This is a genomic window from Halalkalibacillus sediminis (assembly GCF_002844535.1).
GTDB lineage: Bacteria > Bacillota > Bacilli > Bacillales > Alkalibacillaceae > Halalkalibacillus_A > Halalkalibacillus_A sediminis.
In genome coordinates, this window is the sequence record NZ_PJNH01000001.1 from 461,373 (window position 1) to 576,715 (window position 115,343).

The 115,343-nt window shown below is 38.3% G+C and carries 114 protein-coding genes, 1 tRNA gene and 1 pseudogene (2 of these 116 cut by a window edge); 108 read left to right on the top strand and 8 right to left on the bottom strand.

What is annotated here, in order from left to right; genetic code table 11:
* From fliR to CEY16_RS02820, 77 genes are all read left to right on the top strand, one after another.
* A protein-coding gene (gene fliR / locus CEY16_RS02440) for a flagellar biosynthetic protein FliR (protein WP_101330378.1) crosses the window boundary here: on the top strand, positions 1–767 show its 3' portion. Its footprint begins 13 nt before the window's first position; only the last 767 of its 780 coding nucleotides appear in the window; the start codon falls outside the window, past its left edge; its stop codon occupies positions 765–767.
* 1 nt (position 768) lies between these two features.
* Complete coding sequence (gene flhB, locus CEY16_RS02445) at positions 769–1,857, top strand: flagellar biosynthesis protein FlhB (RefSeq protein WP_101330379.1); 1,089 nt, start codon at positions 769–771, stop codon at positions 1,855–1,857.
* A gap of 23 nt (positions 1,858–1,880) precedes the next feature.
* Positions 1,881–3,917 (top strand): flagellar biosynthesis protein FlhA, encoded by a 2,037-nt coding sequence (flhA, locus tag CEY16_RS02450; protein ID WP_101330380.1) that lies wholly within the window; start codon positions 1,881–1,883, stop codon positions 3,915–3,917.
* Complete coding sequence (gene flhF, locus CEY16_RS02455) at positions 3,914–5,044, top strand: flagellar biosynthesis GTPase FlhF (RefSeq protein ID WP_101330381.1); 1,131 nt, start codon at positions 3,914–3,916, stop codon at positions 5,042–5,044. The genes flhA and flhF overlap by 4 nt, the downstream gene beginning before the upstream one ends.
* Complete coding sequence (locus CEY16_RS02460) at positions 5,044–5,910, top strand: MinD/ParA family protein (RefSeq protein WP_238378772.1); 867 nt, start codon at positions 5,044–5,046, stop codon at positions 5,908–5,910. The genes flhF and CEY16_RS02460 overlap by 1 nt, the downstream gene beginning before the upstream one ends.
* Position 5,911: 1 nt before the next feature.
* Positions 5,912–6,973: a protein-glutamate methylesterase/protein-glutamine glutaminase gene (locus tag CEY16_RS02465; protein ID WP_101330382.1), complete on the top strand. Its 1,062-nt coding sequence runs from the start codon at positions 5,912–5,914 to the stop codon at positions 6,971–6,973.
* Between the two features lie 12 nt (positions 6,974–6,985).
* Positions 6,986–9,007 carry a chemotaxis protein CheA gene (locus CEY16_RS02470; protein WP_101330383.1) on the top strand — a complete coding sequence of 674 codons (2,022 nt, stop codon included), beginning with the start codon at positions 6,986–6,988 and terminating at the stop codon, positions 9,005–9,007.
* A 14-nt stretch (positions 9,008–9,021) separates the two neighbouring features.
* The gene (locus tag CEY16_RS02475; protein ID WP_101330384.1) at positions 9,022–9,495 is read left to right on the top strand and encodes a chemotaxis protein CheW; all 474 of its coding nucleotides are present in this window, start codon (positions 9,022–9,024) and stop codon (positions 9,493–9,495) included.
* Between the two features lie 24 nt (positions 9,496–9,519).
* Complete coding sequence (locus CEY16_RS02480) at positions 9,520–10,158, top strand: chemotaxis protein CheC (RefSeq protein ID WP_101330385.1); 639 nt, start codon at positions 9,520–9,522, stop codon at positions 10,156–10,158.
* Positions 10,151–10,648, top strand: a complete 498-nt coding sequence (locus tag CEY16_RS02485; protein WP_274379925.1) for a chemotaxis protein CheD — start codon at positions 10,151–10,153, stop codon at positions 10,646–10,648. The genes CEY16_RS02480 and CEY16_RS02485 overlap by 8 nt, the downstream gene beginning before the upstream one ends.
* Complete coding sequence (locus CEY16_RS02490; protein WP_101330387.1) at positions 10,648–10,998, top strand: hypothetical protein; 351 nt, start codon at positions 10,648–10,650, stop codon at positions 10,996–10,998. The genes CEY16_RS02485 and CEY16_RS02490 overlap by 1 nt, the downstream gene beginning before the upstream one ends.
* Positions 10,999–11,013: 15 nt before the next feature.
* Positions 11,014–11,787 carry a FliA/WhiG family RNA polymerase sigma factor gene (locus CEY16_RS02495; RefSeq protein WP_101330388.1) on the top strand — a complete coding sequence of 258 codons (774 nt, stop codon included), beginning with the start codon at positions 11,014–11,016 and terminating at the stop codon, positions 11,785–11,787.
* A gap of 32 nt (positions 11,788–11,819) precedes the next feature.
* Positions 11,820–13,226, top strand: coding sequence for a DUF342 domain-containing protein (locus CEY16_RS02500; protein WP_101330389.1), 1,407 nt, complete (start codon positions 11,820–11,822; stop codon positions 13,224–13,226).
* A gap of 21 nt (positions 13,227–13,247) precedes the next feature.
* Positions 13,248–13,550, top strand: a complete 303-nt coding sequence (locus CEY16_RS02505; RefSeq protein WP_101330390.1) for a hypothetical protein — start codon at positions 13,248–13,250, stop codon at positions 13,548–13,550.
* A gap of 13 nt (positions 13,551–13,563) precedes the next feature.
* Positions 13,564–14,082, top strand: coding sequence for a DUF6115 domain-containing protein (locus tag CEY16_RS02510; RefSeq protein WP_101330391.1), 519 nt, complete (start codon positions 13,564–13,566; stop codon positions 14,080–14,082).
* Positions 14,083–14,235: 153 nt separating this feature from the next.
* The gene (rpsB, locus tag CEY16_RS02515; protein WP_101330392.1) at positions 14,236–14,991 is read left to right on the top strand and encodes a 30S ribosomal protein S2; all 756 of its coding nucleotides are present in this window, start codon (positions 14,236–14,238) and stop codon (positions 14,989–14,991) included.
* An 84-nt stretch (positions 14,992–15,075) separates the two neighbouring features.
* Positions 15,076–15,960, top strand: coding sequence for a translation elongation factor Ts (tsf, locus tag CEY16_RS02520; protein ID WP_101330393.1), 885 nt, complete (start codon positions 15,076–15,078; stop codon positions 15,958–15,960).
* 96 nt (positions 15,961–16,056) lie between these two features.
* Positions 16,057–16,782 carry a UMP kinase gene (gene pyrH / locus CEY16_RS02525; RefSeq protein WP_101330394.1) on the top strand — a complete coding sequence of 242 codons (726 nt, stop codon included), beginning with the start codon at positions 16,057–16,059 and terminating at the stop codon, positions 16,780–16,782.
* The gene (frr, locus tag CEY16_RS02530; protein WP_101330395.1) at positions 16,782–17,339 is read left to right on the top strand and encodes a ribosome recycling factor; all 558 of its coding nucleotides are present in this window, start codon (positions 16,782–16,784) and stop codon (positions 17,337–17,339) included. Before pyrH ends, frr begins: the two co-directional genes overlap by 1 nt.
* A gap of 195 nt (positions 17,340–17,534) precedes the next feature.
* Complete coding sequence (locus tag CEY16_RS02535; protein ID WP_101330396.1) at positions 17,535–18,284, top strand: isoprenyl transferase; 750 nt, start codon at positions 17,535–17,537, stop codon at positions 18,282–18,284.
* Positions 18,285–18,298: 14 nt separating this feature from the next.
* On the top strand, positions 18,299–19,090 hold the full coding sequence (locus CEY16_RS02540) for a phosphatidate cytidylyltransferase (RefSeq protein WP_101330397.1): 792 nt from the start codon (positions 18,299–18,301) through the stop codon (positions 19,088–19,090).
* A gap of 63 nt (positions 19,091–19,153) precedes the next feature.
* Positions 19,154–20,302 (top strand): 1-deoxy-D-xylulose-5-phosphate reductoisomerase, encoded by a 1,149-nt coding sequence (locus CEY16_RS02545; protein WP_101330398.1) that lies wholly within the window; start codon positions 19,154–19,156, stop codon positions 20,300–20,302.
* Positions 20,303–20,317: 15 nt separating this feature from the next.
* Positions 20,318–21,574 carry an RIP metalloprotease RseP gene (gene rseP, locus CEY16_RS02550; protein WP_101330399.1) on the top strand — a complete coding sequence of 419 codons (1,257 nt, stop codon included), beginning with the start codon at positions 20,318–20,320 and terminating at the stop codon, positions 21,572–21,574.
* Between the two features lie 33 nt (positions 21,575–21,607).
* Positions 21,608–23,302 carry a proline--tRNA ligase gene (locus CEY16_RS02555; protein WP_101330400.1) on the top strand — a complete coding sequence of 565 codons (1,695 nt, stop codon included), beginning with the start codon at positions 21,608–21,610 and terminating at the stop codon, positions 23,300–23,302.
* A gap of 115 nt (positions 23,303–23,417) precedes the next feature.
* Positions 23,418–27,713, top strand: a complete 4,296-nt coding sequence (locus tag CEY16_RS02560; RefSeq protein WP_101330401.1) for a PolC-type DNA polymerase III — start codon at positions 23,418–23,420, stop codon at positions 27,711–27,713.
* A 172-nt stretch (positions 27,714–27,885) separates the two neighbouring features.
* The gene (gene rimP / locus CEY16_RS02565; RefSeq protein WP_101330402.1) at positions 27,886–28,392 is read left to right on the top strand and encodes a ribosome maturation factor RimP; all 507 of its coding nucleotides are present in this window, start codon (positions 27,886–27,888) and stop codon (positions 28,390–28,392) included.
* A 14-nt stretch (positions 28,393–28,406) separates the two neighbouring features.
* Complete coding sequence (gene nusA, locus CEY16_RS02570) at positions 28,407–29,504, top strand: transcription termination factor NusA (RefSeq protein WP_101330403.1); 1,098 nt, start codon at positions 28,407–28,409, stop codon at positions 29,502–29,504.
* Positions 29,505–29,523: 19 nt separating this feature from the next.
* The gene (gene rnpM / locus CEY16_RS02575; RefSeq protein ID WP_101330404.1) at positions 29,524–29,790 is read left to right on the top strand and encodes an RNase P modulator RnpM; all 267 of its coding nucleotides are present in this window, start codon (positions 29,524–29,526) and stop codon (positions 29,788–29,790) included.
* A 2-nt stretch (positions 29,791–29,792) separates the two neighbouring features.
* The gene (locus tag CEY16_RS02580) at positions 29,793–30,095 is read left to right on the top strand and encodes a YlxQ family RNA-binding protein (protein ID WP_101330405.1); all 303 of its coding nucleotides are present in this window, start codon (positions 29,793–29,795) and stop codon (positions 30,093–30,095) included.
* A gap of 16 nt (positions 30,096–30,111) precedes the next feature.
* The gene (infB, locus tag CEY16_RS02585) at positions 30,112–32,337 is read left to right on the top strand and encodes a translation initiation factor IF-2 (protein ID WP_101330406.1); all 2,226 of its coding nucleotides are present in this window, start codon (positions 30,112–30,114) and stop codon (positions 32,335–32,337) included.
* Positions 32,334–32,612, top strand: coding sequence for a DUF503 domain-containing protein (locus tag CEY16_RS02590; RefSeq protein ID WP_101330407.1), 279 nt, complete (start codon positions 32,334–32,336; stop codon positions 32,610–32,612). Before infB ends, CEY16_RS02590 begins: the two co-directional genes overlap by 4 nt.
* Before the next feature lie 29 nt (positions 32,613–32,641).
* The gene (rbfA, locus tag CEY16_RS02595) at positions 32,642–32,986 is read left to right on the top strand and encodes a 30S ribosome-binding factor RbfA (RefSeq protein ID WP_101330408.1); all 345 of its coding nucleotides are present in this window, start codon (positions 32,642–32,644) and stop codon (positions 32,984–32,986) included.
* Between the two features lie 240 nt (positions 32,987–33,226).
* Positions 33,227–34,135, top strand: a complete 909-nt coding sequence (gene truB / locus CEY16_RS02600; protein WP_101330409.1) for a tRNA pseudouridine(55) synthase TruB — start codon at positions 33,227–33,229, stop codon at positions 34,133–34,135.
* A 13-nt stretch (positions 34,136–34,148) separates the two neighbouring features.
* The gene (locus CEY16_RS02605; protein WP_101330410.1) at positions 34,149–35,090 is read left to right on the top strand and encodes a bifunctional riboflavin kinase/FAD synthetase; all 942 of its coding nucleotides are present in this window, start codon (positions 34,149–34,151) and stop codon (positions 35,088–35,090) included.
* Positions 35,091–35,220: 130 nt separating this feature from the next.
* Positions 35,221–35,490 carry a 30S ribosomal protein S15 gene (gene rpsO, locus CEY16_RS02610; protein WP_101330411.1) on the top strand — a complete coding sequence of 90 codons (270 nt, stop codon included), beginning with the start codon at positions 35,221–35,223 and terminating at the stop codon, positions 35,488–35,490.
* A 123-nt stretch (positions 35,491–35,613) separates the two neighbouring features.
* On the top strand, positions 35,614–37,728 hold the full coding sequence (gene pnp / locus CEY16_RS02615; protein ID WP_101330412.1) for a polyribonucleotide nucleotidyltransferase: 2,115 nt from the start codon (positions 35,614–35,616) through the stop codon (positions 37,726–37,728).
* Positions 37,729–37,839: 111 nt separating this feature from the next.
* On the top strand, positions 37,840–39,060 hold the full coding sequence (locus tag CEY16_RS02620) for a M16 family metallopeptidase (protein WP_101330413.1): 1,221 nt from the start codon (positions 37,840–37,842) through the stop codon (positions 39,058–39,060).
* Positions 39,061–39,094: 34 nt separating this feature from the next.
* Positions 39,095–39,340: a YlmC/YmxH family sporulation protein gene (locus CEY16_RS02625; protein WP_101330414.1), complete on the top strand. Its 246-nt coding sequence runs from the start codon at positions 39,095–39,097 to the stop codon at positions 39,338–39,340.
* Between the two features lie 82 nt (positions 39,341–39,422).
* The gene (gene dpaA / locus CEY16_RS02630) at positions 39,423–40,304 is read left to right on the top strand and encodes a dipicolinic acid synthetase subunit A (protein ID WP_238378738.1); all 882 of its coding nucleotides are present in this window, start codon (positions 39,423–39,425) and stop codon (positions 40,302–40,304) included.
* A gap of 16 nt (positions 40,305–40,320) precedes the next feature.
* On the top strand, positions 40,321–40,905 hold the full coding sequence (dpaB, locus tag CEY16_RS02635) for a dipicolinate synthase subunit B (RefSeq protein WP_101330415.1): 585 nt from the start codon (positions 40,321–40,323) through the stop codon (positions 40,903–40,905).
* Between the two features lie 73 nt (positions 40,906–40,978).
* A complete protein-coding gene (locus CEY16_RS02640; protein ID WP_101330416.1) occupies positions 40,979–42,022 on the top strand; it encodes an aspartate-semialdehyde dehydrogenase in 1,044 nt (347 codons plus the stop codon).
* Between the two features lie 20 nt (positions 42,023–42,042).
* Positions 42,043–43,254, top strand: a complete 1,212-nt coding sequence (gene dapG / locus CEY16_RS02645; RefSeq protein ID WP_101330417.1) for an aspartate kinase — start codon at positions 42,043–42,045, stop codon at positions 43,252–43,254.
* Positions 43,255–43,277: 23 nt separating this feature from the next.
* Positions 43,278–44,141 carry a 4-hydroxy-tetrahydrodipicolinate synthase gene (dapA, locus tag CEY16_RS02650; RefSeq protein ID WP_101330418.1) on the top strand — a complete coding sequence of 288 codons (864 nt, stop codon included), beginning with the start codon at positions 43,278–43,280 and terminating at the stop codon, positions 44,139–44,141.
* 80 nt (positions 44,142–44,221) lie between these two features.
* Positions 44,222–44,950 carry a ClpP family protease gene (locus CEY16_RS02655; protein WP_101330419.1) on the top strand — a complete coding sequence of 243 codons (729 nt, stop codon included), beginning with the start codon at positions 44,222–44,224 and terminating at the stop codon, positions 44,948–44,950.
* On the top strand, positions 44,947–45,156 hold the full coding sequence (locus tag CEY16_RS02660; RefSeq protein ID WP_101330420.1) for a YlzJ-like family protein: 210 nt from the start codon (positions 44,947–44,949) through the stop codon (positions 45,154–45,156). Before CEY16_RS02655 ends, CEY16_RS02660 begins: the two co-directional genes overlap by 4 nt.
* A 93-nt stretch (positions 45,157–45,249) precedes the next feature.
* Complete coding sequence (locus CEY16_RS02665; RefSeq protein ID WP_101330421.1) at positions 45,250–47,526, top strand: FtsK/SpoIIIE family DNA translocase; 2,277 nt, start codon at positions 45,250–45,252, stop codon at positions 47,524–47,526.
* A gap of 148 nt (positions 47,527–47,674) precedes the next feature.
* Positions 47,675–48,865: a BMP family lipoprotein gene (locus CEY16_RS02670; protein ID WP_101330422.1), complete on the top strand. Its 1,191-nt coding sequence runs from the start codon at positions 47,675–47,677 to the stop codon at positions 48,863–48,865.
* A gap of 184 nt (positions 48,866–49,049) precedes the next feature.
* Positions 49,050–50,579 carry an ABC transporter ATP-binding protein gene (locus CEY16_RS02675; RefSeq protein WP_101330423.1) on the top strand — a complete coding sequence of 510 codons (1,530 nt, stop codon included), beginning with the start codon at positions 49,050–49,052 and terminating at the stop codon, positions 50,577–50,579.
* Positions 50,579–51,667 carry an ABC transporter permease gene (locus tag CEY16_RS02680; protein WP_101330424.1) on the top strand — a complete coding sequence of 363 codons (1,089 nt, stop codon included), beginning with the start codon at positions 50,579–50,581 and terminating at the stop codon, positions 51,665–51,667. The genes CEY16_RS02675 and CEY16_RS02680 overlap by 1 nt, the downstream gene beginning before the upstream one ends.
* On the top strand, positions 51,668–52,654 hold the full coding sequence (locus CEY16_RS02685) for an ABC transporter permease (RefSeq protein WP_162297827.1): 987 nt from the start codon (positions 51,668–51,670) through the stop codon (positions 52,652–52,654).
* A gap of 111 nt (positions 52,655–52,765) precedes the next feature.
* Positions 52,766–54,052, top strand: a complete 1,287-nt coding sequence (gene yfmF, locus CEY16_RS02690; protein ID WP_101330425.1) for an EF-P 5-aminopentanol modification-associated protein YfmF — start codon at positions 52,766–52,768, stop codon at positions 54,050–54,052.
* Positions 54,045–55,331 (top strand): EF-P 5-aminopentanol modification-associated protein YfmH, encoded by a 1,287-nt coding sequence (gene yfmH / locus CEY16_RS02695; protein ID WP_101330426.1) that lies wholly within the window; start codon positions 54,045–54,047, stop codon positions 55,329–55,331. Before yfmF ends, yfmH begins: the two co-directional genes overlap by 8 nt.
* Positions 55,332–55,333: 2 nt before the next feature.
* On the top strand, positions 55,334–56,053 hold the full coding sequence (ymfI, locus tag CEY16_RS02700) for an elongation factor P 5-aminopentanone reductase (RefSeq protein ID WP_238378739.1): 720 nt from the start codon (positions 55,334–55,336) through the stop codon (positions 56,051–56,053).
* An 84-nt stretch (positions 56,054–56,137) separates the two neighbouring features.
* On the top strand, positions 56,138–56,398 hold the full coding sequence (locus tag CEY16_RS02705; protein WP_101330427.1) for a DUF3243 domain-containing protein: 261 nt from the start codon (positions 56,138–56,140) through the stop codon (positions 56,396–56,398).
* 202 nt (positions 56,399–56,600) lie between these two features.
* Positions 56,601–57,398, top strand: coding sequence for a DUF3388 domain-containing protein (locus tag CEY16_RS02710; protein ID WP_101330428.1), 798 nt, complete (start codon positions 56,601–56,603; stop codon positions 57,396–57,398).
* Positions 57,399–57,416: 18 nt separating this feature from the next.
* Positions 57,417–58,340: a helix-turn-helix domain-containing protein gene (locus CEY16_RS02715; RefSeq protein WP_101330429.1), complete on the top strand. Its 924-nt coding sequence runs from the start codon at positions 57,417–57,419 to the stop codon at positions 58,338–58,340.
* Between the two features lie 163 nt (positions 58,341–58,503).
* Entirely contained in the window at positions 58,504–59,082 is a 579-nt protein-coding gene (gene pgsA, locus CEY16_RS02720) for a CDP-diacylglycerol--glycerol-3-phosphate 3-phosphatidyltransferase (RefSeq protein WP_101331122.1), read from the top strand.
* Entirely contained in the window at positions 59,082–60,344 is a 1,263-nt protein-coding gene (locus CEY16_RS02725; RefSeq protein WP_101330430.1) for a competence/damage-inducible protein A, read from the top strand. The genes pgsA and CEY16_RS02725 overlap by 1 nt, the downstream gene beginning before the upstream one ends.
* A 128-nt stretch (positions 60,345–60,472) precedes the next feature.
* Positions 60,473–61,507, top strand: a complete 1,035-nt coding sequence (recA, locus tag CEY16_RS02730) for a recombinase RecA (protein WP_101330431.1) — start codon at positions 60,473–60,475, stop codon at positions 61,505–61,507.
* Positions 61,508–61,734: 227 nt separating this feature from the next.
* Complete coding sequence (gene rny / locus CEY16_RS02735; RefSeq protein ID WP_101330432.1) at positions 61,735–63,294, top strand: ribonuclease Y; 1,560 nt, start codon at positions 61,735–61,737, stop codon at positions 63,292–63,294.
* 90 nt (positions 63,295–63,384) lie between these two features.
* Positions 63,385–64,182 (top strand): TIGR00282 family metallophosphoesterase, encoded by a 798-nt coding sequence (locus CEY16_RS02740; protein ID WP_101330433.1) that lies wholly within the window; start codon positions 63,385–63,387, stop codon positions 64,180–64,182.
* 106 nt (positions 64,183–64,288) lie between these two features.
* Complete coding sequence (spoVS, locus tag CEY16_RS02745; protein WP_101330434.1) at positions 64,289–64,549, top strand: stage V sporulation protein SpoVS; 261 nt, start codon at positions 64,289–64,291, stop codon at positions 64,547–64,549.
* A gap of 474 nt (positions 64,550–65,023) precedes the next feature.
* Entirely contained in the window at positions 65,024–66,586 is a 1,563-nt protein-coding gene (gene miaB, locus CEY16_RS02750) for a tRNA (N6-isopentenyl adenosine(37)-C2)-methylthiotransferase MiaB (RefSeq protein ID WP_101330435.1), read from the top strand.
* Position 66,587: 1 nt separating this feature from the next.
* On the top strand, positions 66,588–67,004 hold the full coding sequence (locus CEY16_RS02755) for a YlbF/YmcA family competence regulator (RefSeq protein WP_101330436.1): 417 nt from the start codon (positions 66,588–66,590) through the stop codon (positions 67,002–67,004).
* A 184-nt stretch (positions 67,005–67,188) separates the two neighbouring features.
* Positions 67,189–67,719 carry an outer spore coat protein CotE gene (gene cotE / locus CEY16_RS02760; protein WP_101330437.1) on the top strand — a complete coding sequence of 177 codons (531 nt, stop codon included), beginning with the start codon at positions 67,189–67,191 and terminating at the stop codon, positions 67,717–67,719.
* 114 nt (positions 67,720–67,833) lie between these two features.
* Positions 67,834–70,383: a DNA mismatch repair protein MutS gene (gene mutS / locus CEY16_RS02765; RefSeq protein ID WP_101330438.1), complete on the top strand. Its 2,550-nt coding sequence runs from the start codon at positions 67,834–67,836 to the stop codon at positions 70,381–70,383.
* Between the two features lie 12 nt (positions 70,384–70,395).
* Entirely contained in the window at positions 70,396–72,216 is a 1,821-nt protein-coding gene (mutL, locus tag CEY16_RS02770; protein ID WP_101330439.1) for a DNA mismatch repair endonuclease MutL, read from the top strand.
* Positions 72,217–72,233: 17 nt separating this feature from the next.
* The gene (miaA, locus tag CEY16_RS02775; RefSeq protein WP_101330440.1) at positions 72,234–73,187 is read left to right on the top strand and encodes a tRNA (adenosine(37)-N6)-dimethylallyltransferase MiaA; all 954 of its coding nucleotides are present in this window, start codon (positions 72,234–72,236) and stop codon (positions 73,185–73,187) included.
* Positions 73,188–73,212: 25 nt separating this feature from the next.
* Positions 73,213–73,434 (top strand): RNA chaperone Hfq, encoded by a 222-nt coding sequence (gene hfq, locus CEY16_RS02780; RefSeq protein ID WP_101330441.1) that lies wholly within the window; start codon positions 73,213–73,215, stop codon positions 73,432–73,434.
* A 127-nt stretch (positions 73,435–73,561) separates the two neighbouring features.
* Complete coding sequence (gene hflX / locus CEY16_RS02785; RefSeq protein WP_101330442.1) at positions 73,562–74,815, top strand: GTPase HflX; 1,254 nt, start codon at positions 73,562–73,564, stop codon at positions 74,813–74,815.
* 7 nt (positions 74,816–74,822) lie between these two features.
* Positions 74,823–76,049: a methionine gamma-lyase family protein gene (locus CEY16_RS02790; protein WP_420795515.1), complete on the top strand. Its 1,227-nt coding sequence runs from the start codon at positions 74,823–74,825 to the stop codon at positions 76,047–76,049.
* 110 nt (positions 76,050–76,159) lie between these two features.
* Positions 76,160–76,570, top strand: coding sequence for a MerR family transcriptional regulator (locus CEY16_RS02795; RefSeq protein ID WP_101330444.1), 411 nt, complete (start codon positions 76,160–76,162; stop codon positions 76,568–76,570).
* A 33-nt stretch (positions 76,571–76,603) separates the two neighbouring features.
* Positions 76,604–77,938 (top strand): type I glutamate--ammonia ligase, encoded by a 1,335-nt coding sequence (gene glnA, locus CEY16_RS02800; protein ID WP_101330445.1) that lies wholly within the window; start codon positions 76,604–76,606, stop codon positions 77,936–77,938.
* Positions 77,939–78,345: 407 nt separating this feature from the next.
* The gene (locus CEY16_RS02805) at positions 78,346–78,789 is read left to right on the top strand and encodes a hypothetical protein (protein WP_101330446.1); all 444 of its coding nucleotides are present in this window, start codon (positions 78,346–78,348) and stop codon (positions 78,787–78,789) included.
* A 37-nt stretch (positions 78,790–78,826) separates the two neighbouring features.
* Entirely contained in the window at positions 78,827–79,204 is a 378-nt protein-coding gene (locus CEY16_RS02810; RefSeq protein ID WP_101330447.1) for a hypothetical protein, read from the top strand.
* A gap of 60 nt (positions 79,205–79,264) precedes the next feature.
* Positions 79,265–79,597, top strand: a complete 333-nt coding sequence (locus tag CEY16_RS02815; protein WP_101330448.1) for a DnaJ family domain-containing protein — start codon at positions 79,265–79,267, stop codon at positions 79,595–79,597.
* A gap of 146 nt (positions 79,598–79,743) precedes the next feature.
* Complete coding sequence (locus CEY16_RS02820) at positions 79,744–81,003, top strand: DNA polymerase IV (RefSeq protein ID WP_101330449.1); 1,260 nt, start codon at positions 79,744–79,746, stop codon at positions 81,001–81,003.
* Positions 81,004–81,072: 69 nt separating this feature from the next.
* Here CEY16_RS02820 and lexA read toward each other — a convergent pair whose 3' ends face one another.
* Entirely contained in the window at positions 81,073–81,693 is a 621-nt protein-coding gene (gene lexA, locus CEY16_RS02825; protein ID WP_101330450.1) for a transcriptional repressor LexA, read from the bottom strand.
* Positions 81,694–81,866: 173 nt separating this feature from the next.
* Here lexA and CEY16_RS02830 point away from each other — a divergent pair, with 173 nt between their 5' ends.
* From CEY16_RS02830 to CEY16_RS02885, 12 genes are all read left to right on the top strand, one after another.
* A complete protein-coding gene (locus CEY16_RS02830) occupies positions 81,867–82,100 on the top strand; it encodes a DUF896 domain-containing protein (RefSeq protein WP_101330451.1) in 234 nt (77 codons plus the stop codon).
* Positions 82,101–82,248: 148 nt separating this feature from the next.
* Positions 82,249–84,255, top strand: a complete 2,007-nt coding sequence (tkt, locus tag CEY16_RS02835; RefSeq protein ID WP_101330452.1) for a transketolase — start codon at positions 82,249–82,251, stop codon at positions 84,253–84,255.
* Positions 84,256–84,364: 109 nt separating this feature from the next.
* Positions 84,365–84,790 carry a sporulation inhibitor of replication protein SirA gene (gene sirA, locus CEY16_RS02840; protein WP_162297828.1) on the top strand — a complete coding sequence of 142 codons (426 nt, stop codon included), beginning with the start codon at positions 84,365–84,367 and terminating at the stop codon, positions 84,788–84,790.
* A 72-nt stretch (positions 84,791–84,862) separates the two neighbouring features.
* A complete protein-coding gene (locus CEY16_RS02845) occupies positions 84,863–85,099 on the top strand; it encodes a YneF family protein (RefSeq protein WP_101330454.1) in 237 nt (78 codons plus the stop codon).
* A gap of 151 nt (positions 85,100–85,250) precedes the next feature.
* Positions 85,251–85,952, top strand: a complete 702-nt coding sequence (locus CEY16_RS02850) for a cytochrome c biogenesis CcdA family protein (protein ID WP_101330455.1) — start codon at positions 85,251–85,253, stop codon at positions 85,950–85,952.
* Between the two features lie 67 nt (positions 85,953–86,019).
* Positions 86,020–86,475 (top strand): Na(+)/H(+) antiporter subunit B, encoded by a 456-nt coding sequence (locus CEY16_RS02855; RefSeq protein ID WP_101330456.1) that lies wholly within the window; start codon positions 86,020–86,022, stop codon positions 86,473–86,475.
* A 6-nt stretch (positions 86,476–86,481) separates the two neighbouring features.
* Positions 86,482–86,961, top strand: coding sequence for a CcdC family protein (locus tag CEY16_RS02860; RefSeq protein WP_274379927.1), 480 nt, complete (start codon positions 86,482–86,484; stop codon positions 86,959–86,961).
* Positions 86,962–87,088: 127 nt separating this feature from the next.
* Positions 87,089–87,733 carry a hypothetical protein gene (locus tag CEY16_RS02865; protein WP_101330457.1) on the top strand — a complete coding sequence of 215 codons (645 nt, stop codon included), beginning with the start codon at positions 87,089–87,091 and terminating at the stop codon, positions 87,731–87,733.
* Entirely contained in the window at positions 87,729–88,472 is a 744-nt protein-coding gene (locus tag CEY16_RS02870) for a cytochrome c biogenesis CcdA family protein (protein ID WP_101330458.1), read from the top strand. Before CEY16_RS02865 ends, CEY16_RS02870 begins: the two co-directional genes overlap by 5 nt.
* Before the next feature lie 3 nt (positions 88,473–88,475).
* Positions 88,476–89,063, top strand: coding sequence for a redoxin domain-containing protein (locus CEY16_RS02875; RefSeq protein WP_338015871.1), 588 nt, complete (start codon positions 88,476–88,478; stop codon positions 89,061–89,063).
* A 39-nt stretch (positions 89,064–89,102) separates the two neighbouring features.
* On the top strand, positions 89,103–89,798 hold the full coding sequence (locus CEY16_RS02880) for a response regulator transcription factor (protein ID WP_101330460.1): 696 nt from the start codon (positions 89,103–89,105) through the stop codon (positions 89,796–89,798).
* Positions 89,773–90,864, top strand: a complete 1,092-nt coding sequence (locus CEY16_RS02885; protein WP_101330461.1) for a sensor histidine kinase — start codon at positions 89,773–89,775, stop codon at positions 90,862–90,864. The genes CEY16_RS02880 and CEY16_RS02885 overlap by 26 nt, the downstream gene beginning before the upstream one ends.
* 33 nt (positions 90,865–90,897) lie before the next feature.
* On the opposite strand, the gene CEY16_RS02890 is transcribed toward CEY16_RS02885, so the two are convergent.
* Together CEY16_RS02890 and CEY16_RS15090 are read right to left on the bottom strand one after the other, a co-directional pair.
* Positions 90,898–91,329, bottom strand: a complete 432-nt coding sequence (locus tag CEY16_RS02890) for a DUF2621 family protein (RefSeq protein ID WP_101330462.1) — start codon at positions 91,327–91,329, stop codon at positions 90,898–90,900.
* Positions 91,330–91,359: 30 nt separating this feature from the next.
* A tRNA-Sec gene (locus tag CEY16_RS15090) sits at positions 91,360–91,456 on the bottom strand.
* Between the two features lie 173 nt (positions 91,457–91,629).
* Between CEY16_RS15090 and CEY16_RS02895 the strand changes: the two genes are divergently transcribed.
* Positions 91,630–92,712, top strand: coding sequence for an ATP-binding protein (locus CEY16_RS02895; protein WP_101330463.1), 1,083 nt, complete (start codon positions 91,630–91,632; stop codon positions 92,710–92,712).
* Between the two features lie 14 nt (positions 92,713–92,726).
* On the top strand, positions 92,727–94,607 hold the full coding sequence (gene selB, locus CEY16_RS02900; RefSeq protein WP_101330464.1) for a selenocysteine-specific translation elongation factor: 1,881 nt from the start codon (positions 92,727–92,729) through the stop codon (positions 94,605–94,607).
* Positions 94,608–94,763: 156 nt separating this feature from the next.
* On the opposite strand, the gene selD is transcribed toward selB, so the two are convergent.
* Entirely contained in the window at positions 94,764–95,822 is a 1,059-nt protein-coding gene (gene selD / locus CEY16_RS02905; RefSeq protein WP_101330465.1) for a selenide, water dikinase SelD, read from the bottom strand.
* Positions 95,823–96,002: 180 nt separating this feature from the next.
* Between selD and CEY16_RS15095 the strand changes: the two are divergent.
* The 9 genes and pseudogenes from CEY16_RS15095 to CEY16_RS02950 all read left to right on the top strand — a co-directional run.
* Positions 96,003–96,185: pseudogene (locus CEY16_RS15095) on the top strand (Rdx family protein); the annotation flags it as partial.
* Positions 96,186–96,281: 96 nt separating this feature from the next.
* Entirely contained in the window at positions 96,282–97,688 is a 1,407-nt protein-coding gene (gene selA / locus CEY16_RS02915; protein ID WP_101330467.1) for an L-seryl-tRNA(Sec) selenium transferase, read from the top strand.
* 150 nt (positions 97,689–97,838) lie between these two features.
* Entirely contained in the window at positions 97,839–100,547 is a 2,709-nt protein-coding gene (gene acnA / locus CEY16_RS02920; RefSeq protein ID WP_101330468.1) for an aconitate hydratase AcnA, read from the top strand.
* A 309-nt stretch (positions 100,548–100,856) separates the two neighbouring features.
* On the top strand, positions 100,857–101,513 hold the full coding sequence (locus tag CEY16_RS02925) for a hypothetical protein (RefSeq protein ID WP_101330469.1): 657 nt from the start codon (positions 100,857–100,859) through the stop codon (positions 101,511–101,513).
* On the top strand, positions 101,513–102,097 hold the full coding sequence (locus CEY16_RS02930; RefSeq protein WP_101330470.1) for a TlpA family protein disulfide reductase: 585 nt from the start codon (positions 101,513–101,515) through the stop codon (positions 102,095–102,097). The genes CEY16_RS02925 and CEY16_RS02930 overlap by 1 nt, the downstream gene beginning before the upstream one ends.
* Positions 102,098–102,154: 57 nt before the next feature.
* The gene (locus CEY16_RS02935; RefSeq protein ID WP_101330471.1) at positions 102,155–102,298 is read left to right on the top strand and encodes an FbpB family small basic protein; all 144 of its coding nucleotides are present in this window, start codon (positions 102,155–102,157) and stop codon (positions 102,296–102,298) included.
* Between the two features lie 55 nt (positions 102,299–102,353).
* On the top strand, positions 102,354–102,581 hold the full coding sequence (gene tlp, locus CEY16_RS02940) for a small acid-soluble spore protein Tlp (RefSeq protein WP_420795506.1): 228 nt from the start codon (positions 102,354–102,356) through the stop codon (positions 102,579–102,581).
* Between the two features lie 72 nt (positions 102,582–102,653).
* On the top strand, positions 102,654–103,073 hold the full coding sequence (locus CEY16_RS02945) for an acyl-CoA thioesterase (RefSeq protein WP_101330473.1): 420 nt from the start codon (positions 102,654–102,656) through the stop codon (positions 103,071–103,073).
* 2 nt (positions 103,074–103,075) lie between these two features.
* Positions 103,076–103,399, top strand: a complete 324-nt coding sequence (locus tag CEY16_RS02950; RefSeq protein WP_101330474.1) for a hypothetical protein — start codon at positions 103,076–103,078, stop codon at positions 103,397–103,399.
* Here CEY16_RS02950 and yidD read toward each other — a convergent pair.
* The 4 genes from yidD to plsY all read right to left on the bottom strand — a co-directional run bounded on the left by yidD (position 103,396) and on the right by plsY (position 106,451).
* A complete protein-coding gene (gene yidD / locus CEY16_RS02955) occupies positions 103,396–103,632 on the bottom strand; it encodes a membrane protein insertion efficiency factor YidD (RefSeq protein ID WP_101330475.1) in 237 nt (78 codons plus the stop codon). The genes CEY16_RS02950 and yidD overlap by 4 nt on opposite strands.
* Positions 103,633–103,644: 12 nt before the next feature.
* Positions 103,645–104,568 carry a GTP cyclohydrolase FolE2 gene (folE2, locus tag CEY16_RS02960; protein WP_101330476.1) on the bottom strand — a complete coding sequence of 308 codons (924 nt, stop codon included), beginning with the start codon at positions 104,566–104,568 and terminating at the stop codon, positions 103,645–103,647.
* A 96-nt stretch (positions 104,569–104,664) separates the two neighbouring features.
* On the bottom strand, positions 104,665–105,837 hold the full coding sequence (locus CEY16_RS02965) for a CapA family protein (protein ID WP_238378741.1): 1,173 nt from the start codon (positions 105,835–105,837) through the stop codon (positions 104,665–104,667).
* A 32-nt stretch (positions 105,838–105,869) separates the two neighbouring features.
* Positions 105,870–106,451 carry a glycerol-3-phosphate 1-O-acyltransferase PlsY gene (plsY, locus tag CEY16_RS02970; protein WP_101330477.1) on the bottom strand — a complete coding sequence of 194 codons (582 nt, stop codon included), beginning with the start codon at positions 106,449–106,451 and terminating at the stop codon, positions 105,870–105,872.
* A gap of 171 nt (positions 106,452–106,622) precedes the next feature.
* On the opposite strand from plsY, the gene CEY16_RS02975 reads away from it, so the two are divergent.
* From CEY16_RS02975 to CEY16_RS03005, 8 genes are all read left to right on the top strand, one after another.
* Entirely contained in the window at positions 106,623–108,335 is a 1,713-nt protein-coding gene (locus CEY16_RS02975) for a glycosyl hydrolase family 18 protein (protein ID WP_101330478.1), read from the top strand.
* A gap of 69 nt (positions 108,336–108,404) precedes the next feature.
* Positions 108,405–108,818, top strand: a complete 414-nt coding sequence (locus CEY16_RS02980; RefSeq protein ID WP_101330479.1) for a CoA-binding protein — start codon at positions 108,405–108,407, stop codon at positions 108,816–108,818.
* 66 nt (positions 108,819–108,884) lie between these two features.
* Positions 108,885–110,867 (top strand): DNA topoisomerase IV subunit B, encoded by a 1,983-nt coding sequence (gene parE / locus CEY16_RS02985; RefSeq protein ID WP_202908589.1) that lies wholly within the window; start codon positions 108,885–108,887, stop codon positions 110,865–110,867.
* A gap of 11 nt (positions 110,868–110,878) precedes the next feature.
* Positions 110,879–113,323, top strand: a complete 2,445-nt coding sequence (parC, locus tag CEY16_RS02990; RefSeq protein WP_101330481.1) for a DNA topoisomerase IV subunit A — start codon at positions 110,879–110,881, stop codon at positions 113,321–113,323.
* 259 nt (positions 113,324–113,582) lie between these two features.
* Entirely contained in the window at positions 113,583–114,152 is a 570-nt protein-coding gene (locus CEY16_RS02995) for a hypothetical protein (protein ID WP_101330482.1), read from the top strand.
* A gap of 41 nt (positions 114,153–114,193) precedes the next feature.
* Positions 114,194–114,349, top strand: coding sequence for a hypothetical protein (locus CEY16_RS15100; protein ID WP_162297829.1), 156 nt, complete (start codon positions 114,194–114,196; stop codon positions 114,347–114,349).
* Positions 114,350–114,459: 110 nt separating this feature from the next.
* Positions 114,460–115,083, top strand: a complete 624-nt coding sequence (locus tag CEY16_RS03000; RefSeq protein WP_101330483.1) for a TetR/AcrR family transcriptional regulator — start codon at positions 114,460–114,462, stop codon at positions 115,081–115,083.
* 84 nt (positions 115,084–115,167) lie between these two features.
* Positions 115,168–115,343: the beginning of an acyl-CoA dehydrogenase family protein gene (locus tag CEY16_RS03005; protein WP_101330484.1), read on the top strand. The gene runs 967 nt beyond the window's last position; the window shows 176 of its 1,143 coding nt (coding positions 1–176); its start codon is at positions 115,168–115,170; the stop codon falls past the right edge of the window.

Consider the following 115,343-nt stretch of genomic DNA (forward strand, 5'->3'; position numbering starts at 1 on the left):
TCGATTATGCCCGTTTACCGGGGTTTTTCCTCATCGTTGCTAGGATAGCTGGATTTTTCATGTTGGTTCCGTTTTTCGCTTACCGAACAATTCCAATGATGCATAGAGTTGGCTTGGTTATCACCTTAGCGTGGGTCATGTATTTTGCGGTAGACGTGCCTTTGTTCATCTTAAATGGAGAATTTTTCATTCTATTTTTGAAGGAATTGACTGTGGGTCTTTTCTTGGGATTGGTTGCCTATATAATTATATCAGCTGTACAAATTGCAGGTGGTTTCATTGATTTCCAAATGGGTTTTGCCATAGCAAACATCGTGGACCCACAAACTGGTGTGCAGAGTCCGATTGTTGGTCAGTATTTTTATACATTCACGCTTCTTTTTCTTGTAGCGACAAACGCACATCATTTATTGTTGGATGGAATTTTTTTCAGTTATGAATATATTGGTTTTACAGATTATATTCCAATCGGGGATGAATCATTTCCTACATATGCCATTCAAACATTCAGTGCAATGTTCATCATCGCTTTTCAGATGTCTATTCCTATTGTAGGTACATTGTTTCTAGTAGATGTAGCTTTGGGTATGATCGCTAGAGCAGTCCCGCAAGTTAACGTATTTGTGGTAGGTTTGCCACTGAAAATTTTAGTGAGTTTTCTAGCACTGTTTGTGTCGTTCGGTCTTTTTTCAATACTTTTGACAAATCTGTTTGAGTTGATGTTCATGTCTATGAGGGACTTACTTCGGGTAATGGGAGGCGCTTAATATGGATTTGCTACGGTTGGACTTACAATTTTTCAATCAAGGCCAAGAGAAAACCGAGAGAGCGACTCCTAAAAAAAGAGAAGACTCTAGAAAAAAGGGGCAAGTCGCTAAAAGTCAAGACATTGTAACTGCTCTCATGTTGTTTTTTGTTTTTATTTTCCTGATGGTGTTCGGCAGCTTCATGGGTGAAACTTTAACAGGAATTTATACATATAGTTTTACGGAATTCATTCATTGGGATCTAACTGCATTTAATGTGGAACGTGTACTCTTCGAGATGACGATTGAAGCAGTTAAGATTGTTGCTCCAATAATGGCGGTAGCGTTACTGGCCGCTTTTGCAGCGACCTATATGCAAATAGGCTTCCTATTTACAGGTGAACCACTTAAATTCGATCTTAAGAAAATTGACCCGATCAAGGGCTTCAAAAGAATTTTTTCAGCTAGAGCATTAGTAGAGTTTTTGAAGTCATTATTTAAGATTATCGCGATTGGAGCTGTATGTTTCGGTTTAATCTGGTGGAATAAAGACGAAATGATGATGCTTTCAATGAAGAATTTGAGCTCATCTGTAGCTTTCTTTGGTCAACTCACCATATTGATGGGAATTTCCACATCTTTAATTTTAATGTTTTTAGCGATACCTGACTATGTCTATCAACGTTATGATTATGAAAAGAATATTAAAATGTCTAAACAGGATGTCAAAGATGAGAACAAAAACATTGAAGGCGATCCGCTAATTAAGTCAAGAATGAAAGAACGCCAAAGACAAATGGCTCAGCAGCGAATGATGAGTGAGGTACCGAGTGCTGATGTCGTCATAACTAACCCGACACATTATTCAATTGCTTTGAAATATGATGAGGATCGTTCAGAGGCTCCTTATATTGTCGCTAAAGGCGTAGATTATATTGCATTTAAAATAAGAGAAGTAGCTAATGCAAATGGAGTTATGCGTATTGAGAATCGTCCACTAGCGCGAGGTTTATATGATTCCGCAGAAATTGGCGACGATATCCCAGAAGAATTTTTCCAAGCAGTTGCTGAAGTTTTAGCGTATGTTTACAGTTTAGAGAAGAAAGTATAAGCAAGAACAGAGGAGTATAAAGTATGTCAGCTAAGGACCTAACCGTATTAATAGGAGTTATTCTAATAATCGTGATGCTCGTAATTCCACTTCCAGGTGGTTTACTGAGCTTTTTAATCCTGATCAACATCTCTCTAGCGTTGATTGTTATCTTGGTTACGATGAACACGCAAGAACCCTTGGACTTTGCTATTTTTCCTTCTCTATTATTACTTTTAACATTGTTTCGATTAGGATTGAATGTGTCAACAACGAGATCTATACTTTCTGAAGCTGAAGCTGGAGGTGTAATCGAAACCTTTGGTAATTTCGTAACCGGTGGGAATCCTTTCGTCGGTTTCGTTATATTCTTAATTCTCGTAATTATCCAGTTCATCGTTATTACAAAAGGTGCTGAACGTGTATCTGAGGTTGCTGCTCGTTTCACTTTAGATGCGATGCCAGGTAAACAGATGAGTATCGATGCTGATCTGAACGCAGGCATGATTACTGAACAGCAAGCTAAAGAACGTCGTGAAAAAATTGAAAATGAAGCAGATTTTTATGGGGCAATGGATGGTGCCAGCAAATTCGTTAAAGGTGATGCGATTGCAGGTATAGTCATTGTCTTAGTTAATATCATCTTTGGTTTTATTATCGGAATGACTCAGTTCGGGTTATCTTTCAGTGAAACTGTAGATGTATTTTTACGTTTAACTGTTGGTGATGGTCTTGTATCACAAATACCTGCTCTTTTGATAGCTACGGCTACAGGTATTATTGTAACTAGAGTAGCTGCAGAAGGAAATCTATCACATGATGTGACGACGCAACTATTCCGTTATCCTAAATTGCTATATATAGCGGCCGGAACTGTATTCTTCTTAGGTTTCACTCCAATTAATTTTGGTTTGACTACAACTATAGCTGCATTACTAGCGTTTGGAGGATTTTATATCAACCGTGCACAACAAAAACAGGAAGATATTCAGGAACAATTTGAAGAGGAAGCTGATGAATCGAAAGAGATTACCTCTCCGGAAAATGTTGTTCAGCTATTAAACATGGATCCGATAGAGTTCGAGTTTGGGTATGCATTAATTCCAATCGCAGACGCGAATCAAGGTGGGGATTTATTGGATCGTATTGTTATGATCCGTAGACAACTAGCACTCGAGCTCGGAGTAGTGATACCTGTTGTTAGAATACGAGATAACATTCAACTGAACCCGAATGAATATCAACTGAAAATCAAAGGAAATGAAGTAGCTAAAGGTGAATTATATATGAATCATTATTTGGCTATGAGCCCTGGAATAGAAGATGATTCAATTGATGGAATTGAAACAATTGAACCTGCTTTCGGCTTACCAGCTAAATGGGTTAGCGAAGAGATGAAAGATGAAGCAGAACTCTCCGGCTATACAGTAGTAGATCCACCATCTGTCGTTTCTACTCATATTACAGAAGTCATCAAAAAACAGGCTAGTAAATTGCTAGGACGACAGGAAACGCAACAACTTATCGATCACTTGAAGGAAAGTTATCCTATTTTAGTAGACGAAGTAACTCCTGATCCATTAGCGGTTGGAGAAGTACAGAAAATCCTAGGTAAGCTTCTAGATGAACAAGTGTCAATAAGGAATATGCCAATCATATTTGAAACCTTAGCTGATTACGGGAAGATGACAAACGATACAGATTTACTTGCTGAATATTGTAGACAAGCTTTATCTGCGCAAATCACGAAACAATACGCAAGTGAAAATTATGATATGAAAGTTATTACGGTATCGCCACAAGTGGAAAAGAAGATTGCAGATCATGTCCAGCAAACAGAACACGGTAATTATATTTCCATGGATCCTGAAACTCAGCAAAGAATAATTGAAGCGGTACAGCAGCAAGTAAATCAATCATTTGTCCAAGAAGGCTCACCTGTTGTACTTTGTTCTCCTGCAGTAAGGATGTACTTAAAACAGTTAATCGGTAGATTCTTACCAGATGTCGTCGTGTTATCATACAACGAATTAGAACCAGATTTAGAAGTAGAGAGCGCTGGGGTGGTGAACGTATCATGAAGGTAAAAAAATTCACAGCACCAACAATGCCTGAAGCAATGAAAACAGTGCGTCGAGAATTAGGTCAAACTGCGGTCATCCTTGATTCAAGAGAAAAGAAATCAAAAGGTCTGTTAGGTATGTTTCAGAAGAAACAAATAGAAGTGATCGCCGCTACTGACCCTAACCCAGTACAGAAAAGAAACAAGGGGTCAGAACTGTCGCAGGATCAATACAAAGTGGACAAACGACACCAACCTTCTGAACCGTTTCGTAAAAATGAGGAAGATCTTTTAGCTGAAATCAGAAGGTTGAGTGAAAGAGTTGATTCGGTGAAGAAAGACAACTCGTTTCTTCCAGCACCCATTCTGAATATTCAACAGCAATTGCTTAACCAAGAAATAAAGCAGAACCTTGTGGATGAAATAGTGAATGATCTTTTACAGCAATACTACAGTAGCGAAGAAATGTTGAATGAAGAAGACTTGATGGAATCTGTTAAGAAGTATTTATCGAATCAAATGAATGATAGCTTTTCCTCTATGCAAATTGGAGACTCCAAACATGTTTATCTTTTCGGTCCCACAGGTGTTGGTAAAACGACGACCTTGGCAAAATTGGCTGCAACAGCTTCTATAAATGAAGGTAAGCGAGTTGCGTTCATAACCCTTGACACTTATAGAATTGCAGCGATTGAACAACTGAAAACATATGCAAAGATTCTGAATGTCCCAATCGAAGTTGCTTACAATCAGGAGGATTTAAAGGCTGCTAAAGAAAAGTTTAAAGACTTTGATATGGTACTCGTCGATTCTGCAGGAAGAAATTATCATAAAAAAGAATATATCGATCAAGTAAAAGAATTGATTGATTTTACCGATGACGATCAATTGTTTTGTGTTCTCTCACTAACTTCTAAAGAAAAAGATTTGCAACAAATCTATCAAAAGTTCTCAGACTTGCCGATAAATAAAGTAATATTCACAAAAGCTGATGAAACATCTCAATTCGGATCGATTTATAATTTGTGGAGTGAATATAGCTTTGAAATCTCATATATTACACATGGTCAAAACGTACCTGATGATTTTAAAAAGGCTACAAGTGACTTAGTGGTAGATATGTTAGTAGGTGAACATAAGTGGTGATGGACCAAGCCCATGAGTTGCGAAAAAGAATGAAGGTTGAGGATAACACCGATGAAGCCCATACGATTGGGATTTTCAGTGGTAAAGGCGGAGTTGGTAAGTCTAATTTTGCGCTTAATTTTTCGATTGGTTTGGCAAAGCAAGGGAAGAAAGTGCTTATCTTTGATTTGGATATAGGTATGGGGAATATTGATATTCTACTTGGCTTGTATCCAAAGCAATCATTAGCAACCATGTTGCAGAGTAATTTAGATATCTCTGATATTATAGAGAAAGGGCCAAGCAATTTGTCCTATATCTCTGGTGGTACTGCTCTCTCTGATTTCTTCCATTTAAGCGAAGAACAACTTGATTATTTTACTGAGCAGTTATCAGTGGTAAGCGAAGCTTATGACTATATTATTTTTGACTTAGGTGCAGGTATGAGTGAAGAACATCTCATGTTTTTAGCTATGACCGATGAGTGCTTTGTAGTTTCTACTACAGAACCTACTTCGATTACAGATGCCTATGCAGCTATGAAACATTTACTTGCAGAACAACCTAAAGCTAATATATCTCTATTGGTCAATCGAGTTGCTAATAAGGATGAAGCAGATCTTGTGTTTAACAGGTTACATACAGTAGTTGAAAAGTTCTTAGGATATCAATTGAATTTACTCGGAAGTCTCCCAGATGATTCAGCGATGACTGAAGCGGTTAAAAATCAGACGCCTTTCTATATCCACAACAGTAGATCCAAATTAAGTAAAACGATGGGAAAGATGGTCTTGGATTACCTAGTGAAAAGGAATGATGAACCAGCAGAGTCCTCAGGTGGTTTTGTTTCTAAATTCAAGAGTATTTTTAATAGAAAGGTAGATTGATTTGTCTAACACCCGAGTATTAGTCATAGATGATTCGGCCTTCATGAGAAAAATGATTTCAGATATGATCAACCAAGCTGAAGGTTTAGAAGTCATTGATACAGCTAGAAATGGCAAAATAGGCATTGAAAAGGTTCATAAGTTGAAACCTGATGTGGTCACCTTAGATATTGAGATGCCGGTAATGGATGGATTAACTGCATTGGAATCTATCATGGAAGAGTACCCTACCCCTGTAATCATGTTATCAAGTTTGACCCAAGCAGGAGCTGACTCCACGATTCGAGCACTAGAATTGGGAGCTATTGATTTTATCTCTAAGCCTTCTGGCGCTATTTCACTGGATATAGATAAGGTTGCAGAGGATATTGTACAGAAGGTTGCTTCGGCAGCGTCATCAAATTTTACAGTGTTACCTAAAAGAAAAGACACGGTTCATTCACAAGACAATCTTAGAAAATTGAAAAAATCACTTCTATATAAAAAATCAATCGTGGCAATTGGAGTCTCCACAGGTGGCCCAAGAGCCTTACAAATGGTCTTAAGAGAATTACCGAAAGATTTTCCGGCTCCTATCGTTATTGCTCAACATATGCCTCCAAGATTTACAAAATCGTTAGCAGATCGCTTGGATAAATTGTCGGATGTAAAGGTGAAAGAGGCTGAACACGGGGATGTCCTAAAACCTGGAACAGTTTATATAGCTCCGGGAGGAACTCATCTGACAGTCGATTCATCAAAAACTTCATTAACCCTAAGTGTCGATGATCGAACTCCATCATTTATGGGACACAAACCATCCGTGAATTACTTGTTTCAGTCATTAGCAGAAATAAAAAACACAAATAAGGTCTTGTTGGTATTGACTGGGATGGGAAATGACGGTACTGAAGGTGCCAAGAAATTGAAAAGTGCAGATCCTTCAACACTAATTGTTGCTGAATCAAACAAAAGCGCAACAATTTTCGGGATGCCAAGGTCAATCATTGAGCATGTAGGCGCAGACTATATTTCTTCTATAGAGCAAATGACAGAAACTTTAAACGAAATTGTAAATCCGTAAGGGGGGCTTACTTTGGATACAACTCAGTATTTAGAGGTATTTATTGATGAAAGTAAAGAGAATTTACAGGTAGTGAACGATAAACTTTTGGAATTAGAAAAGGAACCTGCAGATCTTAGTATTGTAAATGAAATTTTTCGTTCTGCACACACACTTAAGGGAATGTCAGCAACAATGGGCTACGAAGATTTGGCCGATCTGACTCATAAACTTGAGAATGTCTTAGATGCAGTCAGAAATGAACAGATAAACGTATCTGCTGAAATGCTTGATGTATTGCTTGAATCTGTAGAGTATTTAGAAGAAATGATCATGGATATTGCTGGTGGTGGCGAGGGTAGTAAAGATGTCAGTTCAATCGTACATAATTTGCAGTTAATTGAAGCTGGTGAATCACTTTCAACTGGAACTGAATCAAAACCAGAAAGCGGCAGTACTAAAAACGGGTCTACCCTTTCCTTCGATCAATTTGAGCAAACAGTTTTGAAACAAGCAAAGGCTGATCAACAACATATTTTCCATATCAAAATATCTTTACAAGATGATTGTCTACTTAAAGCTGCACGAGTTTATATGGTCTTTGAAGTTCTGGGACAGGACGGAGAGGTGATAAAATCACTACCCACTGTCGAAGAGTTGGAAGATGAAAATTTTGATGAGAGTTTTGAAGTCGTCTATATCACGAAAGAGTCTCCAGAAGAAATCGAAGCAAAGGTGAAAAAAGTTTCAGAAATCAACGAAGTATCTGTTTCACTCTTTGATTTGGATGCTTCAAATGAGCCAGATGAGAAATCAATAGATGACTCTAAAGTACAATCCAAACAAAAAAAGAAAAGTACTCAATCGAAAGATGAAACAAATGAACCTCAAAAAAAGCAAGCTGTTTCAAATAAAACCATTCGTGTAAATATTGAGCGATTAGATGTATTAATGAACCTTTTCGAAGAATTAGTTATTGATCGTGGACGTTTAGAACAAATTTCTCAGGAATTAGATCATAACGACCTAAAAGGTACAGTAGAGCACATGTCAAGAATCTCAGGAGATTTACAGAATATCATCCTTACTATGCGCATGGTTCCAATCGATCAAGTTTTCAACCGGTTTCCAAGAATGGTTCGTCAACTTGCTAGAGACCTCGGTAAAGACATAGAGCTTGAAATCGAGGGTGCGGAGACTGAGCTAGATCGAACAGTTATAGATGAAATCGGAGACCCACTCGTTCACTTGATCCGAAACGCTATTGATCACGGGATTGAAATGCCGGAGGAACGCAAGAAGAATGGTAAAAGTGAAACAGGAAACTTATTACTGAAGGCTTACCATAGTGGTAACCATGTATTCGTGGAAATCAAAGATAACGGTCAAGGAATCAATCGTGAGAAAGTATTAGAAAAAGCTATTTCAAATGGCGTGGTTACAGACGAACAGGCTGATGGAATGAGCCAAAATCAAGTAAACGAATTAATCATGGCAAGCGGTTTTTCCACTGCGGATCAAATCTCTGATATTTCTGGCAGAGGTGTTGGGTTAGATGTAGTGAAAAATACGATTGAATCTTTGGGTGGTTCGATCAGTATCGATTCCGAGTATGGCGTAGGAACCACATTCTCTATTCAGCTCCCTCTGACTCTATCAATTATATCTGTCATGCTGGTTGTAGTTGAGGAAGAGATTTATGCTGTGCCATTATCATCTATTATTGAAACAGCTGTTATTAAAAAAGAAGAGGTTATGAAAGCCCACAATAAAGAGGTCATTGATTTTAGGGGAAGCATCGTTCCACTTGTACACCTTTCAGAAGTGTTCGAAGTGAATACGTTAGATGATGACAGTCAACATTATTCGGTAGTTATCGTAAGAAAAGGCGATAAGATGGCCGGTTTAGTTGTAGATTCATTCATAGGACAACAAGAAATAGTGTTAAAAGGTTTAGGGAATTATTTGAATGATATTTTTGCGATTTCCGGTGCAACAATACTTGGGAATGGTCAAGTCGCTTTGATAATTGATAGTAATGCTCTAATCAAATAAGGGGGAAGTGGAAGATGAGTGTAGAAGTTGTGAATGATGTAAAAGTGATTGTTTTTCGACTGAAAGACGAAGAATACGGGGTTCCAGTAGAATATGTGGGTTCAATCGAAAGAATGCAAGATATCACTCGCGTTCCACGAGCTCCTAAGTTTGTTAAAGGTGTTATCAACTTAAGAGGAGTCGTTACACCGATCATAGACTTAAGAGAGCGATTCGGTATAGAAGAATCAACATATTCTGAAAGTACAAGAATTATTATAGTCTCCATCGATGACAAAGATGTAGGAATGATTGTTGATGGAGCAAATGATGTCGTCGATGTGGCTGAAAGTGACATCGAGCCACCACCTGAGGTAGTGGGTTCAGTAAATGTCGACTACATTCGTGGTGTAGCTAAAATCAATCAACGATTATTGATCTTGCTCAACCTCGATAAAGTATTATCAAATGATGAAATCAGTGATTTATCAACTGTAGAAAAATCATAAGTTCCGTATTAAAGGGGTTAGCTAATGGGCGAATTCAATGAGTTGAACCATATTCATTTAGACATTCTTAAAGAAATCGGAAATATAGGGGCGGGAAATGCTGCGACTTCACTATCTAATTTACTTGATAAAAAAGTCGAAATGAGTGTACCTGTCGTAAACATTGTCTCTTTTGATGAAATGATGGAACAAGCTGGGGGCAGTGAAGATGTTCAGGCAGCTGTATTTGTTCAGATGATGGGTGCAACTTCGGGGAGTATGTTTTTTGTTTTAGACCCTGAAGATGCTGATCAATTCGTCTCATTACTGATTGGAGAACCTGGTTCGTCTATTTTAGATGAGGGTGACAACGAAATTGCTGTTTCTGCTTTTGTAGAACTTGGAAATATACTCACGGGATCATATCTTCGTGCATTATCAGATTTCACTCAACTTAATGTTTATCAATCGGTTCCGACTGTATCTATAGACATGGTGGGTGCTATGCTCTCCCAAGGATTACTGCAAACTTCGATGGTGTCTGATCAAGTAATCATGATCGAAACCTTACTCCATGATGTGGAAGGAACCAAAAGTGATATAAGAGGTCATTTCTTCCTCTTACCTGACCCGGACGCTTTTACAACTATTTTCAAGGCATTAGGAGTTAATGATCATGAGTAATATTGCAGAACTCATCAAGGTTGGTATTGCCGATCTAAATTTAGTGAAAGCACCTCAGACGATTATCACATCAGGGCTTGGATCATGTGTAGGTGTTGTATTATATGATGAAAGAAGACAAATTGCAGGGTTGATTCATCTAATGCTTCCAGATTCATCACTATCAAGAACAAAAGATTTCAAACCAGGAAAGTTTGCTGATACAGGTATTGATAAGATGTTGAATATGCTGAAAGATCATGGGGCGAATAATAGGGGGCTGAAAGCTAAAATAGCTGGTGGAGCTCAAATGTTCAATATTACGAGTAGTAACGAAATGATGAGAATTGGTCCAAGGAATGTAGAGGCGGTGCAACAGATACTCACTGACTACAAAATACCGATTATTTCATCGGATGTAGGTGGGAATAAAGGTAGAACAATCGAGTTTTCTCCGGAAGATAGCCGGTTGAAGATTCGTACAGTTCATGAAGGTGTGACTTATATCTAATGGTAGGTAATTTCTGGTGGAACATATTAATAGCTTCCTTTTTCAGCGTATATGTTTTTATATTGTCCATTCTCTCAATGAGCCCTCTATTTGCTATATTGAGAGCATTGGCAACTTTTGTTATAATCTATTTAATCGTATATATGTTCCGAATGTTAGCACAATTTATTCTAACTGATAAAAAGAACGATACCTCATCTGGCATAGTGGACCATTCTAGTAGTGTTAGTAGAGAAAAAGTCGATGGAAATGATGAAGAATCTAGTGATGATGTAAGTGAAGAGCAAGCGAGAGAAACGGCAGAGGCTATACGCCAGATGATGAATGATTCTAAACAACAAGAACGATAGCTCGGGGGTTAAAAAATGAAACAAGCTCCTTCAGAACTTGCTTCATGGTGGAAAGAATGGCAGGAGTCCAATGACCAAGAAGCAGGCAATAAATTAGTACAACATTATATGCCATTAGTCGATTATCAAGTGAGTAGGATTTCTGCTCACCTCCCAAAAAATGTGGATCGCCAAGACGTTAAAAGTATGGCTTTCATGGGGCTTGTCGATGCACTGGAAAAGTTTGACACAAATAGAGAATTGAAGTTTGATACATATGCATCTTTTAGGATCAAAGGGGCTATTATAGATGGTTTGCGTAAAGAAGATTGGCTCCCTCGGTCCATAAGAGATAAATCGAAATTAATTGAACATAAATATGAAGAGATGGAACAGAAACTTGGCCGTGCACCTACTGTTCCAGAAATTGCTAAGGAAGCAAACATGAATGAAGAAGAAGTATCTGAAATAATGAAAGATACTTTATTCGCTAATTTACTGTCAATTGAAGAGAAATCTAATGACTCTGAGGACGACCAAAGAGACAGTCTGAGAAACTCGATTCCTGACGAAAAGGAAGAGACTCCTCATCAATTGATGGAGAAAAAAGAAAACATAACTGAGCTTGTAAAAATGATAGAAAAATTGAATGAAAAAGAACAACTGGTTCTCAGCTTGTTTTATAAAGAAGAGTTAACACTGACTGAAATTGGTGAAGTAATGCAGCTATCAACCTCCCGAATTTCACAAATTCATAGTCGATCGATTGCCAAGCTGAAGGGTTTTTTAAATGAAGTGGTACTTACTTAGAAGGTTTTTTGGACGAGGTTGAGGTGAAACGAATGGATCTGAATCAATTTTTTCATGTCGTTATAAGCAAAGATAAATTAGAATGTACTATTGATGTTCACACTTCAAAGTTTCTTGAGGCTGAAGTTGATGATACCTTAGATGAACTGAAGCAAAATATAGATAGGGAAAAATTCATTGCATTCCTTAATGAGCATGAAATTATATTTGGAATTAAGGACGAGGTAGTTGATGATGTCATTGAGAAATTGCATGAAGGAGATTATCCAAAGGTTATTGCTGAAGGAGTTCTTCCTCAAAGTGGATTAGACGGTGATATTGAATATCATGTAAACTTGAATACAAAAGTCACCATAAAAGAAGATGAACAAATAGACTTCAAAGAAATGATGAAAATCCCTACTGTTGAACCCGGTGACCGTTTGGTGTCATTTATAGCCCCTACAAAAGGTGAAGATGGAACCAATATACATAATGAACCTATCCCTGCTAAGCCTGGTAAAGTCGTTTCTTTGAAAGCTGGGGAAAATACCAAATTGGATAATGACTCCTCGACCATCTATTCAACGAATAGTGGCCAGGTATCTTTAACAGAAAAAAAGATTCTTGTTCTACCTATTTACGAAGTTAATGACTCTCTAGATATGAAGATTGGAAATATTGATTTTAATGGCTCGATCGTCATAAAAGGTGATGTACCAAATGGTTTCAACTTGAAGGCTCGTGGGGACATTACAATCTATGGTTTGGTTGAAGCTGCGAACCTAGAAGCTGGCAGTTCAATCTTTATCCGTGAAGGTGTTTCTGCCCAGGGTAAAGGATTCATCAAAGCAGGAGTAGATATCCAAGTCGGCAATATCAATCAAGGTAATGTTGAGGCCGGGCGAAATTTGATGGTGGAAAATTCGATATTACATAGTGAAGTCATTGCTAGAGAAATCGTTTATTGTCAGAGAGGGAATGTGATTGGTGGCTCAACTTCTGCTGGCAAAAGGGTTCAAGGTAAAGATGTGGGTAATCGTATGAATACCAAAACGTTTATTTATCTTGGAGAGAATAAAAAGGTGTTAGAAATCAGGTCAGCACTTACAAATGAAATTGAGGAACTAAAAGATCAGGTTAATAAATTAACTACAATAGGCGAGAGCCTAGAAAAAATCAAACTCGCACGAGATTTAACAAGTAAAGAGAGAATCACCTATTTAAGACAACGTAATTCATTAGAGATTGCAGAAGCTAAATTGAAAGAGCTAGAAGAAGAGCTAAATCAGTATTTGACAGATGACGATCAATTAGAAGTTTTGAAATTATCTGCTACCGGAATCATTTATCCTAATGTCCAAGTTATATCGGGTAAATATTCGAGATCGTTCAACAAAGAGCAAAAATATGTTTCAATCGTCTTTCGTGACAATGATTTTACAGTATCACCTTTATAATAACTGAAGGGATGTCATTTCATGAGTTGGAAAGGTGTAGAAATGCAAGTCGCTCTTCCGAGAACACAAGATGCGGGTCAACTACAGGATCAACTGCAACAAAGAGGTCAATTAACCCAAGATCAATTGGCGCAAGCTCAATTGAAACAACTTGAAGCCAAGCGGAAGTCAGTATTAGAGACAAATGAAAAAGACGATGTGAATATCCATGAGGAGGAAGGTAAAGAAACCTTGGAGACTTCTCAAAATAAACGAAAGACTAAAGAAGAAGAGGAAATAGTTGATCACCCTTTTCTCGGTAAACACATCGATTACTCTGGATAAAGTAGGGTTAATTATGGGAAATATATTAGTAATATTCAGCCTAGTGCTCCATGGTGTTTCTTTTATAGCGATTTTTTGGCTATATCAGAAGGTTCAGGCCTTATCAGAAGGTGAAAGGCAATTTGATAAAAGAACTCAAGAAGTCGAAGACATTTTCAGTTCTTATCTATTAGAAATCAAAGATGAGAATAAGAAATTCACCGAGCAAATCAAGTCTGTTAATGGTGAGTCTTCAGTTAATCGAAAACATACAGAGCATTCTTTGAATAAAGGAAAACAGAAAGAAGAGTCAGAAATCCAGACTAATGAGTATTTGGCAGAAGAAGAATTGCCAAAACCAGCTGTTAATCATCCATCAAATGAGCATAAATATCAGCCAGATCAATTAGCTGTTGAAGACAAAATTGAACAGCCTTCCTTTCAAAGTATGGTTCTCCAACTATATAATTCTGGACATACTGTTGAATCGATTGCAAAGCAGCTTGATCGCGGAAAAACAGAAGTAGAATTAATTGTTAAATTTAATCAATAAAAACAACTTTTTTACTTGTCTTAGCAACTGCCATATGATATATTTATTTTTGGTGTTAAATACACACGCTTACGGAAATGACGAGAGGTGCTTGCAAAAGTCCTCGTTCATTAATGAACTAAGCGGAGGAAAAAACCTAAGGAGGAATTTATTATGGCAGTTATTTCAATGAAGCAATTGCTAGAAGCTGGTGTACATTTCGGACACCAAACACGCCGTTGGAACCCGAAAATGAAGCGTTACATTTTCACGGAGCGTAACGGTATCTACATTATCGATTTGCAGAAAACAGTTAAGAAGGTGGACGAAGCTTTCAACTTTATTAAGCAAGTTGCTGCAGACGGTGGAAAGATCCTATTCGTAGGAACTAAGAAACAAGCACAGGATACTGTGAAAGAAGAAGCTATCCGTTCAGGTATGTACTATGTAAACCAACGTTGGTTAGGTGGTACATTAACAAACTTTGAAACGATCACTAAACGTGTGAATCGCTTGAAAGATATCGAGAGAATGGAAGAAGACGGTACTTTCGATGTACTTCCTAAAAAAGAAGTAGTTATGATTCTTAAGGAAAAAGATCGTCTTGAAAAATTCTTAGGTGGAGTCAAAGACATGAAGGGCATCCCTGATGCATTATTCATCGTAGACCCACGTAAAGAGCGCATTGCAATAGCAGAAGCTCATAAATTGAACATTCCAATCGTAGCAATGGTTGACACGAATTGCGATCCAGATGAAATCGACTATGTCATTCCAGCGAATGACGACGCAATCCGTGCCGTTAAACTAATGACTTCAAGAATGGCAGATGCTATTTTAGAAGTTAAACAAGGTGAAGCTACTCAGGAAGTTGAAGAAGAAGTAGAAACATTAGCTGATCAAGAAGAAAAAGAATCAGTAGAAGAGTAAAAAAGGTGAAGGGTGATAAGAGGGGGACCTTTTATCACCCTTTTTAAAAAGAATAACTATAATCACTCTCAAGGAGGAAATATTATGGCAATTTCAGCACAAATGGTTAAAGAATTGCGCGAAAAAACTGGCGCAGGTATGATGGATTGTAAAAAAGCTTTACAAGAGACAAACGGTGATATCGATGCGGCGGTTGATTTCCTACGCGAAAAAGGTATGTCTAAAGCTGCTAAGAAAGCTGACCGTATTGCTGCAGAAGGTTCTGCACACATCATTACTGAAGGAAATGAAGCAGTATTGATCGAAGTCAATGCTGAAACTGACTTCGTTGCTAAAAACGACATGTTCAAAACTTTATTAAATGATCTAACTACTCATATCTTGAAGTATAAGCCAGCTAACGTAGAAGAAGCTGCTACTCAAAAGATTAACGGTGGCGACGATACAGTTGAAGAATATATTACTGCAGCTATCGCTAAAATTGGTGAGAAAATCTCATTGCGTCGTTTCGTTGTCCTAGAAAAAACTGATAACGATTCATTTGGTGCTTACCTTCACATGGGAGGAAAAATTGGTGTTCTTTCATTAGTGGAAGGAACTACTGATGAGCAAGTAGCTAAAGACATCGCTATGCATGCTGCTGCTGCTAACCCTCGCTATATTTCCCGTGATGAGGTACCTGAAGAAGAAGCAAATAAAGAACGTGAAATGCTTAAACAACAAGCTATGAACGAAGGTAAACCTGAAAATATCGTAGAAAAGATGGTTGAAGGACGCCTTGGAAAATTCTTTGAACAAATTTGCTTGCTAGAGCAGTCATTTGTTAAAGATCCAGACCAAAAAGTTAAACAATATGTAGAATCAAAAGGTGGTCAAGTTTCAACATTCGTACGCTTTGAAGTTGGCGAAGGAATGGAAAAACGTGACGAAAACTTTGCTGATGAAGTTATGAGTCAAGTTAAGAAATAATAATTTTCAATCCAAATAGGGGACACCAAGTGTTCCCTATTTTTGAGAATTATTAAGTTTTTTAATATCCTTACATACAGTACAATGGAGGTAACTATGACGACACCTAAATATAAAAGAGTAGTTTTAAAATTAAGCGGAGAAGCACTTAGTGGAGAAAAGGGCAGTGGTATTGACCCGACCTTCATCAAATCAATTGCCCAGCAAATTAAAGAAGTACAAGAATCTGGAGTGGAAATTGCAGTTGTTGTTGGCGGAGGAAACCTCTGGCGTGGTAAAATAGGTAGTGAAGTGGGAATGGACCGTGCCAATGCGGATTATATGGGCATGCTTGCTACTGTCATGAATTCACTAGCTCTTCAAGATGCACTGGAAAACCTGGATATTCAGACTAGGGTTCAAACATCTATTGAGATGAGACAAGTAGCAGAACCATATATTCGTAGAAGAGCAATGAGACATCTTGAGAAGAAGAGAGTAGTAATATTTGCAGGTGGAACGGGTAACCCTTACTTCTCTACTGATACAACGGCAGCTTTAAGGGCTGCTGAAATGGAAGCTGATGTTATTTTGATGGCTAAAAATAATGTCGATGGGGTTTATAATGATGACCCAACCCTTAATGAGGATGCTCAAAAGTATCAAGAACTGTCATACCTGGATTTATTGAATGAAGGTTTAGGCGTAATGGATTCTACAGCATCCACATTATGTATGGATAACCACATCGAACTAATTGTTTTTTCCATCATGGACAAAGGTAACATCAAGCGAGTTATTGATGGCGAAAAAATTGGAACAATTATTAGGAGGAAGTCGTAATGAGTGATTCAGTTATTAGGGAAAGCAGAGAAAAAATGACGAGTGCAGTTAAAGCATTCTCACGCCAATTATCTACTGTACGAGCGGGAAGAGCTAACCCGGCTATACTCGATACAGTGTATGTAAATTATTATGGAGCTAACACACCATTAAACCAATTGGCTACCGTTTCAGCTCCTGAACCACGTCTATTAGTTATCACTCCATTTGATAAATCAGCTATGGGAGATGTTGAGAAAGGCATTCAAAAAGCGGATTTAGGTCTGACACCAAATAATGACGGAAATGTTATCCGTATTCAAATTCCTGCTTTGACTGAAGAGCGTCGTCGTGATTTAGTTAAAGTAACAAAGAAATACGCTGAAGAAGCACGCGTACAAGTTAGAAATATTCGTCGTGATGCAAACGATCAATTGAAGAAGCTAGAAAAAGAAGGCGACATCACTGAAGATGAACTACGTAGCTATCAAGATGATGTTCAGAAAGAAACTGATCAACACATCAAAGAAATTGATAAAATGTTAGAAGATAAAGAACAAGAAATGACCGAAGTATAGTAAGTATTTTATAAATTTGACTGATTAGCTTTCGCTCCAGTAAGCGAAAGCTATATTTTTCTTAAATTTTGATTGGTTCTGTTAAGATTAGTGTTGAAACTTATTCTGTTCTTTGAAAGAATCCGCATAAGTGGTAAGTAAATTATCAATTACTTTTAACAGAGCTTAATGTTTATTTAGTAGAGAGGGATTTATATGTTTTTTCGTTCTAAAGAGAAGCGAAAAGAAGCAGAGTCACTAGATAGGAATAATATTCCTCAACACATAGCGATTATCATGGATGGGAATGGCCGGTGGGCGAAAAAGAGAGGTCTTCCTAGAATTGCTGGTCATAGAGAAGGAATGAAAACGATCAAAAGGGTTGTTGAGCGTGCTGTTGAGCTTGAAGTAGGAGCACTTACGCTTTACGCGTTTTCAACTGAAAATTGGAAGCGACCTGAAAATGAGGTAGAATTCATTATGAAGCTACCTTCTCAATTTCTTGACACCTATTTACCAGACTTAATAGAGAATAATGTTAGAGTGACAACGATCGGAAACTTTGATTCATTGCCTGAATTAACTAGAGAGGCTGTCCAATATTCAATCGATCAAACGAAAGATAATACTGGTCTTCAATTAAACTTTGCGTTGAATTATGGTAGTCGACATGAGATTATAGATGCAATGAAAGGTATATATGAGGACATACAAGAAGAAAAGTTGTCGGTGAAAGATATTAATGAAAAAACCGTTTCGGACCGCTTGTATACTTCTGGAATGCCTGATCCTGAACTATTGATACGAACTAGTGGCGAAAAACGTTTAAGTAACTATTTATTATGGCAACTTGCCTATTCTGAGTTTTATTTTACAGATAAATTCTGGCCTGATTTCGATCGCGAGGCCTTAGATGAAGCGATTTTAGAATATCAAAACCGCGGTAGAAGGTTTGGCGGCTTATAGTAAGGTGTGTCTAGATGAAAACACGAATAGTAACAGCAATCTTTGGATTAATAATATTTTTACCGTTCATAATAATCGGTAATTTACCGTTTGTACTTTTTATTTATCTATTGGCAACAGTTGGGTTGTTGGAATTGATTAAAATGAAGCACATTCCATTACTATCATTTCCAACCTTCTTAAGTGTTTTTTTATTATGGATTCTTTTATTGAACGATCGAGTATTTTCTCTGTTCGAATACATACATTTGGACCGAAGTGAAGTTTTATATTTAGTTGTGCTTACATTAATGGCATACACTGTGTTAGTGAAGAATCAATTCAATTTTGACGATGTATCTTTTATTTTGTTGGCCACCATTTATGTAGGACTAGGTTTTGCTTATTTCATTCAAACTCGAATGGAAGGACTTGAGTATGTCTTTTTCGTTCTACTGATCATTTGGTTAACTGATACAGGGGCATTCTTCTTCGGGAAAATGTTCGGTAAGCATAAGCTGTGGCCAATTATAAGTCCCAAGAAAACCATTGAGGGTTTCGTGGGTGGAATCGTCTGTGCAGTTATAGTAGCAGTAGTTTTTCAACTTATATTCACTATCCATGAAAGTATGTTAGTAGTTATCTTAGTATCTATTTTAGCTTCTATACTTGCCCAAATTGGAGACTTAGTTGAATCAGCCTTTAAGAGAATATATCAAATCAAGGATTCTGGTAAAATCCTTCCAGGTCATGGTGGTGTTTTGGACCGTTTTGATAGCCTGATTTTCATGATTCCGTTTTTGCATTTTATTCAGTTCTTTTCCTAGCCAACATTTTAAATCTTATTTAATAGGGATCAAATAATTTTCAAAGCAATGAGGGATTCAGATATGAAAAAAGTGACTTTATTAGGTGGAACAGGTTCAATCGGTCTACAAACGATCGAAGTGCTTAAACAACACCCTGAACAATTTGAATTATATGCCTTTGCTTTTGGAGCTCAGGTAGATAAAGCATTACCGATTATTCAGGAGATGAAGCCGAAATACATTGTAACTAAAGATGAAAACATAAAAGAGCAAGTAGAAAAAGACATAACTTACGATGCGAAGGTTTCCTCCGGCTTGGAGGCTTTACGTACAATTTCTAGCTTGGACGAAATCGATATTGTTGTTAATGCCATTCTCGGAAGTATTGGGCTACAACCGACTTTAGATGCAATTCGTGCGAAAAAACAAATCGCTTTTGCTAATAAAGAGACCTTGGTAACCGCGGGGCACTTAGTCATGGAAGAAGCTAGGAAACATAATGTAGAGCTTCTACCAGTTGATAGTGAACACGCAGCAATTCATCAATGTTTAAAAGGTGAATCAAAAGAGTCGATCAAGCGTATCATTTTAACAGGGTCTGGTGGCAGCTTCAGGGACCGAAGTCGTGCAGAATTGAAAGGTGTGACTAAAAGTGATGCCTTGAAGCACCCGAATTGGAGTATGGGTGCTAAGATAACAATAGACTCTGCGACAATGATGAACAAAGGCCTTGAAGTAATTGAGGCTCATTGGTTATTTGATGTTCCTTATGATCAGATAGATGTTATTTTGCATAAAGAAAGTGTCATACACTCAATGGTAGAGTTCAACGATCAAAGCGTCATGGCTCAACTGGGAACACCTGATATGAGAATCCCTATTCAATATGCCCTTACTTATCCAGGGCGTTCAGATTATCGAATGAGTCAAGGATTAGATTTACTATCATTTGGGCAACTGCATTTTCAGGAAATGAGCTTTGAACGGTTCCCATGTTTAGAAATGGCGTATAATGTAGGTAAGACAGGCGGTTCATTACCAACTGTTTTCAATGCAGCGAATGAAGAAGCCGTCCAGCTATTTCTAGAAGACAAAATAACTTTTCTTGATATTGAGGAAGTAATTGAAAAAGCTGTGAGCAATCATGAAACTATTTCTAAACCAGATTTAGATACCATTATTTCACTGGACCAAGAAACAAGAGAGAGAGTTAAAGCTGCTAACGGCTAAAGGAAGGTGCTTATCATGAATACAGTTATAGCTTTTATATTCATGTTTGGACTGCTTGTGTTTATCCATGAGCTAGGTCATTTGATTTTTGCTAAGCGAGCAGGAATGCTGGCTAGAGAATTTGCTATCGGTTTTGGACCGAAGATTTTTGCTTATCGAAAAGATGAAACATTATACACTGTACGATTACTCCCTATCGGAGGATATGTGCGTGTAGCAGGGGAAGACCCTGAAATTGTTGACTTGAAACCCGGTTATCATATTGGGCTAGAGTTCAATGATGTTGGTAAAGTTAATAAAATCATCGTCAATAACAAATCTAAATACCCTAACGCAAAAGTGGTAGAGGTTGAAAGAATCGATTTAGATCATGACTTGACGGTCGATTGCTATGACTTGGATACTGAAGAAAAATATCATTATGAGGTTGACCGTAAGGCCTTGTTCGTAATGGATGAAAAAGAAACGATGATCGCGCCTTATGATCGCCAATTCACTTCTAAATCAGTTGGTAAAAAAGGTATGCAAGTGTTTGCAGGACCCATGATGAACTTTCTTTTAGCAATCGCTATTTTTATCGGACTCGGCTTTATACAGGGTGTTCCAGTAGAAGAAGCTGTCTTAGGAGGGATCCAAGAGGATTCTCCGGCTGATCAAGCTGGCCTGATGGAAGGCGATGAAGTCGTTTCGATTAATGGTGATCCAGTGGAAGACTGGATGGATTTCGTATTAACTGTTCAAGACATGCCAGATGAAGATATACAAATTAGCGTTGATCGTGAAGGTGAAATTGTTGAGAATCAGTTAACCGTTGGATCAGTTACTGAACGTGGGGAAACCATCGGCAGGATTGGTGTAATGGCTTCTTTTGAAAAATCACCAGGGGATGTCATCAAATATGGATTTACTCAAACGTATGATGTTACTGTATTAATAATTAATGCTGTAGGTCAGTTAGTGACTGGACAATTATCGCTTGATGCTTTAGCAGGGCCTGTAGGTATTTACTCAGCAACTGACGACATCGTTCAGACAGGAATCATGAACTTCTTCACTTGGACGGCAATGCTAAGTATAAACCTTGGTATAGTCAACCTACTCCCGTTGCCAGCATTAGACGGTGGTCGCTTACTGTTCATTGGGTTAGAAGCAATAAGAGGGAAACCATTGGATCCGCAAAAAGAAGGCGTTGTTCATTTCATAGGTTTTGCGTTATTGTTCCTTCTTATGATTATCGTGACCTGGAATGATATTGAACGGTTGTTTATGTAGCATATTACTATGTAATTAGAGGTGAAGCTTATTATGAGACAAAGTACAATGATTATTCCTACATTACGTGAAGAACCAGCAGAAGCAGAAATTAAGAGTCACCAATTATTACTAAGAGCTGGTTTCATCCGCCAACTTGCTTCAGGAGTCTACAATTTTTTACCTTTAGGTAAAAGGGTCCTGAGAAAAGTTGAAAATATTGTTCGAGAAGAAATGGACCGTGCAGGAGCACAAGAAATTCAAATGCCGTCCCTTCAGCCAGCTGAACTGTGGTTGAATTCTAATCGTTGGAATACGATGGGTGAAGAGCTGATGCGACTGAAGGATAGACATAACCGTGATTTTGCACTAGGGGCAACTCATGAGGAAGTGGTAACCTCTTTAATGGGTGATGTTGTAGACTCTTATAAAAAATTACCTTTTACGGTCTACCAAATTCAAAATAAATATCGAGATGAAAAAAGACCTCGATTCGGTTTATTAAGAGGACGAGAATTTTTAATGAAGGATGCATACTCTTTCCATGAATCCTATGAATCCTTAGATGATGAATATGATGTTCTCTTCAATGCATATAAAAGAATCTTTGAGCGTTGCGGATTGAATTTCCGCGCTGTAATCGCCGACTCAGGTGCGATGGGTGGTAAAGATACTCACGAATTCATGGTTCTATCTGAAATTGGTGAAGATACCATTGCATACTCGACTGAGTCTGATTATGCTGCAAATGTTGAAATGGCACCTGTTGTAGCTTCATATCAAAAAGGTTCTGATGAAGCGAAACCTCTAGAGAAGGTTGAGACACCGAATGCGAAAACGATGCAAGAGGTGGCAGATTTCCTTGGACATTCTTTAGCAGAAGGTTTAAAGGCTATCATGTTTATCATCGATGAGCAGCCTGTGCTAGTTGTGACACGTGGAGATCATGAAGTTAACGATGTAAAACTTAAAAATTTATATGATGCCGAAATAGTTGAATTGGCAACTGAAGCACAAACACGTGAAGCGATGGGGGCAGGATTCGGTTCGTTAGGTCCAATCAATGTTCCAGAAAATGTTGAAATTATCGCTGATCAGGCAGTTGAATACTTAACCAATGCTACTTGCGGGGCCAATGAAGACGGATACCATTTCACAAATGTGACTCCTGAACGTGATTTTGTGGTAAAACAATTCGCAGATTTACGTTTTATAGAAGAAGGTGACCCTTCACCTGATGGGAATGGTACGATCCAATTCGCAAAAGGTATTGAAGTAGGTCATGTCTTTAAGCTGGGTACGCTTTATGCGGACAAGCTCAATGCCAATTTCTTAAATCAGCAAGGGAAAACACAATCTTTTGTGATGGGTTGTTATGGAATAGGAGTTTCCAGAACATTATCTGCTGTAGTGGAACAGTATCATGATGAAGCTGGTATGTTATGGCCGAAGGAATTGACACCTTTTAATGTCCATTTATTGAATTTGAATGCAAAGAAAGAAGAATTTGTAGAAATTGCTGATGCTATTTACGAGAAACTTCTCGATAAAGGTCTAGAAGTTCTATACGATGATCGTAAAGAGCGTGCAGGCGTTAAATTCAATGATAGTGACTTAATTGGCATACCTTATCGTGTCACTGTAGGTAAAAGAGCGAGCGAGGGCTATATCGAGTTCAAGCACCGCGACACTGGTGAACAAGAAGATATTCACGTTGATCGACTTGTAGACTTTCTCCATTCATTATAAAATATATAGAGAACTATTTGAGACCTCTGCCATCTCAGTGGCAGGGGTTCTTTACATCAAAAAGTGATATTTAAACTGAACTTCATGAGAGTCATAGAAAAATGGGGGACTATTAATGGACCTTTCAAAAAAAGAAAAACTGAATCTTTTACTTCAACAAATACAAATGCCTGAAGAAATTGTTGAACGAGAATTTAACGATGCTTATTTAGAACGGTTGACCGTCATTAAAGAAAGAAAAGAATGGCAGTTCCATATTCATAATTCTGAACCTTTTCCGTGCGAAGTAGTAGAAATTTTCGAAGCGAAATTACGTGAGGCTTTTCTTCAAATCGCCCAGGTCAGTATTATTATTACTTCGGAAAATAAGTCTCTATCAGATGAAGAAATCAATAAATACTGGAAAACGTTCATACATTCTGTTCATGATCTTTTTCCCGCTTATAAGGATTACCTTTGTGAACAAGAACCAGAAATCAATGGTAACCAAATAATTTTATGCGCGAGAAATGAAACAGAAAGCCAGATGATTCAACGAAAAATCACACCACTTCTCCAAGAATTTTGTAACCAAAAAGGACTAAAAAATTATACGATACATATTAACGTAGCTAAAGATGAGAATGAAATCAGCCAATTCCAGCAACGAAAAGTTGAAGAGGAAAGAAACTATATCCAACAAGCGATTAAAGATAAAGAGGAACGCATGAAAAATTCAGGTGAAGATGAGAAGCCTAAAGGACCTCTTGTCTTAGGCCAGTCGATTCAAGATGAACCTATTGGAATCCAGAATATATTAGACGAAGAAAAAAGAATGACTATTCAAGGTTACGTATTTGATGTTGATATTCGTAACTTACGTTCAGGACGTGATCTACTGATTATCAGCATCACCGATTATTCAGATTCCATCCAGGTCAAGTTGTTTTCAAAAGGAGAAGAACAGAAACAATTATTCCAGATGGTCAAAGAAGGAATGTGGTTGAAAGCTCGTGGAAGCATTCAAACAGATACTTATTCCAATGAACTGATGATGATGGGGAATGATTTGAATGAAATCAAACCTGTAATTAGAAAAGATCAGACTGCTTCAGAAGAAAAACGTGTCGAACTGCACGCTCATACGACCATGAGTACAATGGATGCAACGGTTTCAGCTACTCGTTTAGTAGAACAAGCCGCCCAGTGGGAACATCCTGCAATTGCGATTACCGATCATGCTGTTGTACAAGCATTCCCTGAAGCGCACCAAGCTGGTGAAAAAAATGGTGTTAAAGTATTGTATGGTCTGGAAGCAAACGTCGTAGATGATGGAGTTTTAATTGCATATAACGAAGCTGATCGTCCTTTAGAAGAGGCAACATATGTGGTATTTGACGTCGAGACGACTGGTCTATCAGCAACTTATGACAAAATCATCGAATTGGCTGCTGTGAAGATTTACCAGGGTGAAATTATCGATCGTTTTGAACGGTTCGTTAACCCTCATCAGAAGCTAAGTGAAACGACCACTAATCTAACGGGAATAACGGATGACATGGTAAAAGATGCTCCTGAAATCGAACAAGTGATGAAAGAATTCGATGAATGGATGGGTGGGGATATTCTAGTAGCTCATAATGCGAGCTTCGATATCGGATTCATCAATGCTGCTTTTAAGAGAATGGATCGACCGAAAGTAACTAATCCAGTCATTGATACATTAGAATTGGCTCGTTTTCTACATCCAGAACTAAAAAGCCATCGTTTGAATACGCTTTGTAAGTTTCTGAATATAGAATTGACTCAGCATCACAGAGCCATTTATGATGCTGAAGCTACAGGATATTTACTATGGAATTTCATCAAATCGACAATTGAAAAAGAGATTACTAATCATAAAGATTTGAATCGTCATATTGGTGAAGGTGACGCTTATAAACGATCCAGACCCTTCCACACAATCATTTTGGCTCAATCACAAGAAGGATTGAAGAATTTATTTAAACTTGTCTCTATGGCCCATGTTGATTATTTCCACAGAGTGCCACGTATTCCTCGGTCAAAGTTATCTAGTCATCGGGAAGGACTTCTTTTAGGGTCTGGTTGTGATCAAGGTGAGCTGTTCGATACAATCGCTTTAAAATCTGAGGAAGACGCTGAGAAAGTGGCTGAATTCTATGATTATATCGAAGTTCAACCACCTATGAATTACTATCACTTGATAGAAAAAGAGATTGTGCAATCTATGCAACAAATTAAGCAATTGATCAAGAAGCTTATTCATATTGGCGAGAAACTTGGCAAAAAAGTGGTCGCTACAGGTAATACACATTATATAGACCCGCATGAAAAGGTCTACCGTAAAATTTTGATTGCTTCTCAAAGTGGTAATCCATTAAATCGTCAAACACAACCTGATGTCTATTTTAGGACGACTAATGAAATGTTAGAAGAATTCTCTTTTCTTGGCGAAGAAAAAGCTAAAGAAATAGTCATTACAAATACAAATTGGGTATCAGAGCAAATTGGTGATGTGAAACCGGTAAAAGAGGATTTGTACACTCCGAATATAGATGGTGCAGATGATGAAATTAGAGAGATGTGCTACAACAGAGCAAGAAATATTTATGGGGACAATCTTCCTGAAATCGTAGTAGAACGACTTGAAAAGGAATTGACGAGTATTATCGATAATGGTTTCTCTGTCATTTATTTGATTTCACAAAAATTAGTGAAGAAATCATTGGATGATGGCTATTTAGTTGGTTCTCGGGGTTCAGTTGGTTCTTCATTCGTAGCAACAATGACCGAAATTACTGAAGTGAATCCATTACCACCTCATTACATTTGTCCTTCTTGTGATTTCTATGAATTTTTCACAGACGGCTCGATCGGTTCAGGTTTCGACTTAGAAGAAAAAGAATGCCCAGAGTGTGGTGCATCTCTTATTCGAGAAGGCCAAGACATTCCTTTCGAAACATTCCTTGGATTTAAAGGTGACAAGGTCCCTGATATCGATTTGAATTTCTCAGGTGAATACCAACCTAAAGCTCACCACTATACGAAAGTATTGTTCGGTGAAGAGAATGTATTTCGAGCTGGAACAATCGGAACTGTTGCTGAAAAGACCGCTTTTGGATATGTGAAAGGTTATGCTCAAGATAATCAGATGATGGTTCGCCAAGCAGAAATTGCTAGGTTGGTTAAAGGATGTTCAGGCGTAAAACGTACGACAGGACAGCACCCTGGCGGTATCATTGTCGTACCAGATGATAAAGAGATTTATGATTTTACGCCGATTCAATTTCCGGCGGATGACCGTAAATCAGAATGGAAGACGACTCATTTTGACTTCCATTCCATTCATGATAATTTACTTAAATTAGATATTCTAGGACACGATGACCCAACTGTTATTCGCATGTTGCAAGATTTGACAGGTATCGATCCTAATGACGTACCAACGAACGATCCTGAAGTAATGAAGATATTCGGGGGGCCTGAAGCGTTAGGTGTCACAGCAGATCAAATACTGTGTAAAACAGGAACATTAGGTGTACCTGAGTTTGGAACACGTTTCGTTCGACAAATGTTAGAGGATACGAAACCTTCTACGTTTGCAGAGCTTGTCATCATCTCAGGGTTATCACACGGTACAGATGTTTGGCTCGGTAATGCCCAAGAACTCATCAATGATGGAATTTGTGAGATTGGTGAGGTTATTGGTTGCCGTGATGATATTATGGTTTACCTGATGCATAAAGGGTTGGAGCACTCCCTGGCTTTTAAGATCATGGAATTTGTCCGTAAAGGTAAAGGGCTTCAAGATGAATGGATCGAAGAAATGAAGAAACATGGGGTGCCAGACTGGTATATTGAATCATGTAAGAAAATCAAATATATGTTCCCTAAAGCCCATGCTGCAGCTTATGTTTTGATGGCTGTCAGAATTGCCTATTTCAAAGTCCATCATCCGATTGAATTCTACGCTGCTTACTTCACGGTACGTGCTGGAGATTTTGAGTTAGAGACTATGATTAAAGGTTCTGAAGCCATTAGGGCGAGAATCGAAGAGATTTTAGAAAAAGGTAATGACGCTTCACCTAAAGAAAAAAGTTTACTTACAGTACTTGAATTAACTTTAGAGATGAATGAAAGAGGCTATTCATTCCAAAAAGTAGACTTGTATCGATCTTCAGCTAGTGAATTCATTGTTGAAGGAGACACATTGATCCCTCCATTCAATGCAGTTGATGGTTTAGGTACTAATGCTGCCATCAACATTGTGAACGCAAGAGGACAAGGTGACTTCTTATCAAAACAGGACATAAGAGAACGTAGTAAAATTTCAAAGACAGTATTAGAATACTTGGATCACCAAGGATGCTTGGAAGGTCTACCAGAGGAAAATCAATTATCCTTGTTTTAGTAGAAGTAGTGTAAGCTCGCACCATCCATTTAATGGTTGCATAGCATAGGTGGATATGGTATATTTTTAATGAGTTATACACAAGATACGGTAAAGTCTTGAAGGAGTGGGTGAACCCCACTCTTTCGTTTTATCTTCCCTGCTGTCACCAGCAGGGAAATTTAATGTAAACATGTATGCGTTCGTGAAGGAGGTATATTCGTTGAGCAAGAAAGAAGTAATTTCGAAGACAGAAGAACTCGTTCAACCTATTGTTGATGAGATGAATCTCGAATTAGTAGATGTTGAATTCGTAAAAGAAGGGAAGAATCACTTTCTTCGTGTATATATTGATAAAGAAGGCGGTATTGACATTGAAGAGTGTGGTAAAGTTAGCGAGCGGTTAAGTGAAAAACTAGACGCTGAGGACCCTGTTGAGGGAGCTTACTTTTTAGAAGTGTCATCACCAGGAGTAGAACGTAAATTGAAAACTCGGGATGACTTCGAGAAATTTGTAGGATCTTACATTCACGTGAAAACATACGAGCCATTTGATGGAGAAAAAGAATTCTACGGTGATCTACTTTCATTTGAAAATGATGAGGTCACACTATCTTTTCAAGTGAAGACTAGAAAGAAAGAGGTCATTATACCGTTTGAGAAGATTGCAAAAGCAAATATTGCTGTTTCATTTAGTTAAGGGAGGTTAAATCGGTGAAGTCAGATTTATTTGATGCTATTCAGTTTTTAGAAAAAGAAAAAGGGATCGACAAGGATGTTTTACTAGAAGCACTTGATGCTGCAATTGTATCTGCTTACAAAAAGAACTTTAACGCACGCACGAACGTCCGAGTGGATTTAAACGAGGAAGAGGGTACGATGAAAGTATTTTCTCGTTTGAACATTGTTGAAGAGGTTGAAGATCCAGAATTAGAGATTGGGTTAAACGAAGCACAGGAGATCGACCCTAAATATGAAGTCGGTGATGTAGTCGAAGAAGAAGTTACTCCAAGAGATTTCGGAAGAATTGCTGCACAAGCCGCAAAGCAAGTTGTTACTCAAAGAGTCAGAGAAGCGGAACGTGGAGTTATTTATAACGATTATATCGACCGTGTTGAGGACATTATGACAGGTAAAGTACAAAGAATGGACCAACGTCACCTGTTCATTCACCTTGGTAAAGTTGAGGGGAAACTACCTTTTAACGAATTAATGCCTGGTGAGCAGTATGAAGTACACGACCGTGTGAAAGTATTTGTTACACGTGTTGAGAACACAAGTAAAGGACCACAAGTATTTGTCTCTAGAACTCATCCTGGATTATTGAAGCGATTGTTTGAAATGGAAGTGCCAGAAATATACGATGGATTAGTAGAGATCAAATCAGTGGCACGTGAAGCAGGGGATCGCTCTAAGATTAGTGTCCACTCGGAAGACCCGGATGTTGATCCAGTAGGTTCATGCGTGGGTCAGCGCGGACAAAGAGTACAAACAATAGTGGATGAACTTCGTGGGGAAAAAATTGATATCGTCCATTGGTCAGAGGACCCAGTAGTATATATTTCAAATGCTTTGAGTCCTTCTAAAGTAATCGACGTGTTAGTTAACGAAGAAGAGCATGCTACCACTGTTATTGTTCCGGATAACCAATTGTCACTAGCAATAGGGAAACGTGGACAAAATGCTAGACTAGCAGCTAAGTTGACAGGGTGGAAGATTGACATCAAAAGTGAATCAGAAGCTGAAAAAGATGGGATTTTTTCAGAGGATGACAATCCGACAGAAGAAACACCAGAAGATGAACTAGAATAATTAAGGGGTTGATCTTTTTATGACGAAGCGAAAAAAAGAACCTTTAAGAAAATGTGTAGTTACACAAGAAATGCTTCCCAAAAAAGAATTGATCCGAATTGTAAAAAACAAGCAAGGTGAAGTCTTTGTGGACGAAAGTGGTAAACAAAATGGCCGCGGGGCGTATATTCAAAGAAATCGTTCGGTAATTGAAGACGCCAAGCAAAACAGAGCTTTACAAAAACATTTAAAAGTTAAGATGGATGATTCGATATATGATGATCTACTGGACCGAGTAGGAGAATGAGTATGCAAGAAAAACATTTCAACATTCTAGGGCTTGCTTACCGAGCTAGAAAAATAGCCTTGGGAGAAGATCTCATTTTGCAGGCTATTCGTTCTAAAGAAGCTAAATTAGTAGTAATTGCTTCTGACTCGTCTGAGAATACCAAGAAGAAGTTGACCGACAAGTGTAAAAGTTATCAAGTACCTTATCACTTGATTGATAATAGAGAAAAATTATCTAGAGCATTGGGTAAGGATGACCGAGTAGCTGTTGCTGTTTTAGATCAAGGTTTTGCAAAGAAGCTTGAACAGTTATTAGGTGATTAATCACGGGGGTGAATGTATGAAAAAAATGCGTATTTATGAATATGCCAAAGAACACAATTTATCAAGTAAAGAAGTCATTCAAGAACTGAAGCAGTTGGATATCGAAGTAGCTAACCACATGTCTACAATTAGTGAAAATACAATCAGACAATTAGATAATCGCTTGAACAAGGGTCAGGCACCTAAACAACAAAGTGAGCAACCAGAGAAGAAGAAGGAAGCTGCATCTGACCAAAAGCAGAATAAAAAGCAACAGTCATCTAACCAAAATAACCAAAACAACCAAAAATCAACTCAATCCAAAGATAAACCAAATCAATCCAAGAACCAGAATCAATCAAAGCAACAAAATAACCCGAACCACTCAAAGAAAAACAATAAGAACAATAATCGCAATAACAATAGAAACCAAAATAATAAAGGTTCTAGAAACCAACGTAACCAGAATAATAATCAAAAACAACAGCAGCCGCCTAAAAAGCAAGAGATGCCATCAAAAATCACCTATCAAGGATCGTTGACAGTTGGTGAACTATCAGAAAAATTAGGAAAAGATTCTTCTGAAATCATTAAAAAGTTAATGATGTTAGGCGTAATGGCTACAATCAATCAACAATTGGATTCTGAAACTATAGAGTTGATTTGTGATGATTACGGCGTTGAGGTTGAAGAAGAAATTGTAGTAGATAAGACTGATTTAGAGAACTATATTGTTGAGGACAATGAAGAAGATTTAATCGTACGTCCTGCTGTCGTAACTATTATGGGTCACGTCGACCATGGTAAAACAACTTTACTTGACTCTATTCGTCATACAAAAGTGACTGAAGGTGAAGCTGGTGGAATCACCCAGCATATTGGTGCCTACCAGATCGAATCAAATAACAAAAAGATTACTTTCTTGGATACTCCAGGACACGCTGCGTTCACAAGTATGCGTTCAAGAGGTGCTCAGGTAACTGATATCGCGATCCTAGTTGTAGCTGCTGATGATGGTGTAATGCCACAGACAGTTGAAGCAATCAACCATGCGAAAGCTGCAGAAGTACCTATCATTATTGCTGTAAACAAGATTGATAAAGAGGGTGCTGATCCGAGTCGAGTCATGCAGGAACTGACTGAATATGAGCTTGTACCTGAAGATTGGGGTGGAGACACGATCTTCGTTCCTCTTTCAGCTTTGCAAGGTGAAGGTATCGATGATTTAGTCGAAATGATTAATCTTGTTGCTGAAGTGGAAGAATTGAAGGCCAACCCTGAACAGACTGCTTCTGGTACTGTCATTGAAGCACAGCTAGAAAAAGGTCGAGGAAGCGTAGCAACTTTCTTAGTTCAAAACGGAACTCTGAAAATTGGCGATTCTCTAGTAGTTGGAACCACATATGGACGGGTGCGTGCTATGGTCAATGATTTAGGGAAGCGTGTGACTGAGGCTGGACCGTCAACCCCGGTCGAAGTGACTGGTTTGAATGGAGTTCCACATGCTGGCGATCGTTTTGTCGTATTTACTGACGAAAAACAAGCGAAGCAAATCGCTGACCTTCGTTCTCAAAAGCAGGTTGAAGAAGACCGTGGTTCTTCTGCAAAAGTTAATTTGGATGACTTGTTTGAGCAAATCAAACAAGGTGAAATGAAAGAAATTAATGTTATCGTTAAAGCAGATGTCCAAGGTTCTGTGGAGGCAGTTGCTGCTTCATTACAAAAGATTGAAGTAGAAGGCGTTAATATTAAAATCATCCACACAGGTGTCGGAGCTATAACTGAGTCTGATATTATTTTAGCGGCAGCTTCAAATGCTGTTGTTATCGGGTTTAACGTACGCCCAGATGGAAATGCTAAGCGTACAGCTGAAACAGAAAATATTGACATCCGTTTACACCGCGTAATTTATAAAGCAATTGAAGAAATTGAAGCGGCAATGAAAGGAATGCTTGACCCTGAGTATGAAGAAAAAGTTATTGGTCAAGCTGAAGTAAGAGAGACATTCAAAGTATCTAAGATCGGTACAATTGCTGGCTCATATGTAATTGAAGGTAAAATTTCTCGTAACGCTGGAGTACGCATCATTCGTAATGGAGTAGTTCAGTTCGAAGGGGAAATTGATACTCTCAAGCGCTTTAAGGACGATGCTAAAGAAGTACAAACGAATTATGAGTGTGGTATTACAATCAAAAACTTCAACGATATTAAAGAAGGAGATATCATTGAAGCGTTTGTAATGGAAGAAATTGAACGCACATGATCGGTTACCTCTATGTCGAGTGCATGATTTACGATGTGCAATCGTTGAAGAGTAAGCGGTCAGTGGTAAAGCAAACCGTTCATTCCATTCAAAATCGATACAATGTCAGTATTACAGAAATTGATTACCATGATATTTGGCAAAGGACAGCTTTTGGAATTGCGACAGTATCGACTCAGAAAGTAATGGCTGAGAAAATATTACAAGATGTCCTGGCTCAAATTGAAGGTAGAACTGATTTGGAAGTGACAATTATTGAATATGAATGGCTTTGATGGAAAGAGACACGCTGAGGTGATCATTGATGAATAATATTCGTGCAAACCGAATAGCGGAACAAATGAAAAAAGAACTTGGAGATATCCTATCCCGTAAAATAAAAGATCCAAGAGTTGGTTTTGTGACGGTCACGGGTGTTGAAGTAACTGGTGACCTTCAACAAGCAAAAGTTTTCATTTCTATTTTTGGAGACGAAGAGAAAAAAGAGGAAACACTTGTTGGTTTGGCAAAATCAAAAGGTTTCATCCGTTCAGAAATCGGTAAGAGAATAAGACTTAGAAAAACTCCTGAAATCACGTTTGAAATAGATGAAGCGATCGAGCGAGGTAATAAAATCGAGCGTATCATCCAAGACCTGAATGAAGAGTAAATCGAGTCGAATAATGAAATTGTGCAACCTCTGCGATGACGAATATGTTATTTCAGAGGTTGTAAAATTATTTTAGCCTGTAAGAAAATATAAAATGTGGGCGTTAAATTGTCTAGCTCCAGTCACTAAGTTTCTATCAGGGAACTTGCGCTTTTCTTATGGTACATACAAGTAAATCGTTTGAGACTTTTTGATCTTAGTTCTAAATCTATATAAGTGTCTCACAATGGAGGTTTAAAAATGAACGGAATCATCCCTCTGTGGAAGCCAAAAGGAATGACTTCCCATGATTGTGTCGATCGGATCCGGAAAATAATGAAAACTAAAAAGGTTGGTCATACAGGCACCCTGGACCCAGAGGTTGAAGGAGTTTTACCTATATGCATCGGTAAAGCTACAAAAATCGTATCTTTAATGACTCAACATCAAAAAGAATACCGAACTGAAATCTCATTAGGCCGCTCAACCACTACAGAAGATTTCACAGGAGAGACCGTCGAAACCAAAGAAGTTGATCGTGAATTATCAATTGAAGAATGCGAGAAAGCTTTGAATCATTTCATTGGTGAAATTGATCAGATTCCGCCCATGTATTCAGCTGTAAAAGTAAACGGCATGAAACTATATGAATATGCGAGAGAAGGATTAACAGTTGAACGACCATCAAGGGTTGTCAAAATACATAATATAACTCTCCTATCTGGTGAACTGGTCCGGGTAGGAGATATGGATGTGCGTTTCACATTCAATGTACACTGCTCAGGGGGTACCTACATTCGCACTTTATGTGTAGATATAGGAAAAGCTTTAGGTTATCCTGCACATATGTCTGAATTGACTCGCCTACAATCTGGCGCTTTCGTTTCTGATGACAGTGTAACTTTTTCACAAATACAACAAGCGGTGGACGATGAGGATTTTGATCGTATATTTTTACCTATGAAATATGCTTTACCAGAACTGCGTGAATATGTCATCACAGACACCGAGCTGATTCGTTTCCATCAAGGACAAGTTTTACCGATTCCTGAGGAACTAACTGAGGAAAAAATGTTTAAGGTTATTGATCCTAATGGAGCTTTGATAGCTATTTATCAACCCCACCCTAAAAAAACAGGGCTGATGAAGCCAGTAAAAGTACTAGTGTAAGGAAGGTGGAAACATGAAAGTATTCAGACTATCCAAACCAGAAGATGCATCATCACAGTCATTTGACCCATCAACTGTAGCCGTTGGTTATTTTGATGGCGTACATATTGGTCATCAACATGTTATCCAGCATGCAATAGACATTGCAGATGAAAAAAACATCAAATCGGCCGTCATGACTTTCGATCCTCATCCCAAATCAGTCATTAAACAAGAAGAATTACATGATCACTTAATTTCGACCCTTGATGAAAAAATATCGATATTTGAATCAATGGGAATCGATTATGTATTTGTTGTTACTTTCAGTCAGGAATTGTCTAAGTTGTCACCAGAAAAATTCGTAGAACATTATTTCATTGACTTAAATGTAAAACACATTATCGGGGGATTTGATTTTTCATTTGGTTATAAAGGTAAGGGAAAACTTGAAAATCTTCCGGAGTATACAGATGAACCGATTGAATTCAGCGTAATCGATAAAGTTACTTTAGGGGAAGAAAAAGTCAGTTCCACTTACATTAGACAGGCTGTGAAAAATGGTGACATGAAAACAGCAAATGAGCTTTTAGGTAGAGTTTTCTCTCTTCGTGCACCAGTAAAGAAAGGTCATCAGAGAGGCCGTACCATCGGTTTCCCCACTGCAAATTTAGACATTGACAGCGAAATGTTAGTACCTAAAGTCGGTGTTTACGCGGTAACCGCAACGGTAAATGATGAACACCTTTCCGGAATGGCGAACATCGGTTTTAACCCTACGTTTGAAGATATACACGAAAAACCATCTGTAGAGGTTTATCTCTTTGATTTTGATGCTGATATTTATGGTGAAACCATTGAGGTGAAATTCCATCATTATTTAAGAGATGAAGAAACCTTTTCTTCTGTAGATGAATTGGTTGAACAGATGAACGAGGATGAAAAACAAACAAAAAAATTCTTTAATCGATTGTAGGATATGACTTGCAATTTTCCTTCAAAAAATGTATCGTATGATTGTATGGAAAACAACCTTTTTCTTGGCTTCTCGCTTCTCCAGCGAACGCTAGGAAACAGGGGATTACTAAGATTAGGAGGTGAACAGGATGGCTATAACACAAGAGCGTAAAAATGAGCTTATCAATGAATATAAGACTCATGAAAATGATACTGGATCTCCAGAGGTTCAGATCGCTATCCTAACTGAACAAATCACTGAGTTGAATGGTCATTTCAAAGAGCACAAAAAAGACCATCATTCTCGTCGTGGATTATTTAAAATGGTTGGTAAACGTCGTAACTTGTTAAACTACTTACGTAACAAAGACGTTCAGCGCTACCGTGACTTAATTCAAAAACTTGGACTACGTAGATAAGACTGGAAAAGCGGGCGAAGACCCGCTTTTTCTTTCATTCTACAGAATATTTTATTGTATATGTTGTGGGACTTTTCACCATAATTACATATAGCAATAGATTTGAGAGGGGTCGTAAGATTTATGTCCAATGAAATGAAAACATATTCAATAGATTTAGCAGGAAGAACTTTGACTTTTGAAATTGGTGAAGTAGCTAAACAGGCAAACGGTGCTGCAATGGTCCGTTACGGAGATACATCTGTAATGGTGGCTGCAACAGCTTCTAGTAAACCTAAAGACTTACCGTTCTTTCCTTTAACAATCAATTACGAAGAAAAACTTTATGCTGTTGGTAAAATACCAGGCGGATTCATAAAACGTGAGGGTCGTCCTAGTGACAAAGCTGTTCTGACTTCTCGTTTGATTGACCGTCCGATTCGTCCGATGTTTCCAGATGGATTCAGAAATGAAGTTCAAGTCATTAGCACAGTAATGAGTGTTGATCAAGACTGCCCTTCAGATATTACAGCAATGATCGGTTCCTCGATCGCCCTTTGTGTATCAGACATTCCTTTCGGCGGTCCGATTGCAGGAGTAAATGTAGGTAGAATCGATAATGAATTCGTCATCAATCCGACAATCGAACAAATGGAAAAAAGTGATATCCAATTGACTGTTGCTGGAAACAAAGATGCTGTCAACATGGTTGAAGCAGGTGCTAAAGAAGTGCCAGAAGAAACGATGTTAGAAGCGATCATGTTTGGTCATGAAGAAATCAAACGTCTGTGTGAATTCCAAGAGAAAGTAATCGAAGAAGTAGGGAAAGAAAAAACTGAAATTCCTTTATTCACTCCTGATGAAACAATTGCTGAAGAAGTTGAGAAACTTGCAAAAGACCGCTTAGTTGCAGCGATTCAAACAGAAGAGAAAAAAGCCCGTGAGGACGCAATAGAAGACGTCAAACAAGTTGTGATTGAATCCTTCGAAGAAAAGGAAGTTGAAGAGGACGTCATCAAGCAAGTTAAAGATGTACTGGATTCTATTGTGAAAGAAGAAGTCCGTCGATTGATCACTGAAGAGAAGGTTCGCCCTGACGGTAGAGGTGTCGATGAAATTCGTCCACTTTCTTCACGTACGAAAGTTTTACCTCGTACACACGGTTCTGCAATGTTTACTCGTGGACAAACCCAAGCACTAAGTGTTTGTACGCTAGGAGCATTAGGTGATGTTCAAATACTTGATGGATTAGACCTTGCTGAAGAGAAGCGTTTTATGCATCATTATAATTTCCCTCAGTATAGTGTCGGTGAAACAGGACCAATCAGAGGACCTGGCCGTCGTGAAATCGGACATGGTGCTTTGGGTGAACGTGCTTTAGAAGCAGTTATCCCTTCTGAAAAAGATTTCCCATACACAATCCGTGTCGTGTCAGAAATCCTTGAATCTAACGGTTCTACTTCCCAGGCAAGTATCTGTGCGGGTACTATGGCAATGATGGATGCAGGTGTTCCGATTAAAGCACCAGTTGCAGGAATTGCGATGGGTCTTGTGAAATCTGGAGACAACTATACCGTTCTTACAGATATCCAAGGTATGGAAGACGCTTTAGGAGATATGGACTTCAAAGTAGCCGGAACTTCCGCAGGTGTAACAGCGCTACAAATGGACATCAAAGTTGAAGGGCTATCTAGAGACATATTAGAAGAAGCATTGACTCAAGCGCAAAAAGGTCGTATGGATATCTTGAATCACATGACTGAAACGATTCCATCGTCACGCAGTGAATTATCTCAGTACGCACCAAAAATTAAGACATTTGCAATCAACCCTGATAAAATTCGTGATGTTATTGGACCAAGTGGAAAACAGATCAATAAGATCATTGAAGAAACAGGAGTTAAAATTGATATCGAGCAAGATGGTACAATTTTCATTTCTTCTACTGAAAGTGAAAAAATTGATGTAGCGAAAAAAATCATTGAAGATTTAGTACGCGAAGTTGAAGTTGGAGAAATTTATCTTGGTAAGGTGAAACGTATTGAAAAATTCGGAGCCTTTGTTGAACTTTTTGCTGGAAAAGATGGTCTTGTCCATATTAGCGAATTAGCTGAAGAACATGTTAAAAATGTGAAGGATATTGCTGATATTGGCGAAGAAATGCTTGTGAAAGTAAAAGAAATCGATCAACAAGGTCGTGTGAATTTATCTCGTAAAGCTGCTCTTAAAGAACAAGAAACAGAACAAGCTTCTAAGTAAGATACTTCTGTGAGCTTAGAAATATTCAAGACAAAGAGCTGGTATCTTCCAGTTCTTTTTTTGTGCTTACTGTTAATTTATTTTTCAATTCAACAAAGAAGGAGCTTCTTAATGGTCAAAAGATATCAACTAAATAACGGAACACGAATCGTAGCAGAACATCTAACATCAGTACGCTCAGTCTCTTTGGGAATTTGGATATTAGCAGGTTCCAGAAATGAACAACCACATCAAAATGGTATTTCCCACTTGGTTGAACATATGCTCTTTAAAGGTACAGAAAATCGCGATGCGCGAATGATCGCTGAATCTTTTGATGCGATCGGTGGCCATGTGAACGCTTTTACCTCTAAAGAGTTTACGTGCTTTTATTCAAAAACGATGGATCAACATGCAGATTATGCACTGGATATTTTGACAGATATGTTATTCAACTCATTGATTGAGGAAAAAGAATTAGAGCGTGAGAAAAAAGTTGTTGAGGAAGAGATTTCAATGACTGAAGATGCACCAAATGATATTATTCATGATTATCTTCAAGGTATAAGTTTTGAAGGTCATCCGCTTGCGCAAACAATATTAGGTACTGAAGAAACTTTATCTTCCTTAACAAGAAATGATCTCCTTGATTATATGAGGCAATATTACAGCCCCGAAAGGATCGTCGTTTCTGTTGCTGGAAATATTCCTGAAGAATTGATTGATCGAATCAAAGAGCTATTTGGCTCTGTTTCAAAGCAGTCAGGTATACATGACCCTATGAAACTAGTCTATTTAACTAATTCAAAAACGTATGAGAGGGAGGTCTCTCAAGCACATCTTTGCCTAGGGTATCCTGGATTACAAATTGGTGATGAGGGTATTTATAGTGCTTCCGTGATTGATAATGTATTAGGTGGGGCTATGAGCTCAAGACTATTTCAGAAAATCAGAGAAGAAATGGGCTTAACTTACTCTATCTTTTCTTACCATAGCTCCTTCAGGGATAACGGATTGTTTACAATTTACGGTGCTACTAACTCTGATCAACTTGAACAAATGAAAGATGAGATTTTGAAAACGACTAACGAAATGAAGTTGAATGGAATTACTGAGAAAGAACTTCAGAATACTGTGCAACAACTGAAGGGTCAACTAGTACTTGGACTGGAAAATCCTAATAGCCGAATGAATCGAAATGGTAGGAATGAGTTATTGAATCAACCGCATCTATCCATGGAAGAATTGATTAGCAAACTCGTTAGTGTTAATCATGAAGACATGAATCAGCTGATGAATCAAATGTTTGCTGAGCAACCTTCAGAAGCATTAATTGTTCCTTCACGCGTATAATGATAGTAACCATCCTTTGGGAAGAGGTGTTACTATGAGGTACAATGATTTATCGGGAAAAGAATTGATTGATGCGGTGAACGGTGAACGTTTGGGCATTTTAGGTCAAACTGATTTGGAAATTGATCCAAGGACCGGTTCGATCAGAAATATTTTAATCCAGGATTTCTCCATGCTCGGATTTAAAAAAGGGGAGAGAGAAACGATGATCAAATGGTCTGATGTTGAAGTAGTCGGTCAAGATATGATTGTCGTTAAGCCTGATAAAGTGAAAGACTGACTCCTTCTATAGGTGTTAGTCTTTCACTTTTTTATAACGAATACATACAATATATTGGGCTAAAAGATGAAGGAGTAGGTGAGTGACGTTGTTAACTGGTAAAACGATTGTTGTAATAGGTGGAGACGCTCGGAACATTGAAATGATGAGGCAATTAGTTGAAAGAGATAGTCTTGTGTATGCCGTGGGATTCGAAGAGGTAGATGCTCAGATTGAGGGAGTTTATTTTTCTACTCTGGAGAATATTCCAGCAAACCAGATTGATGCTGTAATTCTTCCAGTATCTGGTCTCGATGAAGAAGGTTACGCTGAGAGTCATTACGCCGAAAGTTCGCCGATGGTGCAACCAGAATTCTTCGATACTTTAAGTGAAAACTGCCTTGTGTTTACTGGTATCATGACTCCATTATTATCGAGGTTAAGTGAAAAAATAAAGATTATTCCTTTATTTGATCGGGATGATGTGGCTATATATAATTCTATCCCTACAGCTGAAGGAGCATTGATGTTCGCTATCCAGCATACTGATTTCACAGTCCATGATGCTAACGTTACAATCATAGGCTTTGGACGTGTGGGTAAAACGCTCGTTCATACTTTCTCTGCTTTAGGGGCGAATGTATCTGTATGTTCTAGAAATGAGGATGAACTTGCTAGGATATTTGAGTATCATGCAAAGCCAGTTCACATTGAAGACTTGGATTCTTCAGTTGAAAACTGCAATATTCTAGTGAACACTGTTCCCCAATTAGTCGTGCAACCTTCAACGATCCGATCTTTACCACTCGATAGCCTGATTATCGACTTAGCATCGAAACCAGGCGGAGTAGATTTCCGTTTTGCGAAAAAAAGAGGAATCAAAGCTATATTAGCTCCTGGTTTACCAGGGATGGTTGCTCCCAACACTGCTGGAAAGATTTTAGCCCGAGTGATTCAAAGTGTCATACTTAAACAAGAGTCATGAAAGGGGCTTGTTCAGTTTGAATTTAAAAGGTAAAAGAATAGGTTTCGGGTTAACTGGTTCTCATTGTACTTATGATGCCGTTTACCCTGAACTTGAGCGATTGATTAATGAAGGGGCAGAAGTCTACCCCATCGTTTCATATACTGTACAAAATACAGATACTAAATTCGGTGATGCTGCGGATCATATTGAGAAAATCAAACAAATTACAAACAAATCCTTAATTTCTACTATTCCAGAAGCAGAGCCACTTGGACCGAAAATACCGCTTGACTGCATGGTTGTGGCTCCACTTACAGGAAACTCACTGAGTAAATTTGCTAATGCGCTGACAGATTCACCCGTTCTGATGGCAGCTAAAGCAACTTTGCGAAACCGAAAGCCAGTTGTCTTGGCTATTTCGACAAATGATGCACTTGGACTGAATGGTACTAATCTCGCAAAATTACTTGTCGCGAAAAATGTATATTTTGTACCATTTGGTCAAGACGATCCAGTGAAGAAGTCAACATCATTGGTAGCTCATATGGGCTTGTTAGCTGAAACAATTGAGAGCGCAATCGAGGGAAAACAGCTCCAACCACTTTTAAAACCTTACTAAAATTTATGTGATACTTCCGAAAATATGATAAGATGTGCAATAGATAGATTAACTAGGATATGGGGGAATAAATATGTCGAATCAAAAAGAATATAATGTAGCGATTGTTGGCGCAACAGGAGCTGTTGGTCAGAAAATGCTAGAAATGTTAGATTTGGTCGGTTTCCCGATAAAGGAATTGACCCCATTAGCTTCAAAACGCTCTGCAGGTCAAACGATTGATTTCAGAGGGGAAAAAGTTGTTATTAAAGAAGCAAAACCAGAAGCATTCGAAGGCATTGAAATTGCCCTATTTTCTGCTGGTGGTTCTATATCAAAAGAATTAGCACATGAAGCGGTTAAAAGAGGTGCTGTGGTAATAGACAACACAAGTGCCTTCCGTATGGATCCAGATGTACCATTAGTCGTACCCGAGGTAAACAAAGAAGATATTCAAAAACATAAAGGTATTATTGCGAATCCGAATTGCTCAACGATTCAAATGGTTGCAGCGCTCGAACCGATCCGCGGTAAATTTGGGTTGAATCGTGTTATTGTATCAACCTATCAATCTGTATCTGGTTCTGGTAACGCTGCTGTAGAAGAATTGAAAGATCAATCAAGAGCTATGCTTGACGGGAAAGAAGCAGAAGCTAATATTCTACCGGTGAAATCTGAAGAGAAGCATTTTCCTATTGCATTCAATGCATTGCCACAGATAGATGTATTTGAAGAGAATGGATATACGTTCGAAGAAATGAAAATGATCAATGAGACAAAGAAAATCATGCACACTCCTGAACTTCAAGTTGCAGCGACGTGTGTCAGATTGCCATTCTTCTATTCACATGCAGAAAGTGTGTATGTCGAAGTAAATGAGGGTAACGTTTCAGTTGAAGACCTACAAAATGTTTTAAGAGAAGCACCAGGCATCGTCCTTGAAGATGATATAGAGAACCAGGTTTACCCGACCCCACTATCTGCAGAAAACAAAACAGATGTATTTGTTGGACGCATCAGAAAAGATTTGGATGTGCCTAACGGATTCCACTTATGGATTGTTTCTGACAATCTATTAAAAGGGGCATCATACAACTCAGTCCAAATTGCACAAGCGATCGCTGAAAACAATAAATAATTTCTTATACGAGGTGGAAAATGGGGATTATAGTTCAAAAATTCGGAGGAACATCTGTAAGAAACTCCGAGGCAAGAGAACATGCTTTTAAACATATAAAAAATGCACTTGAAGAGGGACACCAAGTAGTAGTAGTTGTTTCAGCTATGGGGAGAGCGGGTGAACCTTATGCGACTGACACATTATTAAGTTTAGTCGATCATCCGAAGCATATGCTGACATCTCGAGAAGTCGATATGCTCATGTCCTGTGGTGAGATTATCTCATCTGTTGTGTTTTCAAATGAGTTAAAAAAGATGGGGATGACTTCTACTGCCTTATCTGGAGCCCAAGCGGGTTTCTTAACAACGAATGATTTTACAAATGCACGTATAAATAAAGTGGATCCATCAACTCTCCAGAAGTATTTGAAAACAAATGACGTAATAGTTGTTGCTGGTTTTCAAGGAGAAGATGAGAACGGCAATACAACCACGCTTGGTAGAGGTGGTTCTGATACGTCAGCTGTTGCCTTAGGGGCAGCATTAAATGCAGATTATGTGGATATTTTCACTGACGTAGACGGTATTAAGACTGCTGACCCTGTAATTGTTAAGCATGCGGAAACGCTAGAAGTAATGACGTACAATGAAATAGTGCACCTTGCTTACCAAGGATCTAAAGTGCTACACCCGAGAGCTGTTGAAATCGCAATGCAAGAGAAGATTCCAATTAGGGTACGATCAACTTATACAGAGGATACGGGAACTCTTGTCACAGCTAAAAAAGACGGTTTAATCGATCGATCAATTAATGATCGTATAGTTACAGGAATCGCTCACGTTTCTGGCCTTACGCAAATAAAGGTTGAAGCAACTGGAGATGTCATTGACGTCCATGACCAGGTATTCAAACATTTAGCTGATGCTGGTATTTCTGTAGACTTTTTCAATATTTTTGCCGAAGGTATTACATTCACCGTACCAAGTGATAAATTGGAAAAAACAAAAGATATTCTTGGCAAACTACAATATCAATTTGAAGTAGTTGAAAATTGTGCAAAAGTATCTGCAGTCGGTGCAGGGATCCAAGGCGTACCCGGAGTCGCTTCTAAAGTTGTATCTTCTTTAGCTAGGCAGAAGATAAAAATTTTGCAATCTGCTGATAGTCACACTACGATTTGGGTATTAATTAAGGAGGCGGACCTTGAAAAAGCCGTCATTGCTTTACATGATGAATTTTTAACTGAGTAGAGTAAAGAAAGGAGCCATTAACCTTGGATTTCGGGAGAATATTGACAGCGATGGTGACACCCTTCAATAGTCAAGACGAATTGGATTTAGAAAAAGTCGAACCATTAGTGGAGCACTTGATTAATAATGGTACTGAGGGGTTAGTCGTAGCCGGGACCACTGGGGAATCCCCTACGATGACTAAAGATGAGAAGTTGAAGCTTTTCGAGAATGTTGCTAAAGTTGTAAACGGTCGAATACCAGTCTTGGCTGGTACTGGATCTAATTCAACAAAAGCTGCTGCTGAATTAACCAAAGAGGCCGAAGCCACTGGCGTGGATGGAATAATGTTAGTAACTCCTTATTACAACAAGCCAAACGCTCGTGGGCTATATGAACATTTTAAAACTATTGCTGCAGCGACCAATTTGCCGATCATGCTCTATAATATTCCTGGTCGTTCTGCTATTAATATGTCTGTTGAGGTCACGGTTTCCCTTGCAAACATTCCGAACATTGTATCCATAAAAGATGCAAGCGGAAGTTTAGATATGATGAGTGAAATCATTCATCGTACACCAGACGATTTTTCACTATATAGTGGAGACGATAGTCTTACGATACCAGCTATGTCTGTCGGAGCGAACGGGATCGTTTCTGTTGCTTCACATGTCATAGGAAATGAAATAAAAGAAATGGTCGATCAATTTTGGAATGGGAATGTAAAACAAGCTGCTGAAATTCACAGGAATATTTTACCGAAGATGAAAGCGTGTTTCATGGCTCCTTCACCATCTCCAGTCAAAGCAGCGTTAAATCATTATGGCATCGAAGTTGGCTCTGTACGTTTGCCATTAGTTGAACTGACAGAAGATGAAAAAAATCTTCTGATTCATACAATTCAATAAGATTCCTTAAAAACCTTATGTAAAATGCATAAGGTTTTTTTGCATTAATAGCACCATTCTGTGAACACTATTCTCAAAGGATGGTGTGTAAAAAAGTGAGTGAAGAAAAACAAAACCCAAACCAAGAAGATGATCAATCAAGTGCTTTAGTAGAGAAAATCAAACAATTAGGTCAAACGAATTTACCTGCATCGCCAGAATCGAATATTCATGTATTACCTATCATCGGACAAATTGAAGGTCACTTACAATTACCTTCCAAGAACAAAACGACCAAGTACGAACACATAATTCCTCAAATTGTAGCTATTGAGCAAAACCCTAAAATTGAAGGAGTCATTCTAATTTTAAATACAGTTGGTGGTGATGTGGAGGCTGGTCTTGCGATTTCAGAAATGATTGCATCGATTTCCAAACCTACAGTTTCAATTGTTTTAGGTGGTGGGCACTCTATAGGGGTACCTATAGCAACAAGTGCAACGTATTCGTTCATAACTGAAACAGCCACTATGACTATACATCCTATCAGGCTTACTGGTCTTGTTATTGGCGTTCCTCAAACATTTGAATACCTTGATAAAATGCAAGATCGCGTCATTAATTTCGTGGTTAGACATTCTTCTGTTTCAGAGGAACAATTAAAAGACTTGATGTTTGCAAAAGGTAATTTAACAAGAGATATAGGAACGAATGTGGTTGGAGAAGATGCAGTTAAATATGGATTGATAGACGGAATCGGTGGAGTGAAGGAAGCAATTGAAAAGCTGAATGAGTTGATTGATCAGGATGATGAGAAGGTGGTCCAATGATATTATACACTCCATTATTTGAAGAAGAAATTTTCGGCGAAGAGGAATCCTATGATGAGTTTCACTGGGTAACAATCAACTATGCGACCTTAAAATTAAAACGTGATACGGAGACAAACTCTTATCAAATCGTTCATATGAATTCTACAGACCCAGGTGACTATTTGCGTCAAGAGTTTCAACCAGGAGTTATTTATCGAATATGAGTCATATCTCAACCCATAAAATTATGCTATAATAATGATAGGTTAAAAGCAGCCACCAAAAGGCTGCTTCACTTATTTATGAGGTGAGAAGAGATGGCAAAACGTAAAAAGAAAAAGCAAAACAACAAAAAAAGACAATCTACCTTAAAATTTGAACTCATTGGATTAGGATTGATATTGATCGCCATTTTTTCAAGTGGTATACAACCGATTGGTGAGGGTTTCATTCCACAGTCTCTTGTAACACTTTTACAGTGGTTTTTCGGTTTCTGGTACATCCTAGTCAGTTTATTCATTTTTATACTAGGCCTTTATTTAATGATTAAACGTGAATGGCCATCTTTCTTTAACACGAAATGGATTGGTTCATACATATTATTTTTATCTGTGTTGTTATACACACATGTTCAAACCTTTGAGGGACCGATATTAAACACAGAGGGATTATCTATATTCACGGTGACGTGGGACTATTTCGATGCATATCAAGCAGGTGAAGTAAGTTACTCTAGTATCGGTGGAGGAATGATTGGGGCTTTATTATTTGCCTCTAGCTTCTATTTGTTATCGGCTGCGGGAGCCAAAATCATTGCGGTTTTTGGTGTTATTATTGGAGTAGTTTTGATTACAGAAATTTCTCTAACGGATGTTACATCAAAATATTTTGCTAAAATTAAGAGTTTTTATGAAAACGTAAAAGAAAAAAGGCAAAAAGCCAAAGCTGAGAAACAGCAAAAAATCGAGTCTCAAAATGAGAATGATACAGTTATTTCAGCTGATGATCAGCCAGTAATTGAGGATTTTCAAAATAATTTAGAATCAAGTGAGACTTATGACGAACCAGAAGAGCCAGTTGAAACGATTGAAACTAAACAATGGACTGAGCAAGTGGACTCGGCAGAAGAAGGCGGAGAAGAAATTCAAGATTTACCGATGACGGAAGTTGAAAATGAGTCTTATAAACTTCCATCTCTACAATTATTGGAGAGCCCCAAAGTCCATTCTCAACAGCATGAAAAATCTCAAATTCAATCTACCGTAAAGAAACTTGAGCAAACTTTCCACAGTTTCGGGGTGAAAGCAAAAGTCACAAAGGTTCACGTTGGCCCAGCAGTTACAAAATATGAAGTGTATCCTGATGTCGGGGTTAAGGTCAGTAAAATAGTGAATTTACATGATGATCTTGCTTTAGCGTTGGCTGCTAAAGATATCCGGATTGAAGCTCCTATACCAGGTAAATCGGCTATAGGAATTGAGGTTCCTAACTCTGAGGTTGCTCAAGTTTCCCTCAGGGAAGTTATGCAGAAAAAGATTCAAGACCCAGCTAAGTTATTATTCGGTCTAGGAAGAGATATCGCTGGTGATGCGGTATCGGCTGAGTTGAATAAAATGCCTCACATGTTGATTGCTGGTGCAACAGGAAGCGGTAAAAGTGTCTGTGTGAACGGAATAATTACAAGCATTCTGTTGAGAGCTAAGCCGCATGAAGTTAAAATGATGATGATTGACCCGAAGAAAGTAGAGTTGAATGTATACAACGGGATTCCACATCTTTTAGCTCCCGTTGTGACTGACCCTAAGAAAGCTGCTAAAGCTTTAAAGAAAATCGTTTCTGAAATGGAAAGACGCTATGATTTATTTTCTGATACAGGAACTAGGAATATTGAAGGATACAATGAGTATGTAAACAAAGTGAATGAGGAAGAAGGGGAGAATCATCCTCACCTTCCGTATGTAGTTGTTCTGATTGATGAGTTGGCAGACCTGATGATGGTTGCTTCCAATGAAGTAGAAGATGCGATTACCCGTCTTGCACAAATGGCTAGAGCCGCAGGTATTCACCTGATCATTGCTACTCAACGTCCGTCTGTTGATGTTATTACTGGTGTAATTAAAGCAAATATCCCTTCTCGAATTGCATTTAGTGTATCCTCTGCAACTGATTCTCGTACAATACTGGATGGCGGCGGGGCTGAAAAGCTGTTAGGTAAAGGTGATATGTTGTTCTTACCTGTCGGAGCATCCAAACCAACTAGAATCCAGGGTGCGTTTTTATCAGATCAAGAGGTAGAACGTGTGGTTGACTTCTGTATAGAGCAACAAAAAGCTCAATATCAAGAAGAAATGATCCCTGATGAGACCAATGAATCATACGAAGAAGTAGATGACGAATTATTCGAAGATGCTGTTCAATTAGTTTTAGAGATGCAAAGCGCAAGTGTATCGATGTTACAAAGAAAATTCCGTGTAGGATATACAAGAGCTGCACGTTTAATCGATGCTATGGAAGATAGAGGGATTGTGGGACCATATGAAGGTAGTAAGCCGAGAAAAGTATTGTCTTCTGAACCAGAACAGCATACACAGTAAAATCGTCTAAATTTTTATAATTGATTTTCTATTTATTTTGTTTGCCAGTCATGGTATATTTAGTAGGAAAGTTGTCGTTTCTTGGAACTACAACTTTCTTTTATACTTATTTTTTACGCATCGATAACACAATTGAGGGGGTAATATTATGAAAATGCGTAATTTTCTAATGATCGTTGCAATGCTGTTTGCACTCAGCTTTGTACTGGTTGCTTGTGGATCTTCTGACGATAGTGAAGAAGGTTCAAATGGCGATGACACGTCTGAAGAAACAGATAGCGGCGATAGCGAAAGCTCAGATGAAGAATCTGGCGAAAGTAGTGAAGAAGGTTCTGAAGGTGAATCAGCATCAGGTGACTTCTCTGCTGCAATGGTAACAGACGTTGGTGGAGTTGACGATAAATCATTCAACCAATCTGCTTGGGAAGGTCTTCAAGCTTTTGGAGATGAAAATGGTTTAACTGAAGGCGACGGGTATGCTTATGCTCAATCGAATTCAAACGGTGACTATGAGCCGAACTTAACTCGTTTGACAAAACAAGGTTATAATCTTGTTTTTGGAATCGGTTTCAAACTGACTGATGCGATCACGAAAGTTGCTCAGCAGAACCCTGACACTAACTACGCTCTTGTAGACGCAGTATCAGAAGCTGAAAACGTTGCTAACATTGTCTTCAAAGAACATCAAGGTTCTTTCTTGGCTGGTGTAGCTGCAGCGAATAAAACAGAATCAAAGCAAGTTGGTTTCGTTGGTGGTATCGATTCTCCACTAATCAACAAATTTGAAGCTGGTTTCGAAGCTGGAGTTAAATCCGTAGATTCTAGCATCGAAGTTGAAGTTCAATATGCAGAAAGCTTTGATGATGCTGCTCGCGGACGTCAAATCGCTTCTAGCATGTATAACAGTGGCATTGATGTTATTTATCACGCTGCTGGTGGTGCAGGTAATGGTGTATTCAACGAAGCAAAAGACATCAAAAACAATGACCCTGAAGCTTATGTATGGGTAATTGGGGTTGACCGTGACCAATACGAAGAAGGTGCTGTGACAGTTGATGGCACTGACTACAACGTGACGTTGACTTCAATGGTTAAACGTGTTGACAACGCAGTTGTAGACGTTTCTACTCGCGCAATGGAAGGTGACTTCCCAGGCGGTGAAACGATCGAATATGGTCTGGAAGATGAAGGTGTAAGCATTGCTCGTACGAATGAGGAAGCGTTCACTGAAGAAATCGGAACAGCAGTAGATGAATGGCAACAGAAAATCCTTGACGGTGAAGTTGAGGTACCATCTACTCGTGAAGATCTAGAAACATTCTTGAGTGAAATGGAATAGTAGAGAAAAAGGTTAGCTTGCCTAGCCTTTTTTCTACCCTTTTCTTAACACCTATATTGTAAGAAGATATCCGAATGAAGCGCATTTTTCGGTGCGTTTCATTAGGATATTTTTCATTTTACATATGAATCATATTTCATCATAGCGTCCTAAAGTAAAGTAAAGATCGAGGGAGTGAGAGGTAATGGAGGATTACGTTATTGAAATGTTAGATATCCGTAAGGAATTTCCTGGAGTGGTTGCGAATGATAATGTAACGCTTCAAGTTAAAAAAGGGGAAATTCATGCACTACTAGGCGAAAATGGTGCCGGAAAGTCTACATTGATGAACGTCCTTTTTGGATTATATCAACCTGAAAAAGGTAAAATTCGCGTCCGTGGTAAAGACGTTAAAATTACCGGTCCGGAAGTGGCGAATAGTTACGGGATCGGTATGGTACACCAGCATTTCATGTTAGTTGATACATTCACGGTCACAGAAAACATTATCTTAGGTAGTGAACCGAAAAAAGGTGTAAACATTGATAATGCGACTGCAGAAAAAGATGTGAAAAGAATTTCAGACGAATACGGCCTTCGTGTGGATCCGAAAGCATTGATCCGAAATATTTCAGTTGGAATGCAACAGCGTGTTGAGATCTTAAAAATGTTGTATAGAAAAGCTGACATTTTAATTTTGGACGAACCGACTGCAGTTTTAACACCACAAGAAATCAAAGAATTGATGGAAATCATGAGATCACTTGTTAAAGAAGGAAAGTCGATCATATTGATTACACATAAACTGAAAGAGATTATGGAAGTAGCGGATCGCTGCACAGTTATCCGAAAAGGGCAAGGAATCGATACGGTTGATGTCAGTAAAACGAACACTGATGAACTTGCTTCATTGATGGTGGGGCGCGATGTGTCCTTTAAAACAGAAAAAAAGCCATCTTCTCCTAAGGAAGTGGCGCTATCTATAAAAGATTTATCCGTTAAAGATTCGAGAGATGTCGAGATGGTTCGCAAATTGAACCTTGATGTTCGAAAAGGTGAAATTATCGGAATTGCAGGTGTCGACGGAAACGGTCAATCAGAATTGATTGAAGCGATCACTGGATTGCGTAAAACCGAATCCGGAACGGTCAAACTTGGTGAGCAAAATATAACAAGTTTTAAACCTAGAAAAGTGACCGAAGCAGGGGTAGGACACATTCCACAAGACCGCCATAAGTTTGGTCTTGTATTGGACTACCCAATGGGTGAGAACATGGTTTTACAATCATACTATCAAAAACCGTTCTCGAATATGGGAATCTTGAACTTCAAGAAAATCTATCAATATGCAGATCGTTTAATTGAAGAATATGACGTACGTACTCCGAGCAGTCAGACTTACGCACGTGCGTTATCAGGCGGAAACCAGCAGAAAGCGATCATCGGCCGTGAGATTGACCGCTCACCGGATCTCTTGATTGCTGCTCAGCCTACTCGTGGACTGGATGTTGGCGCAATCGAATTTATTCATAAAAAGTTAATTGAAGAACGTGACAATGATCGTGCGGTTTTACTGGTTTCATTTGAATTAGATGAAATTATGAACGTTAGTGATCGGATTGCGGTCATGTACGAAGGTGAAATAGTCGACATTGTAAAGCCTGAAGAAACAAATGAGCAGGAACTCGGCTTATTGATGGCAGGCAGTAAACGTGAGAAAGCGGGGGATGCATAATGGGTTTACAGCGTTTGAATAGTTTGACGATCCCTCTCGTTTCCATTGTTTTTGGTCTATTAGCTGGTGCTATTATCATGTTGCTTTTTGGCTATAATCCGGTGGAAGGATATCTTGCATTATGGGAAGGGGCCTTTGGTGATAAGTACTTTACTGGAGAAACTATCCGCCTGATCACGCCTTACATATTTTCAGGTCTAGCGGTAGCATTTGCTTTCCGTACAGGATTGTTGAATATAGGGGTAGAAGGCCAAGTGTTTATGGGTTGGCTTGCTTCTGTTTGGGTTGGAACAGCGTTTCAACTTCCAACTATCATACATTTGCCTCTTGCGATTTTGGCAGCTGCTATAGCAGGTGGACTTTGGGGCTTCATTCCAGGGTATTTAAAAGCACGTTTCGAAGTGCATGAAGTAATCGTAACGATTATGATGAACTATATTGCTCTTTACGTTACAAATGCCATCATCCGGACTTATTTGGCAGAAGCTGGTGGAGAAAGCACAGATAATGTAGCCCAGTCTGCATCACTTAAAACAAATTGGTTATCTGAATTTATGGGTTATTCTAATGTTCACTGGGGAATTCTGATTGCTTTGTTTGGTGCCCTGGTCATATGGTACTTAGTTGAACGCACGACATTAGGATTTGAACAGCGAGCTGTCGGGTTTAACCGTTATGCTTCGAAGTATGCCGGTATGAACGTTAAGAAAAACATCATCTTTTCCATGGTGATTTCTGGTGGTCTTGCAGGACTGGCTGGAGCTATGGAAGGTTTAGGTACGTTCGGTTATATGGCACTTCACAGTGGATTTACGAACATCGGGTTCGACGGAATCGCAATCGCGTTACTTGGTGGTAATACCGCAATAGGTGTCGTTTTTGCTGCTGGCTTATTCGGAATGTTGAAAAATGGTGCCTTAAATATGCAAGTTGGGGCAGGAGTGCCTCCTGAACTCGTAGATATCGTAACGGCGTTAATTATTTTCTTCGTTGCAGCAGGATTTATGATCATCTTATTAAAAGAAAGAATTATTGGCTTTTTCAATAAAGATAAAAAACAATCGAAAAATCAAAAGGAGGGGAAATAAATGGACATTTTAGGATTCTTAACGACTGTCGTTCCCACCGCATTTTTCTATGCAGCCCCTCTTATTTTCACAGCTGTTGGTGGCGCTATCAGTGAACGTTCTGGTGTCATTAACATTGGTTTAGAAGGTTTAATGATCATGGGTGCCTTTGTTGGTATTGTATTCAACTTATTAATGGGGCCGGTGATTATCAACGCGTTTGGTTCTGGATTCGGAGGAGATCTCACTCCTTGGTTGTCCATTATCGCGGCCGGAATTATCGGGGGAATTTTTGCGTTACTACTAGCATTAGCGAGTATTACTTTTAGAGCCGATCAAGTGGTAAGTGGTGTTGCGATCAACTTCCTCGCTCTAGGTATCGGAATTTTCTTTATTAAAGAAGTGTTCGGCGCTGGTCAAACAGACTTTGTTGATCATCCCTTTAATACGACAAGTATTCCGTTACTTTCCGAGATCCCATTTCTTGGACCAATCTTTTTTGAGCGTACATTTTACACGAACTGGTTAGCAGTGATTGTTGCGGTTCTTGCATGGTATGTCATGTTCAAAACACCGTTTGGTCTTCGATTGAGATCGGTTGGTGAGCATCCTCATGCAGCGGATACCATGGGGATAAACGTCAATCGTATGCGTTATATTGCTGTTGGTATTTCTGGAGTACTCGGCGGAATCGGTGGTTCTGTTTTCGCTTTGACAGTAGCACAGAACTTTTCAGCATCGACGATCAGTGGACAAGGATTCATCGCTCTTGCTGCCAACGTATTCGGAAAATGGCATCCACTAGGCGCTATGGGCGCAGCAATATTCTTCGGTGTTGCTCAAAGTTTAAGTGTAATCAGTCAAGGAATTCCTTTGCTAGATGCAGTACCAGGCATCTATTTACAGATTGCACCTTACGTTTTAACAATCTTGGCGATTGCCGGATTTATAGGACGTGCTGAAGCACCGAAAGCATTGAATCAACCATTTATCAAAGGTACGAGATAATATAAAATCATCTGGCCGTTCTATTGAACGGCCAGTTTTTTTGTAGTCATTACATGTATTTATCCACTATTTAGGGTAAAATAGACCCAAGATATTATAAGGAGGATAATCATGGAAGCACTCAAGCCTAAACAGATCGATCAATCGAATTATCGATTACACTTTTTGCGAACAAAAAAGTTTAAAACCAATACGATCGCATTGAAATTTTCGAGTCCTCTTGATCGAAAGACTATTACTGAGCGAGCATTATTGCCGTTCATTATGCAAAAAGGGACAGAAAATTATCCGTCGGAGTTGGAATTAAGACTTAAACTGGACGAAATGTATGGAGCGAAGTTCTCCATCAATAGCGGAAAAAAGGGTGAAAATCATGTCATTACAGTAGTCCTGGATTTTGCTAATGACCAGTTCATCCCTGAAGAAGATCAGCTTGTAAAAAAAGCAATCAGTTTTCTTTATGAAGTAGTAGCCAATCCTAAAATCAACGACAATTCTTTCGATCCCACGATTGTGGAACGTGAAAAAGAAACATTGAAAAATAAAATACAATCCATCATCGATGAAAAAATGCAATATGCTAATATGCGTCTCATAGACAATATGTGTGAGAATGAAAAATTTGGTATTCATAGTCATGGATACTTGGAGGATTTACCAAACGTAAACGGCTCTACATTAGTGGAAACATACCAATCAATGTTGAATAACGATTCTTTAGATATCTTTGTAGTCGGTGATTTTAATGAAGATGATGTGAATGAACAATTCATTAATACTTTTACGATGAACAGGACCCCAAGACAAGAAAGTTTTTCTTCGGATCATAAAGAGGTGTCTGAAGTTAATGAGGTTGTTGAGGAACAAAAGCTTCAGCAAGCAAAACTGCACTTAGGTTTTAGAACAATGACGACATTCAAAGATGAGGATTATCGGGCGCTACAGGTATTTAATGGTATTTTTGGTGGCTACCCTCACTCAAAACTATTTATGAATGTTAGAGAAAAACATTCTCTTGCCTATTACGCAGCATCCAGAATCGAAAGTAATAAGGGATTATTATTTGTGTTTAGTGGTATAGCTCCCGATCAATATGATTTAGCTAAAAAAATTATAATTGAACAGTTTGAAGATATGAAAGCCGGTAAGATCACAGATGAAGAATTAGAGCAGACGAAAAAAGCAATCATTCACCAAGTTAAGGAAACGATTGACCGTGCGGGTGGAATGGTTGAATGGTTTTATCAGCAATCGATTGGTGGATCCGAGAAGTCGATTGAAACAGTATTCGATGAAATCAATCAAGTGACTATAGAAGACATTGTAAAAATGGCGAACAAAGTGCAGTTAGATACTGTCTATTTATTGACAGCTACCGGAGGTGAGAAAGATGAATAAACTAATGGTTCCTCGCATTCAAGAAGAAATTTACCATGAGCAACTGCCTAATGGGCTGGATGTTTACCTATATCCCAAACCAGAAATGGAGAAAACATTTGCTATATTTTCTACAAAGTACGGTTCAATCGATCAATCTTTTACTCCTTTGAATCAATCCCAACAAGTGACTGTTCCCGACGGGATCGCTCATTTCCTAGAGCACAAGATGTTTGAAAAGGAAGATGGGGATGTGTTTCAACATTTCTCTGAAAAAGGTGCTTCAGCTAATGCTTTTACTTCCTTTACGCAGACAGCTTATTTATTTTCTAGCACGACAGATGAAGAAGATAACGTTCGCACGTTGTTGGACTTTGTCCAGAAACCGTATTTCACTGAGGAAACTGTAGAAAAAGAAAAGGGTATTATTGAGCAAGAAATTCGTATGTATGATGATCAAGCTGATTGGCGTCTTTTCTTTGGGACGATTGGAGCGTTATATGAGAATCACCCTGTTCGGATTGATATTGCAGGGACAGTGGATTCGATTTATGACATCACAAAAGATGATCTATATACATGTTATGAAACCTTTTATCATCCATCTAATATGACCTTATTTCTCATCGGAAATTTCGACCTTGAGCGGATGAAACAATTAATTCGTGAAGACCAAGACCAAAAAGAATTCGAGACGCCGGATACGATTCAACGTTTTTATGGCGATGAAAAGGATGAGGTATATAAGCCATTAGAAAAAATTCATATGCCTATCTCGACGCCTAAAGTTATGTTTGGAATAAAAGATAAAAAGACGAACTTAGAGAAAGATCTTTTGAAAAACGAAATGATGCGGGACATGATTTTGGATCTGTACTTTTCAAAAAGTGGTAAATTTTATCAGGAACTTTACCAAGACGGGCTTATCATAGATAAATTACGTATTGAAATGTTTATGGAAGAATCTTTCGGCTTCACAGCTATTGGAGCAAATACTACTGAACCTCAAAAGTTTTCAGCCAAGCTTAGAGAAATGTTATTGAGCTTGAAGGAAACATCTATAAACGATACTGATTTTAATCGTGTCAAAAAGAAAAAGTATGGTGAACTTATTCGTGAATTCAATGAATTAGAGGGTACAGCGACTACTTTTATTCATTACCATCAGTTAGGGATCGATTATAGAGATGTATTCGAGACCATGGAAAATCTCACTTCCGAAGATTTGAATCGAGCGTTGGATGATTGGGTAGAAGAAGAACGCATTGCCGTTTGTATGGTTCTACCTGAGGAAGAATAATCGTGTCAGTGCAAAAAAAACTATTAATTATTGGAGCCAGTAGCGCTATCGGTCTTGAAACCATCAATCAATTGAAAGGAGAAGGCTACCAGTTCCTTCTCCACTATAATAACCACCCAATAAAACTTAGTGAGTTGGATGTGCGGGAGGATCAAATACTTGGTGTTTTCCAAGGTGACCTCAGTACGTCTGAAGGCATTGAATATTTTCTTGAATCGATTCCTTTTTCTGTTGATGAGATTTTATTTTGCCAAGGAATTCCTTACTATCAATTATTAAGTGAAACCGATAGTTCCATAATGGACAGTTTATATCACATTCATGTGAAAAGTACCATGATGATATCCAAAAGATTCTTGCCTGATATGATTCAACAGCAACGAGGTGCAATAATTGTTGTTTCTTCCATCTGGGGAGAAGTAGGGGCAAGTAATGAAGTAGTCTACTCAACGATGAAGGGTGCTCAAATCAGTTTTGTGAAATCTTTAGCTAAAGAAGTCGGACCTTCAAATATAAAGGTGAATGCAGTTTCTCCAGGAATGATAGAGACTTCCATGAACAAGGTTTTCAGCGTAGAAGATGTCAATGATTGGCTTGATACCGTACCTATACAGCGAGTTGGTTATCCAGAAGATGTAGCGAAGGCTATACGTTTTTTATTAAGTGATCGCTCTAGTTATATTCAAGGACATACACTCCAAGTAAACGGTGGAAAGTATTAAGTTCAAGCAATTTTTGCTTTTATAGGTATATTGTTTCTACTTCCGTAAAAAATAAGAACGACTTAATTTAAAGGAGGAAGTAGAATGTCAGTATTAGATAATTTTGATCAGTGGAAAGATTTCTTGGGAGACCGTCTACACCAAGCACAAGAAAAAGGTGTTGAGCAACAAACAATCAACCAACTGGCTTACGAGGTAGGGGAACACCTTGCAACAAAAGTAGAGTCTCATAATGAAGAAGAAGCTTTACTTAGAGATCTATGGAATGTTGCATCAGAAGATGAGCGGCACGCAATGGCGAGCATAATGGTTAAAATGGTACAAGATGAAGGTACAGTTAAGTAGTAGTTAACCCCGTAGGCTGATGCTTACGGGTTTTTATTATATAATTGGAATAAAAATTCGATAATTATTATCTTTCTCCTTTTCTAATCCTATAAAATACTTTATGATGAAGTTAGCATGTTGTTTATGAAATTTTGTCAAATAATTGATATAATCATTTACATAATTTTAAGTCGAAATGAGTCGAAAAAGGAGTCCGCCAATGGAAGAAGAAAAGAAGGATTGGTACTTGGAATATGAAATTCAATACAATCGACCAGGTCTATTAGGCGACATTGCGTCCTTACTCGGTATGTTGTCAATCAATATCATTATGATCAATGGTGTGGAGAATTCCAGAAGAGGAATGCTCGTTTTATCCAAAGAAGATAGACAAATGGAACGATTGCGTACGATTTTGAACACAATGGATACTATTAGAATTACCAAAATTAGAAGACCTAAGTTGCGAGACAAACTGGCTGTCATGCATGGTAGGTATATAAAAAGTAATTCGGACGACAAGAAGACATTTAGGTTCGTTAGAGATGAACTTGGTCTCTTAGTCGATTTCATGGCTGAATTATTTCAGAAAAAAGGGCATGTTTTAATAGGCATCAGGGGAATGCCCAGGGTAGGTAAAACTGAATCGATTGTGGCCGCTAGTGTTTGTGCGAACAAAAAATGGTTATTTTTATCAAGTACTTTATTAAAGCAAACTGTAAGAAGTCAGTTGATAAAAGATGAATACAGTGTGGACAATCTTTTCATCCTAGATGGAATTGTATCAATCAAAAGATCTAGCGAGAAGCATTGGCAATTAGTAAGGGAAGTCATGCAGCTACCTGCAGTAAAAGTGGTTGAACATCCAGATGTATTTGTTCAAAATTCAGAATATACATTAGATGATTTTGATTATTTTATTGAGTTAAGAAATAGCATTGACGAAGAAATCACTTATGAAAAAATCGAAAGTCCTGAGTTTGAAGATAACGATGGATTTTCTATGTTCGACTTCTAGAGTTGGAAGGTGTTAATTATGGAATTAGGACAAAGGCTAAAAGAAGCAAGAGAAGAGCAACAAAAATCATTAGATGATATACAAACTGAAACGAAAATACAAAAAAGGTATTTATCGTCAATCGAAGCTAATGATTGGTCAACCATGCCTGGCAACTTTTACGTACGTGCATTTGTTCGTGAGTATGCGGCAGCAGTAGGGTTGAACGGTGATGAGCTGCTTGAGGAACACCAAAGTGAATTGCCTCAAAATGAGGAAAGAAAGTACGATTATGTAACCCCGTCTAGAAAAAACACAAGCTCTTCAAAAAAATCAACTAGTGGGCTTTTTAATGTGCTTCCCAAAATCTTAGTGTTTTTATTACTTATAGCTATCATCTTCGGAATCTGGTATGCATACGTTGAAGTTATAAGTCCAGCTATTTCTGGTGATGATGAGGAAATAACTAATGATGGTGGCGATGAAGTCGTAACACCTCCTGAAGTTGACGATGAAGAATCTGATGAAAGTGAAAGCAGTGAAGAGGAAGAATCTGAAGAAGCTGTGGCAGATGAGAGCGATGAAGAACAGGAAGAAGAAGCTCCTGAACCTTCACTGGAAGTAGTGGAAACAGATAATTCTTCTGGAACCCCGCGAACAACTTATCAACTCAATAATGCAGATTCATTCGATTTAGAACTAGAAGCGTCTGGGGAAAATTGGTTAGGTGTAAGTGGAATCCAAGAAGGATCAGTAACAGAATCTTATTACGAAGCTATGTTTGATGAGGCTCAGTCACCACTTAGCTTTGACTTAAGTGAAGAGTCTGCTGTGCGTCTGAATATTGGTAATGCTTCAGCTTTAACAATCATAGTAAATGGAAATGAGTTAGAATATGAAGTGGATCCAAATGATGAAGTGCGTCAATATATAACCATCGAATGGAACCAATCTGAAGAGTAATTACAGGTAAATCCTTTGCAACTTGCAAAGGATTTATTTCACTTTAGAATTTTTTAACTTTGTTAAAGGATTAAAGTATGTGAAAAACTAAGGCTTTCGCTATTAGGACTTGCCAGAAGCCAAGTTTTTCTCAAAGTTTAATTTATAGGAGGAAAAAATGAATATGAATATACCTAATAGAATCACTATTTCAAGAATCTTTTTAATTCCTGTTTTCATCATCTTACTTGTTGTTCCTTTTAATTGGGCTACGTTTGATATTGGTATCTATGAGTTACCGCTATCACATATGTTAGCTGCTATTATCTTTTTAATCGCCTCCTTAACGGATTGGATCGATGGTCATTATGCACGAAAACATAATTTAGTTACGAACTTAGGGAAATTCCTTGATCCACTAGCAGATAAACTATTAGTTTCAGCAGCCTTCATTTGTCTGGTTGAATTGGAGTTGGCAGCCTCTTGGTTAGTCATTATCATCATCAGTAGAGAATTTGCTGTAACTGGTCTGCGTTTAGTTGCTGCTGGAGAGGGAATCGTACTTGCAGCAAGCCAAATGGGGAAATTGAAAACGACGTTACAGATAGGAGCTGCAGGATTTTTATTACTTCATCACTTTCCGTTTTCATATATCGGTTTACCGATAGGAACCATCTTACTTTATTTAGCCACTATTGTAACTGTTATTTCCGGTTACGATTATTTCAAAAAGAATTGGCATGTAATGAGGGATTCTAAATAATGAGTAATACAAAATGTGAAATTATTTCAGTTGGAACTGAGTTGTTACTTGGTCAGATTGTGGATACGAATGCGGCTTGGATATCAGATAAGCTTTCAACCTTAGGAATCAATACATATTACCAGCAAACTGTTGGTGATAATTATGATCGTATGTTCCAAGCGTTCAAAATCGCTCAGTCAAGATCGAATGTTGTGATTGTAACAGGAGGAATAGGTCCTACTGAAGATGATCAGACGAAACAAGTAGCAGCAGAACTTTTCGGTACGGAATTGTATCTTGATCAAACCTCTATGGATAAAATTGAAGAATATTACATTGAGCGTGATGAATTCATGCCAGAAAGTAACAAGAAGCAGGCCCTGGTATTTGAAGGTGGAGAAGTCTTTCAAAACGAAGTAGGTATGGCTCCAGGAGTGCACTATGAGTTTGAAGGTGTCAAATGGTTCTTCATGCCTGGTGTACCGAAGGAAATGAAGTGGTTATTAGAAGAAAAGATCATCCCGTTCTTCCACACTAAGAACCTTATTCAGAACCAACTTTTTAGCAGGGTATTGAATTTTCATGGAATCGGTGAGTCAACGCTGGAATCAGAAATTAAATCTATTATTCAGAGCCAAACGAATCCGACTGTTGCCCCTTTAGCGGCCAATGGGTATGTGACCATTCGCTTGACCGCTAGTGCGGATTCTCTAGAAGTAGCCGATGAAATGCTAAATGATATTGAGAAGGAAATCATGCTGCTTGTCGGTGATTATTTCACTGGTTATGGTCATGTGCCTCTCGATCAGTTAGTTTTAAATGTTTTTGAAGATCATGGACTGACTCTCTCAGCCTGTGAAAGCTTAACTGGCGGACTCTTTTCTTCTACCATGGTCTCTAATCCTGGGGCTTCCAATGTCTTTAAGGGCTCCTATGTTTCTTATACGAATGAAGTGAAGAATGAAGTTGTCGGAGTACCATTAGAGATTCTGGAGAATGATGGTGCAGTCAGTGAGAAGTGTGCGATCTCAATGGCTGAAAATACGAATAAAAAATTAGGTTCTGATCTTGCCATAAGTTTTACCGGAGTAGCTGGTGAAGATTCAATTGATGGCCATGAACCTGGGACTGTTTATATTGGGTTAAGCATTAAAGGGAAATCACCTCTTGTGGAGAAATTACAACTCAAAGGTAGTCGCAAGGCTATCAGAGAAGAAGCAGTTCTCCAAGGGTTGAAAATAATTTTGAATACTTTGGATATGCAATTTAAGGCAAAATAATCTCATTTTCACTTAGAGATAATCTAATTATCTACTAGAGATAATAACAGAACAAATATTCGCTTTTTTGTTGGCAAATATATAAAAACATAGTATGATAGAGTTACTTAATCAAAGGGGGCAATAAAATGAGCGATCGTAAACAAGCACTAGATATGGCACTAAAACAAATAGAGAAGCAATTCGGTAAAGGTTCAATCATGAAACTTGGTGAACAAGAGGGACAAGCAGTTTCTACAATTCCAAGTGGATCACTAGCATTGGACGTAGCATTAGGAGTCGGAGGATACCCACGAGGACGTGTGGTTGAAATATATGGTCCAGAATCTTCAGGTAAGACGACAGTCGCTCTTCATGCTATTGCTGAAGCTCAAAAGCAGGGAGGCCAAGCTGCTTTTATTGATGCAGAGCATGCGTTAGATCCCGTTTATGCAAAAAAATTGGGTGTAAACATAGATGAATTACTGCTTTCACAACCTGATACAGGGGAACAAGCTTTAGAAATTGCAGAAGCTCTTGTTAGAAGTGGTGCAGTTGATGTCATTGTAGTGGACTCAGTTGCAGCATTAGTACCAAAAGCGGAAATTGAAGGTGAGATGGGCGATGCGCACGTTGGTTTACAAGCTCGTCTAATGTCTCAAGCTCTTCGTAAATTATCAGGTGCGATCAACAAATCGAAAGCAACTGCCATTTTCATCAACCAGATTCGTGAAAAAGTTGGCGTCATGTTCGGTAACCCGGAAACGACCCCAGGTGGACGCGCTTTGAAATTCTATTCATCGGTCCGTCTAGAAGTACGTCGTGCGGAGACTCTTAAACAAGGCGATGAAATGGTTGGTAATAAAACTAGAATCAAAGTAGTAAAAAATAAAGTAGCACCACCATTCAGAAAAGCTGAAGTTGATATCATGTACGGCTTGGGGATTTCAAAAGAAGGTGAAATTCTAGACGTAGGTACAGAATTGGATATCGTTCAGAAAAGTGGATCTTGGTTCTCTTATAATGGCGAGAAACTTGGTCAAGGAAGAGAGAACGCAAAGAAATTCTTCATGGATAACCCAGATGTCTATCAAGAAGTCTATCAAGAAATCCGTAACCATTATAATTTAGATGAAGTTAATGAAGAAGAAGCAGAAGGTCAAGAGAAACTTGAACTAGAATAACACATAAGCATCCTTTAAAGGTTCGTTAATTTTCGACCTTTATGAGGGTGCTTTTCTATTATAGGGGAATAGTTTGACAATTCCTTGACATGAGTAGTAGACAAGCTTAAAATTAAATTGTATAATTATCATTTTTATTCATTCATTTATCAAATGATTGATTGTACAACCAAGTCACGAAATGAAACGATTGAATGAAAAGTAGAATAGCAAGAGGAGGTGAATGTATGGATATCACATGGCTCATCATCTCCATTTTGCTAGCTTTAGTTGGTATTTTTGTTGGGTATTTTGTTCGTAAATCGATTGCTGAAGCTAAAATCTCAAGCGCAGAAGAATTGGCTAAGCAAATTGTCGAAGAAGGTAAAAGAAATGCAGAATCAGCAAAAAGGGAAGCTCTGTTAGAGGCTAAAGACGAAAATCATAAAATTCGAGAAGAACAAGAAAATGATTTACGTGAAAGACGAACAGAGGTTCAAAAACAAGAGAATCGTCTGTTGCAAAAGGAAGAGACGCTCGATCGCAAAAGTGAAACGCTAGATAAGCGTGAAATGACACTGGAAAAGAAAGAGGAGTCTTTAACGGAAAAACAACAACAACTAAATAAAGCTGAGAGCAAAGTGGAGGAGTTATTAAACACACAACAAGCTGAACTTGAACGAATTTCAGGTTACACTCAGGACCAGGCTCGCCAAGTAATATTGGATCGTGTACAAGATGAAATGGCCCATGAAACAGCTCTGATCATCAAAGATGCCGAAAACAAGGCTAAAGAAGAAGCTGACAAAAAAGCGAAACATCTTTTATCATTAGCGATTCAACGTTGTGCAGCTGAACATGTTTCAGAGACTACGGTTTCAGTCGTCAACCTGCCAAATGATGAGATGAAAGGTCGAATCATTGGTAGAGAGGGTCGAAATATCCGTACACTGGAAACACTCACGGGAATTGATTTAATTATCGATGATACACCAGAGGCTGTCATTTTATCAGGATTTGACCCAATTCGAAGAGAGATTGCTCGTATTGCTCTTGAAAACCTTGTTCAGGATGGTAGAATCCATCCAGCGAGAATTGAAGAGATGGTGGAGAAATCTCGCCGTGAAGTGGATGAATACATTCGAGAAATTGGTGAAGAAGCTGTATTCGATGTAGGTGCTCACGGAATCCATCCAGACTTGATCAAAATTCTGGGTCGCTTGAAGTATCGTACAAGTTATGGGCAGAACGTGTTGAAACACTCATTAGAAGTTTCGTACTTATCAGGTCTTTTAGCTGCCGAGCTAGGTGAAGATGAACGCTTAGCTAGACGTGCTGGACTACTTCATGATATCGGTAAAGCGGTTGACCATGAAGTTGAAGGAAGTCACGTTGAAATTGGTAAGGAACTTGGCCAGAAATATAAGGAAAATGAAGTGGTCATTAACGCGATTGCTTCCCACCATGGTGATGAAGAAGCTACAAGCATCATCTCTGTGTTGGTTGCTGCAGCGGATGCGTTATCAGCGGCACGCCCTGGCGCTCGTAGTGAATCATTAGAGAACTACATTAAGCGTTTAGAGAAGCTTGAGGAGATTGCAGATTCCTATGAAGGAGTCGAAAAATCATTTGCCATTCAAGCAGGTCGTGAAGTTCGAATTATGGTACGCCCTGATGACATCAACGACTCTAAAGCAGTGCAATTAGCGAGAGATATCCGTAAGAAGATAGAAGATGGATTGGATTATCCAGGACATATCAAAGTAACGGTTATACGCGAAACAAGAGTAGTTGAATATGCGAAGTAATAAAAACGGCTGAGAAGCCGTTTTTATTTTTGACTGAAATCGCCAGTTGTGTGATGATTTCAGTAGACAAAAGTAGAAAGGGTCAGTGGAATGAACATATTATTTATTGGAGATATTGTAGGAAAACCAGGACGCCAAGCACTTCAAGATAATCTAGCTTCGTTGAAGAAAGATTATCATGCAGATCTGACGATTGTTAATGGAGAAAATGCTGCTCATGGCAAAGGTTTAACAAAAAAGATATTCAATCAGATTTTGGAGTGGGGAGGCGATATCGTCACTCTCGGGAATCATGCATGGGATAAAAAAGAGATCTTTGAATTCATTGATGATACTGACAAGTTGGTACGTCCAGCCAATTTCCCTGAAGGGACACCAGGAAAAGGTCTTCAATTCATCAAAGCTAAGAACAAAACAGTAGCGGTCATCAACCTGCAGGGGCGTACATTCATGAACCCGATCGATGATCCGTTTCAAATCATTGATGACCTCATTACAGAAGCCAAGAAAAAGACAAATCACATATTCGTCGATTTTCATGCTGAGGCAACAAGTGAAAAACAAGCGATGGGTTGGTACTTAGATGGTAGAGCCTCAGCCGTAGTTGGAACTCATACACATATTCAAACTTCCGATGAACGAATTCTTACGAATGGAACGGCATATATTACTGATGTAGGTATGACCGGACCTTACGATAGCATCTTAGGAGTGGAGAAAGAAGCCGTCATCCGACGATTCAAGACTGCTCTACCTGTGAAGTTCGAGGTGCCAGAAACTGAGAGAACTGTATTGAGCGGTATAGTTGTGACATTAGATGATCAAACAGGTATAGCTAAGAAGGTAAAGCGCATACTTATTAATGATGACCACATGAGATTTCACTAAATATTTGAATTTTTCGGACAAATCATTCATAATAAAAGGAATAGTTCTTTAAATGCTGAATAAGAATATTATGAACTCATTATAGTCTTTTAAGGAGGACCTAGTAATGGAAATATTAAAAGTATCAGCGAAATCCAATCCAAACTCTGTGGCAGGTGCCCTAGCAAACGTACTAAGAGAACGTGGTACAGCAGAAATCCAAGCAATTGGTGCAGGTGCACTGAACCAAGCTGTAAAAGCTGTAGCAATAGCAAGAGGATTTGTAGCTCCTAGTGGTGTCGACTTAATTTGTATTCCAGCATTTACAGATATTATGATTGATCAGGAAGAACGGACAGCTATTAAATTAATTGTTGAGCCCAGGTAATTCACACAAATAATCACTGGTATCGGACATTAAGTCTGGTACCAGTTTTTTGTTGTTGGATATTTAAAGTTGGCTCAGTTAAAGTCCATTGTTGATATTGTCAAAGCTTAGAAGCGAAAGCTTGCCTAGGGGCTTGAGCTCAACTAATTTTTCCTCCTTTGCCATTCCGGAAAAATGGATTTTCGCACTGCGCTGATCCCTCAGCGTCTCCGCTTCATGTGTGTTTCTAGATAAAATCAACACTAAACGCTAACACAGCTAAAAATTAATAACTGCTTAAATTTAAGGAGATGTCCCTTCAGATCTAAAATGAACATTCCTGGTCTCAAATTTGTCATTCCTTTGACATCTTTACTGATTATAATTGTATTTACATATCACTTGTTGTTAAAATGGTGGTTAGGTTTTATACTTAGAACATGTATGAATATGTTTTGATACGGTTTTTGTAATAGATGAAAGGAGCGCTTTCACATGAACGAAGAACAACGAAAGCAGCAAAGTCAGATTAAACAAGTTAATCCTTCAGGCGAGAAGGACAACCTGGATCGATTAAAGCAAAAAACGTCTGATGACTTTATAAAATATTTTGAAACGACTTATGAAGCTCCTAACTTAAGAAAGGCTCAAAAGCGAGGAAAGCAGGAAGTCAAATACCATGACGACTTTGCTATCGATGAGCAATTCCAAGGGTTAGGTGTAGGAAAGAAATACTTAATCAGAACTTACGGTTGCCAAATGAACGAACACGATACAGAGGTCATGTCTGGAATATTCGAAGAAATGGGTTATGAACCAACAACTGAAGCAAAAGAAGCTGATGTTATTTTACTAAATACTTGTGCGATCCGTGAAAATGCGGAGAACAAAGTATTTGGTGAAATTGGTCACCTGAAACCATTGAAAGTTGAAAATCCGGATCTAATCATTGGTGTTTGTGGATGCATGTCCCAAGAAGAAGCAGTGGTCAATCGTATTCTAGAGAAACACCACCAAGTTGATTTGATTTTCGGTACTCACAATATTCACCGCCTACCTCAATTAGTCCACAATGCTCATCTTAGTAAAGAGCGCGTGATTGAAGTGTGGTCTAAGGAAGGCGATGTCATTGAGAATTTACCGAAACGACGTGCAGGTAACATTAAAGCATGGGTGAATATCATGTATGGTTGTGACAAGTTCTGTACTTATTGCATCGTTCCATACACACGTGGTAAAGAGCGTAGCCGCCGTCCAGAGGATATTATCCAAGAGGTTCGACATTTAGCCGCTCAAGGTTATAAAGAAGTGACGTTACTCGGGCAGAACGTAAATGCTTATGGTAAAGACCTTGATATTGAGTACGGTTTGGGAGACCTGATGGATGAAATTCGCAAAATCGATATCCCGCGTGTCCGTTTTACGACTTCACATCCACGCGATTTTGACGATCGTTTGATTGAAGTACTCGCAAAAGGTGGAAACTTGATGCCATACATTCATCTTCCTGTTCAGTCTGGTAATTCACAAGTACTGAAGCTGATGGGGCGTAAGTATACTCGTGAACGTTTTCTTGAGTTAGTAGGAAAAATTAAAGAAGCAATTCCACACGCTTCGTTTTCTACAGATATTATCGTAGGATTTCCGAATGAGACTGAAGAGCAGTTCGAGGATACACTGTCTCTTTATGATGAAGTCGGATTTGAAGGAGCTTACACGTTTATCTTTTCACCAAGAGATGGTACTCCAGCAGCGAAGTTTGATGATAAGATATCCATGGAGGAAAAGAAGGAACGTTTACAACGGTTGAATGCGAAAGTGAATGCATACTCAGCTGAAGCTATGAAGCAATATGAAGGTCAAATCGTCAATGTATTAGTTGAAGGAGAAAGTAAGAATAATCCTGACGTTTTAGCTGGTTATACTGAGTACAGCAAGCTAGTGAATTTCCGTGCTCCACGATCAGCAATCGGTAAGATTGTTCCAGTAAAAGTAACTGAGGCAAAAACATGGTCACTAAATGGTGAAATGGTAGAAGAAACGGCAGAGGTGAAATAAAATGGCAGAATATACACGTAAAGAAATCGTTGAAGAAGCGAAGGAACTAGCACAAAAGCTAGCTAATATTGAAGAAATTGAACGCTTTATCCAATTAGAAGAGAAAATAAATGAAAACAAAAAAGTTCAGCAGTATATTACGAAAATTAAAGCATTGCAAAAACAAGCTGTGAATCTTCAACATTACGATAAACCAGAAGCTTCCAAGAGAGTTGAGGAAGAACTTGATCGTATGCAACAGGAACTAGACGAGATTCCAGTTGTAAGTGAATTCAAAGAATCACAGGTTGTAGTAAACGATATTCTACAATTGATCTCTCACACGATTTCAAATGAAGTCACTGATGAAATCGTCAGAAACACCGGTGGAAACGTTTTACACGGTGAAACAGGCTCAAGAGTTAAAAACAAATTTTAATTTTCTAATGAACTCCTTTCAGCGTATTAGAGCTGGAAGGAGTTTTTTATAGCCTTATATAAATCAATCTCCCTCACATATCGATGGGCAAACACATACCATGTAACAAATGATCTTCTAGGCAATCACACCAGATACCTAGTTTGCATAAAATACAATGGTTAAAGAAGAGGGAGGAAGGCAAATGCTAGATCGTGAATATCGCGAAATTATCACAAAGGCTGTATGTGGTAAAGGTAAGAAGTTCTCTGAAACATCACATATGGTTTCACCCAATCATCGCCCAACTAGTATTCTAGGCTGCTGGATTATCAATCATCAATATGAAGCCAAAAAACGGGGTAAATACGTAGAAGTTTCAGGAGCCTACGACATTAATGTTTGGTATTCATACAGCGATAATACAAAAACTGAGGTTGTCACTGAACGTAAACAATACGTAGACAAAATACCTTTGGCGATGCGCGACGAAAAGTGTATTTCAAGCAATTTCGATGTCGTTGCTCGTGCAACTCAACAACCTAATACATTAGAATGCCAAATTGTCGATCAAGGAGCAAAAGTTAAAGTTGAGTTGGAAAGAGAATTTGTAGTAGATCTAATCGGAGAAACAAAAGTTTGGGCTAAAGTGGAACCAAATGGCTTCGATGAAGATGATGTTGATTTGGATGGGTTAGAATCTGAGTTAGCTGATATAGAAGTTGATAGAGACTAAGAAATCATTTAGAGGGCTGGTGTTGATCACCAGTCCTTTCTTTTTTCTGAATGAAGAAAAGCGTCATAATATGCTATACTGAACGTTAGATATAAGCAATTGGAGGAAACGGACATGGCAGAATACACTCCTATGATCAAACAATATTTGAAAATAAAAGATGAAAACCAAGATGCATTTTTATTTTTCCGTATGGGAGATTTTTATGAACTGTTTTTTGATGATGCATTAAAAGCCGCAAAGGAGCTTGAGATTACACTTACTCAGCGAGACGGCGGAGCCAAAAAGATCCCGATGTGTGGTGTACCTTATCACTCTGCAGAAAATTACATAAAGAAATTAATCGAAAAAGGTTATAAAGTTGCTATATGTGAACAAGTGGAAGACCCTAAAGTGGCTAAAGGTGTAGTGAAGCGTGAAGTTGTACAAGTCGTCACTCCAGGGACGATTATGGAAGGCAGTATGTTGAATGAAGACGAGAACAATTTTCTAGCTTCGATTACATATGAAGATGACATATACGCGGTATCTTATGTCGATCTTTCAACAGGTGAAAGTTCAGTTAGTCAGGTTAGCGGAACGTGGAAAGATGTTTTAAGTGAACTTTACAATCGACCGGTAAAAGAAGTGGTTATAGCTTCAGACTTTGATGATTCATGGAAAGAATCACTCGTTCATTATTTGAATGTCACGATATCTGAAGAAGACGATTGTTCTTTACCAGAGGAATTTTCTTACTTAATAGAGAAGCTCGAACAACCCGTTTTAATCAAAGGATTTTCGAGACTTTTCCAATACATTTACCGTTCACAGAAACGTTTTTTATCACACCTGCAACAAGCTGAATATGTTGAGTTAGAACAATATATGAAACTAGATTTATATTCCAAAAGAAACTTGGAATTGATGGAATCGATCCGTGATAAAAGTAGACAGGGGACACTCTTAGAAGTGTTAGACCGTACATCGACGGCTATGGGAGCTAGAAGGCTTAAGAAATGGATCGACCGGCCCCTGTTATCTCAGTCTTCTATTGAACGTCGTCACAAACAAGTACAAGCATTAATGGATCATTTCTTTGAAAGGGAAGAACTGAAAGAATCCTTAAAAGATGTATATGACTTGGAGCGTTTAGCTGGAAGAATATCATACGGGAACGTGAATGCGCGTGATCTATTACAATTAAAAAAATCACTGAAAGTCTTACCTTCCATAAGAGAAACTTTGCTACAAGTAGATGAACCGACGATTCAAGAATTGCTTGAGGATATTCAACCTTATAAAGAAGTATATGAATTACTGGATACTAGTGTTTCAGAAGACCCTCCGATCTTGATTACTGAAGGGGATATCATCAAGGATGGTTATAACAGTCAACTGGATGAATACCGTGAAGCTTCTAGAAATGGCCGGACGTGGGTTGCAAACTTAGAAGCGCAAGAAAGAGAGCGCACCGGTATCAAGTCATTGAAGATAGGCTTCAATAAAGTGTTTGGCTATTATATAGAAGTGACAAAATCTCATTTAAACAATGTCAATTTGGAGCGTTTCGAGAGAAAGCAGACACTGGCTAATGCAGAGAGATTCATAACAGATGAGTTGAAAGAGAAAGAACAACTTATTTTAGAAGCAAAAGATAAGAGTGTAGCACTCGAGTATGAGCTCTTTGTAGAAATTAGAGACCGTATGAAAGCTTATATTCCAGCTCTTCAATTGTTAGCTGAACAAATTAGTAATATCGATGTTCTGTTGAGCTTTGCAAATGTGAGTGAAGAGAATGATTATACTCGACCTTCTATGAATAGAAATAAACAATTGATCATTGAACAAGGTCGTCATCCAGTCGTGGAACAGGTCATGAAAGAAGAGTTCGTCCCAAACGATATCCGTATGGACGAACGTACGAATGTTCTCTTGATTACAGGTCCGAATATGGCCGGTAAGAGTACGTACATGAGACAAGTCGGCTTAACAGCCATCATGGCACAAATAGGTTGTTTTGTACCAGCTTCGGTCGCTGATCTTTCTGTCTTCGATCAGATTTTCACTAGAATTGGTGCTGCAGATGACCTTGTCTCGGGACAAAGTACATTCATGGTGGAAATGCTAGAAGCAGAACATGCAGTAAGAAATGCAACAGATGAGAGTTTGATTTTACTAGATGAGATTGGTAGAGGGACTAGTACGTATGATGGTATGGCACTGGCCCAGTCAATCGTTGAATATATTCATCATGAAGTGAAAGCCAAGACGTTATTCTCGACTCACTATCATGAACTTACTACTTTGGAAGACAGTTTAGATCATCTAGAGAATGTTCATGTAGAAGTCGATGAAAGAGACGGTGAGGTCGTCTTTTTACATCATATTAAAAAAGGAAAAGCTGATAAAAGTTACGGAATCCATGTAGCAAAATTGGCTGACCTACCGGATGAAATCATTGATCGGGCTTATCATTTACTCCATACATTTGAGACGACGAACACGATCCGTGAGTCTCATTCGAGTGATGAAGAACAGTTGACTCTATTCGAAGGCACACCTGAAATGAGTTGGACGAAAGAAATAGAAGCGATGGATGAATTGAAGAATAAGAACTTAATGCAAATGACACCGATGGATGCGATGAACTTTTTATATGAAATACAGAAAAAACTGACGTAACGGAGGGATCTCATGGGTAGAATCGTTCAATTGCCAGATGATTTATCGAATAAAATTGCAGCAGGTGAAGTGGTTGAACGTCCCGCCTCTGTTATAAAAGAATTACTTGAGAATAGTATTGATGCTGGCAGCAAACGAATCAAAATAGAACTAGAAGAAGCGGGTTTGCGTTCAATCAAAGTGGTCGATGATGGTGAAGGGATTGCACCGGATGATACTGAGCGTGCGTTTTTCCGTCACGCGACCAGTAAGATTCTCGATGAATACGAATTATTCCGTGTTAAAACTTTAGGCTTCCGAGGCGAAGCTTTAGCAAGTATTGCCGCTGTCAGTCAGTTGACTTTAAGAACGTCAACAGGTGAGGAAGCAGGTACTGAGATTGTCGTTCACGGTGGAGAGATTAAAGAAAAGCAAGCGTCCACTAAACGTAGAGGAACGGAAATTTTGGTGGAGAATTTATTTTTTAATACACCTGCACGACTGAAGTATCTAAAAACGATTCACACAGAACTCGGTCATATTACCGATATCATCAATCGAATGGCGATGTCTCACCCAACGATTCGTTTTGAGTGTGTGCATAATGGGAAGCGTATGTTTCTGACACCAGGGGACGGTGAACTATTGCACGTCATTCAACAAATTTACGGGCGATCAGTCGCTCAAAATATGTACAAGCTCTCAGAGGATTCATTGGATTACAATGTGGAAGGTTATATTTCGAAGCCTGAACTCACAAGAGCGAACCGAAATTATATTTCTTTGATAGTGAATGGCCGTTTTATTAAGAACCCCGTGATTAACCGGGCCATTCTTGATGGGTACCATACATTTCTACCGATCGGGAGATATCCACTCGTCGTTCTGCAAATAGAAATGGACCCTTATTTAGTGGATGTCAACGTTCATCCTGCAAAGACGGAAGTACGGTTCAGTAAGGAAAAAGAGCTATTTAATATCATCAAGGACGCAGTATATCAGCTGTTACACGGTCAACGCTTGATTCCTTCTGGTCAGAAAAAAGAAAAGCAACCGTCTACTCAAACAGAGCTATCGTTTGATTTACAAGCACCAAAGAAGCAGGTAAATGATCAAACATTCTCATCAGACAGTTTTGATTCCCCAGTGCAGAACAATCAACCACATATTCGAGAAACGCTCGATTTTGATAAAGGAGAAGAGGAGCATCAACAATCGGTTGCTCCTAATCCATTTCAAACAAGCGAGGTTGAAGATCACGAATCATATAAGCGGATGCCTACACTTTACCCTATCGGTCAGTTACACGGCACGTATATTTTAGCTCAAAATGATGAAGGGTTATATATGATTGATCAGCACGCTGCACAAGAACGAATCAAATACGAGTATTACAAAGAGAAATTAGGTAATCCTGAACGTGAAACGCAGGAGTTATCAGTGCCTATAACATTCGAGTTTACAGCTCGAGAAGTTATAGCGATTGAAGAGAACAGGGAACAATTAGAGGATGTCGGACTGTTTCTCGAGCCTTTCGGTGACCAAAGCTACATTGTGAGGTCTCACCCAAGTTGGTTTCCGAACGGGGAAGAAGAGTCCATCATCAGAGATATGGTAGATGAGTTGATTACGGACCAAACGATTTCTGTAGATAAAATTAGAGAAGAAGCGGCGATTTTAATGTCTTGTAAAAGATCGATCAAGGCCAATCACTATTTGAACCATCAAGAAATGGACTATCTTCTAAAAGAATTACAAACTTGCACAGATCCTTTTACGTGCCCACACGGCCGTCCGATTGTCATTCATTTTAGTGAGTATGAACTTCAAAAAATGTTTAAACGCATCATGTAAATTAGGTGGTTACAAATATGAAGCCAATTGTCGTAAGTATCATAGGTCCAACTGCTGTCGGGAAGTCCGCGCTAGGAATCGAACTAGCCAAAAAATTCGACGGTGAAGTCATCAACGGGGACTCCATGCAGATCTATAAAGAGTTCGATATCGGAACGGCCAAAGTGACAGAAGAAGAGATGGATGGTGTACCGCATCATTTATTGGATTTTCTAGATCCCAGTGAGTCATACTCTGCTGCGGATTTCAAAAAGGATTTAAAAGAAAAAGTAGAAGACATCGTTGGAAGGAACAAGCTACCCATCGTCGTCGGAGGCACCGGATTTTATATACATTCAGCCCTCTTTGATTTCACCTTTTCTGACTCTAAACGAGACGATTCATTTGAAAAGGAAATGCTAGATCATGTAGAGCAAAATGGAATTGAACCTTATTTTGAAAAATTGAAATCGATCGATCCGGACTATGCTGAGAAAATACACCCTCATAATATCCGACGAGTCATCCGTGCGTTGGAAGTCTATGAAAGAAGCGGGCAAACCATGACCTCGATTGAAGAGAATCAGGAAGCTCACTCCCCGTTTCGCCCAATTATCATTGGGTTAGAGATTGAGCGAGAAACCCTTTACGATCGAATCAATAACCGTGTAAAGGACATGATGGATTCAGGATTATTAGCAGAAGTTGAAAGCGTTTATAAGAAGTACGGAAAAGATGCTCAAGGTATGCAGGCTATTGGGTATAAAGAGTTTATTCCTTATTTTGACGGGGAATATGAACTAGACGAAGCGATCCGTCTGGTACAAAGGAATACGAGACGTTTTGCGAAAAGACAGCTGACTTACTATCGGAACAAGCTCCCAGACGTGCATTGGTATAACATCGACCCTGAAAATTACAGGAAAGATTTTTCAACAATTTTTTCAGATTTAGAAGGAATGTTAAAGAGTTTGGAGAATAGTAATCAGTAACAGATAGAAAGAGGAGGAAACAAAAATGGCAAACGCGACAAATGTGCAGGATACGTATCTTAATACTCTTCGTAAGGAAAAGATTCAATTGACTGTATTCCTAACAAATGGGTTTCAGTTACGTGGAATCATTAAATCATTCGATAATTTTACGATTTTATTGGAAACCGACGGAAAACAGCAATTAATCTTTAAACATGCGATATCCACATTTGCACCTGTCAGAAACATTGATCTGGAATCATAATTGATAGATGATTCCTTATGTGAGCTTGCACACTTTCGTGCAGGCTCTTTTCTTTTGGCAAAACGGTTTAAGTACACCTTCATTAGGGATATAATAATTTTATAAATTCATTTCAAGGAGACTATCTATGGAAGAACAAGCGATATTAGTTGGCTGCCAACTACAACAAGATTCTGATGAGCAATTTAGAACTTCGATGGAAGAGCTCCGTGCACTTGCTGAAACAGTGGATGCGGAAATTGAAGAAGTTTTTATCCAAAAACGTGACAGAATGCATCCTTCACTTTTCCTAGGTACAGGAAAGGTAGAGGAAATAAAGGAATACATTGAAGAGCACGAGATCGAACTGATTATCATGAATAGTGAATTGACGCCTTCGCAATCAAGGAATTTATCTAACAAATGGAATGTGAAATTAATTGACCGAACACAGTTGATTTTAGATATCTTCGCCATGAGGGCTCGAACAAAAGAGGGTAAATTGCAAGTTGAATTAGCACAGCTACAGTACTTATTACCTCGTTTATCTGGGCAGGGTGAAGCTTTGTCCCGTCTAGGTGGTGGAATAGGTACGAGAGGTCCAGGTGAAACCAAACTGGAAACAGATCGACGCCATATTCAACGCCGTATTACTGATATCAAACAATCATTAGATCAAGTGGTCAATCAAAGAAATCAATATCGGGAAAGAAGGAAGCATCAATCAGCCTTCCAAATTTCGATCGTCGGGTATACGAACGCAGGAAAATCTACTCTGTTCAATCAATTAACTAATGAAGTTTCGTTGGAAGAGGACAAGCTATTCGCCACACTGGATCCATTAACGAGGAAAGTAGATCTACCTAGTGGGTTCCAGGCTATCGTTTCCGATACTGTAGGGTTCATACAACAATTACCTACTACTTTGATCGCAGCTTTCCGATCAACATTGGAGGAAGTAACTCAGTCAGATTTCATTTTATTAGTCGTAGATAGTTCAGATCCAAAAGCGATTGAACAAGAGAAGACTGTGCGAAAAATCCTTGAAGAGCTGGAGGCCGATCACATCCCTACTCTAACTGTTTATAATAAGTCTGACTTATTGAAAGATGAATTTTTCCCTTATTCAAAGCCTAATATCTTGATGACTGCAAAAGCTAAAAGTGATATTCATCGGTTGAAAGAATATATTGAACAAGTTGTTAAGCAAGAATGGGAAAAGTACAAAGTCGAGGTTGCCGCAGATGAGGGTAAGTTGCTCCACCGAATAAAAGAACAGACGATTTTGAGTGAAAGGTCATTCAATGAGGACACACAAGAATACGAGGTATCAGGGTTTGTGAATCCTACCTCGCCACTTTACCACCAACTGACAAAGAGAGTGAACAAAAATAATGAATAACCAAATACTGAATAAAATAAATGAAACAGAAAATAAAATGAATCAACAATTGAAAAACATCCAAAGTATTGTAACAGCTAATCAAGAGAAAGTGCTAAATGCTTTTCAAAAACTACAAATCAGTGACTTCCATTTCAGTCCCTCGACTGGATACGGATATGATGATTCAGGTCGTGAACAATTAGAACGGCTCTATGCTGAAGTATTTAATTCTGAGGATGCCTTGGTGCGTCCTCAGATTGTTTCTGGTACACATGCGATCACCACTGCTTTATTTGGTGTGCTTCGGCCAGGAGACGAACTAGTATCCATTACAGGAAGACCTTACGATACTTTAGAAAATGTCATTGGCATTAAAGAAAAGAATGATGGATCATTACGGGATTATCAAATCGAATACAGCGAAGTTGCATTGACTGAAGATGGTCATATGGATTATGAAGCTATTAAAGCTGCAATTACACCAAAAACTAGAATGATAGCCATCCAACGATCAAAAGGCTATGCAGATCGTCCATCATTCTCGATCAAAGAAATAAGAGACGTGATCCGTTTTGTGAAGGGAATAAGATCCGACATAATTGTTTTTGTAGACAATTGTTACGGGGAATTTGTTGAGCTAGAAGAACCCACCGAAGCAGGTGCCGATCTCATCGCAGGATCATTAATAAAAAATCCAGGCGGAGGCTTAGCAAAAACCGGAGGATACATAGTAGGTAAAAATCATTTGATTGAAAAGTGCGCAAACTGGTTAGTGGCACCTGGACTAGGTAAAGAGACAGGCGCAAGTCTTTATAGTCTTCAAGAAATGTACCAAGGCTTCTTTCTGGCGCCCCATGTTGTGGGAGAGGCATTAAAAGGTGCCATGTATACAGCTACTCTACTCTCTTCAGAAGGTTATACGACTACTCCCGGACCAAATGATTCGAGGACCGATCTGATTCAATCTGTAACGTTTTCAACGAAAGAAGAGATGATCACCTTTGCACAAGAAATCCAACAACAATCGCCAATCAACTCTCATGTAACTCCACATGCCAGTTATATGCCAGGGTACGACCATGACGTAATCATGGCTGCCGGGACTTTCATTCAAGGGGCAAGTCTTGAATTAACAGCTGACGGTCCGATTAGACAGCCATATACTCTCTATGTTCAAGGTGGACTAACTTATGAGCATGTAAAATTAGCCATCACTAAAGGCGTTTTAAAAATTCAAACAGGGGAAAAGTAACTTAGACGTATGTCTAGGTTATTTTTTTATATTTTCATGTAAACTTTCCTGACATCAGTTGACATTTATAATAACACTGTATATAATAGTTTTATCTTGGAGGTGTTGGTATGCAACTGAATGATCGAAAGTCAATGCCATTATTTCCTATTAGTATCGTTACCGAGCTTACAGAATTGACTGCTCGCCAAATTCGATATTATGAAGAAAAAGGTTTAGTGATGCCTAAGCGATCAGATGGGAACCGTCGTTTGTTTTCTTTTTATGACGTGGACCGATTGCTTGAAATCAAGGAATTGATTGATCAAGGTGTAAATTTAGCAGGAATTAAACAAGTACTTAGAATGAAATTGGAAGATCCGCAAGTTGCCCAGAAAAGTGTTGAGGAAAAACAACCATCTGAAAAACGGGATCTTACTGAGAAAGAATTGCATAATTTGCTTCGTAAAGAATTGATCGAGGCTGGTTATGGTAGTAAATCGTCCATGATACAGGGGGACCTTTCGAGGTTCTACCATTAATATATGGAATAAAAACTTTTAGGAGGAAACATTTTGTCAAAGATTACGAAAAAAGATATTTACAAGAGACTTGAAGAGGAAAATGTACGATTCATCCGTTTACAGTTTACTGATTTATTAGGAACTATTAAAAACGTAGAAATTCCATTGAGCCAACTTGATAAAGCATTGGATAACAAAATGACATTTGATGGTTCTTCGATTGAAGGTTTTGTAAGAATTGAAGAGTCAGACATGCTTCTACATCCAGATTTAGATACTTTTGTGGTTTTCCCATGGACTTCAGATAAAGGGAAAGTCGCTCGTTTCATTTGTGACATATATAATCCCGATGGTTCACCTTTCAAAGGTTGCCCTCGTTATAACTTGAAGCGAAACTTAGAAGAGATGGAGAAATTAGGTTTCACTGCTTTCAATATTGGTACTGAGCCAGAGTTCTTCTTATTCAAGTTGAACGAAGCTGGAGATCCAACAATGGAATTGAATGATAAAGGTGGTTATTTCGACTTAGCACCTACTGATTTAGGTGAAAATTGCCGCCGTGATATCGTACTTGAGTTAGAAGAAATGGGCTTTGAAATCGAAGCTTCTCACCACGAGGTAGCTCCTGGTCAGCACGAAATCGACTTCAAATATTCTGATGCTGTTAAGCACGCAGATGATATCCAGACGTTTAAATTAGTTGTAAAAACGATTGCTCGTAAGCACGGCCTACATGCAACATTCATGCCGAAACCATTATTCGGTGTGAACGGTTCAGGTATGCACGCGAACATGTCTTTATTCGATAAAAAAGGTAACGCGTTCTATGATCCAAAAGGAGAACAAGAGCTTAGTAAAGTAGCTTATCAGTTCACAGCTGGAATCATCAAGCACGCTGTTAACTTCACTGCTGTAACAAACCCGACTGTTAACTCTTACAAGCGTTTAGTACCAGGTTATGAAGCGCCTTGTTATGTAGCTTGGTCTGGTCAAAACCGTAGCCCACTAGTACGTGTACCAGCAGCACGTGGTATGAGTACTCGTATCGAGGCTCGTAGTGTTGACCCTTCAGCGAACCCATACATGGCTCTATCTGTTTTATTAGCAGCAGGACTAGATGGTGTACGCAACAAAATGGAAGCTCCTGAACCAGTTGACCGCAACATCTATGTAATGAACAAGAAAGAACGTGAAGAAAACGGAGTTCAAGATCTACCAGCCACTCTATATGATGCGCTAGTGAAATTGAACGAAGATGAAGTTATCAAAGAAGCTCTAGGTGAGCACTTGTTAGAACACTTCCTTGAATCAAAAGAGATTGAATGGGATATGTTCCGTACACAAGTACACCCTTGGGAGCGCGAACAGTATTTGAGTAGTTATTAATATACTAAACCCTTTGATCCATAACGGTTCAAAGGGTTTTTATCTTTTGTAGGACATGATTGATATTATCGCACCCATGATTACACCCATAAAACACCCATGAAAGTTGAAATCATTTTACCTAGTTTGAATTAATTAATTTTAAAAACGTTAATATACCAGTCTTTTGACCTCTTTTGATTTGTGTTGATTCACCTTTAACATGTTCCGTACGCAAGTACACCCTTGGGAGCGCGAACAGTATTTAAGTAGTTACTAATAAATTAGATCCTTTGAGCTGTAATGGTTCAAAGGGTTTTTGTTTTTTGAAATATATAGCTTAGAATAGAGCACCCATAAATCTACCGAATTTTTTGAAGGATTTTCTTGTTAGTTGTCGAATAATGTTTATTATGGAGGTGTGCTTTATGAAGAAAATAATAGCTAGTTGGTTTATTAAAACCGCATGGCCATTTATTTTAAAATTATTAATTAGATATGCTGAAGAGATTGTACAAATAGTTATATACCGTATCAAGAAAATGATTAAAGAAAGTCAATTAAATAAGGAAAAAGTATACAATGATGAAATTGCAGAAAAAGAAGGTCAATTAGCACAAACAACTAATGAAAGTGTTAAAGCTCGTTTGCGTAAAGAAATACATGAATTAAAAATTAAATTGGAATCTACAGATAGCTCTTATCAAGAGATGGAACAAATTATAAGAGGCACAGAAGAAAAATTAATCTTAGATGTAAAAGAAAAAACAAAAGAATTAAAAGCAGATGAATTTATTAATAAAAACACTAGTAAATTAGAACTTAAAGATTCAAAAACGCTACTATTGGATAACGATAAAGCAAACAAGTGATGTCAGAATTGTGAAATATTCGAGTAAAGGGATCATTATGTTCAGGAAAATTTCTATTGTAGTTTTAATAGCAATCTTATTAGTCAGTTGCAAAACTGGTATGTATCCTGACCCCGAAATTGTAGAAGAGGTTGGGTATGTTTTAAATAAGAGGGAATTTAACGAAAAAAATCAAATCTTATTCATCCCGGAAGAGGATATAAATAATACAAAGGTGTTAGATGAAAACAAAGACGTGGTAATAAATGAGTTGTTAGAGAATGATAAAGATCTTGTTTATTACCAAGTTACTAATGAAGAATATAAGAGTGTAATGGTGGAGGATAAGGTGATTGTAACTTATGATAAATCAACCGGACAAGAAGACTCTACTATCCCTCAAAGGGTCACTAAAAAAGTTGAAGAAGTGGAATAATCTAATTAAGGATTAAATTGCTCTACAAATTAGGTTTTTTTATAGACAGGAGGTGCCTTAATGGATAGAAAGTACAACGATTTAATAGGAGATATTTTAGAGGGAGCTGGAGAAAAAGATAGTATAAAGGAAAAAGGTGAACCACTGTCTAAAGATTATTTAGAAATGGATACATATCAACACTTTCAGAAAATAGCAAAGGATGCTGGTTATCTCCCTCCTTGGCTTAAGTTACAAAAGGAAATTTCCGAACTAGTCCATTTTTGCGAAACTGAACAAGATGTAGTAGTTATTAATGAGAAAATCAATAAACATAATAGAATTTGTCCTACACAAATGCAGAAAAATTTAATTAGCTTGAATGCATTAGAAAAAGCGAAAAGAATATGGTGAGTTACTTCCTCCTTTGTCTGCAACGAAGGAGGAATTTTTATGTTCACTTGACTATTAGCTTAAATTTCCACTTCTAAATTTTTAAGCTCCGTGATATAATACGAACAAATGTTCTTATTAAAGTTTTTCAACAAGGAGTTTTGAAAGTGGACTATTCTGGCTATCCTCGACATGATGTTTTATGCATTGATATGCGGTCATTTTACGCTAGTGTGGAGTGCGTAAAGAGAGGGTTGGATCCGCAACAGGCTTTACTTGCAGTAGTCGGTGATCCTGATCGTCCAGGTAGTATTGTGCTGGCGGCTTCACCTCGTTTAAAAAAGAAACACGGTATCAGTAACGTTAGTCGTTTCTTCGAGTTGCCGATGCATGATCCTGAGCTTGTCATCGCTAATGCTCACATGGGTGATTATGTAGAAATGTCGCTTGAAATCACGCGTCTGATGATGACACTCGTTCCGAAAGAAGCGATTCACGTATACTCAGTTGACGAACTGTGGGTGACGATTGATGGGCTTCGTAGGTTGTATGGTTCTCCTTACGAAATTGCGTATATGATTCAAAATCGTATCCGGGATCAATTCGGCATTGAATGTGTCCTAGGTATAGGTGACAATAAGTTTCTTGCGAAAGTCGTGATGGATATTCATTCGAAGAAAGCAGCTGACGGCATAGCGGAATGTAGGTATGAAGATGTTGAACGTTTGTTATGGCCGGTTCCGGTTGAAAAGATATGGGGAATTGGTAGCCGAATGATGCGCAACTTGAACAAGATGGGGATCATGACGCTTGGTCAACTGGCGAAGCACCCACTGAAGCATCTTCAAAAAAGGTTCGGGATTATGGGTGAACAACTTTATTGGCATGCCTGGGGAATTGATCTCAGTCCAGTCACCGGAAATTTCACCAAAACCGAGCAAAAAGGTTTCGGTAATGGTATTACGTTACTTAGGGATTATGAAAAAGAAGAGATTTATGCCTGTTTGTTAGATTTGTGTGAAGAAGCATGTAAGCGCGCGAGAAGAGGAGGTTATGCCGGGCGGACCATCCATCTGTCGATTGGTTATTCTTCAGAAGTAGGGGGAGGTTTCAGTCGATCGACGTCAGTTGATACGCCTACTAACGTAACGATGGATATGTATGAAGTATGCTTGACTTTGTTCCATCGCTTCTATGATGGAAGAAGTAAAATCCGCCGCGCTTCAGCGACGTTAACTAACTTGGAAGATGACGTTGCGACTCAATTAGCACTCTTTGACGACCGTGGGAAACAAGACGAGATTGGCCGCGTAATGGATGCAATAAAAGATAAGCATGGAGCTACATCGATTTTGCGGGCCAGCAGTTACACTTCTGGTGGTATTGCAGTCGATCGCTCGAAGAAAATTGGCGGGCATTTCGCTTAGTAAAAATTATAACTTAAATGGACACAAAAAAAGCTTGTAAGAAATTACTCTTACAAGCTTTTGATATTCCTAATGAACATTTCTGAATAAGCCAACGACTTTACCAAGGATCGTGACTCGATCTAAAAAGATAGGTTCCATCGTTGAATTTTCAGGTTCTAATCGATAGCGGTCTTCATCTTTGAAGAAACGCTTCACTGTCGCTTCGTCTTCTTCCGTCATCGCGACCACGATTTCACCGTTATTAGCGGTGGCTTGTTTCCTTACGATAACTAAGTCCTGATCATGGATACCCGCTTCAATCATACTTTCACCCTGTACAGTCAACACGAAAATATCTTCTTCAGTAGCAGAAATAGTGTTTGGAATTGGAAGATACTCTTCAACATTTTCGAATGCTGTAATTGGTTCACCCGCGGTTACTTTACCAATTAGGGGAGCGTAGATCGCTTCACGTTCATGAACGGCTTCTCCATCATCGTACATGATTTCGATGGCTCTAGGCTTCGTAGGGTCCCGTCTGATGAATCCCTTTTCTTCCAAACGTGCTAGGTGTCCATGGACAGTAGAACTAGAAGCTAGTCCAACTGCTTCAGCGATTTCTCTAACTGAAGGTGGATATCCTTTGGCTTTTACTTCATCATTGATAAATTCGAATATCTGCTTTTGTCTTTTCGATAGTTTTTTCATCGTTTCACCCCAAATTTTAATTCGACAATCAAGTTGCACGTACTCTGAATATACTAATTATAGCAATCTATAAATACAAAAGCAAACATTCGTTCGTAGTAAATGTTGAATTTCTTGAGATTCGTCTACTGAAACGATACAATAGTCCAAGGATAGAAAGGGTGAATATTTTTATGTTATCAGAAGGTAAAATTGAACGTATAAATGCGCTAGCCAATAAATCAAAAAAAGAAGGCCTGACAGACAAAGAGCGTGAGGAACAGAAGAATCTTCGCGAAGAATATCTTCAGTCCTTAAGGAGTTCATTCCGCAACCAGTTGAAGTCAGTAAAGGTCGTTGATCCTGAAGGTACAGATGTAACACCTGAAAAGCTGAAACAAGAAAAAGAAAATGACAAAAAACATTAGTTGCATGCAGATATTCTGTATGCTTTTTTGTTATACTTTAAGAGGAGTTTTTGAAGATACATGAAGGGTTATAGAAAAATGTATCGGAATTAACTTAATAATGAATGATAAAAAAGAGTTTTGTCGAAAGAAGGAAGGAGACTAATCAATGAGTAATTCAGTAGAACAACTATCGATTAATACAATCCGTACATTAACGATCGATGCAGTAGAAAAAGCAAGTTCAGGTCATCCTGGTATGCCGATGGGGGCAGCTCCAATGGCTTATACTCTTTGGAGTAAAATCATGAACCACAATCCTAAAAATTCTTCATGGTTCAACCGAGACCGTTTTGTTTTATCAGCAGGGCATGGATCGATGCTTCTTTATTCATTACTGCATTTATCTGGCTATAATGTATCAATGGATGATTTGAAAAACTTTCGTCAATGGGGTTCAAAAACACCCGGACACCCAGAAGTAGGACATACTGATGGTGTAGAAGCCACAACTGGCCCGCTTGGACAAGGTTTAGCAATGGCAACAGGAATGGCTATGGCTGAACGCTTCATGGCTGGTAAGTTCAACAAGGATAACTATAATGTAGTTGATCATTACACTTATAGCATCTGTGGTGATGGTGACTTAATGGAAGGTGTTTCTCAAGAATCAGCTTCACTTGCAGGTCATCTAAAGCTTGGAAAACTGATTGTAATGTATGATTCAAATGATATTTCTCTCGACGGTGATTTAGATCGATCGTTCTCTGAGAGTGTAGAGGACCGTTATCGTGCCTATGGTTGGCAAGTCATCCGAGTAGAAGATGGTAACGATACTGAAGCGATTGAAAAAGCATTGGTAGACGCGAAGGCGAACACCGAGCAACCGACAATGATCGAAGTAAAAACCGTTATTGGTTATGGTTCTCCAAACAAGTCAGGAAAATCTGACGCGCACGGTGCTCCTCTTGGTGAAGATGAAATGAAACTTGCCAAGGAACATTACAAGTGGACTCATGAACCATTCCATGTACCAGAAGAAGTTCAAAAAGACTTCGATTCAAAAGTGAAAACTCGCGGACAAAACGTTGAGAAAGAGTGGAAAGCACTTGTTGAAGAGTATAAACAACATTATCCAGAACTTGCAGAAGAATTTGAACAAGCATTGAGTGGGCAACTTCCTGCAAATTGGGATGCTGTATTGCCGTCATATGACGAGAATTCAGATGCATTAGCAACACGTGCAGCTTCTGGTGAAGTGTTAAACGCTCTATCTAAACAAATTCCTAATTTATTCGGCGGTAGTGCTGACCTTGCTGGATCGAACAAGACAGCGATTAAAGAAGAAGAAGACTTCAAATATCCGGACTACAGTGGTAGAAATGTATGGTTTGGTGTACGTGAATTCGCTATGGCTTGTGCGATGAACGGTATGGCTCTACATGGTGGACTTAAAGTATATGGTGGTACTTTCTTCGTATTCAGTGATTACTTGCGTCCGGCACTTCGTTTGTCATCTCTTATGCAAACGCCTGTGACTTATGTATTTACACATGATTCAATTGCAGTCGGTGAAGATGGCCCAACACACGAGCCAATTGAACAGCTTCCTTCTTTACGTGCAATGCCTGGACTATCATTAATCCGTCCGGCGGATGCTAATGAAACGAAAGCTGCTTGGAAACTTTCTTTAAAATCAGAAGACCAACCGACAGCTCTCGTCTTAACAAGACAAGGACTACCTGTTCTACCTAAAACAGATCAAATAGCTGAAGAAGGGGTAGAAAAAGGTGCATATGTATTAAAAGAAGCAGATAAAGAAACTCCAGACTTATTGTTACTAGCTTCAGGCTCAGAAGTACAGTTAGTTATGAAAGCAGCAGATAAATTATCTGAAGAAGGAATTCACGCTTCTGTTGTAAGTATGCCTTCTTGGGATCGTTTCGAACTACAAACGGATGAATATAAAGAAGAAGTTCTTCCAAAAGCAGTTAAAAACCGTCTAGCAGTCGAAATGGCTTCACCATTCGGTTGGGAGCGTTATACAGGAATCGACGGTGACGTATTAGGAATTCCAACATTCGGGGCATCTGCACCTGGCAATAAAGTAATGGAAGAGTACGGGTTCAATGTAGATGAAGTAGTGAAACGTGCAAAAAATTTAATATCTAAATAATTTCGAGTGATTTCGTAAAACTTAGACAAAAATAGTATTCACTTATGAATAAGAACTGACAATTTTCTAGTACTGGACTTGCTAGAATATGCCCAAAGGAGGGTATATTATGTACCAGTATTCGTTGTTTCTTTTTCGTCAGTCTTATGCAGAATATTTCTACTTTAAAATTGATTTATTATACCGATTCTTAAACTCCGATAGTCAATCGACAGTGTTCCAGCAACAACGTGAGCTTGTATTGGATCAAGTGAAATTGATAGACGTTTATCGTCTTTTGAATGCACATTTTCCTGAAGAAATGTCGGTTGACATTGGAAAACAGGTTATTATAATGAACTCTGTAGGACAAGAAGTGAAGATTGTCATGAATGATTATTCGATGGACGTATATGCTCCATCTATATTAGAGGCGGATGAGTGGTTTTTTAAATATATAAAATCACTTCATCCGCATATATTTGTTGTCAATTTTACTTCCCAGGATTACGGTTGGATGCTTCCTTTATCAAAAAATAAGCTCTATCAATTATAAATACTATTGTCATCGACCGTCCGTTCTACTATACTTAACTACTAGAGATAACGATAAGGAGGAAATATACCAATGGGCACACTTTGGGTCGTATTGATTGCCATTGCTGCATTGGTCGTTGGTTTGTTATTAGGTTTCTTAATCGCACGTAAAACGATGATGAGTTACTTACAGAAAAACCCACCAATCAATGAGCAAATGTTACGCACGATGATGATGCAGATGGGTCAGAAACCATCGCAGAAGAAAATTAATCAAATGATGCGTTCTATGAATCAGCAAATGGATTCTAATAAAAAGAAAAAGTAATATACTAAAGGGGTAAACAATACATGTTGTTTACCTCTTTTTCATTAATTAAGTATACATTTTCACATAAACGTCAAGCTTTGATTCTTTCATAGAAAACAAACTTTGTTAGGATAAGGATAGTTAGGTTCGAAGGTTAGGAGAGATTTAAATGGATGTGAATATATTTTTAGCCTTTGGTGCAGGGTTTTTATCCTTCATATCACCATGTGTGCTGCCACTTTATCCAGTGTTCTTATCTTATATCACTGGTATGAGTGTAGAAGAACTGAAAACGGAAAATGCAATGCTTAGAAAGAGGAGTATGCTACATACTTTATTTTTCTTAATTGGATTTTCTTCTATTTTTATCATGATTGGATTTTCAGGCTATTTTATCGGGGATCTATTCTTGCAATATCGAGATATGATTCGTCAAATTGGTGCAATCTTAATTATATTCTTCGGGTTCGTCATGATTGGAGTCTTTAATTTCGAATTCCTCATGAAAGAAAGAAAAGTGACGATTAAGAACCGTCCTGCTGGATATGTAGGGACATTATTGATTGGAATGGCGTTTTCCATGAGCTGGACACCTTGTACAGGGCCGATTCTAGCTGCTGTTATCGCTCTAGCCTATACAAACCCTGAATCAGGTGTACTCTTGATGTCAGCTTATTCTTTAGGCTTCTCGATACCATTCTTCATCATGTCATTCTTTATTGGAAAAATGAACTGGTTGAAAAAGAACGCTCAAAAGATCGTGCATATTGGCGGGTACGTTTTAATCGTACTTGGGGTTGCATTATTCTTTGATTGGTTACGAATTCTTACAGCTTATTTAGCTAACTTCTTTGGATTCTCTGGTTTTTAAGGTAACAGTGTCAATTTTATCAATGATATATTACAATGAGAGTATCAATTAATAAAGGTGATTATCTATGAAACGTACTAATGATTTAATTTTAAGGACAACAACTCAACTAATCGCATTTATTTTATTAGGATTTTCGGTTTATCTTTTCTTTGCAGGCCACAATAATCCAGGCGGAGGTTTCATTGGTGGATTGATGACGGCTGCTGCATTTATTTTAATGTATATGACTTATGGGTATGAGCGAATCACGAGGATTTTGCCTCTTAACTTCCGGTTGGTATTTGTGACTGGATTATTGATTGCAACTTTGTCAGGCGTGGGAGCAATCTTCTTCGATCAACAATTTCTAAGTCAAGCTGATGGTTATTTTCAGCTACCGATATTCGGGGAAAAACACCTAGCTACTGCAGTTTTGTTTGACCTGGGTGTATATTTAGCTGTTGTGGGTGTAACGATGACAATAATATTGTCTATTGCAACAGATCAGAAGAGTGACGAAGTTGAAGAGTCGGGAGTGTAATGAGTAGTGTTAGATCATCCGTTATTTCCGATATTTGCGAGCGTTTTAGCAGTAGTGATGGCTTCAGGCATGATAGTTGTACGTATGCGTGCTGCTAAAAAGCCAGCAAGTGTAAAGAAAATTGTATTACCTCCACTGTTTATGAGCACAGGTTCTTTGATGTTTTTGTTCCCTTTCTTTCAAGTAACATGGTTACAGGTAGCAGAAGCTATGAGTGTAGGCATTGCGTTTTCCATTCTTTTAATTATAACTTCTAATTTTGAAGTGAAAGAGGACAAGATTTACCTTAAGCCATCTAAAGCCTTTGGGTTCATACTTGTATTTCTTTTACTAGCAAGATTAGTTCTGAAAGCTGTGCTAGGCCAAGACATCTCAGTAGGGGAAATTAGTGGAATGTTTTACTTGCTAGCACTCGGAATGTTGGTGACCTGGCGCATTGCCATGTTAGTTAAGTATTTAAAACTGAGAGAAAAAATAATCATTTAAACAGAAAAATAAATAGATGGATTGATCCGCAAGTGGAAATCTCACTTGTGGATTTTTTTATTTTCATCAAACTTTCACATTACTTAGATATGATAAATGAAACCAATCATGAAAAGGAAGGTCAAACATGTCTACCACCATCATCTTACATATTACTTCTTTGATTATCAGCTTTGCAGGTGGTTTCTTATTATTCTATATCTTATCGCACGAACAACATAAGTTTCGTATGAAAGCTATGGAAGAATCAGCCAACACCATCATTTTGCTTGTTCTCTATATCCAATTGGCCAAAGTGCTTTTAAAAGTTGAATTATTTTTAAGCGATCCGATTGCTGTGTTGAGCTATCCAAGCAATGCTGCTTCTCTTTACCTTGCAACGGTAATGGTAATTATTCATTTATGGATTTCTAATCAAAAGAAGAGAGAAATATCGACTCATTCAATTCTCTCTCTTGCCGTCATTATGATTGGTAGTTCATTCGTTTATGAGTTTCTGCAAGTAACTTGGTTCAATAACACATTATCTTGGAAGTACTTATTTGTTTTATTCTTTACATTGTTAGGTTACCTAGTGGTTCAAAATAGATTTAATCCGCTTCAACAGATATTATTCATTGTATTTATTTGGGGAGCAGGGCAACTGATTATTTCAATTACGTTGCCGTTCATAACCATTTTCAACTATATGATCTCACCCTTGTTTATATTGAGTATTATGTTATTTGCCATAGTAAGCATTTTTGGGGTTCAGAGAAAAGGAGTGAATTGATTTGGAAACAGATGTAACTATTTGGATAGCTTTAGGTGCTGGAATACTATCTTTCCTTTCTCCATGTACTTTGCCATTATTTCCAGCGTACTTATCATATATTACTGGAATGTCTGTTAAAGAGCTCGAAACAAATCGAAGCTCAAAAGTAAGAAGTAAATTGATTATTCATTCCATTTTCTTTCTAACAGGAGTATCTGTCATATTCTTAAGTATTGGGGTAGGTGTATCTTTGCTAGGTGGATGGATGCAAACGCTTCTCGTTGGAGAATCTGGATTATTTATTCAAAGGTTAGCTGGTATCTTCATCATCGTGATGGGACTGTTTGTAGCCGGATGGTTAAATATCCCAACACTATATAAGGAAAAGAAATTCAGATTTACAAGTAAGCCTGCAGGATATTTAGGCACCTTTTTTGTAGGATTAGGTTTTGCGGCTGGTTGGACCCCGTGTATCGGGCCGATCTTCGCCTCGATATTGGTCATAGCTGCCAGTAATCCTTCACAGGGCACCATTTATACTTTGTTTTATATCATCGGTTTCGCAATACCGTTCCTAGTTCTTACATTTTTCATTGGATCTACAAGGTGGATCGTTCGTTACAGTAATAAAATCATGAAAATCGGTGGAATTATCATGGTTTTCATGGGTGTTCTATTATTTACGGGTCAGATGGCTAGGATATCTAACTTTTTATTACGCCTAGTCGGTGATAGCTGGTTTTCAAATTTAGGTTAGGGAGTGTATGAATTGAAGAAGACGATTATTATAATAGTTTTAGTAGGTATGCTTAGTTACGCGTTATTTGATCTATTTTTATCTGATGATGAAAGTGTGAATCAAAGTAACACTGAAAAAGAGGATTATACTATCCAGAGTGATTCAGAGGACAGCGAAGTAGAAGCTGATGTCGGGCTTGATATCGGTAGTGAAGCTCCAGATTTTGAAGTGGAGACTTTAAAAGGGGAAACCGTGAAGCTTTCTGATTACAGAGGAGAGAAAATCATGCTTAACTTCTGGGGTACTTGGTGTCCTCCTTGCAGGGCTGAGATGCCTGACATGCAGAAGTTCTATGAGGAGCACGACGTGACTATTTTAGCAATGAACTTGTTTGATACTGAAAGTAGTATGCAAGATGTAGAAGACTTTGTAGAAGATTTCGGTCTAACTTTTCCCGTGTTAATTGATGAAGGGGAGGTTGCTACTGATTATCAGGTCATTCCTGTACCTACTTCATATATGATAGACTCCAATGGTATTATCCAGTACAAAAGGTTAGGTGTCATGAATTATGACATGATGGTGCAAGAGTTGGAAAAAATGAATTAAGTCCCATTATTGATTATAATGGGGTTTGAGGTGTAATTAATGAAACAAACCATATTAGTTGTAGAAGACGATCAAATGATTCGTCAGCTGATTAAGATATATTTGGAGAAAAATAATTATCATGTGGTTGAGGCTGAAGATGGGATACAGGCGAAAGAGGTTTTTCTGAAACATCAACCTTGTCTGGTCATCTTGGACTTAATGTTGCCAAAACTTTCTGGAGAAGAGTTTTGCAAATGGGTGAAAGAAGGAAATGATCAAGAAATCTCTATCATTATGCTGTCAGCCAAGGCTCAAGTTGAAGACAAGATTAATGGCTTACGTATAGGAGCAGATGATTATCTGACAAAGCCGTTTGAACCAGAAGAACTAATTGCTCATGTAGAAGCCGTTTTAAGAAGGACCGGACAATATTGCCAAAAGATTACGTTCGACGGCCTAAGTATCAAAGTGCGAAAGGGTGAGGTGTGGGATAAAGACCGACCAATCCATTTAACTAAGCACGAATTCAATTTACTATATCTATTCATGCAAAACCCGGAAGTTGTGTTTTCGCGTGATCAACTGATTGACCACATATATCCTACGCAGGAGCAAGTGATCCATGACAGAACAATCGATGCTCATATCAAGAAACTGAGAGAGAAGATTGAAACTATTCCTTCTGAACCCAAGCGAATTCAGACAGTTAGAGGAATGGGGTATAAATTTGTACCAAATAAAACAAATGCTTAACAAATTAAGAACTAGTTTACTCTTTCGTCTAAGCATTTTAAATATCATTACGATCACCTTCGTGATTATTCTGATCGGCATAGCAGTTTATAATACAGCATGTATGTTAGTGGACGGAATGAATAATCTTGGTGAACAAACTCAAGAGGAGTTTGAAAACATTCTTCTCCAATATATACTGTTTTTCAGTATCATACTCATATTGGTAACAACATTTATTCACTATTATCTGACTAAGAAATTAATTACGCCAATCAGAAAATTAATCGAATCTACAAAAAAGATTAACGAAGGTTACTATCCTGAACCAGTAGAGTATCACTCCAATGATGAAGTGGGGCAGCTGATTAAGCAATATAATCGTTTGATAGGAGACTTGGAATCAAATGATACTTTGAGAAGAAAAATGATTTCTGATCTGTCACATGAAATCAGAACGCCGGTTACCAACCTGAATGGTTATTTAAGGGCTTTGGAAAAAGGTGATTTAGAAGGTACTCCAAGCTTGTTTCATAGTTTAACTGTTGAATCTGATCGATTGAAACAAATGATAGAACAATTGAATCAGCTGAAGGATCTTGATTATTCTACCCACCAGTCTTTCAACAGGAAAGAATTTGTTGACATACAATCGCTTGTTGAGCAATCTGTCAATATGATGAAGTGGCAATCGAATGTAAAAAACATTGATATAACGGTGTCACTCGAGGCTGCAGAGATATTTTTGAATGAAGAGGGAATTCAGCGAGTGTTCAATAATTTAATAGATAATGCCATTCGTTATAACATTGGCACGAACCCAATCTATATTACAGGTAAAAAAGTTGATGGTTATTACAGGCTATCAGTATCAGGAAAAAGTATGGCTATTGATGAGAAGGATCAAGAGAAGCTGTTTGAACGTTCTTACCGGACTAATCGTTCCTCGGATATTTATCAAGAAGGTAATGGTTTAGGGTTAGCTATAGCACACGAAATAGTAGCACAACATGGTGGAAATATCGGTTTAGAGGTAAGAGGACCAATCAACGAATTTTGGTTTACCCTTCCGATAAAAAAAGAGTAAGCTTTTTGATGAGATTCAGATACATCAAGATGCTTACTCTTTTTCTAATAAGTGTTGATATGGTGTGAAATCTATGTTTTTTTCGTTCAATCGTTTCATCAAAAACTTATGATCACGTTTTGGTGTTGCTAAGATGTAGCCTTCGATCAATACGTCCAAATCAATCGATTTCTTATTTCTTTCAAGTGCAAGTTCACCAATTTTGGCTCCGATCTTTTGTTTTGCCACATCCCTGAATAATTCTGGAACAGGCTCAACTAATTCATTTAGAAGTCGTTTTTCTTCATCGCCCCACAAATGAATGGTCTGGTCTACATAATACTCTTCCCAGTCAATAATCGACTTCCCATCTTCTTTAGGCAATTTTTTTAAAAATTTTCGAAACATAAAATATCCACCGATGGTCAATAAACCTAACATGATGAAGGACCAAAGGATCAATAGTATGCTGACTATATCTGACATACAATTCACTCGTTTCGCTTGTTATAAATTTGGCGGGACTGTGTGGGAATCGAACCCACCGGAGACGTCACGCGCCTCCCAAACGGTTTTGAAGACCGAGACATGCACCAGCGATGCAACCAGCCCCATAGGACACTAACAATTATAAATTGGATGACGTCGGAACTCAAGTGTCGAATTAAGTAATAAATTAGTTTTGGACTTTTGACTAATTTTTGGATAAAATAGAAATTGTGATAATTCACAAAATTTTAACATAGTTTATAGTAATAATATTTTTATCGGGAGGATTCGCACTTAATGGGAAATAAAACTGCTTTTATTGATGAGGAACGTTTTTTGGCGAAAGATAAGTATTCACGCTTGTTGTATGCTGCCTGTCAGTGGATAGATACCCAATCCAAACAAGTGATTACCGTCCTAAACGAAGATTTAAAGATTGTTTATATTTCGTCCTCGACATACCAGGTATTTGGGTATGATGCTTCGAATTTCCTGCATAAAAGTGTCTTAGATTTTATTCCCAGCGAAGAACATCAACTAATTTTTGAACATATGAAAAGATTAAATTATGACAGTCGATCTCTCGAGCATAAGGTGATTCGTAAGGATGGTCGAATTATCACAGTCCAGTCATCCTCAGGTATTATCATTGATTCAAATACAAATGAAAACTATTATATATCTCTCACCCAAGATATCACTGATCAGAAAAAGGCACAGGAACTATTGATCAGTTCTGAAAAACTAACCTCAGCAGGACAATTAGCTGCAGGAGTTGCCCATGAGATTCGAAATCCTTTAACTTCACTGAAAGGTTTTCTACAATTACTAGAGACAGGAATCGAGGGAAAAGAGGCATATTTGAAAATAATGAAAGATGAAATTGAAAAAATTGAAACAATTTCTTCTGAATTATTATATATCGCAAGACCTTCACACTTGAAATTTGAAGATGAAAATATGGTTGCTATTTTAAATGATATTTGTCTATTGATGCGCTCTCAAGCAAGAATGAATGATATACAAATTGAGTTCGAACCACTAGACGATCAGATAAAATTTCGATGCGATCGTTCACAAATAAAACAGGTTTTTATTAATCTGATCAAAAATGCTATTGAAGCTACTGAGGAAAGTGGAACAATAGCAGTTAATATTGTACAATCAAACCCATTAATAGTTGATGTCGTGGATGAGGGTCCTGGTGTCCCAAATGAAATGAAAGAAAAATTGGGAGAGCCATTTTTTACTACAAAGAAGAATGGTAGTGGACTTGGATTAATGGTTACAAAGCAAATATTAAGTAATCACGACGCCACAATTAAAATACTAGACAACGAAGATAAAGGGAGTACTTTCCGAGTGACATTCCCTAGCTAGGCAGGTGTTACATCATGGACAAAAAATATTATACGATCGGTATGGCAGGACACATAGATCATGGTAAAACAGAATTAACAAAAGCATTGACTGGAATTGATACGGACCGATTGAAAGAAGAGAAGGAACGCAAAATATCAATTGAGTTAGGTTATGCACCATTAGTCGATAATGATGAATACTCAATTTCAATCATCGACGTCCCTGGGCATGAAAAATTCATACGTCAAATGATTGCAGGAGTAGCTGGAATTGATATAACCATACTTGTGATTGCTGGTGATGAAGGGGTCATGCCGCAAACAATCGAACATCTTGAGATTTTGACACATTTGGAGATCAGTGAATGTATCATTGTTACCACTAAGATGGACAAAGTTGAAGCGGAAATGAAAGAACTGCTAAGAGAGGACATCAAGAGCAATACGAAAGACACTATTTTTGAAGACGCACCACTCTTTGAAGTTGATTCACTTTCAATGAGTGGTATTTTTGAGTTGAAAGAATATTTACTATCTAAAATCAATGAATTGCCGACTAAATCTGCAAACGGTGTATTCCGTTTACCGATCGACCAAGTATTTCAAGTTCACGGGGTGGGTACGGTCGTTCGAGGAACAGTTTTTGAAGGTACTGTATCGATGAATGATCAGTTGACTCTTTATCCTAGCCAAAAAAAGGTACAAGTCAGGAATATACAACAATTCAATCAATCCGTTGAACGTTCTTATGCAGGGAACCGAACGGCACTAGCTCTAAAAGGGGTTCAGGTAAAAGAAATTGAACGTGGTGATGTGTTAACTGATGTTGATAACCAAAGAGTTACGAACAGAATCGATGTAAAATTAAACAGTAGCCCACATTTAAAAAATGATATTAAACAAAGGGCGCCTATCAAGTTCCATACAGGTACAAGTGAAACGTACGGTAGAATCATATTTTTTGATAGGAATGTCCTTAATGAACCCAGAGAAACGCTTTACGCTCAAATTGAGCTAAACGAAGAAATTTATTGTTCCAGAGGGGACCGGTTCATTTTAAGAAGAGCGACTCCTGTGGAAACCATCGGTGGAGGAGAAATTGTTAATCCGACAGCTGAGAAACATCGGTTTGGTAAACAGACTTCTTTGCAGATTGAGGAGGAATCGAAGGCCACGCCTGAAGAAGTTCTTCTTCACGAACTACGAGAACAACCTGGCTCAGATATCAAAGCTTTAGAAGAAAAGTTAAGCTTACCTATTGATGAATTAAAATCTTTATTGGAGAAACTTCAAACCGACGGAAGCATAGTTGAGGTGAAGGAAAAATACTTCACTGTGAGCTGGATTGGTCAGAGAAAACAATATTTGCAACAACAATTAACGGAAGCGCATAAAATATACATGATGCGTCCGGGATTACCGAAGTCTGAAGTCGTTCAGCGCTTATCATTGACCAAGAATGCAAGTCTTGCAATCATAGATTACTTGTTAGATGAAAACTTTCTTAAAAGTGATGGTCAATATGTGGCCTTACCTAATTTCAAACCTGAAGTGCCAGAAGAATATGCTAAAAGGGTAGAAACAGGACTAGATCAGCTTAAAAAGGACGGCTTGAAGGTCGAATCAATTGATCGATACTTTGCTCAAAAAGATGAGACGATTCGTACTGAAATTATTAAATACTTAATAAGAAACCAAGATCTAATAGAACTTGATAACAACTTGTATTTGCATAAAGATAATTATTTGCAAGCCATACAAGGTTTAAAAAATAATACAGATGAATCATTTGAAACCAGTGATGCTAAGGATTATTTGGGCGTTTCAAGAAAATATCTGATTCCGTTATTAGACCGAATGGATGAAGAGGGATATACGAGAAGGGAAGAATCCAAGCGATATTGGTTGAAATAAGAAAGCTAGAAAAAGCCATGGAGGATAAAATGCACTTTGGCTGCAAGCTTTCTTCATGAATTTTGACAAAAACAAAACTGAGCCTTGAACGGAATACTATTAACCAGTTCAAAGCTCAGTTTTTATAATTTAGATATCAAAATAGACGAATTGAGCCTATTTTATGTTTAAAGCATGGGATTTCCTATCTTCTACTTGTCCTATTATCGAAGCTTGGTAACCCTTAACAGATTCAAATTCTTTGATGTACTCAGCAGCTTGATCGTGAGGCATTGATAGTAACAATCCTCCTGAAGTTATAGCATCAGAAAGTAATAATTGATCTTCTTCAGTAAGTGAATCTTCAAAGTTCACTTTAGACTCGATCCACTTGAGGTTTTCTTTAGTTCCTCCTGGGACCGCGCCTTGTGCTAATAAATCTCTAGTGCCTTTTATGACAGGAACATCTTTTGAATGGATAGTTAATGTTTGATTACTACCTTCAGCGATCTCAAGAGCATGTCCGAGTAATCCGAAACCAGTCACATCTGTAACTGCGTGGACTGGATACTTTTTGAAAAGTTCAGCAGCTCGTTTATTAAGCTGTAGCATCCAATCAATTGCTTCTTGGGCCGTTTCTTCTCTTGCTAAACCTTTCTTGATGGCCGTCGTGATGATGCCAATGCCAATCGGTTTGGTTAGGACTAAGGCATCTCCAGTTTTAGCCCCTTGATTCGTGTAAATGCGATCAGGGTGAGCGACACCTGTTACTGATAAACCGAATTTAGGTTCATCGTCGTCAATCGAATGTCCGCCAATAGTTGAACCGCCTGACTCGTGAATTTTGTCTTCGGCTCCTTGAAGGATCTGCGATAAAATATCCGCGCCGTATTTCTTTACAGAGAATCCGACAATATTTAAAGCAGTCTTCACTTCAGCACCCATGGCATATATATCACTGACAGCATTAGAAGCGGCTATCTGACCAAAAAGGTAAGGGTCATCGACAATCGGCGTGAAGTAATCGACACTTTGAACCAATGCGATGTCATCTGTCAGTTGATAAACTCCAGCGTCATCTGAGGTATTCTGACTAAAAAGTACTTGTTCGTCTCTTTCATGTGTTTGTACTTGACTCAAAACTTGAGTCAGTTCGCTTGCAGCGAGTTTGCATCCTCAACCAGCTTTCGATGAAAGGGATGTCAATCGTATGATTTCATCTTTATCTCTATTCAAAGGTGTCACCTCCTTATGTCTAATTTCATTATACCGAACAATCGAATAACATGAAATGACTGAAAATAGTTGAAATTTGACAAACTATTTAATACTCTAAAGAGTGTAAACACATAAGGGGGTAATTTTATGAGTTATAAAGTTTCTGTCGAGTTTTGCATGCAGTGAAACTACGCACCAAAAGCTGCGAGTTTCGCAGATGAGTTATTTTCACATTTTCGCCATGACATCACTGAAATGACATTGGTTCCTTCAGGTGGAGGAGCGTTTGAAGTGATCGTCAACGGAGATAAGCTATATTCTAAAAAGGATACTGGAGTATTCCCAGAATCAGAAGATATCATCAAAAAAATGGAATCTTAATTTAAAAAGGCGTGCATGGAGACATGCGCGCCATAATAATGATTGATTCATTTTCTAGATGGTGTTCAATCCTATCATTTTCCATGAGGTGAAATCATGAGTCGTGAATCTTTAAGAAAAATTCCACCCGTTCATCAAATTCTCTCTTCAAAAAAATTGACAACTTTTGCCCAGGATCAACACTTACCTCAGCAATTATTGAAGTCCTCTGTTCAAAAAGTAGTTGACGAGTTACGCCAAGAACTAATCAAAAAAACTGGTGATGAATTGAATACTGATGATTTCGAGAGCTTAATCACAGATCGTGTGATTGTAAAAGTGAATGATTACTTTTCTCCAAATCTTAAAAGAGTAATCAATGCCACTGGGACGGTTTTACATACGAATTTAGGTCGAGCACGGCTTGCAGAGCAGGCAGTCTCACGTGTTACAGATGTCGCTCGCAACTATAGTACTCTCGAATATGATCAGTCGAGAGGGAAGCGAGGTTCCAGACATCGTCTTGTTGAGGATTATATTTGTGAATTGACTGGTGCTGAAGCAGCGATCGTCGTGAATAACAACGCTGCTAGTGTATATATGGTTTTATCAGCTTTTTCAAAAGGGTATGAAGCAATCGTATCTAGAGGAGAATTAGTAGAGATTGGTGGAAGTTTCAGAGTTTCATCGATCATGGAAGAGAGCGGCACAAGTTTAAGAGAAGTAGGTACAACAAATAAAACGCACCTTTCTGATTATGAGCAAGCAATCAGTGATAAGACGAAGATGTTAATGAAAGTCCATACAAGTAATTTTCACATGATAGGTTTCACAGAAGAAGTCGATCGAAAAGAATTGTCTGCCTTAGCCAAACGTGAAGGAATTCTATATTTTGAAGACCTCGGTAGTGGTATGCTTTATGACCTAACTTCTTGCGGCATTGGTAGTGAACCATTAGTAAAAGAAGTAGCGGAGCATGCGGATCTTGTTTCGTTTAGTGCTGATAAACTTCTGGGAGGTCCACAAGCGGGGATCATTGCAGGAAAAAAGCACCTTATTGATCAATTGAAAAAACACCAGTTAGCTCGTGTACTCCGGATTGATAAGATGAGTTATGCAGCCTTAGAAGAGACACTTAAATTAACATTAAAAGACAGTGAAACATCTAAAAAAGAGATTCCGACATTGCGTGATATTTTGCAGACTCAAGCACAAATCAAGAATCGTGTGGAAATATTCTTAAATGATCTACCATCTAGTACAGATATGGAGGTAACTCCGGTTGAACTTCAGTCGCAAGTAGGTGGAGGGACTTTGCCAGAAGTTGTCCTTGATTCTTACGGTGTATCTTTACGTGTGAAGAATAAGATTGCAGAAAAATTGGCAACTGAATTGCGTAGTGCGCATATACCCATTGTTTCACGTATTGATCACGAATCTGTCTTGCTGGACTTTCGTACAATTGATATTTCGGAAGAAAGAGATTTGAAACAAGCTATAAAAACAATAATGGAAACCTTATAAATAGATTTCATGGCAAAAAGTCGTTCAATCGTTTTACTTATAAGGCTTTTTCATATAAAATATATAAGGGCAGAAAATAGTATATGTTTCTGTATAAACCGACAATTTGAAGAAACATAAACGTACATATTCCATGAGGGGGTAAATCTAATGACAGCTAAAAATGCTTTTAACGCCAAGAAACAGTTTGAGCAAAATGGCAAAACGTACAATTATTATCACCTGAAAGCATTAGAAGAGCAGGGAATCGGTAAAATTTCTCGTTTACCTTATTCTATCCGTGTGCTTTTAGAATCAGTCTTACGTCAACATGACGGACATGTCATCAAAGATGAACACATTGAAAAATTAGCGAAGTGGGGCCAAGGGGATAGCACTGACGTTCCTTTCAAACCTTCAAGAGTAATCTTACAAGACTTCACAGGGGTTCCAGCAGTAGTAGACTTAGCTTCTTTAAGAAAAGCTATGGTTGATATGGGCGGTACTCCAGAATCTATTAATCCAGAAGTACCTGTAGACTTGGTTATCGACCACTCTGTACAGGTAGATAAATATGGTACTCCTGATGCTTTACGTCTAAACATGGAAATGGAATTCGAACGTAATAAAGAGCGTTATGAATTTCTACATTGGGCACAAAAAGCGTTCAATAACTACCAAGCGGTTCCACCTGCAACAGGTATCGTTCACCAGGTAAACTTAGAGTACCTAGCGAACGTGGTACATGCAGTTGAAAACGACGAAGGCACTTACGATGCTTTCCCAGATACTCTAGTTGGTACTGACTCTCATACGACCATGATCAACGGTCTTGGTGTACTTGGTTGGGGTGTTGGTGGTATCGAAGCTGAAGCAGGTATGCTAGGTCAGCCTTCTTACTTCCCAGCTCCAGAAGTTATCGGTGTCAAATTAGTAGGTAGCTTCCCAGAAGCGACAACAGCTACTGACTTAGCACTGAAAGTTACTCAAGTACTACGTCAGAAAAACGTGGTAGGTAAGTTCGTTGAGTTCTTCGGACCAGGACTTACAGAAATGCCACTTGCTGACCGTGCGACGATTTCTAACATGGCTCCTGAATATGGTGCTACATGTGGTTTCTTCCCGGTAGATAATGAATCTCTTGAATATATGCGCTTGACAGGACGTTCTGAAGAGCACGTCGAAATGGTTAAAGAATATCTACAGAAGAATGATTTATTCTATACACCAGATCAAGAAGATCCAGAGTTCTCTGAGTTGGTAGAAATCAATCTTGAAGAACTTGAGCCAAACTTGTCAGGACCAAAACGTCCACAAGACTTAATTCCTTTATCTGCAATGAAGAAATCTTTCAACGAAGCGATTACTGCACCAGCAGGTAACCAAGGTTTCGGCTTAACAGAAAAAGAGAAAGAAAAAGAAGCTGTCGTTAAGTTCAATAACGGTTCTCAAACAACAATGAAAACTGGCGCGGTTGCGATTGCTGCAATTACGTCATGTACAAATACTTCAAATCCACACGTAATGCTAGGTGCTGGACTATTAGCTAAAAATGCTGTTGAAAAAGGATTAACTGTACCTGATTACGTTAAAACTTCATTAGCACCAGGTTCGAAAGTAGTTACTAACTATTTAGAAGCCGCTGGATTAATGGATTACTTGAACAAATTAGGATTTAACTTAGTTGGTTATGGTTGTACGACTTGTATTGGTAACTCAGGTCCGTTGCTTCCAGAAATCGAAGAAGCAATCGCTGAAAACGATCTGACAGTATCATCCGTACTATCAGGAAACCGTAACTTCGAAGGACGTATCCACCCGCTAGTTCGTGCCAACTACTTGGCATCACCTCCATTGGTGGTAGCTTACGCACTTGCTGGAACAGTGGATGTTGATATCTATAACGAACCACTTGGAAAAGATAAAGATGGAAATGATGTATTCTTTAAAGACATCTGGCCTTCATCTCAAGAGATCAAAGATGAAATCTCTAAAGTTGTAACACCTGAAATCTTCCGTAAAGAATACGAAGGTGTGTTCAACAACAACGAAGAGTGGAATAAAATCGAAACAACTGATGAGCCTTTATATGAGTTCGATGACGAATCAACTTATATTCAGAACCCTCCATTCTTTGAAGAGATGTCTAAAGACCCGAAAGAAGTTACTGCATTGAATGGTATGCGTGTAATCGGTAAATTCGGTGACTCCGTCACGACTGACCACATTTCACCAGCCGGCGCTATTCCAAAGGATATGCCTGCAGGTCGTTACTTGATGGATAAAGATGTATCTCCACGTAACTTCAACTCATATGGTTCTCGTCGTGGTAACCACGAAGTGATGATGAGAGGTACGTTCGGTAACATCCGTATCCGTAACGAAATTGCTCAAGGTAAAGAAGGCGGGTACACAACTTACTGGCCTACTGAAGAAATCATGCCGATTTATGACGCTGCTATGAAATACAAAGAAGACAACACGGATCTATGTATTATAGCTGGTCAAGATTATGGTATGGGAAGCTCTCGTGACTGGGCTGCAAAAGGTACTGACTTATTAGGTATCAAAACAGTCATCGCTGAAAGCTTTGAGCGTATCCACCGTTCAAACTTAGTAATGATGGGTGTTCTACCTCTACAGTTCAAACAAGAGGACAGCATTGAATCACTAGGATTGACTGGACGCGAAACATTCGACGTACAAATCGGAGAAGACGTTAAACCTCACGATCTAGTACAAGTAACTGCAACTGACGAAGACGGTAAACAAACTGTATTCGAAGTTGTAGCACGCTTTGATAGTGATGTGGAAGTTGATTACTACCGTCACGGTGGTATCCTTCAAATGGTACTACGCCAGAAACTCCAAACAATATAATTTATTAAGGAGAGCACTTGCTGAGGCAAGTGCTCTTTTTTTCTATAATTTAAATATTGAATTAGTGAGTGTAGAGTGTGGAGGTATTTGAACTGAACAGAAGGAAAAGACTACATAGGGAGAGTTTCTTTATATATTTAGCTCTGTCAAAGTTTGTTGTTGATACTAACGAATCACTTATAGGTGAATGAATGTTAACAGAGCTAAATATTTAAAACACTGTTCATCAATTTGTAAGACAAGTTTTCACTAGCATCTAATCATTTCTGTTATAGTAAAAATGAAATCTAAGTTATTGGAGCTAAGAATATGTTAGGTATGTGGCAACTAGGCCCATTTAATATTTATATTCCTCATTTAATCATCATTTTTTCAATTTTAATATCAGGGTTTTTGGCCAGTGGTTTAGCGAAACGACATCAGTTGTCCATAACCCCCAAACAGGCATTTGACCTGATAACGGAAGCATGGATCGTATTCTTCATTGTATGGAAACTTAGCTATTTCTTTTACCATCCTGCTGACCTGGCGGAGAACCCAATTGTAATTCTTTATTTTTTCGGTGGGGAATGGGGGATGTTGCTTGCTGGAGTATCGGCAGGAATTTATTCTTATTTTCATGCTAAAAAATATGGGTTGCCTCTTACAGATAATTTGATTCTTGTATTAACCAGTGGGGTTTTCATTAAAAGTATTGATGTTTTGATTGATTATAATCAATTAAAGGAGTACATATTTTTAATTGAAGGGTTCATATATATTAGTGTTCTAGTATATTTTGCTGTCTTCAATAGATATACACTTATAATGTTCTTCCGTTTATTAAGATGGATTTTAATTGTATGGGTTATATTCCGCGTGGCGACTGAAGAACTGCAGTTATATTTTGAATGGACAATCTTTGCGATAATAGTCTCATTAATTTTATTATTTTCTGAGTGGAAGTTCGGGAAGGAGAAAGTCTAATGCTTTTCAAACGTTTAATTGCTTTAGGAATCATATTAACACTTGGTGGTATTATCGTATACAACGTAATGGCCGGAGATCAAGAGCAGGAAGAAGAGGGTTCTGAAAGTGGCGCTGTCTTTGTTGTACCTGAAGGAATGGAAGATGTTAATAAAAAGATTGAGATCGGAGAAGCTGCTCCTAATTTTCAGTTGACGAATATGGATGGTGATCAAGTGGAGCTTAATGATTTCAAAGGAAAAAAGGTTTTACTCAACTTCTGGGCAAGTTGGTGTGGTCCTTGTAGAGCTGAAATGCCACATATGCAAGACATCCATGAAAAATATGGTGATGAAGTTGCAATCGTAGGCGTAAATGTAACTGGTTCAGAAACTTCAAAGAAAGACGCAGTAAAATTTGTCGGCGAATACGATTTAACTTTCCCAATTTTATTTGATGAGACGAATGAAGTCAGTTTGCGATACAAAGCACTATCACTCCCAACTACACACTTCATCAATACTGAAGGAGTCGTGCAACTGCCACCGAAATCTGGGGCAATGAGTTATGAAGAGATGGAAAAGAAGATAGAACAATTGGATTAAATTAGTATAATATTTCAAAAAGTTGGTCATCCTTTAAGAAAAAAGGAGCGACCAACCGTGAGAAAAAGAAATCAACAATCATTTACAGCACTTTTTGAATCAGAAAAACAAAGAATTTTGAATGATCCTCGTTCGATTGAACAGATCTATGAAAAGTTGGATCGTCGTATGGAAGTCATCAAACCTAAGAAACACGCATAATATTCTCACTTTTCCCTATAATAAGCATGATAATGATTGGAAGGAGTCGATGAACATGCGTGGTTATCCTAGAAAAAACGCTAAACCTGATGATCGATCAGACAATGTGGACAAGCTTCAACAAAACATTGAAAACACATTGGAAAATATCCAAGAAGCTGAGCATTCAGCTGAACGGTCTAATGAGGAACAATCTCAAGCTATCAAAGAGAAAAATGATCGAAGACGTCAGTCTATTGACGGTATGCGAGAAGAAATCAAAGATGAATTTCACGACCAATAAGAGCTGGATAATCTCCAGCTCTTTTCTTTTGTGATAAAATGACTGTGTATTATGAAAAAGGGAGAGTCCTATATGCTAATAAATGAAACTGACGTTAAAGTAAGGTATCAAGAAACCGACCAAATGGGAGTCGTTTATCACGCTAATTATCTTGTATGGTTTGAGATCGGGAGAACTAACCTGATTGAGGATCTAGGCTTCAACTATGCAGATATGGAAGCTGAAGGTGTAGTTTCCCCTGTAACTGACCTGGATGTGAAGTATAAGCGCCCGTTACGTTATGGACAAACAGCTACGGTAAAAACAGTGATTCAGGAATATACAGGATTTAGAGTCGTTTACAGATATGAAGTCTATAATGAAGAAGGGGAGCTTGCTGTTTCAGGCACCACTTCACATGTTTGTGTTAAAAAATCGAATTTCAGACCAATTTCTATAAAAAAACATTTCCCCGATTGGCATGAAGCCTACCAAAAAGCAATGGAGGATTAAAGATGGCTTTCGGAATAAAGCGAGATGAACTGAGGGAATGGAAAAGAGAGGCGGAAGAAGGAAGAATCGCTTTCATCACACATTTCTGGAAAACAGAGAAATTTCCTGGTATGACAACCGTTACCAAGGTTGGTTGTTGTGATAGGCAAAAACTGATTGAGTGGGGAAAAAAGTACGGTTTGAAACCAGGATGGATTGATGAAAATGAAAAGTATCCACACTTCGACCTGATCGGTTCATTTCAACAAGATATATTAAAGGCTGAAAATAAACTATGGCAGTTAGAGCGATTAAAAAAACCAAACAAGAAGAACCAGAACTCTTAATGAGAATTCTGGTTCTTCTTTTTTTCTGGCACTGGATCGAATCCCCCAGGATGGAAGGGGTGACATTTTAATATCCTTTTAATACTCAAATATAGACCTTTGAATACTCCAAAACGCTCAAATGAAGTGAGACTGTATTGCGAGCATGTCGGATGAAAGCGGCACGAAGGTCCAAGCATAGGCGATATGAATTTTTGATATCCTCTAATCAAGAGGATGAATATCTTTTTCATAAGAAACCAACTTTACTTGTCCGACATCTTGTCGTAAGTGATGGAAGCTACCGCATCATGCAAATGGATCGATTCTTCATTGACGCATTCTACATAAAATTTTTCTACAAATTCCATCTCATACAAATCTGCAGCTACTAGGCGAACCATATCTTCAACAAAACGTGGATTTTCAAAAGCTTGCTCCGTCACCATTTTTTCATCAGGACGTTTAAGGACAGGGTGGATACGGGCACTTGCATTGGATTCAGCCGCTTCTAACAACACTTCTTTCCAATCAACCTTAGAATCATCAAAGGTTTCATCAAGTTTGACTTCCATCGTTAAATTTCCACGTTGGTTATGCGCACTATATTCACTGATCTCTTTAGAACAAGGGCATAAGGTTGTTACCTTACCTGTGAGCCCAACAGTTATATCATAGCCTGTGTCTTGATCATATCGTACATCCATCCATGCCTCTGCATGGTTCATACCTGATTGCCCAGTGTATGGTGCCTTTCTTTCGAAAAACCAAGGAAATGAAACCGACAATTCGGCATCTCTTTGGTTCAAACGAGTGTGTAATTCATATACAAACTTCTTAAGAGTTGGTATATTCACTTCGAATTCATTCTGACTATAAGACTGAAGCTGCTCAGTGAACCTACTCATATTCGTACCTTTACTATCTTGTGAAATCGTAGAGGCGAAGTAAAAGGTTCCGATCGTTGATTGCTTATTGGGAGCAATTCCACTCTGGATGCTTACTGGGTGCTTAACATTGGATATACCAACAGCATCAAGCTCGAATAAGAAGTCTTTCTTTGTATTTTGCAGATCAACCATTTCACTTTTTTCTTCTGGTTTTGTACGTGGCCCAGGATCGACTGAACCGAACAATTTATGGCGATCTGATTTGGTAGGTAGTTGTTTTTTCGTTGAAACTTCGTTCATATCTGTATCTCCTTTCATAAGAAGAATAATCTTGATTTCTTTTATTCTACATTCATAGTATACATGATGCTGTTTTTGTCATTCAATTCATTGAACTTACTCAAGGTAAGGAACTACGTCTATATCATCTGTAAAAGTTTTAATTAATTCTTCTGTATCTTCATACCAAGAGTTTGCCCCTTCAAGTTGATCGTCTGTTATGTCAGCCAACGGAACGATACGGAAATTGGTTTCTGAGTCATGCAGGTTGTATGTTGGCATTAATTTTGCATTTGAAACCTTCGTTTTGACAGAACCATCTTCTATTGTTTTTGTCAGTTCAACTTGCGAGATTGCTCCGATTAACCTTTCAGTTCCTTCTTGTGCGGATAAGAAGTTTCCAAGGGAATAATAAACGACTTTATCCCCGTCTTCGGAAGATATCCAATCCACAGGCTGTAATACATGTGGGTGGTGCCCCAATATGACATCTGCACCTTCAGAAATTAAAAGCTCTGATAAAAATTCCTGTTCTTCATTTGGTAGAGGTTGGTATTGTTGACCAAAGTGCATACTGACAACAACAAAGTCAGTTTCGGATTTTATCTCCTCAAGGTCTTCTAACATTGTGTCAACGTCTATCAGATTGACTAGATAATCTTTTCCTTCAGGGACGGGTATACCGTTTGTCCCATAAGTGTAAGAGAGAAAACCGACAGAAATACCTTTTCTATTGAGTATTCTATGCGTGTTACGATCTTCCTCACTACGGTATCCGCCAACATATTCAAGGCCGATATCATTCAAATGGCCAGTGGCATTCATAATAGCTTTTTCTCCACGGTCTAACGTATGGTTGTTTGCAATCGAAACGATATCAACCCCGACCTCTTTTAGTGCATCACCTAATTCAAACGGCGAGTTAAAGGATGGGTAGGTGGATAAACCGATTTCAGTTCCCCCAAGAATCGTTTCTTGGTTAGCGATTGTTATATCGGCATTTTTTAAATATTTCTCAATTGGTTCGAACATTGGAGTGAAATCATAACTACCATTGGTTTCAGCGTCCTCATACACAGGTGAATGAATTAATAAGTCGCCGATTCCGTTCAACTTGATTGATGCTTGATAGGATTTCGTTTCCATGGCAAAATTCGATATTTTATTATGTTGTTCTGCTGTTCTGTTATTATTTATATCGCTTTGCTCATTATTAAATAAGAAAAATAAAAGCAATGATAATAACACTACACTTATACTAGCTGAGATGATCAATAATTTCTTTGACAAAATCATCCCTCCGTTCCTGGGTGTTTTGTTGCTTATAGCCAAGTTATTTTCGGTTCTGTTTTGTTCTTGATTCTTTTGATATTGTCGGTATGTCTGTAAATGACAAAAGAAGCAAGTAGAACAGTGATGATTGTTAATCCAACTTCCTGAAAGGCAATAGATGAAATAACAGCAGTTATGGCTGTCAATATTGAAGCAAGAGAAACATACTTAAACAATTTTAAGAAAAGGAAGAATGCAGCTAATGCAATGAAAAAGACGAAAGGATTGACTGCAAGAATCACACCGCCTGAGGTAGCAACGGCTTTTCCTCCTTTGAACTTGGCGAAAATGGGATATGTATGACCAATAACTGCGAAAATTCCAATGATTAAAGGATGCGTCGAAGGAGCAAAGGAAATTGCTAGCAGGACAGGGATTACACCTTTAATGATGTCCATCAAGGAAACAATTATTCCCGCTTTAATACCTAACACACGAAAAGTGTTAGTTCCTCCTAAGTTCCCACTCCCATGTTCACGTATATCAATCTGGTAAAATGTTTTTCCGATGATGAGAGCTGATGGCGTCGAGCCGATTAAATAAGCAATGATTGCGAAAATTAGATAATCCATAATGTACTCCTTTAATAGTATAATTTCTTTTATTTTATCAAAATAAGTCGATTAAAAGAAGGCTTTTCACTTGTTCCAGGAGAGACGAGAGCGATTCTTCTACTTATATTTCTATGTTCAATCCAATGAATCTAGTATAAAATGTTGTTAGATAGGGGGTAGGTCAGAAGTATGAGCACAAAATCACGATCAACCACCAGTAACACCCCAAATTTGAAAACCTCTTTATTGATTATTAGTTTGTTGGCAGGGGCATTGGTCGTTGCCTTTTATTTCTATTTACAACCTTCCGATCAATTCAATGAATATATCAACGAACAAAATTCCATCATGATTGACCAGGAAACCATTGAAGAAAACTTCATTTTTCATCAGGATAAAATATATATTCCTGTAGTCACAGCCCAACAACATATTGATGATCGAATATATTATAACGAGCGAGATGCTGCTGTTATTTTAACCACTGGAACAAAAGTGATCGAATTTCCATTGAATGATTTCAGTCGTTCGGTTAATCGTGAAAAAGAAGAATCGGATTACTCTCCGGCCATTCTTGATAGAGAAGAAGCGTTTATCTCAGTTGAACAGTTGCAGGATATTTATGGTCTAGCATTTGAATATCTTCCTCAACAAGAACAACTTTATCTCGTTACAGCAGGGAACGAATTAATTTCAGCTCAACTTTCAGAAGATACAGATTTAGATGATAGAAGAGTACGCCATTCACCCAACTACCAATCTTCTTACTTTAAAGAAGTTGAAGATGATGAGTTCTGGGTGATTGAACAAGCAAACGATTTTTACCGGATACTATTACAATCTGGAGAGATCGGGCATTTACCTGAAGAATCTGTATCTATTTTAAAAACAAGTCTGATTGAACCTTTGAATGATCCTTTTGAACCTGTTGAACATAATATTGATAAACCTTTACACATGAGTTGGGATGCCATGTATCAATCCGCTTCAACTCCAGACAATGCTCCATCATTACCCGGAGTTGATGTAATTTCACCTACGTGGTTTCACTTAACTGATTCGGAAGGTAACATTAGAGATTACGGCAAAAAAAGCTATGTCGAATCAGCTCAAGAGCAAGGTAAAGAAGTATGGGCCCTATTTTCAAACGATTTTGACCCTGATCGGACGTCAGCAGTCTTCAAAAGCTTTGAAAAACGTTCACGTGTCATCGATCAACTTCTTGAAAAAGCGGAAACTTATCAGTTAGATGGGCTGAATATAGATATTGAAAATGTGAATTACCAAGACCAAGATTTAGTCACCCAATTTATACGAGAGCTTGTGCCGTTAGCTCATAATAAGGGGCTCGTCGTTTCGATGGATATCACATTTTTATCGATGAGTGGTAATTGGTCCCTTTTCTATGACCGAGAAGAACTCGTCCAGTTAGTCGATTACCTTGTCGTTATGGCATATGATCAACATCCTGCACGATCAACAGTAGCTGGAAGTGTGGCTGAACTTGACTGGGTGGACCGGGAATTAGATGAACTACTTCAAGTTGTACCAAACGACCAACTCATTCTAGGCGTTCCGTTGTATACTAGGTTATGGACAGAAACAGATTCAGAAGTGTCCTCTGAAGTGTTTTCCATGGACGAGGCAAAACAGTGGACGGAAAATCAAGAAGAAGAGGTAGCTTTTGACGAGGATGCCGGCCAAGATTATTTATTTGTGGAAGAATCTAATGAATCGTACAAGTTGTGGTTAGAAAACTCACAGTCGATATCGAGTAGAATTGAACTTGTTAAAAAGTATGATTTACCTGGCATCGCTACTTGGGAAGAATCCTTCGCGAATGAATCGATCTGGCCATTGATTAAAGAGAAACTGGATCAATATCGTGAAAGTGATGAATAGCCAAGTGTTGAGAATTAAAATGAAACAAGCTATTCTATAACCTAAGATTAATTGAAAGGGTGACTCTAAATGCAAAATCCATCAAACGATCAAATTAAAAAAGTTTTAGAAGAAGCGAAAACGATTGCGGTGGTCGGTTTATCTGATAAACAGCATCGTACGTCTTATCAAATATCACAGATTATGCAGGAAAATGGATATAAGATCATCCCGGTAAACCCTAATGTTAATGAGGTTCTAGGTGAAAAAAGTTATTCATCTCTTAAAGAAATTCCAGAACAGATCGATATCATTAATGTATTCAGAAGATCTGAATTTTTGGAGGATGTTGCCAAAGAAGCTGTCCAAACAGATTGTAAAGTTTTCTGGGCTCAACAGGGTGTTTATGACGAAAAAGCTTACGAGATATTGAAAGAGAAGGACTTTACAGTCATAATGGACTTATGCATAAAGGTAGCTCATGCCGTAACGATGGGCAAATAATCAAAGTTGTCACATGAAAATCTCTGCGTAAGCAGAGGTTTTCTATTCACATAAAATAACTGGACGATGGTAGAGAAAGGAGTCGTACGATTGACTCAGACAAATCAATATAACGATGACTCGATACAGGTATTAGAAGGATTAGATGCTGTAAGAAAGCGCCCAGGAATGTACATAGGAAGCACCGATCACCGAGGTTTACACCATTTAGTTTTTGAAATCGTCGATAATGCGGTGGATGAAGCTTTAGCTGGATTCGGTGAAACGATCAAAGTAATTATCCATAAAGATGAATCGATCTCTGTGATTGATGAAGGAAGAGGTATGCCAACAGGGATGCATAAATCTGGCAAACCAACTCCTGAAGTTATTTTCACCGTTCTACACGCAGGAGGTAAATTCGGGCAAGGTGGCTACAAAACAAGTGGTGGTCTTCACGGGGTAGGTGCCTCGGTTGTTAATGCTCTCTCTGAGTGGGTTGAAGTTCATATTTTCAGAGATGGTAAGAAGTTTTACCAGCGCTTTGAGGACGGGGGTAAACCGGCTACTACGTTAGAAGATCGAGGGAATACGAAGAAATCGGGTACGACAATCCGGTTCAAGCCAGACCCATCGATGTTTACGACGATCCATTATCAATATGATTTGCTATCTGAACGTTTGAGAGAAGCGGCGTTTCTTTTAAAAGGAATTCAAATTGTCTTGATCGATGAACGTGATGAACAACCCCAGCAAGACGAATTCCTATATCCAGATGGTCTTGAATCGTTTGTGGCTTACCTGAATGAAGAGAAGGATGGGCTACATGATCAGATCATTTCTTTTGAGGGTGAGCTAAAAGGAATTGAAGTAGATTTTGCCTTTCAATACAATGACGGTTACTCAGAGAACATTCTTTCGTTCGTAAATAATGTGCGAACAAAAGATGGTGGTACTCATGAGTCCGGAGCGAGAACAGCAATCACACGTGCTTTTAATGAGTACGCTAGAAAAATGCAATTATTAAAAGAAAAAGAGAAAAACTTGGATGGAAACGATATTCGAGAAGGGCTTACTGCGATTGTTTCTACTAGGATTCCAGAAGAATTATTACAGTTCGAAGGTCAAACGAAGAGTAAACTGGGAACACCTGAAGCACGTAGTGTAGTTGAAGGCATCGTCAGTGAACAGCTTTCTTACTTTTTAGAAGAGAACCCTGAAGTATCTAAGATGCTGATCAAAAAAGCTATTAAAGCAAGAGAGGCAAGAGAAGCGGCTCGTAAAGCAAGAGAGGACGCGCGTAATGGTAAGAAGCGTAAGCGTAGAGACTCACTATTAAGCGGGAAGCTAACTCCTGCTCAGTCCAAGAATCCTCAAAAGAATGAATTGTTCTTAGTAGAGGGTGATTCTGCAGGTGGTTCTGCGAAACAAGGTCGCGACCGTAGATTCCAAGCTGTGTTGCCACTTCGAGGGAAGGTAATCAATACAGAAAAAGCGAAAATCGATGATATTTTCAAAAACGAGGAAATCGCTACAATTGTGCATACAATCAATGCAGGTGTAGGTGCCGATTTCAATATAGAAGATTGCCAGTACGATAAAGTTATCATCATGACAGATGCAGATACCGATGGTGCACACATCCAAGTCTTACTTCTGACATTCTTCTACAGATATATGCGCGAACTGCTTGAAGAAGGTAAAGTATATATCGCTCTTCCACCATTGTTCAAAGTGAGCAAAGGGAAAGGGAAGAAGAAAAAAGAAGACTATGCCTGGGATGAAGAGAAATTAGAAGATTTATTAAAAGAGTTTAAGAATGGTTATAACATTCAACGATATAAAGGTCTCGGTGAAATGAACGCAGATCAACTTTGGGAAACAACGATGGACCCTGAAACTAGAACATTGATCCGAGTGACAATTGAGGATGTAGCTCGAGTTGAACGTCGCGTGACTACGCTGATGGGAGACAAAGTAGAACCTCGAAGAAAATGGATTGAAAGTAATGTCGCCTTTACGATGGGTGACGGAGATACCATTTTAGATAATGAGAAATTGCATAATTAGGAGGAAGACAGTTGCCTGAGGAAGCGAAGTATTTAGATTTACCATTAGAAGAAGTAATAGGTGATCGTTTCGGACGATACAGTAAATATATTATTCAAGACCGAGCTCTTCCAGATGTACGAGATGGATTGAAGCCTGTTCAAAGACGTATTCTTTATGCGATGCATGAAGAGCGTAATACGCACGACAAACCTTTCCGTAAGTCTGCCAAAACGGTCGGTACGGTTATTGGTAATTATCACCCGCATGGTGATTCATCTGTATATGAAGCATTGGTTCGAATGAGCCAAACGTGGAAACTTAGACAAGAACTTGTTGAAATGCACGGAAACAACGGGAGTGTCGATGGAGATCCACCTGCTGCCATGCGTTATACAGAAGCTAGACTTTCAGGCATATCTTCCGAATTACTTCAAGATATTGATAAAGACACCGTAGATTTCATTTCTAACTTTGACGACACAGATCATGAGCCAGTAGTACTTCCTGCAAAGTTTCCGAGTCTATTAGTTAATGGATCTACTGGAATTTCTTCAGGTTATGCAACAGATATTCCACCGCATAACTTAAAGGAAGTCATCGACGCGGTCATTTATAAAATGAGTCATCCAGAAGCTTCGACAGATCAATTGATGAAGAAAATGCCTGGTCCTGATTTTCCAACAGGAGGCATTATTCAGGGTGTCGATGGAATCAAAAAAGCATACGAAACAGGTAAGGGCAAAGTTGTAGTGCGTGGTTTAGCAAAAGTCGAGCCGTTGCGTGGTGGAAAAGAACAAATCGTTATCACTGAGTTGCCATATGAAATCAATAAAGCCAACTTAGTGAAAAAGATGGATGAACTTCGTCTGGATCGTAAAGTAGAAGGTATTTCAGAAGTCCGCGATGAAACCGACCGAACCGGCCTTCAAATTGTGGTTGAATTGAAGAAAGATACGGATAGTAAAGGTGTTTTGAACTACTTATATAAAAACACAGATTTACAAATTACTTATCACTTTAATATGGTCGCAATCTCGAATAAAACACCTAAAGTGATGACACTACATGAAATTCTTGATGCATACATTTCCCACCAAAAAGAAGTAGTCGAACGTCAATCCAAACATGATTTGAAAAAAGCTGAAGATCGTGCTCACATAGTTGAAGGTCTAATTTATGCTATTTCGATATTGGATGAAGTGATTGCAACGATCAGAGCATCGAAAAATAAACAAAATGCAAAAGAGCGTTTAATCGAGGCGTATGACTTCACCGAGAGACAAGCTGAAGCGATTGTCATGTTACAGCTTTACCGTTTGACGAACACAGACATAACCGACCTAGAAACTGAAGCAGATCGTTTAAAAGAAATCATTGCAGAACTAAAAGCGATTCTAGCTGACGAAAATAAATTATTGGATGTCATTAAGCAAGATTTGAAGAGAGTTCAAAAGACATATAAATCAGACAGAAGAACACAAATTGAATCTGAGATTGAAGACATTAAAATCAATCTAGAAGTTATCGTACCACCTGAAGACGTGATATTTTCAATCACAAATGAAGGTTACATCAAAAGAACAAGCATCCGTTCATTTAATGCTTCTAAGATTGAAGACGTGCAAATGAAAGATAACGACCGATTAAACCATTTATTTGAAATCAACACGACCAATACGCTATTGCTTTTTACTAATAAAGGGAACTTCTTATACATTCCTGTCCATGAACTACCCGATATCAAGTGGAAAGACATGGGGCAGCATATAGCCAATATCATACCGATCGAACGAGACGAAAATATTATCCAAGCAATTCCAATCAGAGAATTTAATGAAGAGCAATATGTCTTATCGATTTCAAGAAATGGAATGATTAAGAAAACGAAGTTAAGTGATTACAAAGTACAGCGTTATTCACGAGCAATTACTGGAATGAAACTAAAAGGTTCAGATGAAGTAGTTAATGTTCAATTAACGAACGGTCACAACGAAATTTTCTTAGCATCAAATACTGGATATGGCTTATGGTTCCACGAATCAGAAGTCAGTGCAGTCGGTCAAAAAGCAGCTGGTGTGAAATCTATGTCACTTAAAGAAGGCGAATATATCGTCAATGGTGAAGTATTTGATGACTTAAGCTATCCGTCCTTGTTTATCATTACCAACCGAGGCGCATGTAAGAGAATGAGTATTTCCGAATTTGAACAGGGTACCCGTGCGCGAAGAGGGTTAGTCATGTTAAGAGAGCTCAAACGGAACCCACACCGTATTGTCGGATTCTATATAGCTAAAGACGATGCAACTATAAGGTTGTTTACTGAAGACCAGCAGGTTAAAACGGTAATGCCTATCGAATTCAAACAAAGCGACCGCTATAGTAACGGATCTTTTGTAGTCGATACTGATGAACATGGACCAGTCATCGAAACGACGATCGAACCAAATGGAAATAAATATTTCGAAGAAGAATAGACGGTTCGGGGTTACTTTCTAAAAGATTCAATACATTAGAAACTAAAATAACTATTTTATCAAGCAGTTCATTTTTGGAGTACAAACATGCAATTTGTACCCTTAATTGAGCTGCTTTTTTTAGGTTAACCGCAATAAAACTGAACAAGTAATTGAATTAATCAAAAAACATAAAGTTAATTTATGGTAAAATAGGATAAAGAAAGTTAATCATTTTCATAGTCAAAATAATTTAGAGATTATTTAGGGGGAAACATTAATGAAGGTTATAAGTTTCGTTGGCATTCTTTTACTATCATTATTGCTCGCTTGTTCACCAAATGATGAGGAAGACTATACAGACGCTGAAGAAAAATTAAGTGAAGCATTTGATTTCGATATACATATTGTCGACCCTGAAGGTCATTCATTAAGTTATGTAAAGCATTATAACAAAGGCAACTACGTTGAAAATGAACAAAAAGCAACTCTTGGTTATTCAGTTTTCGAAGAGGAAAAAGAAGTATCTAAAACTGAAGAGCAAATTAAAAGTGAAGAAGATTCATTGAATATGGAATATATTTATGGACCTTATAGCGAAAGTGCAGAATACCAAATCACGATCAGCTTTGAGGACTCAGAATTTTTAACTGATCCAAATTTAGAATATGAAAGTGAAGAAATTGATGAGCAGACTGTTCATTATATGGAAAAGGATTCCGGCGAATTTAGTGCGGTAACATTCTTTGATGAGGTAATGTTCGAGTTTGAAATCTCTCTAGATAATGACCTTACACAACAGGATGCTTTTGACTATATCGGAAATGTAATTACAGAGCATGGCAATTAAATTCACTCAACGATTGGCTCTAGTTGAGCAAGGAGAGAAAAATGCGTTCTACTAAAATTATGTTACTAGGAATAGCAATAATGCTTTTAGCTTTATATATACCTGAATTTGTTAGAACAGGCGGTTATGAGGTTTATCTTTTAAGTTTAGGATTCATAGTTGTTATGATTGGCTTCTTCAAAAAAGATGAGAAATAGAAATAGTGAAATTTTCAGGTAATGATTGATATCGAAATGTCTAAACATTCAGTATTGGACACTTTTCTAAATTGTGATAAAATATTGACAAAAGGAAGTAGGAGGGGGCTATGAGTGAACTAAAGGAAAAAATCATACAATCTTCGCTCGTTCTTTTCTCTGAAAAAGGGTTCCATGGGGTTTCAGTGAAAGACTTGGTTGAGTCGTGTAATACTTCTAAAGGTGGCTTTTATCACCATTTCACTTCAAAAGACGAATTATTATACGTTATTCATGACTTGTTCATTACATATGTTCTCAACGAAGCAAGCCTTGCCAGAAGAAAATACGAGCAACCAATGTACCAATTACATGAAATCTTGAAATCTTTCGTAAGAGTCTTCGATTTATACAATGAACACATATCTGTTTTCTACCAAGAAAACAAATATCTCAAGAAAGAGTATGAAGAACAAATCAAGAAAAAAAGGGATGACTTTAAACGAATCATTCAAGAGGTAATTGAAGATGGTCAAGAAAGTGGCGAGTTTCGTAAAGAACTGCCGACGATCATTACCGGGATGTCGATTCTTGGCATGGTCAACTGGACTTACCAATGGTACAGGAAAGACGGAGAATATTCGATTGATGAGATCGCTTCGATTTACATCGATATTTTGTTCAGAGGAGTTCTCACAGATCAAGCATTAGATGATTACAAGCACTCAAAATTGTATAAGGAAATCAGTTATTAAAATTTTTTATCGCTTTTAGAAAGCGTTTTCATTTCGTTTGTTACAGACCAACCAGTCGGTCTATTATAGAAGGGGGAAACTTAAATGAATTTCGAATTGACGAAAGAACAAGAAATGACAAGAAAGATGGTACGTGATTTTGCGGAAGCGAAAATTGCACCACGTGCGATTGATATTGATGTGAATGCTGAATTTCCAGAAGATATTTTTAAAGAGATTGGGGAGCTAGGATTACTAGGGATTCCTTTTCCAGAAGAGTA

Bases quoted from the DNA above. Each gene is read 5' to 3' on its own strand.
- tkt (WP_101330452.1), top strand. From the start codon at position 82,249: ATGAGTAATTCAGTAGAACAACTATCGATTAATACAATCCGTACATTA.
- CEY16_RS02490 (WP_101330387.1), top strand. From the start codon at position 10,648: ATGGTAGGTAATTTCTGGTGGAACATATTAATAGCTTCCTTTTTCAGC.
- pyrH (WP_101330394.1), top strand. From the start codon at position 16,057: ATGACGACACCTAAATATAAAAGAGTAGTTTTAAAATTAAGCGGAGAA.
- yidD (WP_101330475.1), bottom strand. From the start codon at position 103,632: ATGAAAAAGATATTCATCCTCTTGATTAGAGGATATCAAAAATTCATA.
- CEY16_RS02675 (WP_101330423.1), top strand. From the start codon at position 49,050: ATGGAGGATTACGTTATTGAAATGTTAGATATCCGTAAGGAATTTCCT.
- CEY16_RS02755 (WP_101330436.1), top strand. From the start codon at position 66,588: ATGGCAGAATATACACGTAAAGAAATCGTTGAAGAAGCGAAGGAACTA.
- CEY16_RS02725 (WP_101330430.1), top strand. From the start codon at position 59,082: ATGAGTAATACAAAATGTGAAATTATTTCAGTTGGAACTGAGTTGTTA.
- CEY16_RS02475 (WP_101330384.1), top strand. From the start codon at position 9,022: ATGAGTGTAGAAGTTGTGAATGATGTAAAAGTGATTGTTTTTCGACTG.
- CEY16_RS02740 (WP_101330433.1), top strand. From the start codon at position 63,385: ATGAACATATTATTTATTGGAGATATTGTAGGAAAACCAGGACGCCAA.
- plsY (WP_101330477.1), bottom strand. From the start codon at position 106,451: ATGGATTATCTAATTTTCGCAATCATTGCTTATTTAATCGGCTCGACG.
- CEY16_RS02620 (WP_101330413.1), top strand. From the start codon at position 37,840: ATGGTCAAAAGATATCAACTAAATAACGGAACACGAATCGTAGCAGAA.
- pnp (WP_101330412.1), top strand. From the start codon at position 35,614: ATGTCCAATGAAATGAAAACATATTCAATAGATTTAGCAGGAAGAACT.
- CEY16_RS02715 (WP_101330429.1), top strand. From the start codon at position 57,417: ATGGAATTAGGACAAAGGCTAAAAGAAGCAAGAGAAGAGCAACAAAAA.
- CEY16_RS02995 (WP_101330482.1), top strand. From the start codon at position 113,583: ATGAAGGTTATAAGTTTCGTTGGCATTCTTTTACTATCATTATTGCTC.
- CEY16_RS02945 (WP_101330473.1), top strand. From the start codon at position 102,654: ATGCTAATAAATGAAACTGACGTTAAAGTAAGGTATCAAGAAACCGAC.
- infB (WP_101330406.1), top strand. From the start codon at position 30,112: ATGAAAAAAATGCGTATTTATGAATATGCCAAAGAACACAATTTATCA.
- tlp (WP_420795506.1), top strand. From the start codon at position 102,354: ATGCGTGGTTATCCTAGAAAAAACGCTAAACCTGATGATCGATCAGAC.
- CEY16_RS02655 (WP_101330419.1), top strand. From the start codon at position 44,222: ATGGTGTGTAAAAAAGTGAGTGAAGAAAAACAAAACCCAAACCAAGAA.
- CEY16_RS02495 (WP_101330388.1), top strand. From the start codon at position 11,014: ATGAAACAAGCTCCTTCAGAACTTGCTTCATGGTGGAAAGAATGGCAG.
- rpsO (WP_101330411.1), top strand. From the start codon at position 35,221: ATGGCTATAACACAAGAGCGTAAAAATGAGCTTATCAATGAATATAAG.
- CEY16_RS02670 (WP_101330422.1), top strand. From the start codon at position 47,675: ATGAAAATGCGTAATTTTCTAATGATCGTTGCAATGCTGTTTGCACTC.
- CEY16_RS15100 (WP_162297829.1), top strand. From the start codon at position 114,194: ATGCGTTCTACTAAAATTATGTTACTAGGAATAGCAATAATGCTTTTA.
- tsf (WP_101330393.1), top strand. From the start codon at position 15,076: ATGGCAATTTCAGCACAAATGGTTAAAGAATTGCGCGAAAAAACTGGC.
- frr (WP_101330395.1), top strand. From the start codon at position 16,782: ATGAGTGATTCAGTTATTAGGGAAAGCAGAGAAAAAATGACGAGTGCA.
- spoVS (WP_101330434.1), top strand. From the start codon at position 64,289: ATGGAAATATTAAAAGTATCAGCGAAATCCAATCCAAACTCTGTGGCA.
- flhA (WP_101330380.1), top strand. From the start codon at position 1,881: ATGTCAGCTAAGGACCTAACCGTATTAATAGGAGTTATTCTAATAATC.
- CEY16_RS02845 (WP_101330454.1), top strand. From the start codon at position 84,863: ATGGGCACACTTTGGGTCGTATTGATTGCCATTGCTGCATTGGTCGTT.
- miaA (WP_101330440.1), top strand. From the start codon at position 72,234: ATGAAGCCAATTGTCGTAAGTATCATAGGTCCAACTGCTGTCGGGAAG.
- CEY16_RS02865 (WP_101330457.1), top strand. From the start codon at position 87,089: ATGTCTACCACCATCATCTTACATATTACTTCTTTGATTATCAGCTTT.
- dapG (WP_101330417.1), top strand. From the start codon at position 42,043: ATGGGGATTATAGTTCAAAAATTCGGAGGAACATCTGTAAGAAACTCC.
- CEY16_RS02850 (WP_101330455.1), top strand. From the start codon at position 85,251: ATGGATGTGAATATATTTTTAGCCTTTGGTGCAGGGTTTTTATCCTTC.
- CEY16_RS02830 (WP_101330451.1), top strand. From the start codon at position 81,867: ATGTTATCAGAAGGTAAAATTGAACGTATAAATGCGCTAGCCAATAAA.
- hflX (WP_101330442.1), top strand. From the start codon at position 73,562: ATGGAAGAACAAGCGATATTAGTTGGCTGCCAACTACAACAAGATTCT.
- mutS (WP_101330438.1), top strand. From the start codon at position 67,834: ATGGCAGAATACACTCCTATGATCAAACAATATTTGAAAATAAAAGAT.
- CEY16_RS02795 (WP_101330444.1), top strand. From the start codon at position 76,160: ATGCAACTGAATGATCGAAAGTCAATGCCATTATTTCCTATTAGTATC.
- CEY16_RS02625 (WP_101330414.1), top strand. From the start codon at position 39,095: ATGAGGTACAATGATTTATCGGGAAAAGAATTGATTGATGCGGTGAAC.
- CEY16_RS02485 (WP_274379925.1), top strand. From the start codon at position 10,151: ATGAGTAATATTGCAGAACTCATCAAGGTTGGTATTGCCGATCTAAAT.
- CEY16_RS02665 (WP_101330421.1), top strand. From the start codon at position 45,250: ATGGCAAAACGTAAAAAGAAAAAGCAAAACAACAAAAAAAGACAATCT.
- yfmF (WP_101330425.1), top strand. From the start codon at position 52,766: ATGGAAGCACTCAAGCCTAAACAGATCGATCAATCGAATTATCGATTA.
- CEY16_RS02685 (WP_162297827.1), top strand. From the start codon at position 51,668: ATGGACATTTTAGGATTCTTAACGACTGTCGTTCCCACCGCATTTTTC.
- flhF (WP_101330381.1), top strand. From the start codon at position 3,914: ATGAAGGTAAAAAAATTCACAGCACCAACAATGCCTGAAGCAATGAAA.
- CEY16_RS02705 (WP_101330427.1), top strand. From the start codon at position 56,138: ATGTCAGTATTAGATAATTTTGATCAGTGGAAAGATTTCTTGGGAGAC.
- CEY16_RS02500 (WP_101330389.1), top strand. From the start codon at position 11,820: ATGGATCTGAATCAATTTTTTCATGTCGTTATAAGCAAAGATAAATTA.
- selB (WP_101330464.1), top strand. From the start codon at position 92,727: ATGGACAAAAAATATTATACGATCGGTATGGCAGGACACATAGATCAT.
- CEY16_RS02680 (WP_101330424.1), top strand. From the start codon at position 50,579: ATGGGTTTACAGCGTTTGAATAGTTTGACGATCCCTCTCGTTTCCATT.
- CEY16_RS02535 (WP_101330396.1), top strand. From the start codon at position 17,535: ATGTTTTTTCGTTCTAAAGAGAAGCGAAAAGAAGCAGAGTCACTAGAT.
- CEY16_RS02555 (WP_101330400.1), top strand. From the start codon at position 21,608: ATGAGACAAAGTACAATGATTATTCCTACATTACGTGAAGAACCAGCA.
- rny (WP_101330432.1), top strand. From the start codon at position 61,735: ATGGATATCACATGGCTCATCATCTCCATTTTGCTAGCTTTAGTTGGT.
- miaB (WP_101330435.1), top strand. From the start codon at position 65,024: ATGAACGAAGAACAACGAAAGCAGCAAAGTCAGATTAAACAAGTTAAT.
- folE2 (WP_101330476.1), bottom strand. From the start codon at position 104,568: ATGAACGAAGTTTCAACGAAAAAACAACTACCTACCAAATCAGATCGC.
- CEY16_RS02855 (WP_101330456.1), top strand. From the start codon at position 86,020: ATGAAACGTACTAATGATTTAATTTTAAGGACAACAACTCAACTAATC.
- acnA (WP_101330468.1), top strand. From the start codon at position 97,839: ATGACAGCTAAAAATGCTTTTAACGCCAAGAAACAGTTTGAGCAAAAT.
- rnpM (WP_101330404.1), top strand. From the start codon at position 29,524: ATGACGAAGCGAAAAAAAGAACCTTTAAGAAAATGTGTAGTTACACAA.
- CEY16_RS02930 (WP_101330470.1), top strand. From the start codon at position 101,513: ATGCTTTTCAAACGTTTAATTGCTTTAGGAATCATATTAACACTTGGT.
- rseP (WP_101330399.1), top strand. From the start codon at position 20,318: ATGAATACAGTTATAGCTTTTATATTCATGTTTGGACTGCTTGTGTTT.
- CEY16_RS02975 (WP_101330478.1), top strand. From the start codon at position 106,623: ATGAGCACAAAATCACGATCAACCACCAGTAACACCCCAAATTTGAAA.
- CEY16_RS02505 (WP_101330390.1), top strand. From the start codon at position 13,248: ATGAGTTGGAAAGGTGTAGAAATGCAAGTCGCTCTTCCGAGAACACAA.
- CEY16_RS02560 (WP_101330401.1), top strand. From the start codon at position 23,418: ATGGACCTTTCAAAAAAAGAAAAACTGAATCTTTTACTTCAACAAATA.
- rbfA (WP_101330408.1), top strand. From the start codon at position 32,642: ATGAATAATATTCGTGCAAACCGAATAGCGGAACAAATGAAAAAAGAA.
- yfmH (WP_101330426.1), top strand. From the start codon at position 54,045: ATGAATAAACTAATGGTTCCTCGCATTCAAGAAGAAATTTACCATGAG.
- CEY16_RS02950 (WP_101330474.1), top strand. From the start codon at position 103,076: ATGGCTTTCGGAATAAAGCGAGATGAACTGAGGGAATGGAAAAGAGAG.
- CEY16_RS02810 (WP_101330447.1), top strand. From the start codon at position 78,827: ATGTTCAGGAAAATTTCTATTGTAGTTTTAATAGCAATCTTATTAGTC.
- mutL (WP_101330439.1), top strand. From the start codon at position 70,396: ATGGGTAGAATCGTTCAATTGCCAGATGATTTATCGAATAAAATTGCA.
- CEY16_RS02980 (WP_101330479.1), top strand. From the start codon at position 108,405: ATGCAAAATCCATCAAACGATCAAATTAAAAAAGTTTTAGAAGAAGCG.
- CEY16_RS02925 (WP_101330469.1), top strand. From the start codon at position 100,857: ATGTTAGGTATGTGGCAACTAGGCCCATTTAATATTTATATTCCTCAT.
- CEY16_RS02710 (WP_101330428.1), top strand. From the start codon at position 56,601: ATGGAAGAAGAAAAGAAGGATTGGTACTTGGAATATGAAATTCAATAC.
- pgsA (WP_101331122.1), top strand. From the start codon at position 58,504: ATGAATATACCTAATAGAATCACTATTTCAAGAATCTTTTTAATTCCT.
- rimP (WP_101330402.1), top strand. From the start codon at position 27,886: ATGTATGCGTTCGTGAAGGAGGTATATTCGTTGAGCAAGAAAGAAGTA.
- CEY16_RS02590 (WP_101330407.1), top strand. From the start codon at position 32,334: ATGATCGGTTACCTCTATGTCGAGTGCATGATTTACGATGTGCAATCG.
- CEY16_RS02805 (WP_101330446.1), top strand. From the start codon at position 78,346: ATGAAGAAAATAATAGCTAGTTGGTTTATTAAAACCGCATGGCCATTT.
- CEY16_RS02880 (WP_101330460.1), top strand. From the start codon at position 89,103: ATGAAACAAACCATATTAGTTGTAGAAGACGATCAAATGATTCGTCAG.
- rpsB (WP_101330392.1), top strand. From the start codon at position 14,236: ATGGCAGTTATTTCAATGAAGCAATTGCTAGAAGCTGGTGTACATTTC.
- CEY16_RS02605 (WP_101330410.1), top strand. From the start codon at position 34,149: ATGAAAGTATTCAGACTATCCAAACCAGAAGATGCATCATCACAGTCA.
- CEY16_RS02580 (WP_101330405.1), top strand. From the start codon at position 29,793: ATGCAAGAAAAACATTTCAACATTCTAGGGCTTGCTTACCGAGCTAGA.
- parE (WP_202908589.1), top strand. From the start codon at position 108,885: ATGGTAGAGAAAGGAGTCGTACGATTGACTCAGACAAATCAATATAAC.
- CEY16_RS02660 (WP_101330420.1), top strand. From the start codon at position 44,947: ATGATATTATACACTCCATTATTTGAAGAAGAAATTTTCGGCGAAGAG.
- CEY16_RS02640 (WP_101330416.1), top strand. From the start codon at position 40,979: ATGTCGAATCAAAAAGAATATAATGTAGCGATTGTTGGCGCAACAGGA.
- CEY16_RS02895 (WP_101330463.1), top strand. From the start codon at position 91,630: ATGGGAAATAAAACTGCTTTTATTGATGAGGAACGTTTTTTGGCGAAA.
- CEY16_RS02545 (WP_101330398.1), top strand. From the start codon at position 19,154: ATGAAAAAAGTGACTTTATTAGGTGGAACAGGTTCAATCGGTCTACAA.
- CEY16_RS02510 (WP_101330391.1), top strand. From the start codon at position 13,564: ATGGGAAATATATTAGTAATATTCAGCCTAGTGCTCCATGGTGTTTCT.
- CEY16_RS03000 (WP_101330483.1), top strand. From the start codon at position 114,460: ATGAGTGAACTAAAGGAAAAAATCATACAATCTTCGCTCGTTCTTTTC.
- sirA (WP_162297828.1), top strand. From the start codon at position 84,365: ATGTACCAGTATTCGTTGTTTCTTTTTCGTCAGTCTTATGCAGAATAT.
- CEY16_RS02480 (WP_101330385.1), top strand. From the start codon at position 9,520: ATGGGCGAATTCAATGAGTTGAACCATATTCATTTAGACATTCTTAAA.
- CEY16_RS02460 (WP_238378772.1), top strand. From the start codon at position 5,044: ATGGACCAAGCCCATGAGTTGCGAAAAAGAATGAAGGTTGAGGATAAC.
- lexA (WP_101330450.1), bottom strand. From the start codon at position 81,693: ATGAAAAAACTATCGAAAAGACAAAAGCAGATATTCGAATTTATCAAT.
- CEY16_RS02890 (WP_101330462.1), bottom strand. From the start codon at position 91,329: ATGTCAGATATAGTCAGCATACTATTGATCCTTTGGTCCTTCATCATG.
- recA (WP_101330431.1), top strand. From the start codon at position 60,473: ATGAGCGATCGTAAACAAGCACTAGATATGGCACTAAAACAAATAGAG.
- truB (WP_101330409.1), top strand. From the start codon at position 33,227: ATGAACGGAATCATCCCTCTGTGGAAGCCAAAAGGAATGACTTCCCAT.
- CEY16_RS02540 (WP_101330397.1), top strand. From the start codon at position 18,299: ATGAAAACACGAATAGTAACAGCAATCTTTGGATTAATAATATTTTTA.
- selA (WP_101330467.1), top strand. From the start codon at position 96,282: ATGAGTCGTGAATCTTTAAGAAAAATTCCACCCGTTCATCAAATTCTC.
- cotE (WP_101330437.1), top strand. From the start codon at position 67,189: ATGCTAGATCGTGAATATCGCGAAATTATCACAAAGGCTGTATGTGGT.
- hfq (WP_101330441.1), top strand. From the start codon at position 73,213: ATGGCAAACGCGACAAATGTGCAGGATACGTATCTTAATACTCTTCGT.
- CEY16_RS02815 (WP_101330448.1), top strand. From the start codon at position 79,265: ATGGATAGAAAGTACAACGATTTAATAGGAGATATTTTAGAGGGAGCT.
- flhB (WP_101330379.1), top strand. From the start codon at position 769: ATGGATTTGCTACGGTTGGACTTACAATTTTTCAATCAAGGCCAAGAG.